Annotated in this window: 98 protein-coding genes and 7 pseudogenes (2 of these 105 cut by a window edge); 60 read left to right on the top strand and 45 right to left on the bottom strand. The window is 53.3% G+C overall.

Going from position 1 to position 115,343, the window contains the following annotated elements; genetic code table 11:
- The 3 genes from JJB74_RS21965 to JJB74_RS21975 form a co-directional block, all read left to right on the top strand.
- Positions 1 to 1,299 carry the 3' portion of an aldehyde dehydrogenase gene (locus JJB74_RS21965; protein ID WP_200595469.1) on the top strand. 183 nt of this gene lie to the left of the window's left edge, so only the last 1,299 of its 1,482 coding nucleotides appear in the window; the start codon falls outside the window, past its left edge; it ends in the stop codon at positions 1,297 to 1,299.
- Positions 1,300 to 1,375: 76 nt separating this feature from the next.
- Entirely contained in the window at positions 1,376 to 2,839 is a 1,464-nt protein-coding gene (locus tag JJB74_RS21970) for an FAD-dependent oxidoreductase (protein ID WP_200595471.1), read from the top strand.
- A 97-nt stretch (positions 2,840 to 2,936) separates the two neighbouring features.
- Positions 2,937 to 4,175, top strand: coding sequence for an ABC transporter substrate-binding protein (locus JJB74_RS21975; RefSeq protein ID WP_407672401.1), 1,239 nt, complete (start codon positions 2,937 to 2,939; stop codon positions 4,173 to 4,175).
- Between the two features lie 45 nt (positions 4,176 to 4,220).
- Here JJB74_RS21975 and JJB74_RS21980 read toward each other — a convergent pair whose 3' ends face one another.
- Positions 4,221 to 5,189: a LysR substrate-binding domain-containing protein gene (locus tag JJB74_RS21980; protein WP_234484696.1), complete on the bottom strand. Its 969-nt coding sequence runs from the start codon at positions 5,187 to 5,189 to the stop codon at positions 4,221 to 4,223.
- A 455-nt stretch (positions 5,190 to 5,644) separates the two neighbouring features.
- Here JJB74_RS21980 and JJB74_RS21985 point away from each other — a divergent pair.
- Positions 5,645 to 5,788, top strand: a pseudogene (locus tag JJB74_RS21985) (transposase); the annotation flags it as partial.
- Between the two features lie 4 nt (positions 5,789 to 5,792).
- Here the strand turns inward: JJB74_RS21985 and JJB74_RS21990 are convergent.
- Entirely contained in the window at positions 5,793 to 6,542 is a 750-nt protein-coding gene (locus JJB74_RS21990; protein WP_200595473.1) for a response regulator transcription factor, read from the bottom strand.
- 359 nt (positions 6,543 to 6,901) lie between these two features.
- Here JJB74_RS21990 and JJB74_RS21995 point away from each other — a divergent pair, with 359 nt between their 5' ends.
- Positions 6,902 to 7,180, top strand: a complete 279-nt coding sequence (locus JJB74_RS21995; RefSeq protein WP_200595475.1) for a hypothetical protein — start codon at positions 6,902 to 6,904, stop codon at positions 7,178 to 7,180.
- Between the two features lie 83 nt (positions 7,181 to 7,263).
- Here JJB74_RS21995 and JJB74_RS22000 read toward each other — a convergent pair whose 3' ends face one another.
- Together JJB74_RS22000 and pepA are read right to left on the bottom strand one after the other, a co-directional pair.
- Complete coding sequence (locus JJB74_RS22000) at positions 7,264 to 7,791, bottom strand: phosphatase PAP2 family protein (protein ID WP_200595477.1); 528 nt, start codon at positions 7,789 to 7,791, stop codon at positions 7,264 to 7,266.
- A 658-nt stretch (positions 7,792 to 8,449) separates the two neighbouring features.
- A complete protein-coding gene (gene pepA, locus JJB74_RS22005) occupies positions 8,450 to 9,283 on the bottom strand; it encodes a flocculation-associated PEP-CTERM protein PepA (RefSeq protein ID WP_200595479.1) in 834 nt (277 codons plus the stop codon).
- A gap of 1,043 nt (positions 9,284 to 10,326) precedes the next feature.
- Between pepA and JJB74_RS22010 the strand changes: the two genes are divergently transcribed.
- The 3 genes from JJB74_RS22010 to JJB74_RS22020 all read left to right on the top strand — a co-directional run bounded on the left by JJB74_RS22010 (position 10,327) and on the right by JJB74_RS22020 (position 12,724).
- A complete protein-coding gene (locus tag JJB74_RS22010) occupies positions 10,327 to 10,563 on the top strand; it encodes a hypothetical protein (protein WP_200595481.1) in 237 nt (78 codons plus the stop codon).
- A gap of 100 nt (positions 10,564 to 10,663) precedes the next feature.
- On the top strand, positions 10,664 to 11,938 hold the full coding sequence (locus JJB74_RS22015; protein ID WP_200595483.1) for a GSU2403 family nucleotidyltransferase fold protein: 1,275 nt from the start codon (positions 10,664 to 10,666) through the stop codon (positions 11,936 to 11,938).
- Positions 11,939 to 12,265: 327 nt separating this feature from the next.
- Entirely contained in the window at positions 12,266 to 12,724 is a 459-nt protein-coding gene (locus JJB74_RS22020; RefSeq protein ID WP_200595485.1) for a hypothetical protein, read from the top strand.
- A 209-nt stretch (positions 12,725 to 12,933) separates the two neighbouring features.
- On the opposite strand, the gene JJB74_RS22025 is transcribed toward JJB74_RS22020, so the two are convergent.
- Positions 12,934 to 13,923 (bottom strand): hypothetical protein, encoded by a 990-nt coding sequence (locus JJB74_RS22025; protein WP_200595486.1) that lies wholly within the window; start codon positions 13,921 to 13,923, stop codon positions 12,934 to 12,936.
- Positions 13,924 to 14,433: 510 nt separating this feature from the next.
- Here JJB74_RS22025 and JJB74_RS22030 point away from each other — a divergent pair.
- Entirely contained in the window at positions 14,434 to 14,718 is a 285-nt protein-coding gene (locus JJB74_RS22030; protein ID WP_200595488.1) for a plasmid mobilization protein, read from the top strand.
- Between the two features lie 644 nt (positions 14,719 to 15,362).
- Here JJB74_RS22030 and JJB74_RS22035 read toward each other — a convergent pair.
- Positions 15,363 to 15,614: a helix-turn-helix domain-containing protein gene (locus JJB74_RS22035; protein ID WP_234484704.1), complete on the bottom strand. Its 252-nt coding sequence runs from the start codon at positions 15,612 to 15,614 to the stop codon at positions 15,363 to 15,365.
- A gap of 155 nt (positions 15,615 to 15,769) precedes the next feature.
- On the opposite strand from JJB74_RS22035, the gene JJB74_RS22040 reads away from it, so the two are divergent.
- The 3 genes and pseudogenes from JJB74_RS22040 to JJB74_RS22050 all read left to right on the top strand — a co-directional run bounded on the left by JJB74_RS22040 (position 15,770) and on the right by JJB74_RS22050 (position 19,168).
- Complete coding sequence (locus JJB74_RS22040; RefSeq protein WP_200595490.1) at positions 15,770 to 16,195, top strand: hypothetical protein; 426 nt, start codon at positions 15,770 to 15,772, stop codon at positions 16,193 to 16,195.
- 1,318 nt (positions 16,196 to 17,513) lie between these two features.
- Positions 17,514 to 18,043 (top strand): annotated as a pseudogene (locus JJB74_RS22045) (IS30 family transposase); the annotation flags it as partial.
- Between the two features lie 726 nt (positions 18,044 to 18,769).
- Positions 18,770 to 19,168: a hypothetical protein gene (locus JJB74_RS22050; RefSeq protein ID WP_200595492.1), complete on the top strand. Its 399-nt coding sequence runs from the start codon at positions 18,770 to 18,772 to the stop codon at positions 19,166 to 19,168.
- Positions 19,169 to 19,732: 564 nt separating this feature from the next.
- On the opposite strand, the gene JJB74_RS22055 is transcribed toward JJB74_RS22050, so the two are convergent.
- Positions 19,733 to 19,903, bottom strand: a complete 171-nt coding sequence (locus JJB74_RS22055) for a hypothetical protein (RefSeq protein WP_200595494.1) — start codon at positions 19,901 to 19,903, stop codon at positions 19,733 to 19,735.
- Here JJB74_RS22055 and JJB74_RS22060 point away from each other — a divergent pair.
- The 5 genes and pseudogenes from JJB74_RS22060 to JJB74_RS22075 all read left to right on the top strand — a co-directional run bounded on the left by JJB74_RS22060 (position 19,902) and on the right by JJB74_RS22075 (position 23,741).
- The gene (locus JJB74_RS22060) at positions 19,902 to 21,245 is read left to right on the top strand and encodes an amidohydrolase (protein ID WP_200595496.1); all 1,344 of its coding nucleotides are present in this window, start codon (positions 19,902 to 19,904) and stop codon (positions 21,243 to 21,245) included. The genes JJB74_RS22055 and JJB74_RS22060 overlap by 2 nt on opposite strands.
- A gap of 227 nt (positions 21,246 to 21,472) precedes the next feature.
- Entirely contained in the window at positions 21,473 to 21,751 is a 279-nt protein-coding gene (locus JJB74_RS22065; protein ID WP_200595498.1) for a hypothetical protein, read from the top strand.
- Between the two features lie 473 nt (positions 21,752 to 22,224).
- Positions 22,225 to 22,752: pseudogene (locus tag JJB74_RS34205) on the top strand (PGN_0703 family putative restriction endonuclease).
- Between the two features lie 68 nt (positions 22,753 to 22,820).
- Positions 22,821 to 23,171, top strand: a complete 351-nt coding sequence (locus JJB74_RS22070) for a PGN_0703 family putative restriction endonuclease (protein WP_407672405.1) — start codon at positions 22,821 to 22,823, stop codon at positions 23,169 to 23,171.
- Entirely contained in the window at positions 23,172 to 23,741 is a 570-nt protein-coding gene (locus tag JJB74_RS22075) for a hypothetical protein (protein ID WP_200595502.1), read from the top strand.
- Between the two features lie 111 nt (positions 23,742 to 23,852).
- Here the strand turns inward: JJB74_RS22075 and JJB74_RS22080 are convergent, their stop codons facing one another.
- Complete coding sequence (locus JJB74_RS22080) at positions 23,853 to 24,413, bottom strand: PEP-CTERM sorting domain-containing protein (RefSeq protein WP_200595503.1); 561 nt, start codon at positions 24,411 to 24,413, stop codon at positions 23,853 to 23,855.
- A 794-nt stretch (positions 24,414 to 25,207) separates the two neighbouring features.
- On the opposite strand from JJB74_RS22080, the gene JJB74_RS22085 reads away from it, so the two are divergent.
- Positions 25,208 to 25,522 (top strand): hypothetical protein, encoded by a 315-nt coding sequence (locus JJB74_RS22085; RefSeq protein ID WP_200595505.1) that lies wholly within the window; start codon positions 25,208 to 25,210, stop codon positions 25,520 to 25,522.
- Between the two features lie 167 nt (positions 25,523 to 25,689).
- Here JJB74_RS22085 and JJB74_RS22090 read toward each other — a convergent pair whose 3' ends face one another.
- The 3 genes from JJB74_RS22090 to JJB74_RS22100 all read right to left on the bottom strand — a co-directional run bounded on the left by JJB74_RS22090 (position 25,690) and on the right by JJB74_RS22100 (position 28,412).
- Positions 25,690 to 26,484, bottom strand: a complete 795-nt coding sequence (locus JJB74_RS22090; RefSeq protein ID WP_200595507.1) for a family 16 glycosylhydrolase — start codon at positions 26,482 to 26,484, stop codon at positions 25,690 to 25,692.
- Positions 26,485 to 26,954: 470 nt separating this feature from the next.
- Complete coding sequence (locus JJB74_RS22095; protein WP_200595509.1) at positions 26,955 to 27,455, bottom strand: hypothetical protein; 501 nt, start codon at positions 27,453 to 27,455, stop codon at positions 26,955 to 26,957.
- A 96-nt stretch (positions 27,456 to 27,551) separates the two neighbouring features.
- The gene (locus tag JJB74_RS22100; protein ID WP_200595511.1) at positions 27,552 to 28,412 is read right to left on the bottom strand and encodes a transglycosylase SLT domain-containing protein; all 861 of its coding nucleotides are present in this window, start codon (positions 28,410 to 28,412) and stop codon (positions 27,552 to 27,554) included.
- A gap of 650 nt (positions 28,413 to 29,062) precedes the next feature.
- Between JJB74_RS22100 and JJB74_RS22105 the strand changes: the two are divergent.
- A pseudogene (locus JJB74_RS22105) lies at positions 29,063 to 29,305 on the top strand (tyrosine-type recombinase/integrase); the annotation flags it as partial.
- A 447-nt stretch (positions 29,306 to 29,752) separates the two neighbouring features.
- Here the strand turns inward: JJB74_RS22105 and JJB74_RS22110 are convergent.
- Both JJB74_RS22110 and JJB74_RS22115 read right to left on the bottom strand, forming a co-directional pair.
- Complete coding sequence (locus tag JJB74_RS22110) at positions 29,753 to 32,938, bottom strand: sensor domain-containing protein (protein WP_200595513.1); 3,186 nt, start codon at positions 32,936 to 32,938, stop codon at positions 29,753 to 29,755.
- 113 nt (positions 32,939 to 33,051) lie between these two features.
- Complete coding sequence (locus tag JJB74_RS22115) at positions 33,052 to 33,774, bottom strand: HAD domain-containing protein (RefSeq protein WP_200595515.1); 723 nt, start codon at positions 33,772 to 33,774, stop codon at positions 33,052 to 33,054.
- A 121-nt stretch (positions 33,775 to 33,895) separates the two neighbouring features.
- On the opposite strand from JJB74_RS22115, the gene JJB74_RS22120 reads away from it, so the two are divergent.
- Both JJB74_RS22120 and infA read left to right on the top strand, forming a co-directional pair.
- Positions 33,896 to 34,300 carry a hypothetical protein gene (locus JJB74_RS22120; protein WP_200595516.1) on the top strand — a complete coding sequence of 135 codons (405 nt, stop codon included), beginning with the start codon at positions 33,896 to 33,898 and terminating at the stop codon, positions 34,298 to 34,300.
- A gap of 36 nt (positions 34,301 to 34,336) precedes the next feature.
- The gene (infA, locus tag JJB74_RS22125) at positions 34,337 to 34,555 is read left to right on the top strand and encodes a translation initiation factor IF-1 (protein ID WP_200595518.1); all 219 of its coding nucleotides are present in this window, start codon (positions 34,337 to 34,339) and stop codon (positions 34,553 to 34,555) included.
- A gap of 777 nt (positions 34,556 to 35,332) precedes the next feature.
- On the opposite strand, the gene JJB74_RS34210 is transcribed toward infA, so the two are convergent.
- Positions 35,333 to 35,572: a helix-turn-helix domain-containing protein gene (locus JJB74_RS34210; protein ID WP_200595520.1), complete on the bottom strand. Its 240-nt coding sequence runs from the start codon at positions 35,570 to 35,572 to the stop codon at positions 35,333 to 35,335.
- A 324-nt stretch (positions 35,573 to 35,896) separates the two neighbouring features.
- Here JJB74_RS34210 and JJB74_RS22135 point away from each other — a divergent pair, with 324 nt between their 5' ends.
- The 3 genes from JJB74_RS22135 to JJB74_RS22145 all read left to right on the top strand — a co-directional run bounded on the left by JJB74_RS22135 (position 35,897) and on the right by JJB74_RS22145 (position 38,463).
- Positions 35,897 to 36,472, top strand: coding sequence for a hypothetical protein (locus JJB74_RS22135; RefSeq protein ID WP_200595522.1), 576 nt, complete (start codon positions 35,897 to 35,899; stop codon positions 36,470 to 36,472).
- A 65-nt stretch (positions 36,473 to 36,537) separates the two neighbouring features.
- Positions 36,538 to 36,909, top strand: coding sequence for a BPSL0761 family protein (locus JJB74_RS22140; RefSeq protein WP_200595523.1), 372 nt, complete (start codon positions 36,538 to 36,540; stop codon positions 36,907 to 36,909).
- Positions 36,910 to 38,163: 1,254 nt separating this feature from the next.
- Positions 38,164 to 38,463 carry an H-NS histone family protein gene (locus JJB74_RS22145; RefSeq protein WP_200595525.1) on the top strand — a complete coding sequence of 100 codons (300 nt, stop codon included), beginning with the start codon at positions 38,164 to 38,166 and terminating at the stop codon, positions 38,461 to 38,463.
- A gap of 141 nt (positions 38,464 to 38,604) precedes the next feature.
- Here the strand turns inward: JJB74_RS22145 and JJB74_RS22150 are convergent, their stop codons facing one another.
- Together JJB74_RS22150 and JJB74_RS22155 are read right to left on the bottom strand one after the other, a co-directional pair.
- Entirely contained in the window at positions 38,605 to 39,012 is a 408-nt protein-coding gene (locus JJB74_RS22150) for a hypothetical protein (protein ID WP_200595526.1), read from the bottom strand.
- A 541-nt stretch (positions 39,013 to 39,553) separates the two neighbouring features.
- Complete coding sequence (locus JJB74_RS22155; protein WP_200595528.1) at positions 39,554 to 41,053, bottom strand: sensor domain-containing diguanylate cyclase; 1,500 nt, start codon at positions 41,051 to 41,053, stop codon at positions 39,554 to 39,556.
- A gap of 438 nt (positions 41,054 to 41,491) precedes the next feature.
- Between JJB74_RS22155 and JJB74_RS22160 the strand changes: the two genes are divergently transcribed.
- Positions 41,492 to 42,547 (top strand): sensor histidine kinase, encoded by a 1,056-nt coding sequence (locus tag JJB74_RS22160; protein WP_325170154.1) that lies wholly within the window; start codon positions 41,492 to 41,494, stop codon positions 42,545 to 42,547.
- A gap of 6 nt (positions 42,548 to 42,553) precedes the next feature.
- On the opposite strand, the gene JJB74_RS22165 is transcribed toward JJB74_RS22160, so the two are convergent.
- A complete protein-coding gene (locus JJB74_RS22165) occupies positions 42,554 to 45,052 on the bottom strand; it encodes a hybrid sensor histidine kinase/response regulator (RefSeq protein ID WP_200595531.1) in 2,499 nt (832 codons plus the stop codon).
- 289 nt (positions 45,053 to 45,341) lie between these two features.
- Between JJB74_RS22165 and JJB74_RS22170 the strand changes: the two genes are divergently transcribed.
- From JJB74_RS22170 to JJB74_RS22185, 3 genes are all read left to right on the top strand, one after another.
- Positions 45,342 to 45,956 carry a hypothetical protein gene (locus JJB74_RS22170; RefSeq protein WP_200595532.1) on the top strand — a complete coding sequence of 205 codons (615 nt, stop codon included), beginning with the start codon at positions 45,342 to 45,344 and terminating at the stop codon, positions 45,954 to 45,956.
- 1,026 nt (positions 45,957 to 46,982) lie between these two features.
- Positions 46,983 to 48,911 (top strand): hybrid sensor histidine kinase/response regulator, encoded by a 1,929-nt coding sequence (locus tag JJB74_RS22180; RefSeq protein WP_200595535.1) that lies wholly within the window; start codon positions 46,983 to 46,985, stop codon positions 48,909 to 48,911.
- An 80-nt stretch (positions 48,912 to 48,991) separates the two neighbouring features.
- Positions 48,992 to 49,546 (top strand): response regulator, encoded by a 555-nt coding sequence (locus JJB74_RS22185; RefSeq protein WP_200595538.1) that lies wholly within the window; start codon positions 48,992 to 48,994, stop codon positions 49,544 to 49,546.
- A gap of 34 nt (positions 49,547 to 49,580) precedes the next feature.
- On the opposite strand, the gene JJB74_RS22190 is transcribed toward JJB74_RS22185, so the two are convergent.
- On the bottom strand, positions 49,581 to 51,806 hold the full coding sequence (locus tag JJB74_RS22190; protein WP_200595540.1) for a putative bifunctional diguanylate cyclase/phosphodiesterase: 2,226 nt from the start codon (positions 51,804 to 51,806) through the stop codon (positions 49,581 to 49,583).
- A gap of 361 nt (positions 51,807 to 52,167) precedes the next feature.
- Here JJB74_RS22190 and JJB74_RS22195 point away from each other — a divergent pair, with 361 nt between their 5' ends.
- Positions 52,168 to 52,566, top strand: coding sequence for a response regulator (locus JJB74_RS22195; RefSeq protein ID WP_200595542.1), 399 nt, complete (start codon positions 52,168 to 52,170; stop codon positions 52,564 to 52,566).
- Positions 52,567 to 52,994: 428 nt separating this feature from the next.
- Positions 52,995 to 54,725 (top strand): methyl-accepting chemotaxis protein, encoded by a 1,731-nt coding sequence (locus JJB74_RS22200; protein WP_200595544.1) that lies wholly within the window; start codon positions 52,995 to 52,997, stop codon positions 54,723 to 54,725.
- Between the two features lie 517 nt (positions 54,726 to 55,242).
- On the opposite strand, the pseudogene JJB74_RS22210 reads toward JJB74_RS22200, so the two are convergent.
- Both JJB74_RS22210 and JJB74_RS22215 read right to left on the bottom strand, forming a co-directional pair.
- Positions 55,243 to 57,678 (bottom strand): annotated as a pseudogene (locus JJB74_RS22210) (EAL domain-containing protein).
- A gap of 348 nt (positions 57,679 to 58,026) precedes the next feature.
- The gene (locus JJB74_RS22215; RefSeq protein ID WP_200595549.1) at positions 58,027 to 58,311 is read right to left on the bottom strand and encodes a hypothetical protein; all 285 of its coding nucleotides are present in this window, start codon (positions 58,309 to 58,311) and stop codon (positions 58,027 to 58,029) included.
- Positions 58,312 to 58,734: 423 nt separating this feature from the next.
- On the opposite strand from JJB74_RS22215, the gene JJB74_RS22220 reads away from it, so the two are divergent.
- Both JJB74_RS22220 and JJB74_RS33375 read left to right on the top strand, forming a co-directional pair.
- Positions 58,735 to 59,289 carry a c-type cytochrome gene (locus tag JJB74_RS22220; protein WP_325170161.1) on the top strand — a complete coding sequence of 185 codons (555 nt, stop codon included), beginning with the start codon at positions 58,735 to 58,737 and terminating at the stop codon, positions 59,287 to 59,289.
- Positions 59,290 to 59,806: 517 nt separating this feature from the next.
- Positions 59,807 to 59,965 carry a hypothetical protein gene (locus JJB74_RS33375; RefSeq protein WP_234484739.1) on the top strand — a complete coding sequence of 53 codons (159 nt, stop codon included), beginning with the start codon at positions 59,807 to 59,809 and terminating at the stop codon, positions 59,963 to 59,965.
- On the opposite strand, the gene JJB74_RS33695 is transcribed toward JJB74_RS33375, so the two are convergent.
- A complete protein-coding gene (locus JJB74_RS33695; protein WP_325170162.1) occupies positions 59,952 to 60,668 on the bottom strand; it encodes a putative bifunctional diguanylate cyclase/phosphodiesterase in 717 nt (238 codons plus the stop codon). The genes JJB74_RS33375 and JJB74_RS33695 overlap by 14 nt on opposite strands.
- A pseudogene (locus tag JJB74_RS33700) lies at positions 60,642 to 61,796 on the bottom strand (diguanylate cyclase domain-containing protein); the annotation flags it as partial. The pseudogene JJB74_RS33700 and the gene JJB74_RS33695, both read right to left, overlap by 27 nt.
- A 494-nt stretch (positions 61,797 to 62,290) precedes the next feature.
- On the opposite strand from JJB74_RS33700, the gene JJB74_RS33380 reads away from it, so the two are divergent.
- Together JJB74_RS33380 and JJB74_RS22230 are read left to right on the top strand one after the other, a co-directional pair.
- On the top strand, positions 62,291 to 62,839 hold the full coding sequence (locus JJB74_RS33380) for a hypothetical protein (protein ID WP_234484774.1): 549 nt from the start codon (positions 62,291 to 62,293) through the stop codon (positions 62,837 to 62,839).
- 56 nt (positions 62,840 to 62,895) lie between these two features.
- The gene (locus tag JJB74_RS22230) at positions 62,896 to 63,300 is read left to right on the top strand and encodes a hypothetical protein (RefSeq protein WP_200595554.1); all 405 of its coding nucleotides are present in this window, start codon (positions 62,896 to 62,898) and stop codon (positions 63,298 to 63,300) included.
- An 87-nt stretch (positions 63,301 to 63,387) separates the two neighbouring features.
- Here the strand turns inward: JJB74_RS22230 and JJB74_RS22235 are convergent, their stop codons facing one another.
- Positions 63,388 to 63,993 carry a 3'-5' exonuclease gene (locus JJB74_RS22235; RefSeq protein WP_325170155.1) on the bottom strand — a complete coding sequence of 202 codons (606 nt, stop codon included), beginning with the start codon at positions 63,991 to 63,993 and terminating at the stop codon, positions 63,388 to 63,390.
- A 245-nt stretch (positions 63,994 to 64,238) separates the two neighbouring features.
- Between JJB74_RS22235 and JJB74_RS22240 the strand changes: the two genes are divergently transcribed.
- On the top strand, positions 64,239 to 65,003 hold the full coding sequence (locus JJB74_RS22240) for a transporter (protein ID WP_234484747.1): 765 nt from the start codon (positions 64,239 to 64,241) through the stop codon (positions 65,001 to 65,003).
- 314 nt (positions 65,004 to 65,317) lie between these two features.
- Here JJB74_RS22240 and JJB74_RS22245 read toward each other — a convergent pair whose 3' ends face one another.
- Positions 65,318 to 65,791, bottom strand: coding sequence for a DoxX family protein (locus tag JJB74_RS22245; RefSeq protein WP_200595558.1), 474 nt, complete (start codon positions 65,789 to 65,791; stop codon positions 65,318 to 65,320).
- Positions 65,792 to 66,276: 485 nt separating this feature from the next.
- Positions 66,277 to 66,921 (bottom strand): YbjQ family protein, encoded by a 645-nt coding sequence (locus JJB74_RS22250; protein ID WP_200595560.1) that lies wholly within the window; start codon positions 66,919 to 66,921, stop codon positions 66,277 to 66,279.
- A 230-nt stretch (positions 66,922 to 67,151) separates the two neighbouring features.
- On the opposite strand from JJB74_RS22250, the gene JJB74_RS22255 reads away from it, so the two are divergent.
- Both JJB74_RS22255 and JJB74_RS22260 read left to right on the top strand, forming a co-directional pair.
- Entirely contained in the window at positions 67,152 to 67,916 is a 765-nt protein-coding gene (locus tag JJB74_RS22255; protein ID WP_200595561.1) for a hypothetical protein, read from the top strand.
- Positions 67,917 to 68,224: 308 nt separating this feature from the next.
- Positions 68,225 to 68,764 carry a hypothetical protein gene (locus JJB74_RS22260; protein ID WP_200595563.1) on the top strand — a complete coding sequence of 180 codons (540 nt, stop codon included), beginning with the start codon at positions 68,225 to 68,227 and terminating at the stop codon, positions 68,762 to 68,764.
- A gap of 241 nt (positions 68,765 to 69,005) precedes the next feature.
- Here JJB74_RS22260 and JJB74_RS22265 read toward each other — a convergent pair whose 3' ends face one another.
- A complete protein-coding gene (locus JJB74_RS22265; protein ID WP_200595565.1) occupies positions 69,006 to 69,503 on the bottom strand; it encodes a hypothetical protein in 498 nt (165 codons plus the stop codon).
- Between the two features lie 397 nt (positions 69,504 to 69,900).
- Between JJB74_RS22265 and JJB74_RS22270 the strand changes: the two genes are divergently transcribed.
- The 5 genes from JJB74_RS22270 (at position 69,901) to JJB74_RS22290 (ending at position 75,135) form a co-directional block, all read left to right on the top strand.
- Entirely contained in the window at positions 69,901 to 70,242 is a 342-nt protein-coding gene (locus JJB74_RS22270; protein WP_200595566.1) for a hypothetical protein, read from the top strand.
- A gap of 552 nt (positions 70,243 to 70,794) precedes the next feature.
- Positions 70,795 to 71,397, top strand: coding sequence for a hypothetical protein (locus JJB74_RS22275; RefSeq protein WP_200595568.1), 603 nt, complete (start codon positions 70,795 to 70,797; stop codon positions 71,395 to 71,397).
- Positions 71,398 to 71,893: 496 nt separating this feature from the next.
- Positions 71,894 to 72,673 (top strand): HNH endonuclease, encoded by a 780-nt coding sequence (locus JJB74_RS22280; RefSeq protein WP_234484763.1) that lies wholly within the window; start codon positions 71,894 to 71,896, stop codon positions 72,671 to 72,673.
- Positions 72,674 to 72,991: 318 nt separating this feature from the next.
- On the top strand, positions 72,992 to 73,828 hold the full coding sequence (locus tag JJB74_RS22285; RefSeq protein WP_200595572.1) for a hypothetical protein: 837 nt from the start codon (positions 72,992 to 72,994) through the stop codon (positions 73,826 to 73,828).
- A gap of 110 nt (positions 73,829 to 73,938) precedes the next feature.
- On the top strand, positions 73,939 to 75,135 hold the full coding sequence (locus tag JJB74_RS22290) for an N-6 DNA methylase (RefSeq protein ID WP_200595573.1): 1,197 nt from the start codon (positions 73,939 to 73,941) through the stop codon (positions 75,133 to 75,135).
- An 80-nt stretch (positions 75,136 to 75,215) separates the two neighbouring features.
- Here JJB74_RS22290 and JJB74_RS22295 read toward each other — a convergent pair whose 3' ends face one another.
- Genes JJB74_RS22295 through JJB74_RS22305 form a run of 3 tightly spaced genes read right to left on the bottom strand, consistent with a single transcriptional unit; the run spans position 75,216 to position 79,007 of the window.
- A complete protein-coding gene (locus JJB74_RS22295) occupies positions 75,216 to 76,118 on the bottom strand; it encodes a hypothetical protein (RefSeq protein ID WP_200595575.1) in 903 nt (300 codons plus the stop codon).
- On the bottom strand, positions 76,115 to 78,103 hold the full coding sequence (locus tag JJB74_RS22300) for an ORC-CDC6 family AAA ATPase (protein WP_200595577.1): 1,989 nt from the start codon (positions 78,101 to 78,103) through the stop codon (positions 76,115 to 76,117). The genes JJB74_RS22295 and JJB74_RS22300 overlap by 4 nt, the downstream gene beginning before the upstream one ends.
- 1 nt (position 78,104) lies before the next feature.
- On the bottom strand, positions 78,105 to 79,007 hold the full coding sequence (locus JJB74_RS22305) for a phosphoribosyltransferase-like protein (RefSeq protein WP_200595579.1): 903 nt from the start codon (positions 79,005 to 79,007) through the stop codon (positions 78,105 to 78,107).
- Positions 79,008 to 79,653: 646 nt separating this feature from the next.
- Here JJB74_RS22305 and JJB74_RS22310 point away from each other — a divergent pair.
- Positions 79,654 to 81,111 (top strand): hypothetical protein, encoded by a 1,458-nt coding sequence (locus JJB74_RS22310; protein ID WP_200595580.1) that lies wholly within the window; start codon positions 79,654 to 79,656, stop codon positions 81,109 to 81,111.
- Positions 81,112 to 81,354: 243 nt separating this feature from the next.
- Here the strand turns inward: JJB74_RS22310 and JJB74_RS22315 are convergent, their stop codons facing one another.
- Positions 81,355 to 81,558 carry a cold-shock protein gene (locus JJB74_RS22315; RefSeq protein ID WP_200595582.1) on the bottom strand — a complete coding sequence of 68 codons (204 nt, stop codon included), beginning with the start codon at positions 81,556 to 81,558 and terminating at the stop codon, positions 81,355 to 81,357.
- A gap of 420 nt (positions 81,559 to 81,978) precedes the next feature.
- Here JJB74_RS22315 and JJB74_RS33975 point away from each other — a divergent pair, with 420 nt between their 5' ends.
- Both JJB74_RS33975 and JJB74_RS22325 read left to right on the top strand, forming a co-directional pair.
- Positions 81,979 to 83,148 (top strand): GGDEF domain-containing protein, encoded by a 1,170-nt coding sequence (locus JJB74_RS33975; RefSeq protein WP_200595584.1) that lies wholly within the window; start codon positions 81,979 to 81,981, stop codon positions 83,146 to 83,148.
- On the top strand, positions 83,148 to 83,693 hold the full coding sequence (locus JJB74_RS22325; protein ID WP_234484764.1) for a C40 family peptidase: 546 nt from the start codon (positions 83,148 to 83,150) through the stop codon (positions 83,691 to 83,693). The genes JJB74_RS33975 and JJB74_RS22325 overlap by 1 nt, the downstream gene beginning before the upstream one ends.
- Positions 83,694 to 84,113: 420 nt before the next feature.
- Here JJB74_RS22325 and JJB74_RS22330 read toward each other — a convergent pair whose 3' ends face one another.
- Complete coding sequence (locus JJB74_RS22330; RefSeq protein WP_200595585.1) at positions 84,114 to 84,767, bottom strand: hypothetical protein; 654 nt, start codon at positions 84,765 to 84,767, stop codon at positions 84,114 to 84,116.
- Positions 84,768 to 85,107: 340 nt separating this feature from the next.
- Between JJB74_RS22330 and JJB74_RS22335 the strand changes: the two genes are divergently transcribed.
- Positions 85,108 to 86,490 (top strand): ISNCY family transposase, encoded by a 1,383-nt coding sequence (locus JJB74_RS22335; RefSeq protein ID WP_200595587.1) that lies wholly within the window; start codon positions 85,108 to 85,110, stop codon positions 86,488 to 86,490.
- Positions 86,491 to 86,788: 298 nt separating this feature from the next.
- Positions 86,789 to 88,207, top strand: coding sequence for an ISNCY family transposase (locus JJB74_RS22340; RefSeq protein WP_200595589.1), 1,419 nt, complete (start codon positions 86,789 to 86,791; stop codon positions 88,205 to 88,207).
- 1,104 nt (positions 88,208 to 89,311) lie between these two features.
- Here the strand turns inward: JJB74_RS22340 and JJB74_RS22345 are convergent.
- From JJB74_RS22345 to JJB74_RS22405, 13 genes are all read right to left on the bottom strand, one after another.
- The gene (locus JJB74_RS22345; RefSeq protein WP_200595591.1) at positions 89,312 to 90,868 is read right to left on the bottom strand and encodes a tripartite tricarboxylate transporter permease; all 1,557 of its coding nucleotides are present in this window, start codon (positions 90,866 to 90,868) and stop codon (positions 89,312 to 89,314) included.
- 3 nt (positions 90,869 to 90,871) lie between these two features.
- Entirely contained in the window at positions 90,872 to 91,381 is a 510-nt protein-coding gene (locus JJB74_RS22350; protein ID WP_234484765.1) for a tripartite tricarboxylate transporter TctB family protein, read from the bottom strand.
- Positions 91,382 to 91,578: 197 nt separating this feature from the next.
- Complete coding sequence (locus JJB74_RS22355; protein WP_200595593.1) at positions 91,579 to 92,697, bottom strand: CaiB/BaiF CoA transferase family protein; 1,119 nt, start codon at positions 92,695 to 92,697, stop codon at positions 91,579 to 91,581.
- On the bottom strand, positions 92,658 to 93,125 hold the full coding sequence (locus JJB74_RS22360) for a Zn-ribbon domain-containing OB-fold protein (protein WP_325170157.1): 468 nt from the start codon (positions 93,123 to 93,125) through the stop codon (positions 92,658 to 92,660). The genes JJB74_RS22355 and JJB74_RS22360 overlap by 40 nt, the downstream gene beginning before the upstream one ends.
- On the bottom strand, positions 93,122 to 94,306 hold the full coding sequence (locus JJB74_RS22365) for a thiolase C-terminal domain-containing protein (protein WP_200595595.1): 1,185 nt from the start codon (positions 94,304 to 94,306) through the stop codon (positions 93,122 to 93,124). The genes JJB74_RS22360 and JJB74_RS22365 overlap by 4 nt, the downstream gene beginning before the upstream one ends.
- Positions 94,303 to 95,628, bottom strand: a complete 1,326-nt coding sequence (locus JJB74_RS22370; RefSeq protein WP_200595597.1) for a CaiB/BaiF CoA transferase family protein — start codon at positions 95,626 to 95,628, stop codon at positions 94,303 to 94,305. Before JJB74_RS22370 ends, JJB74_RS22365 begins: the two co-directional genes overlap by 4 nt.
- A gap of 16 nt (positions 95,629 to 95,644) precedes the next feature.
- Positions 95,645 to 96,613 (bottom strand): Bug family tripartite tricarboxylate transporter substrate binding protein, encoded by a 969-nt coding sequence (locus JJB74_RS22375; RefSeq protein WP_200595599.1) that lies wholly within the window; start codon positions 96,611 to 96,613, stop codon positions 95,645 to 95,647.
- Positions 96,614 to 96,719: 106 nt separating this feature from the next.
- Complete coding sequence (locus JJB74_RS22380; protein ID WP_200595600.1) at positions 96,720 to 97,448, bottom strand: FadR/GntR family transcriptional regulator; 729 nt, start codon at positions 97,446 to 97,448, stop codon at positions 96,720 to 96,722.
- Positions 97,449 to 97,457: 9 nt separating this feature from the next.
- Positions 97,458 to 98,441, bottom strand: a complete 984-nt coding sequence (locus JJB74_RS22385) for a PDR/VanB family oxidoreductase (RefSeq protein ID WP_200595602.1) — start codon at positions 98,439 to 98,441, stop codon at positions 97,458 to 97,460.
- A gap of 34 nt (positions 98,442 to 98,475) precedes the next feature.
- Entirely contained in the window at positions 98,476 to 99,729 is a 1,254-nt protein-coding gene (locus JJB74_RS22390; RefSeq protein ID WP_234484766.1) for a Rieske 2Fe-2S domain-containing protein, read from the bottom strand.
- 360 nt (positions 99,730 to 100,089) lie between these two features.
- Positions 100,090 to 101,772: an FAD-dependent oxidoreductase gene (locus tag JJB74_RS22395; RefSeq protein WP_200595607.1), complete on the bottom strand. Its 1,683-nt coding sequence runs from the start codon at positions 101,770 to 101,772 to the stop codon at positions 100,090 to 100,092.
- Between the two features lie 3 nt (positions 101,773 to 101,775).
- Entirely contained in the window at positions 101,776 to 102,678 is a 903-nt protein-coding gene (locus tag JJB74_RS22400) for a fumarylacetoacetate hydrolase family protein (RefSeq protein WP_200595608.1), read from the bottom strand.
- A gap of 46 nt (positions 102,679 to 102,724) precedes the next feature.
- Positions 102,725 to 103,759, bottom strand: a complete 1,035-nt coding sequence (locus JJB74_RS22405) for a cupin domain-containing protein (RefSeq protein ID WP_200595610.1) — start codon at positions 103,757 to 103,759, stop codon at positions 102,725 to 102,727.
- Positions 103,760 to 104,065: 306 nt separating this feature from the next.
- On the opposite strand from JJB74_RS22405, the gene JJB74_RS22410 reads away from it, so the two are divergent.
- The 13 genes and pseudogenes from JJB74_RS22410 (at position 104,066) to JJB74_RS22475 (ending at position 115,078) form a co-directional block, all read left to right on the top strand.
- The gene (locus tag JJB74_RS22410; protein WP_200595612.1) at positions 104,066 to 104,884 is read left to right on the top strand and encodes a FadR/GntR family transcriptional regulator; all 819 of its coding nucleotides are present in this window, start codon (positions 104,066 to 104,068) and stop codon (positions 104,882 to 104,884) included.
- Between the two features lie 27 nt (positions 104,885 to 104,911).
- Complete coding sequence (locus tag JJB74_RS34215; protein ID WP_200595614.1) at positions 104,912 to 105,049, top strand: type II toxin-antitoxin system Phd/YefM family antitoxin; 138 nt, start codon at positions 104,912 to 104,914, stop codon at positions 105,047 to 105,049.
- 307 nt (positions 105,050 to 105,356) lie between these two features.
- Positions 105,357 to 106,094 (top strand): annotated as a pseudogene (locus JJB74_RS33390) (IS5 family transposase); the annotation flags it as partial.
- A 495-nt stretch (positions 106,095 to 106,589) separates the two neighbouring features.
- The gene (locus JJB74_RS22430; RefSeq protein WP_200595618.1) at positions 106,590 to 106,910 is read left to right on the top strand and encodes an antibiotic biosynthesis monooxygenase family protein; all 321 of its coding nucleotides are present in this window, start codon (positions 106,590 to 106,592) and stop codon (positions 106,908 to 106,910) included.
- A gap of 29 nt (positions 106,911 to 106,939) precedes the next feature.
- A complete protein-coding gene (locus JJB74_RS22435) occupies positions 106,940 to 107,530 on the top strand; it encodes an NADPH-dependent FMN reductase (protein ID WP_200595620.1) in 591 nt (196 codons plus the stop codon).
- A gap of 227 nt (positions 107,531 to 107,757) precedes the next feature.
- The gene (locus tag JJB74_RS22440; RefSeq protein ID WP_200595621.1) at positions 107,758 to 108,930 is read left to right on the top strand and encodes an ABC transporter substrate-binding protein; all 1,173 of its coding nucleotides are present in this window, start codon (positions 107,758 to 107,760) and stop codon (positions 108,928 to 108,930) included.
- Positions 108,931 to 109,038: 108 nt separating this feature from the next.
- Positions 109,039 to 109,824, top strand: a complete 786-nt coding sequence (locus JJB74_RS22445; protein ID WP_200595623.1) for an alpha/beta fold hydrolase — start codon at positions 109,039 to 109,041, stop codon at positions 109,822 to 109,824.
- 77 nt (positions 109,825 to 109,901) lie between these two features.
- The gene (locus tag JJB74_RS22450) at positions 109,902 to 110,963 is read left to right on the top strand and encodes an LLM class flavin-dependent oxidoreductase (protein ID WP_325170158.1); all 1,062 of its coding nucleotides are present in this window, start codon (positions 109,902 to 109,904) and stop codon (positions 110,961 to 110,963) included.
- 5 nt (positions 110,964 to 110,968) lie between these two features.
- A complete protein-coding gene (locus JJB74_RS22455; protein ID WP_200595627.1) occupies positions 110,969 to 111,769 on the top strand; it encodes an SDR family NAD(P)-dependent oxidoreductase in 801 nt (266 codons plus the stop codon).
- A 61-nt stretch (positions 111,770 to 111,830) separates the two neighbouring features.
- Entirely contained in the window at positions 111,831 to 112,586 is a 756-nt protein-coding gene (locus JJB74_RS22460) for an SDR family NAD(P)-dependent oxidoreductase (RefSeq protein WP_200595628.1), read from the top strand.
- Between the two features lie 94 nt (positions 112,587 to 112,680).
- Positions 112,681 to 112,929 (top strand): hypothetical protein, encoded by a 249-nt coding sequence (locus tag JJB74_RS22465; protein ID WP_200595630.1) that lies wholly within the window; start codon positions 112,681 to 112,683, stop codon positions 112,927 to 112,929.
- Positions 112,930 to 113,172: 243 nt separating this feature from the next.
- Entirely contained in the window at positions 113,173 to 114,081 is a 909-nt protein-coding gene (locus JJB74_RS22470; protein WP_200595632.1) for a LysR family transcriptional regulator, read from the top strand.
- A 505-nt stretch (positions 114,082 to 114,586) separates the two neighbouring features.
- Positions 114,587 to 115,078: a lipocalin-like domain-containing protein gene (locus JJB74_RS22475; RefSeq protein WP_200595634.1), complete on the top strand. Its 492-nt coding sequence runs from the start codon at positions 114,587 to 114,589 to the stop codon at positions 115,076 to 115,078.
- A gap of 18 nt (positions 115,079 to 115,096) precedes the next feature.
- Here the strand turns inward: JJB74_RS22475 and JJB74_RS22480 are convergent, their stop codons facing one another.
- Positions 115,097 to 115,343 carry the 3' portion of a LysR substrate-binding domain-containing protein gene (locus JJB74_RS22480; protein ID WP_200595664.1) on the bottom strand. The gene runs 161 nt beyond the window's last position, so 247 of the gene's 408 nt are visible here — the last part of the coding sequence; its start codon lies beyond the right edge, outside the window; its stop codon occupies positions 115,097 to 115,099.

Below are 115,343 nucleotides of genomic sequence, written 5' to 3' on the forward strand. Positions count from 1 at the left end.
ATGTCGGCCACTGATCGCAGCATGCTTCTCCACAAATTAGGCGCATTAATTGAAGCTCACGCGGACGAGTTGGCAGACGTCGAAAGCCGTGACAACGGTAAGCTCAAGAGCGAAGTCACTGGCCAGGTTCGCTACACTGCAAAATATTTTTATTACTACGCTGGCCTTGCAGATAAGATCCAAGGCTCTGTGATTCCGATCGACAAGCCTAAAGTGTTTAACTACACGCGGTACGAGCCCGTAGGTGTAGTCGGGACGATCACGCCTTGGAACTCTTCGCTATTACTTACGGCATGGAAAGTCGCCCCGGCACTGGCCGCAGGGAACACCATTGTTGCTAAACCATCTGAGCACACCCCTGTATCGCTGCTAGTGTTGGCAGATCTCTTCGTCAAGGCAGGTTTCCCTCCTGGCGTGTTCAACGTCGTCACCGGATTTGGCAAAGGCTGCGGTGAGGCGATTGTTACCCATCCCTTGGTAAAGGTCGTCGCATTCACCGGAGGCGACGAGGGGGGACGTAAAGTCAACGAATTGGCCGCCAAACATCTCAAGCGAGTGACGCTTGAACTCGGCGGTAAGTCCCCGAACATCGTATTCGATGATGCCGACTTAACGCGTGCTGCAAACGGCGTCATAACTGGCATCTTTTCCGCCGGCGGCCAGACTTGTATGGCAGGTTCGCGCCTCTTGGTCCAAGAGAGCGTCCATGATGAGTTCGTAGAGCGCTTAATCAGTATTACCAGCAAAGCAAAGCTCGGCGACCCGAAACTTCCCGACGTGCAAGTTGGCCCTGTGGCCACCAAGCCGCAGTTTGATAAGGTCGTCAGCTATGTCAACGTCGCAAAGGCGGAAGGTGCGACCTGTGCGTTTGGCGGTAATGTGCGTACGGGGCTTGGATTTGGAGCCGGTCAATTCGTAGAGCCGACGATCTTTACTGATGTACGCAACGATATGCGCATCGCCCAGGAGGAAGTATTCGGTCCGGTTCTTTCAGTCTTAAGGTTCAAAGACGAAGACGACGCACTACGCATTGCCAACGACATCCGGTTCGGGCTTGCTGCTGGCGTCTGGACCAAGAGCCTTCACCGGGCAATGTACATGTCTGAGCGCCTGAAGGCTGGCACTGTGTGGATCAACAACTACCGTTCGACCAGCTTTACCACTCCATTCGGCGGATACAAGGATAGTGGGCTAGGCCGCGAAGGTGGTGTTGAAGCCGTCAAGGAGTTCCTTGAGGTGAAGAGCGTCTGGGTATCGACCGATCTCGACATGCCCGATCCGTTTATCCGTAAATACTAATTCCATAGCGGAGTGCCGGCAGGCGCATGCCAACGCATGCGCCACTTCCTTCAGCAGACAAAGAAAGGCATTCAGTATGAGCAGCCTCACCGGGCAGTATTTCGATGTGATCGTGATCGGCAGTGGCATCTCAGGGCTATCCTCGGCAGTCTCGGCCAACAGCGCTGGTGCCAGAGTTCTTGTACTTGAACGTGCGCAAGAAGCGGAATTCGGCGGGAATACCCGCTGGACCGAGTCATATTTTCGTATGAAAAACGAGAACGAAGTCAGTGATGATTTCGAAGAACTACTCGTTTCGAATGCTGGACACCATATTGATCCCAATGTCGTGCGGCACATGTCGGCCTCGTATGAGACTTGGCCCTCGTATGTCAAGTCTCATGGGATGCCTGATCCGGAGCTGGTGTCTACACTGTCCTCACAAGCAGGTCCAACAGTGAATTGGCTAAAAAGCTTCGGAATTTGCTTTGACGCATTGCCCACTTACTTCGTAACTGCCGCAGCACCACGGATCATGCCCGTTGGTGGCGGACTCGCGATGATTGAGGCACTGCGCGATCACGCGGTGAAGCAAGGTGTTATTTTCATGTATGAGACTACCGCGCTTCAGTTCACCCGTGACGATGGCAGCGGGCGTCTCGGTGTGCTCGTATCCGATTGCACAGGCAAGACATTGAATCTTCACGCGAAGGCCGTCATCATCGCGTCCGGCGGCTTTGAAGGGAATCCCGAGATGATGACCCAGTATCTCGGCAGCACTGCCAAGTTCGTGCGTCCCGTTGCGCGTGGTGGCTACTACAACAAAGGTGAAGGCATCCGCATGGCGTTGGCCGCAGGCGCCGCTCCGGCCGGGGATTTCAATTCCTATCATGCGGAACCACTTGACCCACGCTCACCGCAGCCTGAAGCGCTGGTGATGAATTTTTCGTACGGCATTCTCGTGAATCGTCATGGAAAACGCTTCTGCGATGAAGCGCCCGGTCCGGTCGACGTCCACTACGATCATATCTCGCGTGATATTAGCGGGCAGCCCGATGGCATCGCTTACGTGATCTACGACCAGAAGATAGATGACGTTCCCAACTGGAAGCGAAGCATCCGCACCGATCAGCCACCGATGAAAGCCGACAGCATCGAACAATTGGCGCGTGAATGTGGTATTCCTCCTGCAGCATTGGCTCGCACTGTCACTGAGTTCAACAAGGCATGTCCGGTAGGAGCGTTCAATCCCCTAAAGGTGGACAATCTTGCCACAGAAGGCATAGAGCCTCAGAAGTCAAACTGGTCACGTCCGATAGAAAACGGGCCATTTTTTGCCTATCCAATCATGTCAGGCGTTTGCTTCACCTATGGCGGTGTCAAAACGAACTGCAATGCGCAGGTGATGGATAGCGATGGGAAGCCTATCCCCGGCCTTTATGCCGTAGGTGAGGCGGCTGGACTCTATTACCAAGTATATACGGGGGCCACTTCGGTCCTGCGTGGGGCTGTGTTTGGCAAGATTGCCGGTGCCCACGCTGCGGGACTAGGCAGCCTGTAAGGGCCAAAAACCAGCGAATAGAAGACGTATTTTTTCCCGATTAAAAACATATGGGGCGCGGTAGAGGTTCGTCGGTCCCAACATTAAGGAGACTGAAGTGAAATTCTCAAAAAAAGGCTGTATCGCGGTAGCCGTAGGCAGCATCGCATTTGCGCACACGTTCGCTTTCGCACAGTCTCAGGCTCAGACGAAAATTTCAGACGACGTCGTGCGTATCGGTGTCCTGACCGACATGAGCGGTTTGTATTCCGACTTTGCGGGCAAAGGCGCGGTCGAAGCAGTCAAAATGGCAGTGGAAGATTTTGGTGGCAAAGTTCTCGGAAAGCCAATCGAGGTAATCTTCGCCGACCACCAGATGAAGGCAGACAATGCAGCCAGCATCGCCCGCTCGTGGATCGATGAAAAGCATGTCGACATGCTCACGGACAATACGGGTTCCGCTACCGCTTTGGCCACCTTGCGCATCGCTAAGGAAAAAAAGCGTATTGCGATCGTTACCGGTGCGGGCACGTCACGCGTAACCAATGAAGACTGCACTCCATATAGCGTTCACTACAATCACAACACCGAGGCGATGTCGAATGTCGCGGGCAAGTATATTGTCAAGCAAGGTGGTGACACTTGGTATTTCCTGACCGCAGATTACGCTTTCGGGCATTCGTTGCAGCAGGATGCGACCAAAGTGATTCAAGCGAACGGTGGCAAAGTCCTTGGCGCAGTAAAGCATCCATTGAACGCGTCCGACTTCTCTTCGTTTCTTCTGCAGGCGCAATCCAGCGGAGCGAAGATCATCGGACTAGCGAACGCCGGCGGAGATACGATCAACTCAATCAAGGCGGCTCGAGAGTTCGGCCTGCTGAACTCGGGCAAGCAGAAACTTGCTGGTCTACTGATGTTCATCACCGATGTTCATTCCCTGGGCCTTGAAACAGCTCAAGGCCTGTACCTGACCGAGGCGTTTTACTGGAATACCAATGACGAAACCAGAAAATGGTCAGAACGCTATCTCAAGAAAACGGGAAAGATGCCAGCGTCTATCCAGGCGGCGGACTATTCTTCGACGATTCACTACTTGAAGGCTGTCGAAGCTGCCGGGACGGATGATTCCGATGCTGTCATCAAGAAAATGAAGGAGATGCCAATCAACGACTTCTATGCCAAGAACGGAAAAATCCGTGAAGATGGCCTTATGGTTCACGACTTCTACCTCATGGAAGTAAAAAAGCCGTCTGAGTCTAATCGTCCTTGGGATTATTACAACATCAAGGCGGTGGTTCCTGGAACGGAAGTCTATCCTCCGCTATCGGCGAGCACTTGTCCCTTGGTAAAAAAATAAGGTGGAGGGTCGGAATCTCGATCATAGCTGGATCGAGCGTCATCGCTATGGTGAACGTGAGTATCCGCTGTCGAGAGAATCCGCCTGCAGTCTAGTTGACGTTTGGCTCATAAGTTGTGCGTCCCGTTCTTCCGCTGCGGCTTTGATTAGCCAATCAAACAGCAGCCGAGCCGCTGGCGAGATCTTTTTGTGTTCCGGATAGACGACGCAGTACTGCTTCAACCCCCGAATGGAGAAATCGATTGGTATCACCAAAGTTCCGTCCCTCAGTTCGTCTTGCACATAGAGACGTGGCACCAAAGCGATACCGATCCCGCAGCAGGCTCCCTGGATAATCATGGAAAACAGGTCGTAGCGCGGTCCTGCCATTGGCGCAAGCTCCTCGTGACCAGCGGCTGCGAACCAGCGCGTCCACGCATCTTCGCGCGTGTTTTTATGCAACATGGGAAAGCTCGCCAGATCTACTGCCGAACGCAACTGACGCCCTGCCAATAACTTGGGACTAACAACCGGGACCAGTTCTTCGTCAAACAAGTCTTCCTGTATGCATCCTGCCCAGGCAGGATGTCGGTAATGGATTGCAGCAGCGAAGCTCGAATCGCCAAACAGGAAAGGCAGTGCCCTTTCGCTGAGGTTGACCGTAATATCCGGGTGCCGCTCACAAAAAGATGCAACTTTGGGAATTAGCCACTTAGAGGTAAATGTCGGGATTACAGCTAGCTCGAGAAACTGCTGACCGTTCTGATAGGCCATTGCGCCAAGGGTGTCTCGCTCGAGACGAGCAAGATCTTCCCTGACTCTGAGATAATACGCTCTGCCGATATCGGACAAGCTCACCCGCTTCTTTACTCGATGAAATAGTTGCAAGCCTAAGTACTCTTCGAGAACACCAATCTGGCGACTGATAGCACCTTCGGTGAGCGAAAGTTCTTCAGCCGCACGGGAAAAGCTTTGATAGCGTGCAGCCGCCTCGAAAGTGATGAGCGCCCCGGTGCTGGGTATTTTTCTGCGCATCGTCTTGTCTCCTCCTTCGGCTGGCATGCAGCCATGGTGTGTCTGTTTGTTGCTATGCGAACCAAGCGAATAAGCCGTGTTTCGCCCCGGTCGGCTATTATAGGGTGCCACACACTCGCCTCGTCGCTTGGCCGCCGACCGAAAGGACGGCAAGGTATTGCGGCAAAGCGCACTTAAAAGTTTGGTATTGATGCCAGTGTGCGAAAACTGTCAGTTCCGGTGCTCTTCGCGGTCTTTCACCGATGTTCGCCGATTAGCGCCAGCTCGTACCTGCAAACTCACGTGCCCCTTGTAACTTCTGTCGCTGCCCTGATGAGCTCTGGTCCACCCACCGCACCGGCCTTGTCGGCCGCAGCAAATCGCTGCTTGGCCTGGTGTACCGCACCGAGCATGCCTGCTTACTGACCCTGCCCTGATTTCACATACAGCAGGAAGTTTGTTAACTTTTTGGTTGTATGGAGGAATGCATGGGTGAGAAATTGGTGCCGAAACGGCAGTACACGGAAGAATTCAAGGCGGAAGCGGTCAGGCTGGCGCAGTCGGTCGGGCAGCACGAAGCCGCCCGCCGGCTCGGCGTGCCGGTGGCGACACTGGGTAATTAGTTCAGGCAGTCGCCGCGTTTGCGAGCCTGTTTATTGGGGACCCAACCGTGGGGCTCTCCCTTCGATCCGTCGTAAGTTCCTCCAGCCGGTATCCGTAACCATAGACTGGTGCTAGCCGAAAGCCATGCTTAGGGTTCAAGCCGAGCTTGTTGCGTACACGGGATACATGGGTGTCCATGGTGCGCGACATTTCCGGATGATCCGCTCCCCAAACTGTCTCGACAATCAGTGCCCGGGAAAGCGGCCGGCCAAGGTTACGGAAAAACAGAAGTCCCAGATCGAATTCTTTCCTTGTCAAGTCCAAGAGCTTGCCATCTCTTTCGGCGCGCTCACGTGCCGGCTCGAAAACATAAGCGCCGAACTGGAGTCGTTCTCCGTAGACCCGCATTGGATATGCCCGACGCAGCAATACTGTGACCCGTACCGATAGTTCCTGATGTCGTATCGGCGTGGCGATGTAATCGGTGGCGCCGGCATCCAAACTCTCGAGGATTACTTCTTGATCGGCCAATCTAGCAACGCAAAGAATAGGCACCGGTGTCGGAATATGCCGGCGTACTTCCTGCACCAGATTCGTTTCCTTCTCCCGATGGTGCAAATCAAGCACCAACAAATCAAACGGTTCCTTGGCATACCGTCGCACCACTTCCGCACAGGAGGAATAGGATTCGCATTGGTACCTTCTGCTTGCCAGCAGCTCACATACTGTATCTGTTTGGAGGAGACCGAAATTGAGTAAGGCGATCTTCATGGCGGGCGGTAAAGGTGGGGATTGTTTGTTTGAGTTTGAGAGATTGTTGACATTTCTCGGAGGAAAGTAAATTACTCCCGCTAAATTAGTCGTCATTAATGGCATAAACGTGGCGGCGAGAACACATCTCTTGCATTCCAAGTACTAAAACGATGAAAAAAGTCGGACTGGAAATGCCCAAGATAGAGTCTTTTGCAGATAAAGATAAGCTGGGCCGTGATCTGTATCCGTCAAATCGTTAGTGTTGTCGCATGAGATAAATCGCCATAGGAAAAGGCGGTGTGTTCCGTCACAATGACCGGCATGAGGAACAGCAAGCCGTTTGGGTAAGCTACTGCAGTTCGAACACGGGAAGAAATATGGAGACCGAACAGCATTCAGTGCACGGGAAGCGCAAATGCGCTCTGGGTAGCCTGCGCGCGGTTGAAATCAAGCCAGTCGTGGAGCAGTCTGCGCCCGCGACACACATAGCCGCCATGATGGCGCAGTCGTCAGCCTTAATGATGGGTATGATGCTCCTGCCGCTGCAATGCTTTATTCATGCCACTGCCACTGCCAGTGCCAGTGCCAGTGCCAGTGCGGGGGTGGTCAATCGGTATTGGCAAGTAAAGCAGCACTTATACGAATCTCAGGTTTGAAAAACGTGTAGATGGGTCAGCGGTCTGAGCGGGACTTTATTCTCCAAGGAGGCTGCCGTGCTGACGCTGGAAAAAATTTACACCTAGAACTCGCGATTTCGTTTGAACGCAACAGTCAAGAGGTTCACCCAGGCAAGAGAAACTAACCACCCGCCTAAAATATCTGACGGATAGTGAACTCCAAGATATAAACGTGACATTGCAACAAACAGGACATAGCACGCGCCAAAAATTGCTATCAGAGTCCGCCATTGTTTATTGCGACAAATAAAAATGATCGCGGCCACCATGGTAATGGAATTTATCGCATGTCCGCTTGGAAAGCTGTATGTCAGCTCAGGCGCAATTGAGTCCCATAAATGCGGTCGGATACGAGCAAATACGTGCTTGGCGATAAAATCGAGAAGCGCCGCCCCTAATACAGCCGCTACTAAAAATGGCGCCGCTGATTTGCGATTTTGTCGTAACAAAAATACAACAATCAATAAAGCATCCAGGGGGAAAAGAATGTATCGTGATCCAAGCCATGTAACAACGAGCATCACTACATCAAGTTGTCGGGATGCATGAGAATGTACAAATAAAAGGGTAGGACGGTCGAAGGTAAGCATTCCGTTACTACCCAGATTTGCGCCTAGAATTATGAACAAACACAGCGGTGTAAAGACACCGAGAAATAATACAAGCAGAACGTGACGATGCCTGCGTATCCATGAAATCAGTCGGCGCAATCTGCGACCTCAGTTGTGAAGATTTACGGGGCCGGTTATGAATATTCTGCGCTTAATAAATATGGCGACAGAATGTTACGAGGGTTCCGCGGCGCAACGTCCTGCGTCTATGGCGGTAGTCTTTACCAACTCTGAGGTTAAACCAACCGAAGCGTGAGCAGAGCGCTAGAGTATTTGCCCCGCTGCAGCAGCTTGCTACAGCAGAACGGAACTGGCCACCATCCGGATGGCGTGCGCCATGTGGCCCTTCAGGCGCCAAATGGTACCAGCGAACGTGTTCGGCTGTTGCGGCCCAAGAAGGCGGAAGTATTGGCCGCAAAGGCTAGCGTCCCATTTGAAACGGCGGCCGGCGCTAATCCCGGCCTTGGGAAAGTTGAGGGACGCGCATGGAAACCCCCGTTGTAACGCCTATAGCTAGCGTGCCGTAACTGTGATGACGCTGATGGACATCTCCGGTAGAGCTGAGGGCTTACAAAAACGCCGCGGTGCATATGATCACCGCGGCGTTCGAGACTGGCACTCTTTAAGCCGTATGGGTTCAGGCGCGCTTCTTGCGGCGCGACATACCCAGACCCAACAGGCCCAGGCCGATCAGCGCAACGCTGGCCGGTTCCGGAACAGCGGTACCGCCGAAGATCACGTCCATCGACCCATTGACGGTCTGCGTGCCGGTCAGCGGAATGTTGTTGAACTGGCCGGACTGGAACGACACGTTGTAGAACGGGTTCGGCGAAGTAAAGAACTGACTGCCTTGCGACGTCAGCGCGAAGCTGGTCGACGAGCCGAAGCTGCCGCAGTTGATGCCGTTGGTGCTGCCGCAGGTCGACAGCGACGGATCCAGCGTGCCCTGGCCGGAGGTCGGCATGCCGGTGCCGATCAGGTAGTCGTCGCCGCTGTTGGCGCGGGTCCATGCGGTCGAGCCATTGGCCGGCTGGCCGAACGTCGTGTTCGTATTTGGATCGATGTACACCGACAGGGCACCGCCCGGGGTGAAGTTAAAGGTGGTCTTGCCGCCGGAAGTGCTGAAGGTGCCGCTGCCGGTGTACAGCGCATACAGGCCGTATTGCTGCGACACGACCGAGCCGGACTGGCCTAGCTGCGAGGCGACAGGGGACGAGCCGTTGTTGGCCACGAACTGGCCGGCATTCCACAGCAGCGAGACGTTGAAGGTATTGTTCGCGCCGAAGGAAATCACCTCGGTGTAGTTGCCGGTGACTTTGTCGGCGGTAAAGGTATTCGCAGTGGCGCCGGCGACCGAGCCTTCGTTGACCGTGAAGTCAGGGAAGGTCTGTGCCATTGCGGCCGAGCTCGCCAGCGCCAGTGCGCCCGTTACAGCGGCGGACATCAGGGTTTTTTGGATCAGCTTCTTCATACTACCTCCAGGATTTGGGTTGCTTTGCATGCACAGTTGTCGGGGTTCGCCGGCGTATCAGCAGCACGTTGCACAAATGCAAAATGTTACGCGATGCAAAAATTATGCAAACGCTATGCCATGGGAAAAAACGTGATGCAAACCAAGCCACTAGCAATTAAGAAACAATGCAGAAAGTAAACTCTGTAAATTGCTCCGACACACATTTAATGCCTTAACTTAACAGTTTGGCATTTTCTTAGGCTGCGCAATTATTTAAAAGTGTGCGCTTACGTCGCGCCAATCGAATGAGTACTTCGGAAAGGGGCTTCCTTGTAGTCGTGTGGCGGAACCAGGCGGGCCTGCATTCGACCAACGTCATGGTGACTGCCGCGGAAAATGTGAAGCAAGTCGTTGATTCACTATTTCGTAGTGCACAAAGCGTTGCATCGCAATAAGTTGCAGCGGGTACTTTCAATTCGCGCCGAAGCCTGCTGTTATCCATAGCGGAAGTTAATAGGCCGCGATAGCCAACGCGGTGCATCTACTCGCGAACTGTTCGCTTGCCCGCGTGAAGACGCCATTACAAAGGTGTATGTACCGCCAAGGGCCTATCGAATGCTTGTTGCGGCGAATGCGTGGGGCAACTGGCAGGGCTGCGCGCGACGATACAGAGACAAAAGCGGGCTGCCTCACGGGGAATTCTTCCACGATGTGACTGCGACAGTCCTGCAATATAGCGATTCATCAGCATCAGTACCGCAGCGCACCGATGCATTCTCTGTGGCGCATACAGTGGTCTTTGCGGCACCAGCTCGATCAAGCGCGCCCGCCAACACAAGAGAGACCACGGGCTGATGGCGGCAGCACGAGGCGACAACTTCGCTGAATTTCTATCGATGAATAATCCGGCACTTCTTTTAAGGTGAGGTGATACGGAAACACTCACCTTCTTCGTCGCGGTTTGCCTAACAGGTTTTCGTGGACATTTAAACTTCGGCCGCACCATTTCCCAGATTTGATTTCAGCGTGGCAGGGAAAGTAACAGGAGCTGGCACATCGGTATGATCACTCGCCTGAACGCCAAGACCTGTCCCATCCTCTGTGATGGCGAGCAATGGCGAGTCTCACCCGCGCTACTGCGTAAGATCATCGACCTCTCGCCATTAACGAAATTACCGCGGCGGCAGGTGGGTAGTGCCGGAAAAGTCGATGACCGTCTTGCCTTCACGTTTACGCTTGAAATAAGTTGCAGGAAGCATTTTGCTCTTGGATTTCCCGCTAACCTGTCTGAAAAGTAAGGTTGTGGGGAAAATCGCGGAGCGTAAAATTTTTCCCACAACCCGTCACCGGCAGCGAGTTGTGGGAAAATTTAGATATATGCGTCTTTTTCCCACAACCATGGATGAGCAACTTTGCGACGATCTCACGGATGACCAACGGCGACAATTTATTGATGCTCAACAGATTAGGTCGAGCTGGTTAGCTGCTGAGCACCGCGTTGCGAACTACCGTGGCAGTATGTATTGGCAAAGCTCCAAGGGGCATGCGTACTTGTTCCGGGAATACAGCAAGGAAAATCGCAAGTACATGGGGCCACGTACGGCCGAAACTGAAAAAATTTACGCTGAGTTCAAAGCTGGTAAGGCTTCGGCAGAGGAGCGCTACAAGGCACTCAGCGAGGCTCTTGCAAGGCACGAGCGTCTTAATGCCGCCCAGCGCGTCGGTCGCACGCCGATCGTAGTGGTCAAACTGTTAGAAGAACTCCGTAAGGCTGGGCTGCAAAACCATTTGATGGTTATTGGTACTAATGCGCTCTTCGCTTATGAAGCGCATGCCGGCGTTCGCTTTCACGGAAACGTGACTGCAACACATGATGTCGACTTGTTATGGGATTCGCGCAAGAAACTGACTTTGCTGGCCCATGCCGACGACAACTTCAGCAGGACTGGCCTCATCGGAGTGCTTCAAAAAGTAGACAAATCGTTTGAGTTGGAAGAGGGAAAAAACAGCGCTGCTAACAGCCAAGGTTATATGGTTGATCTAATCAAGCGCCGTCCTTTGTCGTTATATGATGACCAAGAGCAACAACCATTGATAACGCGTCCGCACGACTTTTGGGCGAGCAAAATCCGCAACATGGACTGGCTACTCTGTTCGCCAAAATTCAAACAAGTTGTCGCCGCCAGTAACGGGAAGATGGCTGAGATGATTACGGTGGATCCTCGCGCCTTTGTTTTGTTTAAGGTGTATCTAGGCGAAAAGGACGACCGTAATCCTTTGAAGGCGCCACGCGATATCGCGCAGGCCAAAGCAGTCTACAAACTTGTTCAGGAACGAATGCCTCAACTAGGCTTCGATCGTATCCATGTATTACCCGAAAAACCGCGAGATGAAAGGGTCTTTGACATTCTTGACCCGCACAGTAACGAGCAGCGATCCCTTGCTAAACAGCTAGGAGCAGTTGCACCCTTCGGAGAACATGTCGGAACAATCACAGCAGTAACGGCAACTGAGGTGATCCAGCATATCGGTCAAGGCAGGCACGTAGCTTGGGAACGTTCGAAACTGAGCGGCGCATCCTTTGGACCTGGTGATGGTGTGACCATCTCTAAGGATGGGGTTCTACGTCCAACACGACAACAGGGGAGAACGGGGGCTCACAAACACCGCTAAAATCTTTTGCAGCAAAAGATCGTATGCCAATACTTGTGTTGCGCGCGGAGTAAAAATGAGCCACTGGGAGTGCGGACGAAATCTTGGACTACCTGGAGGTAGTTCATGTATTCGTACGAAGATCGCATGCGGGCGGTTTAGATTTACTTCGCGTTTGACACTTGTCTTAGTCGTGGATCTCGCCAGTGCGCTGCTCCGTGATCGAACACCCAGCGCGATAGACGGAGACCGGCCAGCAGACCGACTAATCGCTTTAATGCTAAAGTGATAGATCGCCACGGTGCGCTGTTTGCATAGCCTGGGGCTGCTTGATCGTTGGATGGGACAATGCGTGTTTTTATCGATACGGAATTTACCGACCTTGCGAAACCAGAACTTATCAGCTTGGGCTTAGCCGCAGAGACGGGCGAGGAATGCTATATCGAAGTTCTATTTGAGGCCCGCCGGTGTACCGACTTCGTGCGCAATGTCGTCATTCCCTTGCTCGGTAAAGACCCTGATGCTTTCTGTCCGCGGAACGACTTGCGACTACGGATTCTGGAATGGCTGGGGATCGTGAAGGGAAGTGATCCAATCCAGATTTGTTACGACTCGCCTCATGACTGGGACTTGTTCAACCGGGCGCTCGACGGCCAAGTGCCCGGTTGGATCGAGCCGATGCCGCTCAAAAGCTCTGACATCAACGAACTGCTGCTCTATTCGTACTTCCGCCGCCATCCCGATGAGAGCGAGCACCACGCGCTTTCCGATGCCAAGGCAAATTTGTACGCCTACAGGCCGCGATGAATTTTTGAGGGAGTAGGGACTCTGCTGGGACTTGCACCCGTTGCCCTGCCTTTACCTTCCGTCGCCCTCGCGAAGCCGTTGGCCTTCGGCATTGAGCTACAGTTTGTCGTGCGCCGCTTTAGCGGCGACCTAGCTGCGTGTAGCTGGAAACGAAATGACCCAGGCACGCATAGTGGCCTGGAACCTTCAACTACAGCTGGATAAGACCATTATCTTTTCGGGAATAGGCTCATGTCCATCTTTACAAACGAGTGTGCGGTTCTCGAGGGAGTCATCGGGACTGGCTTTTGCCAGAAAACACGAAAACGTTTTTCGCTCAGCGTTTCGATGCTGCGTTCGTCACTATCGAGATCGATGTACTCTAGGGAGGCACTACTGAGACGCTGTTCTAAATTGAGTATGAGACCCGGTATGGCCGGATGCTCCATGTCGCCAGGTTGATAAACCTCATCGGGAAGCTCTTCCTTTTTCTTTATGAGCTTGACGGTAGAAGCTAACGGGACACAACGCAAATTCCTGCCGGGATTAGAACATTTGAGCTGCGGCGTAGCCAAATGATTCTTTCTCAATTCTGTGGTGACAGGCGAAGAAGAATCAGTTTCGCATATTTGAGACGTGGCTGATCCAATTTCTGGAACGACCGGCTCATCCTGCAGTATCGGACTATTGAGTAGTTTGTGACCGGGCTTTTCGCGAGAAGGCTTTGCCGGCTCGTGCGCCGCCGTGGTTTTTTGGTCTTCCCGGACGCCAAAAATGCTCTCAGTTTTTGAAGCAACAAGCGAGCGGCTTCGTTCGTCAATCTCTGCAAGCTTGTTATGAACGAGACTAGGGTCAACCGCAGCAATCTCCTTACGTACTTCAGCCATCAAGAGGATTTGTTCATTCATGCGCCGCTGGCATTCGTCCAGACGGTCGGCAAGCATCTCGCTATAGTATTGCCGCACAGTAGCGGGATGAAGATTAAAACCACATTGCTTCAACAATGCTGCTATTTGTGAAAAAGAACAGCCTTTGTTCCTCAATACGTAAAGATCGGGCATATATGAGGAAAAAAGCTGTCGCTGTGTGGCGTCGTTCGGAACCAAGTAACGCGTTGCAGCATCCAGCACTCCACGAATAACCGTGGCATCCTCAGCGCTAAATCGCTGTCGTGGACCTCTTGGCTTCGTTTGCGGGCTATTCATATCCAACTCTTTCACTTTTTGTCCTGGCATTTTGGTAATTACATCGCGTCCTTCGCGTAGTAACCCGACCATAGCGTATGTAGCCCATTTTAATAAATTTGCAGTTAGGAAACAAGAATTTTTCCTACCTTTTGATGCAGATTTATAGCAAATTTCCCTAGCACTCGTATTTTTTTACTTTGAATTTGACTGAAACCTTCCTTGAGTTTTCTTCTTGTTTGCCTCGTAGACACTGTGGATTACCTTGATATTCAATCTAAAGTCGCAATGCTCTAGCTGAGAACTTGCTTTAGATTTGTCTCGAATTTGCCGGATATTTACCGCACACGCTAGGGAATAGTGACGGGCAGGATGCCGGATGTATATCTCACGATATACATCCGGGTTTCAGCAGTTAGGTCGCTTCGCGCCCGTCGCAGCCGACTCAGGGCTTCGCCCCGAGACCCATCAAATAATGCTGTACGTTGAAAATCGTGAAAGCATCTAACGATGCGATTCCAATGCAATCCTGAAGAAGAGCTCCGCGTGATTCAGCTGCAAATAAGACTTACTCAAAAGGAAAGTGAGGAGATAAAGAAATCTTCTGAAATAAGAAATCCCGATTTTACAGAGTTTGGTCGGCGTGCTGCTCTTAACCGCAAGGCTGAAGTCAGAACTGAGAACAAAATCGTTTTGGAGATCCGTGCATTAACGCATAGAATGCACGAAACTCATCGGGAGCTCGTTTCACGTAACCTAGAGCCGTTTAAAGACGATTTCAGGAGCTTGCTGCCGGAAGCAACCGAAGCAATGAAGCGAATTTCTAAGTGAAGGCGAAAGCAAAAAAGCGGAAATACACCGGCGCCACTTTCTTTTGCTGCAAAACTTTTCAACGATGAGTGCTCACCTGCTTTGCAGGACAGGAAGCCAACAGAGGATTGGCATATCAAGATTCGATTACCACTTCAGTTTTATAGAGTGTCCATGATCAGGAGGTGAAGTAGCCCCCGGCGGAGAAGTCGTGCAGATTTCGGCAACTGACTTTTGCTGCAAAAGTTCTTAGTCAGTGAATGATTCCACATACTCGACATCAACGGCTTGCCAAGCGCGTCTCGAGACCGTTTAACGGGCTTAGGCATTGGACGGGTACACTGCTTCTCTGAACTTGTCATTTTGACAGCATAACCACCAAGTAAACTTTTGCTGCAAAAGATTTTCAGAATTCAAACTTTTTTGGACGATCTTTTGCAGCAAAAGATCTCGAAGCCTTACTGAAGTAAATCGCCGCATAGGAAGCAATTCGTTTCGCCGAGACGGATACATATCCCTCACGCCACTATCTGGAGCAGTTGGTAATCCGCATAGAAGATTTTCGTCTCTCAATTCTGTGAAATAGGGGGAATTACATCACAGGCTTTATCTCGGTGAATCCCGCATGCCGTCATTTTACCGAACTAATAATTATTGTCAGGCCGTCAAAATGCACCGCCAGACTGATTAGTAAGCTCTTTCTCGACCAAGTCCAAAAGCATCCCAGGCTTGATGTTAAGCGCACTTCCGAGCTTGAAAATCGATGTTAAAGATGGCTGTTTTTCTCCAAGCTCAATGGACGAAACGTAGTTGCGCTGTAAATCGGCCTTCATACCGAGCGCCTCTTGCGTAAGTTGCGCATCCTTGCGCAGCTTACGCAGGACACGTCCAAAACAGACTGGAATCGATTTTTCCAAAGTTTTCTCCCTCTATAGCGGGAGAAACGGTGGCGGATCTGCTAGAATCTGTCTTCCCTCTATAGTGGGAATTCGGCTCGTTCTCAGCTGAGTTCGATACTTTCTTTTTCAGGAATAACTTAATAAAAATGGTAACTAAATCCGAACGACATGCGATGCAAAATGCAATCGAAACGCTCGTCACTTCGCATCCAAAAATCTTTAAAGGAAAATCGCCCAAAGTATCTCCACTAGTTCCAGTGGGATGGTCCAAACTATTAAAGATACTCTGTAAGGTATTGGAAGAAGAATGTACCGCCAGCACCCTCGCCAAGCTTGAAATTATCAATATAACAAGACGACTCCGGTGTTTCTTGAAGGTGGAATATAAGTTAAAAGGTAAAGTCAGTCCGCAGCAGGCATGGACCGTCCGGGATAAAGTTTTTTCAGTGTCGCATCTTTGCACTTACAGCTGTGTTGTCTGTGGTGAGTATATTGGCGATTCTCCCAAAAGTATTTCGATGATTCTTTGTGAAAAACATATTCATTCCGCCCTTCCGGCTTCATTAAAGATGTTTCGGCGTCGGGTCGCCAGCGCGTAATTGGTGAGGGGATACGCTAGATTTTTGCCAAGTAAAACGCATTCTACCGAATACAAACCGTATTAACAGCATAAGACGTTGCAGTTTTAGTAACCTGCTCACGGACGTGTTGCAGGAGTTGTAGTTGTTTGAAGGTTTTACATGGTATAAACGACGCATGATGTTAATTCGAAAATTCGTTTAGTACTGGACCTTTTGTTTTAGTCATCGAAAGCGAGGCACTTGAAAAATGCACGGATCACGGGTTCAGGTTTGACGATTTAGCGAACTTTAGGTGAGGAGCAGGAAAGCTCGGGCCCGCCGCAAACTGTCGGCGATATGACTGCACCCGACGGTATAGCAGTTAGCGACGACGCCCGTGTCGCCTCTGAGGATAGGCCGCTTTACCGATTCTTATTGTTGGCATCGTAGCCGCGCTCTCCTGGTGCTAGCGCCTTGACTGTCTCAGCGTTCGGCTGGGTGGGCGCTGTGACCGCCGGATCGATACTCCCCCGTGGATTACACGGAAAAACAAACGACATACGAAGCGCCGGAACCACCAGTACACCGTCTGCCAGGACGGAAAGTCGCGTGGCAGCATGCGCTACTCGCACTATGAGCGCATCAGGTACCGAATCGCATTGATGACTTCGCGGAGGTCCACGCCGCGCGGCCGACCGGTGCGCGCTGCTGCCGGCGTCAACGGTGCAATAACCGACTTCATCGTCGATTAGATCACTTGGATAACGCTTGAGCTCTTTGGTCCGAGCCACCGCTTTTGCCCGGTGTTCCTTGGTCTACATCGCTTTGCCTCCTGCGCTAGCGGCGCATTAGGCAGTCAGATTAATGGCTTCCAATGCGTTTTCAAACAGCCTTTTACGGCAGCCGATTTTTTTATTTCCTCACTCTCCTTTTGAGTGAGTCGTATTGGCAGCCGAATCGCGCTGCGCTCGTCTTCAGATTTGGGGCAAATGTCACTGCCGGATGAATACTACCCTTTGAGGAAATCAAGGCCGGCATTGACAGCAAAATCGCCTAACTAAATTTTTCTAGTTTATTCCGTACAGCAACAGATAATTGATTTAAGGGTCTCGGGGCGAAGCCCTGAGTCGTCTGCGACGGGTGCGAAGCGACCTAGTGGTCGAAACCTAGATGTGCTGTGGGCACATCTAGCATCCTGCCCATCACTATCCCCTAGTGAGGGCGGCAAATATGCAGCAAATTCGCGGCAAGTTTTCTACAGGTTCTTCGTAAGATTGGGAGCAAGTTCTAAGCAAAAGTATGGCAACTTTTAAGTGAGTCTGAGGGAGAAATACAGCGATTTCGAGGCAAACATGACATCAGCATTCACGTGCGTCCGCCGGAGGTCGGTGACCGCATCATGCCGGGCCACTGGAAAGGCGACTTCATCAAGGGGGCAGGCAACACGTCTTCGGTCGGCGTGCTGGTCGAGCGCACCAGCCGCCTGGTGTTGCTGGCGCGCATGGAAGATGCGACGGCAGCCTCGGCGCTGGCGGGCTTTACGGCCAAGCTCAATGCCATCAGTGCGCCGCTGCGCCAGAGCCTGACCATGACCAAGGCAAGGAAATGACCCGCCATGCCGAGCTGGCTGCCAACACTGGCGTGTGCGTGTATTTTTGCGCCCCGCATAGTCCCTGGCAGCGCGGCACCTGTGAAAACACCATCGGTCTGCTGCGCCAGTATCTGCCCAAGGGAACCGACCTGTCGATCTACTCCCAGGAACAGCTCGATGCCATTGCTGACAGCCTCAACACGCGGCCCCGCGCGACGCATAACTGGCTCACGCCATTGCAGGTCTATGCCGCCGCTTTGGCGAGTGCCCATCAACCTGAAACGTCAGTTCATTAACAGCCGTTGCACTACACACTTGAAACCGCCCATTTTTCTTAGAATCGCAATGACGTTGCAAAGAGAATGTGTCAGATTTGCACAAATAGGCACGTCACAAATGCGGCCTAATGGATGCGCCAATGGTAAGAATAAAAACGGGCGTCGGGAGCAAGGTGCCAATCTGATGATGTTCCCGTTTTCTATAAATTATGTAAAGATAACCTGTCTTATCAGTCGCTGCACTTGAGAGCGATCAAGACATTGCAGCGTTGTGGACGAGTTCCGCGCCCGATTACAAGACTCCCTCTGTACGCACGATAGTCAAGAAGGTCTTTGTTTAACTTTTGGATTGACTTTCAAAATAAGGGGGCAGTCTGGCCTGATGTCAGGCTTCAAAAACTGGCTCAAAAAGACAAGAGCTACAGCTTCTACAGTAAGCTGATTCGCGATCATGGCTCTCTGCGCGTCTGGTATGCATCTCTGCCCGAGATCAAGTGCTGCTGCCGTTTCCCAGGAAAGGATCCAGCAATCATGGCGAGGCAATGGGAAAATGCACTAACCCGAGGTTACAGGAGTATCCACGGCTATCGCCTGCTGAAAAGTCGATGTGACTTAGACGGGCGGTGATTTGGGGCCAGCATGGTTTTTCCTCGGACAATGCACTGCTTCCCGGTCAAGAAACTACGCATTTTCGACGTGGCGCACTTCGAGGATCGTGGGCGCAAGAGGAGTACTCTCCTCAGCATGGATATTGATGGAGTCCGCGTGTATTCAATTTCCTTGCCGCGCGTAGTCACCCCGATCTCCTGCGAAAACACGGTGGCCATGTTCAAGACCGAGGATCGTCAGTCAATCTGCGCTTGGTTTGATCCGGCCTCCAAAGAATACTTCGTCGTATCGGAAATCAACCCCGGAGCGGCGTTTTCCTTGTGCTATATGGCAGCACTCGTGACCGGCTTGCTTGCCGCCAACCTTATGCATGACAAGCGGGCAGGGCTGGTTTTCGGAGTGACCGCTGCAGCTGTGTCCGGCGCCGTCTCTCTATGGAATTTCAGAAAGGTCGCCGACATCAAGGCCGCACTGCAGGCTCGGTATAAATCAGAATATGGTTCATCTGCTCTGCGCTTTCTGTATGACGCTTGAGCGGTGCACTGGCTTCGTGACAATATTTAACTTGCCATCTCAACAATAACGGGGCATGTTACCGGACAAGCGCGAAGATGCTCACCGGGGAATGCGATGGGCTCGTCATTACAAGATGGTGGGCGTAGCGTGTATGTGAAGCGTACCTTGCAAGAGCGCCGAATCTATGCCGGGCGTCGCGCACTCGCGGCGATCGACAGGGCCAGTGCCCTCACGAACAAGGGTGAAGACCAGGCGAGGGAGAATGCGTTCCGCTGGATGAGACTATGGCTGGCTTTCGCCACCAGTGAACATGCATCGAGAATCAAATCGACACGGCGTAGCGCCTGATGTACTGGACTCGGCATAGGAGCTGGCTGCAACTACGACGAAGTCGTGGGTCAGAAATTTCTATCGATGCACGCTACTGAATCTAACCGACGGTCAATGAAGGGCGCTACTGAATACCTGTAAAAGCTCACCTAACCTTCAGGTTAAGACTGAAAGCGGACGTTTTTGAACATTTCGGCCGTTACAATGGATCAGGCAAATAACCGCTTGATTAGTCCGTAAATTTATCGACTGCTATTGCAAAAGCCATTCCTGTGCTTGGGGTGCTGGAGGCAATGCACCCCCTCGCACTAATGAGAAAGCGATGCCACCTTCGCTTAATTGGAAGATTAAAGTCAGCGTGATCGCAGCGAAGGTATAGTAGAGGCCCGTGAACGATACATCAATAATTTCGGAGATATTCATGCAGTTTTCCCCTTTGCGGCTCAGTCTTATCGCAACTCTCCTGTGTAGTGCCAATTTCGCTCAAGCTCAGGCTATTTCGCAGGCAGAGGCCGCACGCAATGAAATCGCCGCGCAGGCCAAGCAGATCGAAACCCAGCTTATCGCGTGGCGACGTGACATTCACGCGCATCCGGAAATTGGCAACAATGAAAAGCGCACTGCGCAGCTGGTGGCTGATCACTTACGCAGTCTCGGTATGGATGTGAAAACAGGGGTTGCCCGCACCGGCGTCGTCGCAGTGCTCAAAGGGACTTTGCCAGGCCCAACCGTGGCTTTGCGTGCCGACATGGATGCGCTGCCAGTCAAGGAGACATCCGACCTGCCTTTTGCCTCCAAGGTCAAAGGGCAGTACCTTGGCAAGGAAGTTGACCTCATGCATGCCTGTGGCCACGACACTCACACTGCGATCTTGATGGCGACTGCCAAGATCCTGGCATCAATGCGCGAGCGACTTCCCGGCACTGTCGTGTTCTACTTTCAGCCAGCTGAAGAGGGCCCAGGCGATTTCGTGCCAGACGGTAAGAATGTGTGGGGCGCCAAGATGATGGTCCAGGAAGGAGCAATGAAGTCGCCCAAGCCCGATGCAGTGTTTGGTCTGCATGCCTGGGCAGGCATACCGGCCGGGCGAATCGCTTATCGTGCCGGCCCGACTCTGGCCAGTTCAGACGATCTGCGCATTAAGATAATCGGCAAGCAAACTCATGCTGGTGCGCCGTGGAACGGTATTGACCCGATCACCGTCAGTGGCGAAACACTGGTCGGTCTGCAGACCATCATTAGCCGCCGCACCAATATTTCGTCCACCCCATCTGTCGTAAGTATCGGCACGATTAACGGTGGTACCCGCTACAATATCATTCCTGAATCGGTCGAGATGACTGGCACCATACGTACCTACGACTACGATATCCGCAAAAAGCTGCATGCGGACGTGCGACAGAAAGTGGAGAAGATTGCCGAGAGCGGTAATGCTAAGGCGGAGGTCACGATTCTGGAAAAATACGACCCAACCATCAATGATCCGGCACTGACTGAGAAAATGCTGCCGACATTGCGCTGGGCCGCTAATGATGACATCGTACAGACGCCGCTGGTTGGTGGCGCCGAAGACTTCTCGTTCTTCGCCAAGGAAGTGCCGGGGCTGTTCGTATTCTTGGGTGTAACGCCCCGTTCACAGGATATGGCTCAGGCAGCACCCAACCATAACGCAGGTTTCTTCGTTGACGAGTCAGCAATGATGACGGGGGTCAAGACCATGGCGGCATTGGCCAGCGATTACCTGCACGCAGGTACTGCCCACTGATCTCGGCGCACCGCATTCGTTGCCTGTATATCTCAAAGGCGACGAATATATGCAGCGGCCGATCACAATTCCTGTGTTCGGTCGCTTCTACGTTGGCGCAAGAATCACGCTTTATAAGCAATTGTCATTGGTATCACGCTACAGGCCATAGGATTTGGATTCGATTTCCATTCGTATGGTGGAGCGGCTCTGTTCAAGTCGGAAGTTCCAATTACCCATCGGACTGGTTGCGGCTGAAAGCGGAAGGCAGAGATACGCTCGACGTCTGGTATGGATCGGTCTGGTACTCCACGGAGTACGAGTTCAACGACCGGGGCAGGGTGCTTGGCATCAACCCGGACTACTTGTTTGCACAGGATGCAGTCGCAAGATTTTTCGAGACCGTTCAGAAGCTCCATGCAGAGAAGGTTACTGACGAGGTCGTGGACGGCATTACAGAAGTCGCGAAAGCGGCTATAAGGCGTGACTCGTCCGTGGCGCATTACAAGAAGCTGCTTGCCAAGTAGAGGCTTACGCACCTCGGCTGGGCTGTACTATCCCTTCATGAAGGCACTAAAAAGCAAACTGGCGAAACAGATCCTTGCCGACCCCAAGGGGCGAGAGCAGATGCGTTCCTATTTGGGGAATCGCGGCGGGCCGCGCGTCCATATTGACGTTCCTCCCAGTGCCAGCCACCGCCCGATTTGCCGCGTCCCTCCCCTCATCGTCCCCAAAGCGACCTGACCAGCATTTACCTAGACGCCCAAGAGGCGTCCTTCAACAAGGTGGCGAAGGACAGGGCCTGAGGTGCGGCGTCGACGATATCTGCTGAGGAGAGCACCTCGCTTCGCAAGACCAGAACTGGTCGCGACCGTAGCTACGCGACAAGGCCGTATGGCAATAGATGCCGATATAAATCATAATAAGAATGCAACAGAAGCGGGCCGCCGGGGACGGACGGCACGTATATAAAAGTAGAGAGAAATAGGGGGTTGTCGCGTTGAGCTCAAAGAGCAAAGCCATAAGTTGGCCTTTTCCGAGGCATAAGCTGTTTTCGGAGAAGTCCCGAGCCGCTTCAGCGATATGGTTCGCCGAGAAGGGCTTCCAAACTTTGGATCGCAAAGGCTATTGTCTGGCAGACCGGGGTGGCTGGCGCCAGAACATCATTCTGGTAGAGGTTGCTGCATATATAGACAAAGAGGCGGATCGAGCCCAGAGGGACAAGGTTCCTTATCCACTGCATAAATACCTACACCACGGGATGAGTAGTCAGGCGATGACTTTCAACCTCATAGGCCCGCTAATCACGAGGAATGACTAGGCGCCGCTGACAGAGATACTGAAAGCTAAGGGTGTAGCGCAGTGCGAGTCTGTCGCGGAGGCTGTCTTCGAATACGGAGACCGGGAGGTGTTCAACGAAGACCAAGGGCAACCGACCTCTGTGGATGTCGCGCTCTGCGACAAGGAAGAGACGCCTCTTATTTTCATTGAGTCGAAGTTCGAGGAGAAGGAGTTTGGCGGCTGCTAAGTCTACAGCGGGGAGACTGTGCGGGAATCAATCCAGTCGGAAGAGAGGAATCCTGCTACCTACACTTCATCGGCCGCAAGTACTGGGATCTGATGCGAAAGCATGGCATTACGGACGGGCTGGAAAATGAGCGCCTCTGCATATTCACTCTGCACTACCAGTTCTTCCGAGAGGTCATTTTCTCAGTAGAGAAGAATGGCACCTTCGTTGTTCTGTTCGATAAACGAAGCCCGGTGTTTCGGTGTCGCGCCGGCGAGAAAGAGGGCGGTTTGCTCCCTTTCCTACTGAGCTACCTCCCGGATAGCATCAAGGCAAAAGTGGTTTCGCTAAGCATGCAGGAGCTGGTAGCGCAGATTGAGACCCGCCCTGCGCATCACGACTGGATTTTCGAGTTCAAGCGTAAATACGGGATGGATTGAATGCGCTACGGTATGGGACGGAAGCGGATTGTAGGGGCATCGCTCAGCGCTAAACTCGAGGCATCAATAGTGATGTGCGTTTTCTATGGCGCGATCCTAATTGTGCTTGCCAAAGTGCTTTTTCCGTGGGACCGGATGTTCTTCGCCAAAGGCCAGCGATGCATGAACTACTGGAACCCGAGCGGCCTTGTAACGGCAAGCTACACCCCGAACGACTACTCCGGTCAAACGTACATTCAGTATCAGATCGAGCAGAAAGGCTCCGGGTATCGCAGGCCCGCGAATTTCTATCACGCTTGTGTGTTCAACGGATGGTCCGTAGACGCGCAGGCTACCGACGCCTTCATCAAAGACAAGGTGCAAGACTACATCCGGCGATGCGATCTTGTATCCGAGCAGTTGAGATTTAGGGAGTCCGGGGTCAATAGTCGATTGGCGAGACGGTACGATGCGACACCCGCACAGAAGGCGGCTTGGCGCGCGGAACACTGCACTGCGTCAAAAGGTGCAGAGAGAGCGGAATTGCGTCCGCAGATTCTTGACTTCCGGGACAAGAGTGACGAGTTCTGACCGAAGTGGGTCGCTCAATCTTCGGTAATCCAATGAATTGTGGATGACCAAAGAGCGAACGACCCGTGATGGCAGCCAAACTCAGCGTGGCCCTGATGCTTCCTGTGGCGGCTAGTTCTTTCCTGCTTTGCGGGTGAGCGCTAAGCCTGCCAGAGCTGCGCCAAACAACAAGACAATGTGTGGCTCGGGAACTTCGCCGTTCGCAGTGCCGCCTGTGCTTCTGGCGACGATGGAGAAGTTGCTGTTATTGTCTGGCCTATCAAATACGACAACTGAGCCGTTGATGCCAAGGTGGCTGGCGGGACCACCGGGTCCGGGTTCTCCATAATCAAAGAAAGCCGGCAACGGACCAACATTCACATCCGGGCTCGATGTAAAGGCGAAACTGTTCAGGGATGGAATCAATGACACGAACGCGCCGCCCTGCGAATAACCCGCTTCATCTGGAGTGAAGCCGTGCAGATAAAACGTCCCGCCCCAGATGCTCGCCCCATTCTCAAGCACTGATATGTTTGAAAGATTGTAGATAGAGGTGCCGTTCAGATCTCCAGTGAACGAGCCGGACACCTTTGTTCCGTCATGATAGGTGTACGAGTAATCAAAAACCGCCGCCTTGGCCGACGAGGCAAGGGTCAAACCAGCGACCGCCAATGCGCATAACATCTTCTTCATTATCGAGCTCCAACAATGTCTTATCTAGGTTCTTGGGAATGCTGCCTGAGCAGATAAGCATGTGGTGTGCCACCAATACAATGGTATTTATATTCAAATACCTAATGTGCAGACCACATACGCGAACATCGAATTTGTAAAATGTCCCGACAAGAATAGCGTTACAGTTTTAACAATATGAGCGGAGGATGTTTATCGAGTGCCTCGGAGCCCAAGGACAGCGCTCTATACGACATTCAATCTAAGCTCAGCTGGACAACCGTGTGGCGTCGCGTATCGAAGGTGCACACCACTGTTTTGCCATTGGGATGGGTAGTCTTGTCCAGTGCTGAGGACGTGTAACGCGGCCATACTATGGTGATCTCGGTGCCTTCGCGTCGTTCATTCGGCGGGCCTTGCGTGGTCGCTTGATATTGGGCCATCAATGCCTTTTCGCACGCCTGTCGGGCTTCATTTTCTGTATTGGTGCGGGAACGCGGCGGCAATACCATGACGGCATATACAATCGCGGCGCACACTATAGCTATTGGAAAGAAAATTATTGGACGCCCGCGCATTGTTATAGTATTTATGACGTTGAGTTGTCTAAATTATAAGCTCAGCCGGCGTCGTATGGCATGCTTGATGGCGTTTATGTGCCACTGATCGCTGGCAAGGGCTAAAGGCGAAGGTTTAAAGCCGTCGGAAGGCTCCGTTTTTTGCTTCTCCATAAGTTCGCAATCTATGTAGACGCTTCCCGACTAGCAACTTCCCTATAATGCCGGCAATGACAACCGGCAACAAATAGGGTGTCAATGGCCAACGTTCTCACCGCCTGCGGAGCGATATTGTTTTGGGGTGCACTGATTTCGCTATGGGTCCTCAATGGACGCCTGTTCAGGGAACTACGCGAGAACCATCCCGTGATTTGGGAAGAAATGGGTGCGCCAGAAAGTGTCTTCACCCGAAATGGGGCGTATTGGCGGCTGGAGAAGTTCTGTCTCAGTGGTGACTACTTGCTTCTTGATTCAGCGCGCGTTACGCAGTTATGCAACCGCCTGTTTGTCTGTAAGGGAATTCTGTTGGCTGGCTTGTTCTATGCCATGTATGCCGGGCGGCACCACGTTTAACGCTGCGGTCATTTCGGAGCGCAGCGTTGGGTAAATCGCGCGCAGGTCCCGTCTCCGATCAGTACTGGAGGGAGCTCAGCTGACCGCCTATAGTAGTCGCTGCAGTTGTCGCCCCATGTCGAAGGGCCAGACAATTTTCCCGGTTTCGCGTCGGATTAGGACACCTACTATTTTGTGATGGTGACGGAGTCGTAGTGAGCCGCGCCGTTGGGTGTCGAGGCAGGGTTAAAGGTGCCGGTCCAACCTGCGATCGTGTTATCGCCGATCCACACATTCATCATCGCCGGCATTTTCGCTGTGATGTTGACAGGTACATTGCGCAGTAGAGTCCAGCCACCCGAAGCGTTTTGCGCATACCAAGTGATGCCGCTCGGCTTCCAATCAAACCTGTAGCCATGAATGCCGTCGTCCGGGTCGATTCCAGAATACCGGGGATCGGGCAAATAGAAATCTTGCGGATTTGGCTTGCCTTGAACCCAGTAGTTTGTGTGCAGCGTTTTAGTGCCGGCGACGAATTCGATATCGATCTCGAAGTGCGATCTGGTGCCAGAGCGCCCTGTGTAGAGAAAGAAGGAGCTAACCGTACCTGTCGAAGGCCCTGATGTTGACGGCGCTGCCGGCGACGGATCAGTCCATGCAGGTTTCATATAGACGACGAAGCTTCCATACTGAAATGTCTGCGTGGTTTTGACCTCGGAGCAGGTATCCTGACTCGCGCTCGACTGCGCGAGAAATGCTAAGTTAAGTGTGCCATTCCCCTTTGTAACGTTTCCCGCTGCGAATGTGCAGGCGAAAGGGGATCCGTTTGCCCATGTTGAAGCCTGCCACGCAGGTCCCAAATCACTGCCGTCAAAATTGTCTGCGAATGCTACTGTTTGAGCATGTGAGAGAGTTCCGGCGCCAAGGGAAAAAGTCGCTAGACAGAGCGCCTTACGGATTATTTTCGAATACTTCATGCTCATGACGCTCTCCACCTGTCGCATTGTTGTGAAACGACGAATCGTCGTCTCAAGCTATTCCGAAGCGCTATTGTAATATTGATAGGTGTCAATGCTCATCGAGCTTAGCCCCAATTGCATCGCTTGCTGCGATTGGCCTACTGGTGGGCGAGCGGGCGCATACGTTGGTGCGCCAAAGAACCTAGTCGTAGCTGTCCAATATTCTTGGGAAGCAAAAGGGGCGGACTGCGATCGTCTGGCTGCTGGTCGGGTTTTGGACTGCTGCCTCAGCACCCAGAATCCCGTTGTCTGTCCCAGATGCCCATGTTTTTACTGGGTAACAGCCACCCCATGTCAGACAGAAGAGCCCGGAATGTTTGCCGACGCGTGTAGCCGCCTCATCGAACTCGCTTTCGCTAACGATCTCGAATCGTGCCGCGCGCTGATTACAGAGCACCATCTATCAGCGTGCTAGTCGGAGTCGTGGCCGCGCGTTAGATTCTCATGGTATTAATGGCATGCGGCCTACGTGACCACGCGGACTGCAACGTTGCGGCGACGAAGAGCCCCAAGACGGCTATGAGGCTCCACGAGATCCACCGGATGTACGGCGCAGGCACAATCTCAATCTTGATAGTGTCAGGATCTGTGTCGCGGAAAAACCGATTGAGTCGTTCAGAAGCGGCGTTCGCATCGGTGAACGCCTCATTGCTCTCAAACTGGGCCGCGAAGATCTCTTTGTCAGCGGAGCGCAAGTAGAGGTACACGCTGTTGCTGCTTCGACGCCTCGGGACAATGCGCACGAAGGAAGTGGCGTCGGGCGCAAGCTGAAACGCCCAGCTCTGGGGGCTCGAGGCTTTGACCTGTTCGACCGCGCAGGTTACGGCCGAGGCGCGTTCGCATTTGATCACGTATTTCTTGATCGGGCCCCAGTGCAAAACAGCGGCGCCAGCTGCCATGAGAACCGCAAGAACCGGTAACAACACTCTTTCCAAGACTGCTCCATGTCATTGTTTCAGACTAGGTTAGCAGTTTCCGAAAATCACGTGATACGTTGAAACAAGGGGCGCGCGAGGCTCGATTATGAGAGGCTAAGCGCAGGCGTTTGAGGTAGAAGAAACTCGCCGAAGCTGATCGCGCATCGCCAATACCTTATTCGCATATGCAAACGAGGCATCGGACTTTGCGCCGTTATATGCTTGCAGTGCCTTGGTCGGCGAGCCATATTGCTTTTCATAGGTTTTATAGATGCGGATGCCGGCCGCGACATTCAGATGCACCTGCTCGGTGAGCATTTTCTGCACCAACTTCGGATTTTTCGACCGGATACCAAGGTCCTCTAATACATTCTTGTGGACGGGGCCGTAGACCTGCATTAATCCTGTCGCGCCATATCCGCTTCTTGCTTTGTGATTGAAGCTGGATTCACTGGCGATAATTCCGAGGGCCAAAAACGGGTCCATACCGTTCTTTCTGCTCAAAGAGAAAGTCGCAGAAACGATCTGCTTTGCTATGGGTGCGGAGACTTTGTAATGCGATTCAACGTAAGAAGCGAGCTTTCTGCCGGTTTGTGCATCCAGATCAGCAAGACTGTTTGCAATCCTGCCGACTGGCTTTTCGCAACTCGCGCTGGACTCAGATTGCTGGAAGTGGCTTTGACTTCTCTTGGGCGATACCTCTGCCTCCCGAGTCGTGGGCGCATGCGTATTCGGCAGCGTCTTATGGGCCTCGCTATGAGGTGAGGCCGCATATGTCGGCGATTCACTTTGCTGAGCTTCCACACGCGACTCATAAGACTGCAACAGTCTTGCAGTCACTACGTGCGTGAGTTGAGTACTCATCAGGAACAATCCAAGAGATCCAGCAACGAAATAAGCAAGCCGGTTTCCTTGAGGGCCATTTGCGGAAATGGATTTAAACTTTTGGCTGACCGGAGTGAAATTATTTCGCATTATTAATCTCCTAGCGATTTTTGGGCGTAAAAGGTCCTTGGATTGCCCAATAATTTTGAAAACTATAAGTATCTTTCAGTCCGAAAGCTCAGCATTAATGCTGCGGACGTTTTTGTACCGGCAATGCAGAATGGAAAGGCTGACCCATCCATTCACTATGTACTGAGATAAGCGGGCGGCCGATAGTTCTCGCCGAAAATTAGATGCTTGATTGTTTTCGAACTGGTCTCTAACAGCGCGGAACCAATTCTATCTGTCTCGCCGATAGCCGCAATGAATTGTCACTAAGATGTTGATAGTTGCACACAGGAATTTATTCCTATTAGAATCTATTGCGGCCGGTTATCTTATTCCATCTGGAATTAGTGTCGTTATTCATTGACCAGTATTGAAGAGAAAACTTTCGCGTTATGGTTTGCAATGATTTCCAATTCGGATTTATATCGCAACCTGTAAGCCGAAATAAAAAGCAGGCATTGAGTTCGTAATGGAAGCAAATAGAAGAGGGCGAACAACAGGGCAAGGCTCAAAAAGGGGAAACTGCATTCCCTTTCCTGTGGATTCAAATGTGGCAAACGGCCCTGCAGAGAGCCACAGTGGTATGATCGGCCACGCGACTTCCTCTTCCGAGCTGCATAGTAGAAGATGACCACATCACGACACGGCAATATGCTCGTATCGTCGCATCCTGGGTCGAGTCGATCGGGCTAAACCGTGCTGCCTATGGCATCCACACGATGCGTCGGACGAAAGTAACGCTGATCTACAGACAAACGAAGAATCTGCGCGCTGTACAGCTCTTGCTTGGTCATACAAAGTTAGAGAGCACTGTTCGATACCTCGGCATCGAAGTCGACGATGCGTTGGAAATCTCTGAGAACATCGAAATCTGACAGGTCGCATTTGGCGTAGAAAAAGCAAGCGCTCTTTGCAATTACAGGGAAGGGCGCTTGCGATTTCAGACTGATAGCGGACCTTTCAGAATGTCTTGATTAAGGCACGAGGCAATCGAGGTTGTACAAAACCAAAAAAGGCCAACGAATTTATGCTTGGGAAGAGTAGCGGGCCGCATGCAGATTCGATCTTTGTTACTTTGATGAACCCACATAGGACGAACCTTGCAGAGCGTTCGCATTCTACTCAACCTCGGTCGTCTGCCAGCGTGCCATGAGAGGTCCGATTTTCTCTGACGTGGCAATAAAGAGTCCCACTTAGCTCAATCAACGGTTCCCGAGCAGCGACATAAAATCGGAGATTTTCCTAGAATAATAGATTGGAAGCGCACGGCCATAGGGAAGTACAAGCGGAGAAATAGCGGAAAGTCGCCTCCTTCAGCAGATTCATTCGACATTGTGATGTTTGAGTACAAATTCTTTTAGGCTTGAGAAAGGCATAGGCTTCGATAAGTAATATCCCTGACCTTCATCGCAGGCACATTCTTGCACCAAGCGGAGAAGATCTTTATTTTCGATTCCTTCCGCAACCACAGAAAGCTTCAGGGCATGGGCCATGTCCACCAACGCCTTGATGAACTCGTGGCCTGTAATGCCTTCAGGTTGCTGGGTAATGAACGATCGATCGAGTTTCAATATGTCCATCGGAAAGCGCTTCAGATAGGACAGTCCCGAATAACCGGTTCCGAAGTCGTCTACCGACAACAGGACGCCAAGACTCTTTAGCTTCTTCAGCACATCAGCAGATCGGTCCATATCCTTCACGAGCGCCGTTTCGGTCAGTTCCAGCTCGAGCAGCTCTGCGGGCAATTGCCATTTTTCCAGCACCTCGGCTACCTGTGTGACTACTTCTGCATCCCTCAGCTGCTGAGCCGACAAGTTTACAGATACACTCAAACGGCAATCCGTCGTTTCGTTCAGGTGCCGGGTATGCCGACAAGCTTCGTCGAGCACCCAGTGACCGATGGCGCCGATCAACCCAGAGTCCTCTGCTATCGGGATGAACTCGGCAGGAGAAATCATTCCCAGGTCGGGATGGTCCCACCGGATCAGCGCTTCCATGCCGCAAATCGACATGGTTTTCAGCGTGACGCGCGGCTGATAGTGCAACACGAACTCATTACGGTCTAAGGCCCGGCGCAGCGCACTCTTGATGAGCATGTGGCGCGTCGCCTGTTCGTTCATCAGTCGCTCGAAAAACATGTACCGATTCGTATCGGTTGCCTTGGCGTGGTACATCGCAGTATCGGCGTTCTGAAACAATCGTTCCTCGGTGAGCGCGTCGTCCGGATACATGCTGATACCAATAGATGCGCCGATGACAATTTCATTTCCATCGATATAAAATTGAACAGTCAGCGCGTCAATGAGCCGACTTGCGATGTCGCAGGCAGAATCCCGTCCACTGGAACAATGCGCGACAACAATAAACTCATCCCCACCCAAGCGGGCAATGATGTCGCTTGGTCGCATTGCCGACTTCAGACGAGTGGCTACCTGCTGCAGCAAACGGTCGCCCAGCGAATGTCCCATGGAATCGTTCACTTCCTTGAACCGGTCCAGGTCAATGAACATCACTGCGACCGGCTCGCCTTTTGAATTGCCGAGCATCTGTTCAAGGCGCTGTCGCAACAAGGTTCGGTTGGGAAGGCCAGTTAGCGCGTCATGGTTGGCAATTTTCTCGAGCTCAGTTTCGAAATCCTTCCGCTCGGTGATATCGGTCAGGAATGCGGTAAGGGTGAGGGGATTGCCCTCAGCGTCGCGCTTGATCGTGAGGTTACCTAGCATATGGATTTGCCGACCATCCTTATGTTGCATAACGATTTCATGCCGTTCGGCAGACATGGCACCGCCTTTCTGTCGGTAGCCGCCGCCAAGCGGGCAGGATGGCATGAGATCCAGTACGAAACGGCCAATCAAGTCTTCCGCTGAGTAACCCGACATTGCGCACAGCGCCGGGTTGACCTCCACTACATTTCCTGCGGAATCCAGAGCAATGTAGCCGGCAGGCGTTAAGTCAATCATTTCACGAAAACGACTTTCGCTTTCCTTTATGGCGTCGGCCGCACGCTTTTTTTCTGTGATGTCTTGAAAGAATATCGATAAGCCGTCATCGTAAGGATACAAGCGTGCTTCAATCCACCAGCCGACCGGCTCGTAATAGACTTCGAAAAAGGTGTTTTCTCTTGCGCGCATCGCGCTATCAATGTATGAGAATGTCGATGAACCGGACAAGCCAGGAATGACTTCAAGAATCGACCTTCCAAGCAAGTTTTCTCGTCCAATACCGAGCAATGATGCCGTCTTTTTATTGGCATAGGTAATGTGCCAATCGTTATCGATCGATACAAACGCATCCCCAATACTTTCCAATGTTCTGTTGAGGTGATCATTCGTGCGCTGTAAATCGGCTTTTGCCTTGTAGACCTCCGTCACATCGCGGGCGATCACGTACATTTGTTTCTTCACCGCATCCCACCGTACGGATGAAGAAAGAAGCGCAATTTGGCCGTTCTTGCGTATATAACGGGCTTCTATGTTCCGTAGTGGCTGACCGTCGCTAAGTAATTTAGCTTTGTTCAGTTTCGAGTTCTCAAGATCGTCACTATGAAGAAATTCGAAATAATTTCTCCCCAAGATTTCATTCAGCTCATAACCGTGGATTTCTCTTGCGGCCGGATTGACGCTGAGGACTACCCCGTCCTGATCTAAGACGGCAATGATATCGAGCGAATTTTCAATTATGCTTTTATTTTCTGCTGAAAGTCTTTCAGTTTCAATACGGGCATCCCTCTCTTTTGTGATATCCCGCGATATTGTGACCGCTCCGACCACTGTCTTTTTATCGTGGCCAAAAATCAATTTTATTTTGCTGCCAACCCAGACGTATTTTCCACTCCAATGACGCTTACGGACCTCGACGACTTGCCCCTCTACGCCGCTTTCGATCTGGCGTCGTAATTCCTTGCGCAACCTTTCCATATCATCGGGGTGCATCGATTCAAAGACATTGTGTTTCTCGCACGATTCCACGTCGATGCCGGTGAACGCTGCATAAGAGGGAGAGACATATAAATACTGACCCTTATCATCACAATGGCAAATTAGATCCGAAGCGTTTTCCGCGAGAAGACGATACTTCTGCTCGCTCTTTTCTAAATCGTCCAAGGCCTTGTGTTGTGCAGTGACATCAAGCAGCGTGCCGTTGTATCCGAGAAAATCGCCTTGCTCATCGAACCTCGGGGCCGCGGAGTCAAGAACCCAACGTACCGAGCCGTCACTGCGAACGACGCGGTATTCCGACTGGTACTGGGTTTGAGTCAGATAGGCTTGGCTGAATTGCGACCGTACAAATTGCGCGTCATCAGGGTGGACAAACCGCATCCAGTCTGCCTGATACAGCACTTCCGAGGCAGGAAGCAACGAACGCGCTTGTGGATTAAGGTAAATGCATGCGCCATGTGCGTTCGTCATCCAGACAATCATATTGGCGGAGTCAGCGAGACGTTGAAGTGCTGCCTGTACTGCGGGAGAAAGCGGACGGTTGTATGTGCCGGGCGGTGCGTGACGCATAGATTTGGTAGATAGAAAGCGTGACTTTTACGGTAGCGTCTATTCTAGGGTGCGCTACGGCTTTCTTATATAAAGTTACCAAATTAACAACATGAACTTCGACGCGATGGTGTCTACTCATCCTTTGAATTGCGCAGTCTCTCCAGTGCGGTCGCGATCGCCGCCCTTGCTTTAGGCGTCGAGATGCCGGTGCTGCTATTGACGTGCACGAGCTGAGACGTACCGGCCGTGAAAGCACCGCGCTCGTTGTCGATGATCACGTAAGCGTCCGCGGCGATGCCGTGCTGGGCAACGTATGCCTGGATCGATTCCTCGCGGCCGACGTACAGATCCGTCACGCCAATTAGACGCTCGGCCAGCTCGGGCGGAAGGATCGCGCGCAAGCCGCGGAAACCGAGCCGGTGCCGCCAAGTTGAATGACATACAAGAACGACGTCCGGGTGCGGCTCAAGCAGCTCGGCGAGAATGGCAGCCCAAATGAACCGCTGATCATCCGGATCGCAGTAGATGCCGCCGGCTTCATCTTCGTAAGCGATGCCAGTTGGATGCAGGACCCCATCGATGTCGAAGAAGAGAGCACGAAGTCCGCACCGCGTCGCTTCTTCTGACTTCAGCGCGCCAGCGATGACCTTCTGCTGATCGGCGGACGCTTCTTCATCAAGCGTGCTGCCTGTAATCTCAGACTCGTCCGTCGCTTCGAAATCAAAGGCGAGCTGCTCCGGAGGCGCCTTCGAGGGTTTTTTCGCTGATCTTGTAGTGTTGCTCATGCGTTGAGTGTAACGAGTATCTCGCCCTGCCGCACCGGTGCAGCGTGCCGAGGTTTCAAAACGTTTCACGCGTTTTGAATCCCCGGTATGGGAACTGACATGCAGCCACTTCGTATGGCGCGCTGTCGTCGGCAGGCATCAATCGATCTTAGACTGCGTTTCGCGCAAGGACACTGAAACGGACGCTTACGTGATCGTCGATGACGAGGCCAATGCATTGGCGCCAAGAACGCCGCGGCTAATTTCCATGAACGGACGCACCGGGATCTCGACATCAATTGCGGGGGGTGGCATTTGCCGCAGCACTGGAAAGGATATGTGCGAGGGAGATTTAAGTGTAGGTGTCACTTTCGACGCGCTTCAAATATTCCCAGAACAGTCGGCGGCCCGCGCAGGTCTGCGCAAGCTTGGATCGGGTTTGGTGGTTCAGCCACACCGACAGCGCATCCCACTAGGACTCATGCTTTGCACCGAGTATGTGTTCAGCCAACGCATCAGCATGCGTGCATTGCGGAAGCTTTCCTTGAGATATCGTTATTTCACGCGCCGTGGCCGGTTTTTAGATATCTTCCTGTGGCGTGTTGACACCGCTTAGAATGGTTGAATCAACTTCAATCAAAAAGGAACCTTCGTGGCAAAAGACGATGTAATTCAAATGGAGGGACGCGTACTTGAAAGCTTGCCCAATACAATGTTCAAGATCCAACTCGAAAACGGTCATGTCGTGCTCGGTCATATTTCAGGGAGAATGCGCAAAAACTATATTCGCATTTTGGCTGGCGACAAAGTAACGGTGGAAATGTCGCCTTATGACATCAGTAAAGCCCGGATTACTTTCCGAACAAAATAGCATGAACCCTCTGCCCCCGAAATTATTCATACATTGTGCAATCGCTTGTACAAGCCTATGTAATGCAAAGAGAAAGTACAGTTGAGAATACTATGAACAGGTTTCATAGTATTCATAATTGTCCAAGACTCTTCGCCAACCTCGTCTTCAGAACAGGCCGTAGAACGCTTGAATCGCTTATTGCAGAGGTCGGCGCAGCATCTGTTGAGGAAGCCTGTTGAGGCTAGTCAGGTCGCGCAGAGCGTATGTATCAAACGTCGCAAAAGTTCTCGGGCTAACGCGTCCTGAAGCGTTCCAGGCGACTACGCCAGAGGAAGCTAGAAAGCGTCTAGCAGTTCTCAAAACGCTGTTGAAACCTAAAGCCAGCTAACCTTACAACTTCTCCCTCTAACGAAGTAACTGCTTCACGGAGAGCTTCGCCTTTCATCGAGCCAGATTTGGACTTCCACAGCTCGCCACCGGAGCATCCTTGTGCCTGGTATGTGCATGTTGGGCGGGACTGCCCAAGGGCGGCGCTTAAGGTTTGTGCGGATAGTTTCGGCCTTACAGCCCAGCACTCCGGCGAGCTCATCGATATCTAGGTACTTCGTCGTCATACGCGCGTCTCCAGTAGCAGTAGATGCACATCCACTTAGAGAAAAGGGATGCGCAGCCCCGTGTACGGACGTATAGCGGCGGTTATTATTTTCGACGGCCTAAATCTTGTCGGCGGAAGACATCAGTGTGAGGAGATAGACATCTCTGTCAGGGAATACTGCAACGAGTCCTAACCGCATCCTAGAGAGACCGGTCGTCTCCAGCTAGCGTTTCGGCACGAGCAACCAATTCAGCTGCAGTCGTCCCTAGGGCGTCTGCGATTGCGAACAGTGAGTCGACTGCGAGCTTAGTCAGATTCCGTTCAACCAAGCCGACAGAGTTCCTATGGAGTTTGGCTAGCTCGGCGAGTTTCTCCTGCGAGAGCTGCTTCTTGGCCCGTGCCTCCTTGATTGCTACACCAAGCGCCTCTACCCGATTCATTAAAAAGTCCGACAAATTTTTGTCGGCAGTCTGCCGGTGTCAGCTTGGCAAATCTACACAATATTTTGTGCCACAAAATATTGTGCGATAAAATGGTCAACCCACGGTCGACAGAGACTACTGAGTCCATCCTCAACTAACCAGTTTTTAGCAACGCCCGGGCGTTTATGTTGAGAGCAGTATTTTTTGTATAGCGATTAGGCACTTCTTGTAAGAATTTTTATGCCGTCCCTTCAACTCCTTAAATACTACGCATTCTTCTCGACTGGAGCGACTGCCTACCGCACCAGTACGCCGGAAGTGCGTACAAAACCAGACACAAAGATGAGTAAGGATGCGTTCAATATGGCAACCGCAGGAATGAGTAAAAGCCAGCAAGCCAACCTTATCAAATTCATGTTGAGTTTGACCCGCGGCGTCGCAGATTCTCATGAGATTGGGCGAAAGGAATCCACCTATGGAAAATCAAGCAACGAGGGTGTAATCACATATCACTCGCGAGTTGCCGGAGATTTCGAAACCGTAAACACAGAAGAATTTCTAGCACGCTCAGGCATTACTCGAGATGAGCTTCAGGAAAAGCTTCGCTCCGGTCGCATATTCGAAATACCGAAAATTCTGCATCAAAAGCGCCATGAGAATTATTACCCGGATTTTTTCGTTGACCCGCATTTTGATACAGCTTCCGTCGAAGCAGTGTCTCAGGCATTAAACGGGGTCGGGGATGGGAAATTCTGGTTTTTCCTCAAAAGATTGCATTCATGCGGCTATAAAACACCGCTTGCTGCCTTGGCTCGCGGCGAATTGGAAAAAGTAATCGCTGAGGCTAGGTCTTACCGAAATTTCCCGTGGGCGCAATTTCGGGAGGATGTGGCAATAAGGACATACGAGGATTCATAGGAAGCCGCCTTATCTCTAAGTAGCATAGTACGTTGCGGCATCCCTAAAAAGCTTAACAACATAGTATGACTACTGCAAATGAAAGAACACAGGCTGTCCTCGATACGAGAGAATTTTTGATAGCACTAGCCCACCCGCGGTCTGAGTCTGACGTGCCAAAAGAAATTCGAGGGCGAGCAGAAATACTGCTGCGACATTATCCAAGCACCGGCGATATGCAGATTGTTGGACTTGCATGCCCCATCTGGTATGGAATGCCAAATACGGGTATCAAGTTCGATACGAAAAATATGGTCTATGCAATTGACGAAAGGAGAGGCAACACCGTCTTTGATTGGCTCGTTAATAATGCCTCTTGGATTCTCTACGCCATTGCTGCCGTCACGGCGCTGGCAGGTGCAGCCCTAGTCTTTATCTTACTAAAGAACATTCACTAAACTCTGGGTCAGACTTATAAAAGGAAAATGCGGCCTGGTCCCTCTGTAAAAATCTGGCGTCACAACTGCTCTTTTAGCTCGCAAAAATTTGGCAGTAAAAAGTGGCAATACCGGTATTCACCTCAATTTCTGTGGCCTAATTCTTTGGAGGCATGTGCAGATGAGAAAACGGAGGATAAGGAAACTGACTTTAGTCGAGGTTAGTGAATTGCCGGAAAAAGGTCGCCTTGGCGAAGTGCTAGACGCGATGGGCGTACCACCTTTACCACCACTTTCACCTGCGCGCGAGGAGATGTAGGATGAAGGCATGGAATTCGACTCCGCGAACTTCGACGAAGCTGCTCACAGGAAGTACATGGCAGAGTTTTCACAAAGTGAAGGTCGAACATGCCTAAAAATGAACGGGAAGAAGACGAGTCAAATTCTACGAATGATGATGGCTTCATCTTCAACTGGATTGTCGAACACTCATCGTGGATTTTTTACGGACTTGGGCTTGTTTCTGCAGTAGCAGGTCTGACGTTCATTGTCGCCGTCATTCGTGGAGCCCCACTCGTAGCGCCTTGTAGTCACGACAGTAAGAGGTCGTGCTCGCCGTGTGTGAAAAAGTGATTTGTCGCTAATGTCCGTTTGTCCTCATGATAAGAGGTGGCAGGACGCTGTTTGTTCTTGGAATTCTGGGCGCTGCTGCAAGGTTGCGCAAATCAGCAAGAAAAAACAAGGCGTAATCTGTCTACGCTCGAAAAGTGCCCGCTACATGCGGGCATTTCTATTAAGAGCGTGAGTTATCGCAACCATGAGAAGGCGAGAAACTTCAATGGGCGGAAGGTCAGAACCACCTACGCGCTATATGTATCGGGCGTAGTTCCCCTTTCCAGCCTTTGACTACCTCGGTTAGGGCGACCTACCTGGTTTTGGACGCCCCAGTTGGGTCACTACGGCGGTCATCGTATGGATGTTGGCTGTGCCTAACACCCAGCAGATGTGAATTTCCTTCAGATAGGGCGTAAGCACAAAGAGCACTGAAAAATCGCTCCATTATTTAGAGCGATTTAAAACGTTGGTCAGCGATTTATAGAAGCTACACAAGCTTTCACATATTGCTGATTGGCGCACTTGTCATAAATCCATTACACTTCCTCTCCGTTTCATCGGCTTGCGTGGTGCCCAAGAAATTAAAAAGCCAAGGCGACCGCAAGTAAATCATAGAAAAGGCAATGCTTATTGATGCCTTTTTTCAACATGGAGAAAATAATGGCAACGTATAAAGACATCCAAAATCAAATCGCTGAACTGCAACGCGCAGCGGAAGAAGCCCGCGCTAAAGAAGTGCAAGGTGCAGTTGAGCAAATCCGCACGTTGATGGCTGATTACGACCTGTCGATTGAAGACATCCAGGGCGCATCGAAAGGCAAGAAGAGCGGTAAGGGCGCAAAATCGAAGGCGCAAGGAAAGGTGCAATACCGTGACAATGATGGCAATACCTGGTCTGGCCGTGGCCGCATGCCAGGCTGGCTGCATGGAAAAGACAAAGAGCAGTTCCGCGTAGCGTAACGGTACGCTCGCAACATAGGTTACAAGCAAGAAAGGGAAAGACAAATCTAAAGCTTCGTCTTTCCCTCCACCATCCAGTTCATCCGCATACAGCAAGCCAGCCAAGTAATTGGATGCATCGTTTTACTGACACACGCGTGCTCAACGTCTTTCGCTTGCAAGCGGGGGATATATTGTTGAGTCGTCGGCAAAATCTATCTGCATCAAAGCTTTCCCGCAAAAGGATACTTTGATTTGCTCTCGCAGCCTCTTCTCTTCTAGCTCATGATACGGCCCTGAACAATAGTATTTACCGCACCTTGCTAACGCGGTGAGGCGGTTGTGCTCGTCCTTAACGACGAATATGCCAGATGTAAGTTCAAGCGTTCCAATAACTTGCTTTGATGCGATTCTTTCCCCGGTCTCACTCAACTGACAGTTCGCAATTTCTGAGTAAGGGTTTTCATATTTCGCTCTGGCTAAAACCAACATTAGAATACCAAAAGCAAAGGGGACAATTATCAATATTATCCCCATCATAGGAAAAGCCGGATGTTCAGAATCTTCCATGTTGCTTATATAAAATCAACGGCGAATAACTAACAAATGTCGTTATGCCCTGTGGATTTAAGGACTACGCTGATACGGTGTACCGTAGTGGCAGGCATTCCTAGTGTGATTCCGCTAAATTCGACGCTGACCTTCGAGGTTGAGGTTTTGTCGGTGCGGTGACAGCGGTCTACTCGGGGCAAGGTGATAGGAATTGTTCCGCGTCGCCCCCAGAAGTATGCTATCCGGAGTCTATAGGTAACAACATGGCCCGGATTGGTAGGCAAGGTGATAGTAATTGTCCCAAAGGGACCCAAAACTTGGGTTTACCGCACGGCGAGAGAACAAAAACTATCACCTTGCTCCTCGACGGGCTTCGATAGTCGTCTACTGGTGGGTCGTCTGAACAAAAACTGTCACCTTGCTCGTGAAGAAGTGCGGTCTCCGACCAAGACCGGAACAAACACTATCACTTTGCCTATGGTGTTCCTTCGCGGTCTCGCCCCTATATCCCCGTACCACTCTACAAACCACGATAAATTCTTACCAGTCACCCAAGCCGCTACTCTGATGCGTCCGAGGAAGACAACCGCGCAGCGGACACTTGATTTCTACCCGCGGCCTTCGCTGCATAGAGCGCCTTGTCCGCCAAGACAACGAGCTCCTCTGCGTCATGCAACCGCGCGTTTTCGGTGCTGGCGACGCCGAAGCTAGCTGTAACAAACGGGCCGTTCCCCGAACGAACATGTGGGATTTCCAACGCCTCGACCCGGCGCCGCATCCGTTCCGCCATAAGAAGTGCGCCCTCGCGTCCGCAGTCGAGCACCGCAACAAATTCTTCGCCGCCGTAGCGGGCGACCATGTCACCCTCCCGTTGGAGGCTGCGAGCCAGCGTCTGGGCAACTCGGCGAAGACAGGCGTCGCCTGCCTGATGGCCGTAATGGTCGTTGAAGGGTTTGAAGAAGTCGACGTCAATGAGTACGACTGATAGCGGCGCCCCGCTGCGGCAGTGCTTGCCCCAGTCTCGCTTGAGCGTCCTCTCAAACAGTCGCCGGTTGCCGATGCCGGTCAGAGGGTCATGTGTCGCCAAGTCATCGAGTTGGTCGTTCTCTTGGCGCAGCTGAGATTGCGCCACAAGGGCACGGTACGCAATAGAGAGGACTCCGCCTATTAGGGCCAACGTCACTAACATAATTGTCACTCGGCGCAGGGAGCGCACTTTCCACGCGGCGAACGCTACCGGCCTTTCAATGCCGGAGAAGATGACGAGGTCCAAGTCCGGAAGGAACCGGTAAGCCGCGAGCCGCCGCTTGCCGTCAATGGGTGACAATGAGTCATAAGTGCCGGACGGCGCCTTCGGTAAAAGCGTTGTGAACATCATGCTTTTAGCGTCGCTCTTGCCAACATGCTGGGACATCCCAGGGTTGCGCGCCACGAGGTCACCGTCCCTTTTGTAAATCGAAATCGTCGGAGCTAAGGCAAAGCCAAAAAGCGAATAGAACGAAGTGAGCTGGCTTGTCTCCATACCGATGGCGACCACAGCAATCAGGTCGCCTTGTGAGTCGTACACGGGCTTAGAAACAGTGAACAGAATGGGGGAGCCGGGCAGACGTGACACGATGGCCTTGTCGATATAAAGCTTGCGAGTTTCCACCGCCCGCCGAAAGTAGGCACGGTCGGACACGTCGCCGACGTTGATATCGACTTTGCGCGTTTGTATATGAGGCTTGCCGTCCGGGGTAATCACTCCTATAGCACCACAGCCAATGAGTGTGACGCAGTATGAGCGGACGATTTCCCAGTTGGCTGGCCGGCGAACACCCTCCACGCCGCCCGTATTTCGAAGCACGGTTGCGACTGCATCCAGCGTCTGCTGGACATAGGTAACAGTATCCCGCGTTTGCCGTTCGACGACACGAGCGATGTCTGTCGCCGTCTCGTAGCTGCGTTGTTCGGTAGCGCGGTAGTCCAGCAGGATTTCCAGCGATGTTGAGCCTATCAGCAGGACAGCAATGAGTAGGGAAAGCAGGACCGCTTTAAGCTTCAGAGGGCGTCTCGTCATGGGATTTCTTGTCGTGTGCGGTCTGCCAGGACCGCGCGGTGAACCTCTGATTTTACCCTCCTACACGTCCTGTATCCTCTGATGCAATATTCCGGCGCTAAGGGGTAGAGCGCAATTCGAACCGGTCATGTAGCGCTGCTACCGGCAACGAAAATGCGCAAATAGCTGTGCCGTACACAAGGGCTGTTATGGACATCGTTCAGTGTTCCTAAGCTAACCACAACGGCGCATAGCAGGCGCGCACTGGCTGAATCTAGGCGACGCATGGTCAATCTTCCCTGATGACCCGCTGTCACTGTTGGCCTAAAATACGTGCCTAACTGCAGCGACTTCTGAGAGGACGCAGTGACCTTGTCTCGCTTCATTCGTGAGCACATTCAAGACATTGTTGTAGAGTGGGAATCATTCGCCCGTACGCAACTTCCGGCGGCGACATCCATGTCGAACTTGGCATTGCGCGACGACGCAGTCGAAATCCTGTCCGCTATCGCCGACAATATCGACAGTGAGCAGACACCTTCGGAACAATATGCAAAGTCCCGCGGTGCTGGCTTGCAGGATGCCTTCGAGAGCGCCGCTTCGACACACGGTTCGTTGCGGCACTGGAGTGGTTTTACCTATTTGCAGTTGACGGCGGAGTACCGTGCTCTTCGGGCTACTGTCCTGCGCCTCTGGCTGCCGGGCAATGCCGCTGGCAGTGAAGAAGTCACCGAGGATGTCATCCGTTTCAGTGAAGCGATTGACCAGGCGCTGGCTGAATCGGTAGTAGCGTATTCGGAGCAGATGGCTCGCACCCGCGACCTGTTCCTGGCGATTCTCGGGCACGATTTACGCGCACCATTGGCGACGATGGTTTCGGCCGGCGAATTGCTCAAACGACGCGACTTGTCGGAAGACCAGCATCTCGACATTGGGGCTATGGTCGACCGTAGCGCGAGGATGATGGGCGAGATTATCAAAGACCTGCTCGAATTTGCACGAACCCAGCTCGGCTCGAGCATTCCCATCAATCCCGAGGAAGGCGACCTGCGCAACGTGTGCGATACCGCTTTGGAAGGCGCCCGCGCCGTCTACCCCGGTTGTCCGTTTCATCTTCATGCGGAAGACGACCTGACGGGTTCGTTCGATAGCGTGCGCCTGCATCAGCTAGTCACCAACCTGCTGTTGAACGCGGCACAATACCGTAGCGAAGGCAGTGCTGTGGTCATGTCGGCGCAGAGCCACGCCGACACGCTGAGCATACAAGTACAGAATTTCGGTGCCGTCATCCCAGAAGAGTCGCTTCAGGCAATCTTCGACCCGCTAGTCCAGTTAGCCAGGCGCTCCGACAGCGCTGCCAGGCCGAAGACAAGCCTCGGCCTTGGACTCTTCGTCGCGCGAGAGATTGCGACCGCGCACGGCGGCACTATCACAGCAGCATCAAGTGAGGCTGAAGGAACAAGGTTCACGGTGCGCCTGCCACGCATGGCTCCTCGACGGGCAGAAAGCGCGTGAGACAAACTACGCTGTGGTGCCGCCTGTAGGGGCACCGTGGTACTCGTTCTCCGTGAGCACATTCAGAACATCAGACATTTTCACGGGTTTGACCAAGTGGTAGTTGAATCCTGCTTGCAGCGCGCGGTCCCTGTCTTCAGGCTGGCCATACCCGGTTACCGCAACTAGCAACGAGCGCGAGAATTCAGGAAGGCTGCGCAACTTTCGCGCAAGCGCATAGCCATCCATGTCCGGCAAACCAATATCAAGGAACAGAATGGAAGGAGAGTCACGCTGTGCGGCCGACAGCGCATCGTGAGCGCTGTAAGCCACGGTAATTGCATAGCCTGCCGCCTCCAACAGTAAGGAAAGCATCTCGGCCGCGTCTTTGTTGTCATCAACGACCAGTATCCGCTTTTCGCCACCAAGGCGCGGAATCCCGCTCTTTCGGTCGCTCTGTGCAAGGGGCGTCTGTTCTGCGTTTGCCTGCGGCAGACATACGGTGAACACGCTTCCTTTGCCTGCGCCCTCACTGTGCGCCGCCACCTGGCCACCATGCAGTTCGACCAAGCTTTTCACCAACGCTAAGCCAAGCCCTAGACCGCCTTGGGAGCGGTCCGGCGACCTTTCTGCCTGGGTGAACAGCTCAAAGATGTAGGGCAGTAGAGCAGGCCGTATCCCGACGCCGTCGTCACTCACAGTGATTACAACTTGGTCATGGGCTGTATTGGCGTTTAGGGCAATGTGTCCCCCTTCGGGAGTGTACTTCGCCGCATTGTGCAAAAGATTGGAAAAGACTTGAATAAGCCGCGTTCTGTCGCCTTGCACGAAAAGCGGGTCGGCAGGTAACTCCAGCTCGAAGTGATGATGTCTTGCTTCGACGTGAGGCCGGACTTGTTCAGCAGTCTCCGTAAGTACACTGTTGAGGCTTACCCCCCTTTTGTCTAGCGTAACAAGGCCGCGTGTTACCCTCGAAACATCAAGCAGGTCATCTATCAGGGCGGCCATATGTTCGGCCTGTCGCGAGATGATTTGGCTCGTTTTGCGTACCAGAACCTCATTAAGCGTTGCCGCCTTCAACAGGTTAGCTGCCGAAGTAATAGGGGCGAGTGGGTTACGTAATTCGTGCGCGAGCATCGCAAGAAATTCATCTTTGCGGTGGTTGGCCTCACGTAGTTCATGTTGGGCCTGCTCGATAGGAGTCACGTCCGTATTTGCGCCGAACCACTGGACGATGTTGCCGGCGGTATCGCGCAACGGCGCTGCGCGGGTCATGAAGGTTCGGTACTCTCCGTTAGCGGCGCGCAAAGGGAACGACGCTTCGAAAATCTCTCCGCTTGCGATGGCTGTTTTCCACTGTTCCATAACGGCGGGCAGAGTGTTCGGATGGTGGACCTTTTGCCATCCCCATCCTGCCATTTCTTCGGGAGATGTGCCGGTGTATTCATACCAACGGTCGTTGTACCAGTGAATCCAGCCGTCGGGATTCGCCATCCATGCAAGCTGTGGAATCGTATTGGCGAGTTGGCGGAGCCGCTGCTCGCTCTCTCGTAGGGCCTGGTGTGCCCTGACGGTTTCGGTGACATCGCTACCTTCGACGAAGATGCCAGAAACGTTGCCCCGATGGTCAATAGTGGGCTGGTAGACGAAGCTGACAAATCGCTGTTCCAAGCGGCCCTCAGGTTGCCGCTGCAACATCGCAGGCAGCTCGCGTCCGATAAAGGGTTCCCCAGTGGCATACACACGGTCAAGGATTTCGAAGAAGCCTTGACCTTCCAGTTCTGGCAATGCCTCTTGCACCGGTTTGCCAATGATGTCGCGGTGCCCTATAAGCTGCAGATAGGCGTCGTTTGCAATCTCAAAGACATGAGACGGCTCACGTAAAACGGCTATGAAACCAGGTGCCTTTTGAACCAGTTGACGTAGGCGTACGAGCTCCTCAACGCGATGGCGCTCGCCGAGTACCTGGTCAGTGGTTTCCACGACCGCACAAAACATACCGGCTACTTTTCCACTCTCATCATGAACCGGAGAATACGAAAAGGTGAACCATGCCTGCTCCGGGGCACCTCTTCGTAGAACCGTCAACGGCAGGTTCTCGTGGTAAGTGGCGTTTCCCTGCATTGCCTGAACGACGATTGGATGAATGTCATCCCATATTTCAGCCCAGATGTCTTGGAGACGCAGGCCAAGCGCTGCCGGATGTTTAGTTCCGAGAATTTCCGTATGTGGGTCGTTGTACAGGCAGCTCAGTTCCGGTCCCCAAGCAACGAACATAGGAAACTTGGAATGAAGCAATAGTCCGACGACAGTGCGTAGCGATTGCGGCCATGACGCAGGAGACCCTAACGGCGACTGCACCCAATTGTGCTTCCGCATTAACTCGCCCATCCCGCCGCCGTCGGAGAGAAATGCAAATTCCGGAGCTTCGCTTGAATTCATAATCAGCCAATTGGCGCCGGTTGCAATAAAAATCTGGAAAGTATATCGGGCGCTTCCAGATTTGACGCTTCCGCCAAGCTGCACATTAGAGTCTGCGCATATCCGACCATGGCGTCACTACGGGATTAGGCTTGCGGCGGGTTTTTGGTACCAAGCCCTGGCTTGACGCCTCAGCGTGTGTTTCAAACCGGCTTTGAATTTGGTTCGGGGTCTTTGTGGTTCTTGACGTTTCGCAGGCGGCCTCAGTGCTAATTTCACGAAGCGTAGATATGGAGCGGAAACGACATTGATGTCGTGCTTTATCAATGTTAGTCAATATGATGCAACAAAGACAGCTATAGCATTACCGTGTGCCCCTTTCAGAGAACCAAGCATGCAGATTGACAAAGACTTCTTGATGCCTCTTAACAATGTGCTGCGTGGGTTAAATGGCGTCTCCCCACAGCGTGTGCTTCCCCAAATACGCATACTATTCGAAACCTTCAGACCTACCGGTTTCATCGTGCCAAATGCTTTCTTTGCTACAGCGCAGCAATTTCGCGAGGCACTGTCATGGGACAAAAATACGTATCAGATATTAGTCACTCCTTTCGGCGCTAGCGTATTCGTCGACCTGTATAAGGAAGAAATTTTACCCCTGCGTTATCCGGGTAAAACTGAAATTCAAGTCTCGCCGGAAATACTTCTCTATATCGGTTCCGAATCAGAATTACGAGAAAAGACAAGGGAAAAGGCTCTGCGGATAAGAAGAATGCAAGAGCTGCTTCAGGACTATTCTGACATCATTGAGAATGACCTTTCTCACGAGCTCTTATGCGGAATTTTTGCAAAACAAGCAGAGAAGAATGCGTCTGTTCTCCAGATTGGTGGCCTAAGGGTCACTCGCTATGTATCTACAATAATGAAAAAGGGCAAAATGCAAACTGCACCCTCTGTTACGTTCCGCTGGACGAGCAGTGACGGCTCACCTCGTGAACTCTCTGAGTAAAACCGCCATACCAGTTGCCTTATACCGCTTTCCTAGTTTGCAGGCCCGGCACAGGCTGCAGAAGCAGTAACCATAGGGCTCAGTACATGCTCCAGACCGCTCAACAGCACTCGCTCTGAACGTCGCGTACTCCCATCGCCTCCCTTCAGGCGTGATCTGCAACGCACTTTCCCAATGTTGCATTCCTCCTTATTTGGCGGCGACTTCTGTCCGCGACGCCGGCTATGTTGCTCTTTCTGCTGAATCACATTACTAAGTAGGAAGGACGCTCGCAAAAGTCAGGGCACCCATCGTTCTTACGGCGCTTAATGCTGGACAATTTTTTTAACAAGAAACGTCTTGCCCAACCCGAGCCTTGTACACCCCTCATTCGTCGCCATTGCATATGTTTCAAATATCCCCACAATTATGGGGCCATGGATTAGGACAAATTTCCCTTCGTCCTTGAGCAAGTTGGGCAAGTTTCCGTAATAGGTCTTGAGTTCTAAGGAAAGCAAATCCATAACGAACTCCTGTCTTCGCGTTGTAAGGATGACTAACGCGGACAGTAATAGGTTCCCACAAACCCAGTTGTAAAGGGCAGTCGGACTTTTACTGTTTCCGAATTGGTAAAGTGTTTTTTGAACGAACTGATGCGGTACTGGAACCAGAGTGTTGGTGCTGGCCCTGCGCACGAAATAGGGGACATCGACGTTTGAGGTCAGCGGCTACCTTGGACGTCCTGGCATACGCCCACGCGCACGGAGTCCTTTAAAGGGCCAGCGAATCAGGAGGGGCTACCAGTTCAAGGTAAAAGCTGCGGGCGTGGCCAAGCCCTCATCCCCTTGTCACATGCGTCCTCCACCGTCCCTAACGCGTTCAGAACGCATCGAGACGGCGGCGTAAGGAGTTACCCGTCATCACGCCACTGGACCCACCCGGTTATTACCTTGCTTGGATTGAGCAAAATAGGACAATGCATGCCCTTGTTCGGCTTACGACAGCCCCAAGCTAAGATGCGCAAACCATATTGGACCAAAAGGATTCATGTCTGAACGCTTTCCTACTGCAAGTTTTGGCACCGCAACTCTTGAGCACTTCCGCCATTTCCTAACCAGTGTTGCCGACTACGCAATTTACATGCTGTCCCCGGATGGCGTCGTTAGCAGCTGGAACGCTGGTGCTCAGCGTTTTATGGGCTATGCACCTGAAGAAATCGTCGGGCAGCACTTTTCCCGTTTTTATACGGAAGAAGACCGCACGAATGGCAAACCTGCTAGGGCGCTCAGGATTGCCCTCGAGGAGGGCAAGTACGAGGAGGAAAACTGGCGAGTGCGGAAGGACGGCACTCCGTTTTGGGCCAGCGTCGTCATCGACCCTGTTCGGGATGCTCACGGCAATCTCCTCGGCTTCGCGAAAATCACCCGGGACATCACCGAGCGGCGCCAGGCGCAGGAGGCTCTCCGCGCCAGTGAAGAACAGTTCCGCTTGCTGGTCCAGGGCGTTACCGACTACGCGATTTACATGCTGTCGCCGGCTGGCGAGGTGACGAATTGGAATGCCGGCGCCGCGCGTATCAAGGGATATGCGAAAGAGGAGGTCGTTGGTACCCACTTCCGGCGCTTCTATACCGAAGAGGACCAAGCTAACGGGCTACCCGAGAAGGCGCTGGAAAAGGCTGCCCAAGACGGGCGCATCGAGATGGAAGGCTGGCGAGTCCGCAAAGACGGCAGCAGGTTCTGGGCGAACGTAGTCATCGACGCCATCTACGGCGAATCAGGGACACTTGTTGGTTTTGCCAAGATTACCCGTGACATTACTGAGCGCAAGAAGGCGGCCGAGGAACTTGAACGGGCCAGAGAGGCGCTGTTCCAGTCCCAGAAACTGGAAGCCATCGGCATGCTTACCGGTGGCATCGCGCACGATTTCAACAATCTGTTGGCCATCTTGGTAAGCGGCCTCGAACGCCTCTCAGCTCATCCTGGTAGTCCTCCAAACCCAAAGGTCTTGGATAGCATGCAGCGCGCTGCGGACAGGGCGACCGCCTTGACGCAACAATTGTTGGCGTTCGCGCGCCAGCAACCTATGAAACACGAGCGGCACGACCTTAATCGCGTCATCGAAGGCTTTGAGCCGGTATTGCGCCGTGTCGGCGACAGCAGTATCGCTTTCAATCTACAGCTTGCCGCTGAGCTGAGTCCGGTGATGGTCGATGCAACGCAGTTTGAGGCGGCATTACTAAATCTGACGACAAACGCGCGGCATGCCATGCCGGCGGGCGGCGCTATGACATTGACTACTGAAAATGTCGAGCTGTTGGACCATCAAATCGAAGAGCTCCCAGCAGGGCGCTACGTCAAAATTGCGCTTCACGACACCGGCAGCGGAATGCACCCAGAGGTCGTTGCGCGGGCACGGGACCCGTTTTTCACTACCAAGCCCGTTGGCCAGGGAACCGGTCTGGGGCTCAGCCAAGTTCATGGCTTTGTGCAGCAATCTAATGGCGGGATGACACTAACCAGTACGGTCGGGGCAGGCACCACCATTTCTTTGTACCTCCCTGCACTCGAGGGGCCAGAGGAAAGCGATGCCGTTTCCAACGTTACTGAGTCGGCTAGGGGGAAAGTTCTTGTTGTTGACGGCGACCAGGATACGCTCGGCGCCGCGGTGTCGCTGTTCGAGGGAGTGGGCTACGAAGCGCTGGAGGCTAACGGCGGTGCCGAAGCGCTCGCGATTCTGAAGAGCGCGCCGAACATCTCCATTCTGCTTACCGATGTAGCCCCGCCAGGCATGACCGGCGTCGAGTTGGCTCGGGAAGCCCGGCGGCTCCTTCCGGAGGTGCGCGTGCTTCTGGCTTACAGTGACCCTAAAGACGCCCCAACCCGCTCCGATAGCCAAGGGGGAGGCGACTTTCTTCTTGTTCGCAAGCCCTATCGGATAGCCGAAATAGTTAAGCAACTTCGCACGCTTGGATAAGTCTTACATGTACGGCTTCTCTTACCGTTTCATCGTTAGAAACGCCCCGTGCTCGTACCGGGTCGTCTAAAGGTGTTCAAATGCTGTCTCAATTTTGCACGGCAATAAAGTTGCGAAGAGGTAACTCTGTTACAGTTAGGTTGTTACTCTCAGCCCCGCGCGAAATGCCCTCTCAAATATCGCCTCTACCTCTTCCCAATGCTGCTTCCGAGCGGACGCCGCCGGTGGAGGGCCGGTTAAGCGATGAGCAGGACTTCGCAGAAACCGACAAAGATGCAGAGTCCTTCAAACTCTTGCTCGTTGACGATAACGCCGACCTCTTAGAGATGACTTCAGAGTTATTGTGGGAATCCGGTTTCGAAGCTTTCATAGCTGCAAGCGGGAAAGAAGCGTTGCAAATGTTGGAGCAAAATCCGAATATTGACGCAGTACTGACCGACGTCGTTATGCCAGATATGAACGGCCTTGAACTCGGCCATGAAGTCCGCAAACGGTATCCTTCCATTACCGTCATACTGGCTTCGGGCTACCCCAATCCGGCTACGGTGGGGCACGGCAACGTGCACGATTTCCCCTTTCTTAAGAAACCATACCGCATTGACCAAGTCATTCGCCTGTTGCTGAAGCCGAATTAGGCTCGCAGCTCTAATCAAAATAGAGTCTCCTTAACTAACTCATCCTGTTTTCCAGAAGGGCCTCAAACTCAATTGGCGGCACCGCTTTTGAGAAAATGAATCCTTGCCCATAATCACATCCGGCTAGGCGCAATATATCTAACTGATTCTGCTCCTCAATACCTTCAGCAATGACCCTGATTCCCAGCCGATGCGCCATGGCAATAATAGACTCTGCGATTGCACGACTGCTTTCATTCACACTAATGTCACGAATGAAGCTTTGGTCGATTTTCAGGCAGTCAATATGAAATCTTTTTAGATATGCGAGGGATGAATATCCAGTGCCGAAGTCGTCAAGAGCAACACGAATCCCGGTATCCTTGTATTTATCCAGTGTTGTGGCAACCTGTGTAGAGGCGTTAAGCAGAACGCCTTCGGTAATCTCAACTGTCACGCATCCTGCCGGGAGACCTCTCTCAGCAAGGTAGGCTGGCCAGTCAATAGATGCCCCTCGTGTAAACTGTATTGGTGATTTATTTATGCTTATTTCGAATGTATTTTTGCTCTTTGCACTCCATTGCATGGCCCAAGAAACGGCTTCGCTGAATACAAAATCACCGATTTCGTGAATTAATCCTGATTCTTCGGCAATTGGGATGAACCTTGCCGGCGAAATGTCACCTAATGCGTCATGGTTCCACCGCAATAGCGCTTCCGCTTTTGAAATCTCGCCACTGCTCAAGTCTACAATTGGCTGGAAATAGACTTTCAACCTCTTTGAAGTCAATGCGCTGCGCAAGTCTTGAGCGAGACGGACACGGTTTTGCGCCTCGCTGTGCATTGATTTAGTAAAAAAGCGGAAGTGATTGCGCCCACCCGCCTTGGCGGCATACATTGCCTGGTCAGCATTACGTATCAAGTCAGCCGTGTTGTCCGCGTCTGCGGGATAGAGTGTGATTCCAACACTGGCTGAAATGTGCGCTATTCCCTCATTCAAAACAAAGGGCATTGCTAATTTTTGGGTAATCTTTTGAGCCATGAGTTCGATATGCGGCTCATGCAGTTCGGTCAGGATAATGGTGAATTCGTCGCCGCCGAGACGGGCAACCGTATCTGATTCCCTGATGCAACTACTCAAGCGCGATGCGACATGGTTTAACAACTGGTCGCCCACATCGTGGCCATGAAGGTCATTGACTTCCTTGAAGTGGTCGAGGTCGATGAATAGCAGGGCAATCTCGTCTCCGGTGCGGTGCGCCTTGCGAATCTCTTGCTCGAGTCGGTCGCGGAACAATCTGCGGTTGGGAAGTCCCGTCAGAATATCGAAATTCGCGTGCTGCCAAATCATTTCCTCTGACTTCTTCTTGTCGCTAATGTCGGTCATGGTGCCGCTCATGCGTGCCGGCCGCCCGCGCTCGTCTCGTGCGACAACAACGCCTCGAGAAATTACCCATTTGTAGGTACCGTCTTTGCACTGCAGGCGATACTCGATATTCAATGGCGCCTGCTCCTTCATTGTCGCCTGAATGTCCTCCAACGCGGCTTGTCGGTCGTCTGGATGAATTCGCCGCACCCATTCTTGGTACCGGTTTGGAATGTCGCCTTCTCCATATCCTAAGATTTCCTTCCAACGCTTCGAGTACACGACTTCGTTGTCATGGAACGTCCAATCCCAAATGCCGGCGCGGGCTCCTTCCAGGGCAAAGTTCAAGCGTTGATTACTCTCGTTCAGCGCTTCAATGGCATCCCTTTGCTTCGTTACATCGTGACCCTGAATAAAAATCCTTGTCGTATTCCCTTCATCGTCAATAAGCGGTTGGAATAAGAGGTCGACATAGATAGTTGTAGTAGGGCCGTCAAATGTTCGCTGTAACGTCACAGGCAAGAGTGCGCCTGAGAACGGTCTTCCAGTACAGAAAACATTCTTAAGTATCTCGAGGTAACCTTGACCGCCAAGCTCTGGTAGAGCTTCTTGAATCGGCCTGCCAATCAGCTCTCTGTGGCCAACAAGCTGGTAGTAGGCTTCGTTGACTACTTCATATACGAGGGAAGGACCGCGGAGGACGGCAATGAAGCCGGGCGCTTGGGCAAACATACGATGCAACTGCTGCACCTCTGCCATAAGCGCCTTGATGAGATTGGCAGTTTCTTCGCGGCCGCCAGTTTCGTTTCGTGGTCCATTTCCATCATCTTCGGCATAGTCCATGGGAGTAACCGTGTATTTGAGGAAGGTTTCTGGTTGCCAATCGGTAACCGTCGGCTTTACAGCAACCGCCATGGTTCTCTCGGATATTTCTAAGGCCGGTTAGTATTAACTTACTCTACGGCTTGAGTTGTTGACAAGAACGTACCTTATTCCCGAATTCGTGCCATAACCGCTACGGTTTCGGGTTCCTGGACTTTGCAGTTCTGAAGGCGCCCACGAGAACTAAAAAGCAGTCGAGTCTCCTACCAATGTCGCAGTGACGCTTCAGGGGAGGCCTCCGGTTCTGGTTCGGCTCGCGACCATGGTCGAGTTGTAGCGAAGAGCTGTAGAATGCCGAGCTAACCGCACGGGTAGGGGATTGTTTTATCCACCGTATGTGGTTGCGGCGCTCTGACGGAGGTTGCAAGAAGGCTAGCTGGGGAGAGGACGAGTAATGCACCATCAGACACCGAAAGCCCTACGTATCCTTCTCGTTGATGACAACGTAGACGCAGCAGAAATGCTGAAGCTCTTGCTAGAGTTTTCTGGCCATGACGTTACTGTTGTCCATGACCCCAATGTCGCCTTAAAACATGCCATTGTAGAGCCGCCTCACGTCGCGATTCTTGATATCGGACTGCCCATTATGGACGGTCATGAACTTGCAAGGCGGCTGAAAGCAGATACGAAAACCGCCAAAATCCACCTTATTGCAGTCAGCGGATACGCGCAGCGGGAAGACCTAAACAAATCCAAGGCGGCAGGATTTGACCACCATTTCGTCAAGCCGGTGAACATCGAGATTCTGACAGGTTTGCTGAACGAAATTGAAGCCGGTTCCCGGATATCGTGACCTTCTCCCTATGAGGGAGCCAACCTGCTTCTAGCAAAGTTTGTCAAACAACCCTAGCGTAGCGGGAGCGGCAAACACTGCGCTATGTACGTCAGTGAATTCCGCAGGTACAGGATATTTCAGTGACTGTGCGACCGCGCATCGTTATAGTCGTGACCTAACAGCACATCTTCTAACGACCGCCCCTTCCCGCGCACTAGGGAGTCACCATTCGGACAACGTTTCTCGACGTTGTGTTTTTGCTTGCCCCGTAAGTGGATTGCCGCACTTAACTAAGTTTCATGTTAGTATTTCCTATAGGAAATGAAGATGGATATCTTCATGCAAAATAACGGCTATTTGCATGAATTTCGCCCATTATCGGTGCGTACCGTGCGCGAATTTGGTGCGATTCTTTAGTGTGCTCACAATTTTCAGTAATACATAATATGAAACTTCGATACAAACTTCCGATTGCGTTCGTTGTTATTTCCTTTGTTGTTGCGGCTGCTGGCTCCGTTGGGCTTTATAAATTGCATGACGCCGCAAATGACTATGCAGAAGTCATCCGCGTTGACTACGGCAATGAGCAGCAAATCAGTTCAATGCTGTTCGAATTTAAAACGCAGGTACAGGAGTGGAAAGACACTCTGCTGCGCGGTAAGGACCCGCAGCAATTGGAAAAGTACTGGGGAGCTTTCCAAACGCATGAGAAAGCCGTCGACGACGCTGCACGCAAACTGCAGTCCTCGTTGCTCCAAGGAGAAGTGCGTACGCTGGTGACTGAATTCGCCGATGCCCATCGCAAAATGGGTGAGGACTACCGCAAGGGATTTGAACAGTTCAAGGCAGCCAATTTTGACCACGCTGTTGGTGACGCCGCAGTAAAGGGAAAAGACCGTGCGCCTGCTGAGCTTCTCAACAAAGCCCGTGCAAAGATTGTCGAGGCGACCCAGGCGCGCGTCGCCCATGCCAAGGAGGCCAGTGATGCCGCCAGCCTGCTCAGTATCGTCCTGATGCTTGCGGGCCTATTCGCGGCGGCCATTAGCGGCGTCGTGCTGTCCCGGGCTATCACCCGACCGCTGAACAAGGCAGTCGAGATTGCCGACAAGGTCGCCAACGGTGACCTCACGAGCGATATCGTACCTGCCGGCGATGAAGAAATTCGGCACTTACTGGCCTCGTTGAAGCAGATGAACGGTAACCTTGTCGAGATAGTTGGACGTATCCGCGGCGGTACAGAAACCATCGCCACCGGTTCCCGCGAGATTGCCATGGGCAATCAGGACCTGTCATCGCGTACGGAATCTCAAGCCTCCTCACTTGAAGAGACGGCGTCGTCGATGGAAGAACTTACCGCGACGGTCAAGCAGAACGTCGATAGCGCAGCGCAAGCTAACCACTTGGCAACCGCGGCCTCTGAGGTCGCCGTGAAGGGCGGCGCGGCTGTCGCCCAAGTGGTCGACACCATGAACGCTATTGAAGCCGACGCCAAGAGGATTGCGGATATCACTAGCGTCATCGACGGCATCGCATTCCAGACGAACATACTTGCATTGAACGCGGCTGTAGAAGCCGCGCGCGCCGGCGAGCAAGGACGTGGGTTCGCAGTCGTGGCCTCAGAGGTTCGAAGCCTGGCTCAGCGTTCTGCAGCGGCCGCGAAAGAAATCAAAACGGTAATTGGCGGTTCCGTCGAGAGGGTAGGCCAAGGCAGCAAACTTGTTGGCGAGGCTGGGGCGACCATCAATGAGGTCGTCGAAAGCGTGCATAGGGTGAACGACATCATGTCCGAGATACTCGCTGCCAGCCGCGAGCAGAGCGGCGGAATCGAGCAAATCAACCAGGCAGTCGCACAGATGGATGAGGTGACACAGCAGAACGCGGCACTCGTGGAAGAAGCCGCAGCCGCCGCCGAGTCCATGCATGAGCAGGCGGCGTCTCTTGCTCAAACCGTCGCAGTATTCCAAGTGAAATCTCGCACTACTGAGGTTGCGCAGGTTCGGTCAACGCAGCCCTATCAGCCGAAAGGCAACGCGTCATTTTCCACTAGCGTAAACGGGAATGGTACTTCAGATACACTTGCTTCTACGTCGCAAAAAGCGACGACAAGCTTAAGCAGAACACCTATTCCAACTGTCAGGCCGACTCTGACTGACGCCGGTGAATGGGAAGAATTCTAGGCCGGCTGTAACTCTGTCCAATTCCGCCGGGAGGCGATGTGGTCTAGGGGAAAATAATAATCGTATTGGAACAAGGTTACGCCACTGGAGCTGTTGCTGCGTGGTTAAAGGCAGCTGTACTGGACGCCAAGGTATTCGATGGTCCGAATGCATCCCCCTCCTACTCATGCGCGGGGAAGGCGGCGGCCGGAGCTAACCCGGCCCTTGGCAGGATGAGCGTACATGGCTGATAAAGCCCGCCATTTTCAGCGCTAAAGCGCGCGCACCGCTTTTCACATCGTATTCAATCCTACGGTGCGCCGTTCATGATGCTGCAATCAGACGCAGGAGTCCCAATCTGTAGGTCAGTAGGTACGGTGACCGGCGCTGATGCGGTCTTCTACACGAGGCTGAGCGACATGTGTGCAATCACGTAAATACGTCTCCCGTCCCATGCTGCTTCCAATTGCTTGATGCGCTTCATAGCGTCGTCCACAAGGGCTTCCGACACTAGAGCGTTTATCGTTCAACTCATGTTTTAACTGAGTTCACTGCGTGCAAAGTCGAGAAATTCTTGCGGCGGCAAAGCCTCGGAATAGAAGTAACCTTGCCCATAATCGCAACCGGCTTGAATAAGATAGTCTAATTGGTGTTGCGTTTCGATACCTTCAGCGATGACCTTTTTGTTCAGTTTATGCGCCATTGCGATAATCGTTTCTGTGATTGCACGACTGCCTTGGTTGGAAGCAAGATTTTGTACAAACGATTTGTCAATTTTTATGTAATCAATGTCGAATTTATGAAGATAAGACATTGAAGAGTAGCCAGTCCCGAAATCATCCAGAGCCAATTGAATTTTCGCTTTTTTTAGTTCGTCGAAGCGCTCCTGCACTTTAGGCGAAGCGTTCAACAGGACGCCTTCGGTGATTTCAACGACAATTCGCTCCCCCGAAAGTCCGTGTTCGGCAAGATGACGTACAAGGTCGCACTCCTCGTCGTCTGCCATGGACTGTATAGGCGACATATTCACTCCGACTTGAAATTCCGAGTCGAACAAAGATATGGCTTGTTAACAAAATGCGATAGCCTGCCTGCACATCCAGCCTCCAATAGGTATGATAATTCCTAATTCTTCTGCAAGCGGGATAAATGTGGCAGGGGGGATTCTGCCTAGTGTTGGATGGCTCCATCTCAACAGAGCTTCGGCTTTAACGACTCGTTTTGTTCTTAAATCTAAAATTGGTTGGTAGTACACTTCAAACTGGTGAAGTGATAATGCGACACGAATGTCGTTTATTATTTTTAATCGTTCGCGTGCTCCCTCATCCAGTTCCGGAGTAAAGTAGGAAAACCGATTCTTTCCGTTTTTGGCAACGTGCATAGCCTGTTCCGCCTTGCGGACAAGCTCATCCATTTCGGTGGCATCTAGCGGATATAGACTTATCCCGATACTGGCCGATACATAACTTTTAGTCCTTCCTAGGCTGAATGGCAGCGATAAACTACGCAAGATGCTTTGGCACAGCAATTCGATTTCTTCCATACGAGAAAAACTGGAGAGAATCACGACGAACTCGTCCGGTCCAACGCGAGCGACCGTGTTCAAATTATTGACGCAGCCTTGAAGCCGTTTGGCTGCCTCCATTAGCAAAATATCACCTGAATCATGCCCATACAAATCATTAACCGCTTTAAAGCCATCCAAGTCGACAAACAAAAGTGCCAGTCTCTTATCAACATGACGACTCTTCTGTATCTCATATTCAAGATACTGTCTGAAAAGGCGACGGTTAGGAAGCGATGTGAGAATATCCAGATGAGCATGTTTCCAATTTAGCTCGTCGGATTCTTTTCGAACGGTAATATCGACCAGTGTGCCAGCCATGACGAGCGGCTGTCCGCTTTTGTCTTCCTCAACAATTACCCCACGCACCCGCACCCATTTCCACGTGCCATCGTCAGCTTTAATCCTAAATTCACAGGTAGAAAGAGGGATTTTCTTTTTCAAGCATTCTTGAAAGCTTAGTTGGACGTTAGGCACGTCATCTTTATGGATAATGCTGTACCACTCTTCCGCAGAAGTGATATGTTCACTTTCTTGTCGCCCGATTATTTTGCTAAATCCACCTGAGAAGATAAAGGTCTTACTTGGAACGTCCAGTTCCCATATTCCTTCGCCAGTCCCATCAATTATAAGAGACAGCCTGTTACTCAAATGCTGCACCTGATGCTGGGTCTTCTTAATTGCGGTGATGTCTCGCATCACGATTTGGGTCGCTGGCTGGCCGTCCCAGAAAAGAAAACCAAAGACTGCCTGCACGTCGATGAAAGTGGCGTGTCCTCGCTTTAATCTTATGTCATGAAGACCTGATGCCGGATTTTCTTCGTTTATGGATTTGAATCCACAAACAACAGTTCCGTACGAATCATTGCTTATAAATTCCAAAATAGAGTGATTAGGCCATTGAAGCGGGTCCTTGATTCCTAGTAGGTGTACTGCGCTAGGATTGGCGTACACAATACAATGGTTAACTTCCACTACAACAGCGTCAGGGTTGTACTCAGTTAATAGACGGAATCTCTCTGCCGCCTGTTTTTTGTCAGTAATGTCAAACATAACCCCTATAACTTCCCTAGGGTTACCAGTTTCATCTTTAATACTTTTGCCACGTATGGCTATCCAGCGTAACTTCCCGTCAGGGCGCCATACGCGAAACTCCAAGTCGAACGGTTCACCGCTTTGGATTAGTGGCTCAAGCGGTTCACGGAATTTTTCCAAATCGTCTTTGTGCGTGTACGTAAAGAGATACTCGAAAGGGATAATTGTTTCCGTCTCGCCATGACCAAGAATTTGTGAGGTAACTGCGCTTTGGTAGATTAGGCCAGTAGAGAGGTCTCTCCTCCATGTACCTATTTTCCCGGCCTCAATAGCGAGCGCAAAGTTAATCTCATTAGTGGCGGCATGGTTATCCATCGTAATGTTTCCCGCTATTGAACCCTACGTATTCGAAACAACATCTCCATTCCGATTCGCGGATAACCTTCTAATGCCTTCAGCGCTTTGGGAAATGAAGTTGCTTCTTATAAACTTGATTTTTAACAAATTTTTGATGGGAATGGCGACTTGCATATTGGTGTGCAAAACATCTTAATATTTATTTTGCTCATCAAGAGGTCCATCTGAATTTTCCCCGCTTCTACAAGACGTGGCGTCATGATAAGTGTTGTGGATAAACCCTACGCTAGAACTCCTGTAGTGAACGATACTCCAGCGCGCTATGGAGATGCTGCTCGTTGTCATGTTCGAACGCGATGCCCAGTACTAATCAAGCAAGTACAATTCCCATGTCTGGCGGTAGTAGTGCACCGTACCGACCAGTTCGTTGATGACAAGCTCATATCCTTCGAGAAGCGCCTTATTACGGGATATCTGCTCGAAGTAGCAGTTGGATATTGCGGGCACGCAATCCACTTCGGTAGGCGCGTTTACCGGATGGAGTAGTCTCGCTATGGGGACAAAGCACTCAGTCCCATGTGTTTGCCAGTGATAGCGTATCTGCAGGCGGCCGATATGGCTCAATTCTCCATTGAGCTCCTCAGCAGTCATCAGCGTCCCCCGTCGACGCAAACGTGTAAGCAGTAATCGCATGTTCACTAAGGTTCTGCGATTCAGGCGTCTTTACCCATGCTCTGGAACAAAATGCCGCTCATAGACACGGTCAGACAGTAACTAGCAGTCGCACCCAGAAACCAGAACTTTGCACCATCGGAGGGCTGCTTCTTTGACCTAGCTATATACGTGCTGAGTTTCGATATGGAAAAATTGGTAATCCAAAAAAACAACTATTAAGGAAAAAGAGCAAAAGGCCGGTGCCAACTCGTCATGCGAATTGGATTTTGTCAAAAGTGTTTATATAAACGGTCTTTTAGGGAATCGTCTTTGGAACGCGATTTGTCGTGCAGCTGGCGCGCCCGGCGGGAGGCAGGTGGCCATGCCAAAGGAGGTAAAGTAACCTCCAGCGACGTCATCATGGTGCCGCAGATAATTCCCACAGATAGTGTGTCAGTCGGCCGTGCGGCGACATTGGCGCTTCGATGCACGATGTGTCACGGCGCCCGCGGGATGAGTGAAGCATATACGCCGAATCTTGCTGGCCAGAATGCGGAGGTGGTGTACAAGCAACTGCGTGACCTGCAGTTAGGCCACCGCAAGAGCGCCATCATGGGGCTTCATGCGCGCAACCTTAGTGACCAGGATATGCGCGGCCTGGCAGCGTATTACTCTTACTTGCTGCGTGAGACTCCGCCATCGTCTCTGCTGGGGCAGAGGAAGGCTCCGCGAATCATCCAAGTAGGCTCACCGATGTTTAATATCGCCCCATGCGCATCCTGCCATGGTGGCAGTGCCCGGAAGACAGCGAGTTCGACGCTGGAAGGTGAACCTGAGAACTACATCAGAGCCCAGCTATCAGCTTTCAAAGACGGCACGCGGCATAACGACATCAATGGGCAGATGCGGAGTGTGGCTCGTCAGATGACTCCTGAAAAAGTAGAAACTTTAGCGAAGTACTACTCGCAACGCTAGCGGCCTCGCATGACTACGTTAAGAGTCTTTCATCGTACGGGCCAAGTCGGAAAGTGAAGAGTGCTGCAAGATTACGTCGAACGCATGAAAGCGGTTTCAATCTTGGCTGTGCCTCACCATTTTCCTCTAATAGGGAAGCGTTCCCAAGATTGCTTATATCGACACTGTGTTCGATATGGTGATGCAATGCTCAATTCGTATCCACCTAAAAGAATCACGTTTGGTTCTAGTTTTAGAACGCGTGGGGCAAGCAATTTTGGAACGATGTCACATGGAGCATAAGAATGATTAACTTCGAGAAGTCTTGCTTGTGAAATAAAGTGGTTTGGATAGTCGCTAAAAGGGCAGCACTCGAAGACAAGATATCCAATATAACGCGGTTCTCTACAAAGTACATCTGGAGCCAACAAAACACCACGCTTCTGTAGGCATGTAAGTAGGAAGCGCATTTTGTGCTCTCCATCAACTTGGCAGGCTACAGTAAATTAACTAGCTTTTTTGGGAAAAGCCACAACGCATGCTTTCTACTTTTAATGTGCATTTCTTTGGCTTATCAACAGCTGCTCAAATGCCTGCGCTGGTATCGCTTGCGAAAAGAGGAAGCCTTGCCCATAGTCACACCCTGCTGAACGAAGAATGGCTTCTTGCTCTGGCTTCTCGATTCATTCAGCAATGACTTTCAATCCAAGCCTGTGAGCCATTGCAATCGTGGAGTCGGCGATTGCCCGGCTTCCCTCGTTCTTCTCGATGTCACGAACAAAGCTCTGGTCAATCTTGAGATAGTCAATGTCAAATCGCTTGAGATACGCTAGAGAGGAATACCCGGTACCAAAGTCGTCTAAGGCTACTTGGATACCTGCATCACGGTAGCGATAGAGCATCTCAGCCACATTAGGCGAGGTGTTGAGCAGCAAACCCTCGGTGATTTCCACTGCAATGCTATGTGGAGGAAGCCCTTTGCTTTTCAGAACGCCGGTCCAATCTACGGACGCCTTAACTAAGAATTGCACCGGTGAACGATTGACGCTAATTTGGAAGGGGATGCCGGAATTCTCTCCCCATCGCTCGGAACAGGAAGCAGCTTGCGTGAACACCCAATCGCCAATTTCATGAATCAGTCCCGATTCTTCTGCTAAAGGGATGAACTGTGTTGGTTCCACAAGACCATAGGTAGGGTGATTCCATCGTAGCAGTGCTTCCGCTTTGGTAATCCGGCGTGAATCCAAATCAACGACTGGCTGATAATGAACAAACAACTCCTCGGCAGCTAGTGCGTTGCGCAAATCTTGAGTGAGCTGTATTCGCCTTTGTGCCTCGTCCTGCATCGACTTGGTAAAGAAGCGAAACTGGTTGCGGCCCGCATGCTTAGCAGCATACATTGCTTGGTCAGCGTTACGGATTAGCCCTTCAGGCTCAAAGCCGTCTGCTGGATAGAGAGTAATCCCTACGCTTGCGGAGATATGGGCGGTATCGCCCTCAAGCCAAAAAGGCTTAGCTAGTTGAGTAATGATTTTCTGAGCAACCTGCTCAAAATGCGGGTGGCCATGTAAGTCAGTCAGGATAACGGTGAACTCATCGCCGCCAAGGCGGGCCACCGTATCAGAATCGCGCACGCACGATGTCAACCGGCGGCTGACTTGGGCTAACAGTTTGTCTCCGGCATCATGACCGAGTAAATCGTTGACCTCTTTGAAGCGGTCCAAGTCGATGAACATCAGTACGACTTCATCTCCTTCCCGATGGGCTTTTCGGACCTCCTGTTCTAACCGGTCTCGGAAAAGGCGCCGATTCGGTAGTCCAGTCAGGTAATCAAAGCTTGCGTGACGCCAAATAATCTCTTCTGTCTGTTTCTTTTCTGAGATATCAGTAATGGTTCCTGTCAGACGAGTTGGTCGCCCGTTCTCGTCACGAGCGACCACTACCCCTCGAGACAGCACCCACTTGTATTGGCCATCGTTGCAGCGCAGTCGATATTCAATGTGGAATGGAGGGCCGCCCTGTACCGTGTCCTGCAGCGACTCTATAGCTGTATGCCGGTCCTCAGGATAGATTTTGCTCGCCCAGTCTTCATAGCGTCCCAGCACCTCCTCATCGCCATGTCCTAGGATTTCCTTATAGCGATTCGAGACAACCAGTTCATTGGTTAAGACATTCCAGTCCCATACGCCATCACGAGCTCCTTCAATCGCGAACTTCCATCGTTCATTACTTGCCTGCAGCGCTTTCTGTGCGAGCTTCTGTTCTGTGACGTCGTTGCCCTGAACGAAGACACCAGATACCTTGCCGTCTGCGCCGAAAAGAGGCTGGAAAACAAAGTCGACATATCGGTCGGTCTCGGGCTCCCCCGCTAGATGAGGGACCTTCACAAGCATTTGATGGCCGATGAACGGCTTGCCGCTGGCAAACACGTTATCCACCAACGCCGCATACCCCTGTGCAGCTATCCCTGGTACCGCTTCACGGCATGGTCGACCTACCAAGTCATCCCTCCCAACAAGTTGGCGGTAAGCGAGATTGACGACTTGTAGACATGCTCCGGTCCTTGTAGAACCGCAATGAAGCCGGGAGCCTGTTCAAACATGTCGCGTAGGCGCGCGACTTCGTCTTTGTCCATATGACCCCACGTACGCCACAACTATGCACCAAATGAAGTTCGTATGTCGGAATGCTCAAGCGCTGTTATTTTGCAGGTTTAGCATACGGCGTCTATATGCGAAAGTCTCGCTCTTTCCCGGTCTGTACACGTCAATCCGAGCGGTAGCGCGTGGCGATTTCAGCAGCCTGTAAGATATGGCGAGCACACTGATTTTGCGCCTTCATCTCCGAGGCGCGATGTCAAGCGACGACGTTGTCCCCGCAAATGTTCGGTTTGCGGGGAATTTTTTCGTTGTATAGGGCAGCGCCGCTGAACTAAACGGGTTTTTGCTTTGCCTGGGAATAGCGTTGCGTAGCAGCAGGTACGTTTTGCAACTTTTAGCTAAGCAGCTTGGAAGGGAATGCGATGCATTGGATAGACCCAGCTTCTTTGCCGGAGAAGAAAGGCAAGGTGACTCAATTTCTAGTCAACCCACATGGCGACCTTGACGGCCTTGTACTCGGCCGTTCGACTCTTGTGCACTTTCCTCCCCATTTGAGTCGACAGGTAGCTCGACATATCAGCGTTGGCTCAACAGTCCGCGTGCGGGGTGTAAAACCGCGGGGGGCTGATGTGCTAGCAGCAGTTTCACTGACCTCCCAAGATAATGTCGTGATTACCGATGACGGACCAGACGCTGCTACGCACGGCATACATTCGGTTGAACGCGCACGGAAGCATGGCGAAGCTACGGGACGCGTAACGCTATCGCTCTTTGGACCAAAGGGCGAGTTGCGTGGGGCGCTGCTGGAAAGCGGCACTTCATTACGCATGCCTCCGCATGCCGCAAGCGAACTGGCCGACTATTTGACCCCGGGTGCTTGTATCCATGCATGGGGTTCAGTGGTAAAGACCCGGCATGGAACGACCCTCGATGTCGAATCAATCGCCTTTGGGGACGAACAAGATGAATAGAAATACTTGGTTTTGGTGCACCAGCTTCGGCCAAGTATTCGTCTTACGATGATGGATTGCAACACATTGTAATTATGGTCATCGATGCGCGAGCGAGAACGTTCTTGGAAGGGCAAAGGCACTATTTCCTTTGCCCCAACCATGAAAGTGAATTCAAAATGAAGAAAGCTCTCGTCGTCGCCGCTCTGTTCGCCGTCGCTGGTATCGCCTCTGCGCAAAACGCTGCAACCGCTCCGGCTGCACCGACCGTTTCGGCCGCGCCGGCTGTTTCTACTGCACCGGCAAACGCTGCTGAAGCGAATAAGGCAGCTCCGGCTGCGGCGCCGGCCAAGGCGGTGAAGCACAAGAAAGCGCACACCAAGAAGCATGCGAAGTCGGCGAAGAAGGACGACCAGGCGAAAGCGGAAACTAACGCCCCGGTGGCGAAGGCCGACGCAGCTGCGACGCCCGCCGCGAAGTAATTGCTGTTTTCTGTTCGTAGTTTTCAAATGAGATGAAGCCCGCATTGCGGGCTTCATCTCATTTCATCATGGGGCAATGCTGCCGTCCTATTGATGTTGTTGTATGCAGCGGCCTACCTTGTGCTTCGGAGTGCGTTGAATCTTGCACAGCAAGTCATGCGAGACCTTGCTAACTTCGTATCGGTTACATAACTCCTCTATGAGCTTGGCTAGCAAACTAGCAGCCATCTCCGCGTCAGCCAGTGCCCGGTGATAGCGTCCCGCCACGGGCAGATTGGCGTATTCGACAAGGGTCCCAAGCTTATGGCTTGGCGCTTGCGGGAACAGGCGCCGCGACAGCAGCATAGAGCATGCGAATTGCTGAGGCCTCTTTCGGTTGATGCGCTCAAGCTCGGCGTCCCAGAATTTACAATCAAACGACGCATTGTGGGCAACCAAGGGATAGTCCCCTACAAAATCGGATACCTCGCGCATGACCTCGGCAGCTTTCGGCGCCTTTCGAACCATCGCGTCAGAAATTCCGGTAAGTCCCTCAATGTACGATGGGATGCGCACTCCCGCATTCATCAGGCTTTGGTAACGGTCTACGACCTTTCCGTCTTCCAGAAGGACCGCGGCAATCTCAGTAGCGCGGTCGCCTTGTGCTGGCGACAAACCGGTCGTTTCAAAATCAATTACAGCCACAATTTCCACAGTGCATTCCTCTGTCGCCAATTCTAAAGACGAGTCCTCAGTTCGGATTGTCTCATCTAAAGCGATGTCCGCAGTCAGCCCGGGACAGGTTGTCGCAAACCATCTCCCCATGCCGAAAAGGCCGAGGTCGGCGTAGGCCCGCTCTATTATTGTTTAATGAACAAATCAGCTCGTCCGCGATTCCACTTCGGTTTCGGTGCCAGCATCAGAAGAAGTGAAACCTCTGCGTTAGAAAGGAAGCGTGAATGATTGCAGCAAAAGCCGTTATTGCAGTAGCACTGGCAAGTATTGTGCTGTTCTCTTGGGCGGCAGACGACACTGGCGTCACACCGTACCGGCCATCCATATCTAATCCAGCTCAATTGCCGACACCGGGCCAACTTGAGGTGGAATTCGGAGGCTTGCACACGAAAACCGGAAACGCCCGGGATGAAAGCTTGCCTTACCTTTTGAAGCTTGGATTTTCCAAAGAGTGGGGAATTCTCATCGGTGGCGAGGCATACGTTTGGTCCCGCGACGAGGACGGCTCACGAGAGCACGGTGTAGGCGACACAAGCTTTATCCTCAAACGAGCATTCATTTTGAATAGCAAGACGGCATTCGGATTGGAACTGGATGCAAAGGTGCCGACAGCAAAGGAAGCAATTGGCAGCGGAAAGACCGAATACACCTTGAACGGTATCTACAGCCAGGACATTGGCAGCGTCCACTTGGACGCCAACCTCAATACGACTCGTGTGGGCGTCGTTGAACCCGGTACCGCACGAATGCAAACCGGCCTGTCTGCAGCTTTTTCCATGCCCTTGACCAAGGGATGGCGGGGTGTCACTGAACTCTCTGGAACAAGGCGTAGCGGTACACCGACCACTGCGCAGCTGCTTGCTGCAGTCGTGTACAACCCCAGTAAATGGTATTCCATCGACGTTGGCATGGCTAAAGGGCTAACCAGAAAGTCGCAAGACTGGTCTATCTTCAGCGGCTTTGTCGTTCCCATCGCCAAGCTTTGGTAGCACGGGCGATTAGTCGTGCTTCCCTAGTGCTCGTGTACCCTAGCGGGGAAGGAGGCGACTGCCTGCAAAGCGCCTTCTTTGACGCGAGCATTGGTGTTTCATGTATTGCAACGATTTCCACGTTCATACCGGCGTCGACTGTTTGTCTGCCTGGTGCCGTGTTTGCATCTGTGAAGCGAGGCATTTGGGACTTGCACGACGCTGCGAAGCTACTGGGGTTGGCAAAATTGATTGCTTTTGGAACCAGAATAGCTAACAACTGCTTGTAAGTTGGAAGCGGACACGCTTTGCAGTAAATGGCAGAGGGCGAGGGTCTATTGATAGATGCGGCTGCGACGCAGAATGAAGCAGATGATCCACATCACAATGGCAATCTGCAGTGGCGCACGTATGAGCAGATAGGCCGGCCCCCATGCATGCCCACCCATGGGCACATGATGGATGGCGGCATAGATATTGAGCGGGAAAAATCCGATCAACACGGCAACGGCAAGCCAGCCCGTAGTTCGCCGGGTCCGGGTGAACAGGAATCCGATGGCAATGGCGAACTCAAGCAGGCCGGACGCGTAGACGAGCGCTTCACGCTGCGGCACCCAAGGCGGCAGCATCTGCACCATAGGCATAGTCTGGACAAAATGCCCGATTCCAGTAAAGACGAACAAGAGGGTCAGGCCGATTACTGCGCTTCGGCTTCCATCCAATGGCTGCCGTCTCGCGCGATACCAAGCCAGCGTCACTGTCCAGGGCAGCATCATTAATGCCAGCATTATGATAGGGGTCGTCATCATTTACCTCCGATTGGTTGTGCAGTACGGGAGGCAGTGTAGGAAGCAGGCCGAAACGCGGCCAGTGCGATGCGACGATATGCAGAGAGGACTGTGCCAAACGCAGTTTGGCACGACGACTGGATGCTTGCCGCCGGTTAAAGAAAATACGTGAACAGGGTGGCTCCTGAGCAGAGCCGCTATTTCCGCCTAGGGGCGAGTCTGGAACCTTTTGCACGGCGAAGAACGGCCATGAGCAGTCTTTCAAGAAAGATGGCCGCAACCGCTCAAGACTGAAAGCAGACGTTGAAGGAAAACTCCCAGCATCAGAAGCGAAGAAGAAATTACCAAGCGACTCTCGCTGGAATAAAAGCTCCTTCGTTTTGCGAATACCCTCATACTTCGCCCATAACGAACGTGGACTGTAGACAGTTGCTCTGAATTTAAATGCGAGTGATAGAAGCCACATACCTCTGCCTATCATTCTACGCAACGAATAATTCAGGCTATTAAGCAGCGGCCGTGTCGTATTGACTTAAATGCTGAATGCGGGACTGGATGCTTCCCAGTTGCGACGAATAGGTGACATAATCACCACCTAAGATTTCTAGATTTTTTAGAGTAACGGCTGTACCACTCATGCATACCATGAGCATTCCTTTTTCACCTCCGACCTCTGCATAGTCAATATCCGTAGCAACGATTGCGTGCGCCCCAAGATCAAAGGCTTGCTTCCGCAGTACGCTTTTGCAAAGTTCCTCTCCATCCTTTAATTTATTATTATATGTTTTCGACTGTGTGCCAAAGAAATCTGTAAATGTAGATGTAATCTCACTAAACGCACCGGTTCCAGTAGTCGTTTGTGCGGTAATTATCCCAAGGACGTTGTAGTTCCAATTATGCGGCGAATGGATTGTTGTGATAATCAACGAGGGTAAAAATTTCCGCATCTCCTCGGAGAGTTTATTCTTCTCTTCGAGGAGGGTACCGACCGCACCTCTATAGGCTTCGTCACCACATCGATTGCAACGTATCTCAGCTTTTGTCTTAGCATATTCGTTTATGAGGCGCACTTGACGGTCTTGTAAAAGCTCATTGCTTTTACCAAATACCGAGATTTTCAATGCTTCACCACATGTTGGGCATCTATCCATTTGATTTATCCATTACGCATAAAAATTTTTTGTGGCAGTATTTTAGAGAGAAGCTCTCTAGCTTTAGAACACGTGCGGACCTTACTCATACAACGGTCGCCTTCTTTGTACTCCTTAGTTCGAACGGTAAGCAGGATGGCAAGTGCAAAGATAGGCAAAAAGTGTTGGCATAAGTTAATATTATACAAAGATTCGAAAGAACACTATATTCTTACTCATAGGGGACAGATATGACAATACCGGTTGGTGTGATAGCCGCTGGAGGCGAACTCGCATTTTCGGCAATAACTAAGGGTATTATGGTGCTCTATAATGTCACATCTGAGTTCAATAATTTCGTTGATGAGCACATTGAAAAGATGACGAAATCGGAAAACGTCACGATTGCTCGTACTGGAAAGGTTATAGAAGGAGCAAAGCTTGGTTTTGGCATCGGGTATATTGTCCCCGTCGCGATCATTGCAGCTGGACAGCTCATACTCGGAAACAAGCTGCAAGCAATCAGCGTAATCGCGAGTGCCGCTACAATCTCGAACCCTGTTGCGATGACGTGCGCGGCTGTCGGCGCGATTTACTATGGCTGGACAGCTCTATCGACACAAGAGCAGGGCGAAATACTGAGAGGACTCAGCGTTGGTCTTGAGGTGGGGGTTGAGCTTTTGAAGTCAATTATCAGCTTTGTTATAGGAAAGACCAAAGAGCTACTTAGCGCGGAAAACATCAAGGAGATGAAGCGTTTTATTAACGACGCGGCTGCCTCATTTGGGAGATCACTTGCTGACGTCACCGGAGCAATCAAGGATCGTGTTTCGGGGATTGTCGACACAGTTACAAAATCGGCAACGGACGCGGGACAGAAAGTGATCGCTACCGCAGCTGGCGCAAGCCATACAGTAATAGCGACGGCGACTGAGGCCGGGCAGGCAATGATTGTGACAGTAGGTAACGTACTCCCGTCCAAGAGGCGTGAGAACAGCACTAACACAGAAAAATAGCCGATAGCATCAAGCTGATGACGGTCAATGCGCTATCTACAAGAGCGCTATTTTGATGCTTAGAGGGCAGCAGTCAAAAAACCGTCATCCGCTTCAACAGGCGTTTCGATATTAGGATGGCAATTCCCCAACTCCTTGGTAGCATAGATTCCTTTGACACCACTGATTGAAGCAAGATCGAAAAGACAGCGCGTTTAAGGAACGAGGAGTTGTATACCGGAAAACGCCGCAGTTCGGTGATATGCGTGTCAGAGTGGCAAGTATGGAATTAGTCCTCACTAACTTTCTGAGACAAAGGATTTAGTAGTATGAAATTGTCAGCTGCACTCTGCGTGACCGCGTCCCTTACCGTCTTTGGGTGTGCATCTCACGCGCCGGTCAATCTACCCCCATTTGATGAAGCAGCCTACAGGCCTTTCGCAGCACCTGGTACGGCCACAATCACTGGCACCGCGTTCTTAGTCACCAAAGGCGGCGACATAAAGAAAGGGGCAGCCCGCCAGGTCTTCCTGATTCCGGAGACCGCATTTGTAACGTCACGAACCGACTTCACAGATGACTGGTATCCGACATTTGACTGGCTAGGCTTTAGCGGCACGGACAGAACCACAATTGCAAATGCATGGCGATACACAAAAATCGTTGTAGCAGATGTAGATGGAAAATTCGCTTTTACAAAAGTGCCGGCTGGAAAGTATATAGTCGAGACGCAGCTTTTCTGGCAATACATGAATTGCGGCATGTGGGGGTGCAAGAATGCCGATACAGGTGCGGTGCTGCGCAAACATGTGGAGGTCACTGAAGGCGCACTGCTCGAGGCGCAACTGACCACTGCAATCAATCGTTAGCCCAAACGCCGACGCCCAACCCGGTCTTATATCGACTCCCGCCAAAGTATGGAAATCGCTGAGCACACCGAAGTTTGAATCACCGTAGACTGGCGTCGACAGAACCAAGCGCCTTCTCAAAGGAGGGGAAGGGCGCTTGCGATACAAAGACTGATAGCGGACCTTGGCGAGAACGATGGCGAAGGCAGAAGCCGGGTCAAAGCTGTTGTCCGAAAAAGTAGCAACCGGCTAGCAGCAACGCTCAGCGTGGGGCAAGAAAGTGGTATGGAGATCGCGATGCAATCCACTGTTCAGCCTCTAAACCAATGCGTCTGACTTCGTCATGCAAAGGCACAAGGCCAAGTTCAAATTTTGAACAATCTTTTTTCTCTGAGATGAATACGAACTCATCTAGAATTAATGCGCGCCTAACCCTCTTTTTGTCCATGCGCAAGTAATTATAGTCACTGCGACTCTGAACAACAATTTCCACGATATTGTGATTTTCACCACCTATCCAATTATCGATTCTTTCGTCGAAGTGCTCGACATTGTCCCTTGCGTCTCTGGGCAAAACTTCTGAATCGGCTTGAACATGGAGTAGTTCTCGAAGGACCTTCTTGCGCGCCAGAGCGATGTCACACTTTGAGATGGGCGACAAGTATTTTGAAATCATGGCCGCATGACTAAGAAAAGAAGTAAGGTAATACCAAATCAATCGATCTTGCGCCGTTATAGCATGCCCCAGAACGTCGTTCATTCCATCGTACTCCATGCACGCGCCGATGCCATGCATGCTTATTTCTTGCATGTACCAAGTTAGCTCGTGAGTGTTGAATTCTATAAGCATGTTAAATTAAAATATGCTCGCTCAAAAATTTACCAATTTATAGGAACTTTCTCGTCAATCTTCTTTTTCTAACGCCAACATAAGCGATGTATATTGTACTTCATCGACAAGTCCTTTTTTGAAGGGAAGGCAAGGATCGCTTTGAGTCGACTTGCCAGTTCTCGATAAGCCTACAGTCGGCCATGAGCGGACACCTACGCAAAATGAATAATGCTTCTAAAAAGTAACATTATCCTGATAGGATGTGAGGCGAATATTCGCCAAGCCTTATCTGATTGCCCATACCAAATTCTTGAAAGGCAAGTATATGCAAGCGACAAGTGATAAGACAAAGCTTATGGATGCCATGGTGCTGCTTGAATTGGCAGATAAGATGTATCCGTCTATAGATCATTTCTTTTCGAAATACACCACCTCGGAGTTGATCACTGCTGCGCACGACCTTATCCAAAATGTTCATAGCGATGGCGAGTGTCCGTTCAACAGCGAAACGTACGAGGTATTGGCTACCCTTGAAGGCGCACGAAGGTACATGGACCTAGGCGGGCATCTGTGGCAGCCTAGCGGCGGCACGGAGGAGCCGGGAAAAATTTCCGGGCAGGCGCAAGGAATGTTGGGGCGTATTCTTGCAAGGATCGGTTTAAAATGAACCTGCCTAGCTAAGGCTAAGGCGTCCGGCGGATGCCGTCGCACCGCTTCAAGCGCTGTCGCGTTGACCCGTGTCTGATTTTTTTCATAAGTTGTCCATGCCGCCAAACAGGTCGTTCGATGCGGGCAGGTTAGCGGCATTCCACCGCAAGGTATGCAATGCCACTACGTACTCCGCTGTTGAACGTCAGTTTTTATCCTCGACGGTTCGGTTTGGGTCGAACTTTCGCGTTCCTCAAGGACGACAGAAGACTATCCGGAGTCGGATACTTCCGCGCTTCGTGCGCCACAGTAAACCGTCCCTTCGGTGCGGGCTTCTCACCCCTCAAATCGGCGAAGAACCAAATACTTAGGCCAATTGCCTAAACCTCCTAAAATCGGGTATGCGTCGGGCGGATAACAGAGGCAGAGAACATGTCTTTTGCCTACTGTTTCATGGAGAGTGGTCATGGCCTAGACTGGATTGATTCAATAGTATGAAAATCTGGTAGAGGTCGTGCAGGGCATACAGGGTTATTAGAACCAGCATGCTTCACACATCAAGGCATCTAAGGTGATAGAACCGAAGCAAGGTAATAAATCACAAAGCGAAGAAAGCGACCAAGCAGTCTTTGCAAGACAGTGTTCCGTCCTCCTACCAGACACAGCGGCTGCACTTGTCCAAATCGTTGAAAGGTATGGTTGGAACGAAATCTTGGCAGTCAATGGTATTCGCCCTTCCCATTTAAACCTGCTTGGCATGCTCTCTATCGGCAAAAAAATAACATTTAGATTGCCAAATAAGGCTGACAGCACCTACGAGGGGAATGAATTTGCTACCACCGACAGTTCAGTAGACCATACCGTCCGTGAGCCGCTTGACTCGCACCCGGCGGGCGCAGACCCTACCCTTTTGAGTGCAATGGTATTAATGCTCGGACGCTATATTCTCATCAATGAGGGTTCCGAGGAAGACGAAAAACTGACTTGCGAGCTGACAGAAAAGGGACAAGCTCTTCTTCATCTCAACAGACAATTTGCTGTAGCACATAGCGGGGCATGCTACCAGAGGAATCAACTATCCAAGACCGCTCATAGACTCTTGGCTGACCTGATTTATGCTTGTATATCTGAATCAGAAAAGCCGTATCTTGTCAACAAAAAGCCCCTTCTATGAGGGGCTTCATTTCACCACGAAGAAAACAGATACTTCGCTTCCTTCTTCCAGTTCCGCTCCCAGACCACTTCCGCAATCAGCGTAAGAATGGCACAGAGGAAGGCGATTTCCGTTACTGTAATCAGTCCACCGTGCCAGCCGGCATAAGAACTGACATTGACTTACCGCTTGCAGTTTATACACCGAATTTAAATAGAGGGGAGAACCATGACAGAAACAGCAACTGTAGAACCAGCGAGCAAGATAAAAAGGTAAATCGTCAGGGACAGAGACGACTATGACATAACCAGCGGACACCGCAGACGATAGGTTTGCATAGCTAAAAACAAACGCTTTTGGATGCTGGACAGTATTGGGCAAGGATAGGAAGTCGTCATCCTTGTTTATAGCAGCTACACCAACTCAACGATCATTCAGGACGGAATCAAATCCGGAAATATAAACTGCACAGAATTATATTCATACCGTTCCTGTTTTACCGTTAAAACGCTACTGGATGAAGGTTTTTCTGCAACAATATCGACTAGCCACCAACGAGCCTCATGAACGACATATGCAGACCATATTAACCTACGACGATCTTCTGGAAAACGTAGATACACTGAGGAGCTACTCCAGTTCACCGCACGCTGAAGACCGTGAGTATGCAAGACAGCTTATCCGTCAGGGAGTCTGCTTCGTCGTGCATGTCGCTGGCGGCGAGCCGTTCTTTGCGCCCAGCCGTTTCGTTGGCTACAAGGCCAATACCCGAGCCGCCCATGCAACGAGCCCGACCAAGGATGGCAGAATAACTAACGAAGTGATTAACATCATCGCAGGCTCAAAACCAAACCACAGCGAAGCTCTTGAGCTGGAATACCAACAATTTTGTACCAGGCTGGGGATTAAACCAAGGGACAAGGCACCGTTTGGCGCATCTAGAAGATTCTGGATCCTATCGAAAGCAAGTAACTTTGAAACTGAAGTAGTCCGTTCACTGAACGATAACCCCGCCGAACGGAAGAAACGACTGCGTAAGGCACCAAAGAAGCCTAGGAGCTTGGCCGTTATAGTAAATGTCTTTGCGCGCAACCCTGACGTTGTAGCCGAGGTCCTTCTTCGAGCGAAAGGAATCTGTGAGGGCTGCAAGAAAGAAGCACCTTTTCGCCGGCGCTCAGATAACACCCCTTACCTGGAAGTGCATCATAAAGTCAGGCTGGCAGACGGAGGGGACGATACGGTCGAAAATGCCCTTGCACTTTGCCCGAACTGTCACCGCAAGTCCCATTATGCCTAATCAACGGAACGACTTCGACAGGATACTGAGGGAAATCATACTCACAAGACTGTACTCCCTGAAGCTTTATCATACTGAACCTCCGTACTAACACGGAAAGTTGCACGACTTCGCTATGGCCCACAGTATCCCCCGTCAGTTTCTAACGCTTTGTAAACGTGAGCTCATCTAGTTGCCTTTAATTCTCCTAAACATATCTGGCAATTCCCAATAGGAGACGTTGACCGTAATTGAAAAAAAGTCATATATGACTAAATACGGCCCACAAGCAAAGCATCCTCACCAGTTTAAGTGCGACTAACTAATACGGAACGATAAATGAATAAACTTGTACTGCCCCAAGTTCACGCATCGCGATCACCCCAATTTATACTATTCGAGCAAGAATTCGAAAATTTAAATGCCTTTTATTGGGTGCATCGAGCTGCGACTGCATTAATGTTAAAACATGCACCAAACCATGATCGAATCAACCAGTTCATACCTGCACCTGAGGCGCAGCATCTCGATATCAGTAGCAACGAACTAATCGGCTTGTCGAATAAAGTGCAACTCACGGCACGATATAGCATGCTAGTTCAAGTTGTAACGTTCTACGAAGTCTACATTGGAGATTTCCTGTTCGATCTAATGAAAGCGCGCTGGCCGGCAACAACTCAGGTTTCGATTAAGATTCGACCAAGTGATCTTCCTGACACAAATTTAGAGACGTACATACAGACAGCAACAATAAATGCGCAGATAAAGTCTGTTGTTGATGAGAGCTATCAAAAGCGCGAGGCGCGCATACGAAAGCTATTAACTGAAAATAAATATGATGAGCCTCTGCAGTCACCGCAGCGCTCCAAACTCGTAACTGCAGCATGTGAAATAAGGAACTGCATAGTGCATGCTGGCGGAAAAGTAGATCAACGTGCAGTTGAAACGCTGACCGATTTAATTCCAACTTTACAACTTGGAGACCAGTTGATGCTCGAGGAGCCTTTAATGTGGCAGTTATTAGGAGCTATTCGTGACAGTGCGCGCGCACTGGATTACGTCGTTAGAAAACCCGTCGCGGAAAAGTTCGAAAGACGTGCCGCCAAGAATAAACGATACTATGCTGCTAGGAAGTTGAGGAACCTAGAATTAGCAAAAAAACATAAAAAGCTTTAATTTCTGAAAGAATTAGCTAAACGCTCCGCAATTTCTTTTTCGATCCGAGGTAGGAAAGTTTCCATCTTGACATAATTATGATAATATTATAGAAAATCTGCGGAGGAAAGATGGATAAGGAGCTGGGTCAATACATGACGCCGCCAGCAATTGCCAAAATGGCGGCGAAAGAACTAGGGCAGTGCGACGTTGTTATCGACTTTGCAGTTGGCGACGGTTCCCTGTTAAAAGCTGTCTGCGATATTGCCAAAAATCAGGTGCAATTGATCGGGTTTGATGTCGACCGAAAAATGGTCGCCGCCTCCAAGAATTTACTCTCCAATGCACAAATACGTAATGTTAATGGACTGAGGGCGCGTTTAGGACCCCTTAAAATTTCAGGGAACATGGGTATCATTTGCAACCCCCCATTCTTGGGTGACTTGCCTGATGATATGGATTGGATCAAGAAGGCCTTCCCTGAAGTGCAGGGAAAAAAAGGCTTTGATCGTGCAGAAGTTCAATTTCTCGCCCGTGCATTGGTGACTGGCAGGCAGTTCAATGCGAAAATCATCATCATTTTGCCAATCGGATTCGCCGACGGGGATACGTACAGCCGAATTCGGGCAAGCCTAATGAAGAACTACCGCCTGCGTAAATGCATTGAAGTGGTCGGGACTCCTTTTATGGATACCGAGGCAAGGACAGTGGCGTTGGTAATTGATACCTCACACACCTTAACCAAAGAAGTGGAAGTCTGCGAATTTGATGTAAAGAATCAGACGACTGTTCGGGTCGTCAAAAAACATCTTATTCCTGGCGCACGACTGGATGCAAGATATCATAAGGCCCATAGCTTAGCCCCGCATACAGATATCGTTTTGAAGGACCTGCGCGTGTCGATTACTCGTGGCCTATATTCTCGCAAAGAAGCGGTGATGAGAAACGTAGACGCATTGCATACAAGCGATCTGGCACAAGCTCGCGCCGGCCGCCTTGCCGCTAATCGCCATACTGTTGGAGACAAAGAGCGCCATGTTATTGCAAAGAAAGGGGATATTTTATTGCCGCGTACGGGCTCACGTGTCAGCTGGAACCCTGTCGTATTGGATTCAGGTAATGCGCCTATTACAGACCATGTATTTAGAATTAGGGCACCAAAAGCCGTACGTGAACTTGTGTATCAGTCTTTTATCCATCCATCTTTTCAAGCCTGGCTACATGGAATTTCCAAAGGTGTATGCGCAAAAGTAGTTACCAAGCGCGAGTTGCTTGAAATGCCGGTATTCGCATGGGGCATAAAAGAGGTAACAACCTATTCATCATAGGCAGTGATGGTCCGCAAGTCCGAAAAATTGACGTGCCAGAAAAATACGTCTTTTCTTGCGCTTTTTGCAACATTATAACGTCAGCAAGTCACGTTCAAATGAAAGACGTGCCACCGACGGAGTGCGCGCGAGCGCCCGGCAGGTTTTTCAGGATGATCATAGATTAAGCCTCCTTCCTGGCTCCCGCACACAAAGCACAAAAAAGCGGCTGCCGCGATGGCGTGCGGTTTGGTGCCAATCGGCGCAATGATTGTAGGTGAGTCAATGGAGCCGCTCACTTTATGAATATTGGTAAGAGTATCCATGCAATGTGTCACAGAGTTGGCGGCAGCATAATGGATTTCAAATTCTTCCGTGGTAAGCCGTGACGCATGATTCGAGAAACTATTGAGCTCCCAGCCTGGTTCAAACGCTGGCACCCCAAAAACCGCATGTTTTTTAAAGCGGGCAAGGTTTTCCTGCTGGGTCAATAACATGGCAAGGCGATCATCCTCGTAACCGAGTAAAAACACTGCGCGACCGCTTGAATGTAGTGAAAGATCCAATGATACGCCATGGACGCCTTTGAATTGCCGATCACCCGTTAGGTGAAACCGCGTCGATTCGGAGAGAGTTTGCCGGCTTTCGCGTGTGTATTCTCCAGGCTCTGCATAAATAAGATATATATCGCGAATTTTCTCGCGTTTTGCCGCCAGGAATAGGAAGATGATTTCGGCAACGCCAAGCGTAGTGCACTCAATGAGAATCTCATTTTTACCACGCATGTACGCACATATCGCTTTTTGCGGACAAGGATTGCCGTCTATGAAATGATCATTAGCCACATATGTCATGAGATGGCTCGAAACTGATCTCTGTTGGCAAAGCTTGACCGCACTTGCGCCCCGATCGTCTACATCGACACCATAAAATCCAATTTCGAACATCTTATCAGCCGATAAGAGAGGCGTCGTGCTGTGCGTGTTAGTTTTAATCGTAATCACGATTGAATATCAGAATCATCAATCAAGGAAAGCTGATCACCGGCATCCTTGTTCCAGCCACGTTCAAATTCCTTAATAATAGCGGTGGAGCCCTCATTGGATGCGAGCAATAGCCGGTCTGCTACTCTACCAGGCAGATCAAGTTTCCGGCCGCGCCGATAAGAAATACCGAAGGATGGAGCGAAAATGGGATTGAGCGTATATTCCTTGGATTCAAACTTTGACGTTTTGACCTTGGTTTCAGTTTGTCCAATAAGAACGCCCCATTTTTCAGCTTCATTTAACAGAGTGATTGCGTCATCAGAAAGCTGACCGTTGGCTACCGCAAAATGGGTCTTTTCCGGCTCACTTTGGGCGGGACGCTGTTGAGCTAATTTGAAAATCTGACCTAATGTATTGGCAATATGGTACAACTGCTTCCCCTGCGTGCCAGACCCCTTTACCTCCTCAAGGAAACGTCCGCTGCAATCCCTTGCAGCTTCTGCTTGATCATGTACGGGCACAACAAGTTCGTAGGAAGAGGTAGACTCATTTGCGGACTTATTGGATCGGCCTATCGCAAGATGGCATAGTTCTAGAAAGTGCCTAGTGTTGCCTAACGAAAGCAAAATGAAGGTATCAAATCCGCTGTAAAGCAGGCATGGCCTATTCAACGGCTGATACAGGTAGAAAAGAGTGCCATGCAAAAAATGGTGAATCCATTCAGAATGCGGAGAATTCTTATCTTGGCGCTTCTTGTATTTGATGAAGGAAGCATGAACATCTTCGGGGCTTTTACGCTGATGCAGCAAAGCACCATTCACAACACTGGCTTCCGGGAACTTGTCATCGACAAAATCTTCTGCTTTCAATTTGCCAGGATTTCTACGTAAAAGACCATTCTCAATTGTCTGCATCAAACGACTCCGTAATACCTCATCCGACAAAGCCATTAATGCGACCTGAGCTGGCGATACACTCGGCAAAATTTTCTCAATCGCAGCCTTCAACTTTCCTTGATAGTTCACGTCGTTGCGACGCACAGCAAGTCGGTCTGGATTTGTAAGAGTGTTCAGGTCAACAGGGTCGTCTTCTAGTATAACCTCTTGCGCCATGAGGCGGAAAAAGAAAAGTTCGGCAGCAAAGGTTCGAAAATCATCGCCTTGCTCTTTCTCGATATCAAATGTCCTAAAATCGGCTTCATCTTGAATCATCTCATTGCCGGCTGTGGTTGCCCGGAATGGCATGCCATTGCGTTTCATCGCGACATGAAAAACGAGCGGAGGCTGGCTGAGCTTAAGAAGAGTGTTGACAAAGATCTGTTGATACTCAAGTAGGCTTTCATACTCGTCGACGAAGACAGCAAAGACTGTATCAGTGAGATATGAAAGCGTCTGAATCGCTTTAATCATGACGCCAATGAATGGCCTTAATGGATAAAAGCGGGGTCGCTCTGATGCTAGGTCCAGATTGTTTATCCAGCTGGCGAGTCGCATACGGCTGCGTGAAATGAAGCGCTTCAGTTCCTGATAGGAGCCAGGAATGGTATCGTCAAAATCTGACAATTCTGAAAAGTCCAATTGATTAAGATCACCATATTGGGAGTTTCGCAGCGGCGTGCAATTAATTTGAGCAAGGCATCCTAGAACTTCATCCGCAACAGCAAGGCACAACGCATGTTCAAATGCGTTATTCCAAACATGGGCTTCAATGCCGGCTCCTTGAAAAGAACTTAAAAACTGTATATCAGTCCTTATATATAGACCGATCGTGGAAAAGGCCTCATCCGGAATATCTTTGCGCTTTGCTGAAAACTGGGTATTGTAGGACCAGTAGCGCAGAAGCGTAGTCTTTCCACAACCACGGCCGCCGACGATCACGTACGGTTTTCGTACATACATGATGTGAAGCTTGTCAAAATAGGGGGGAATGATGAAATCATTCCACAGGTCTGGGCCCATTTCTTCTGCTCGATTTCTTGCGAATGCGCGTTCGTATGTTTTCATGCTATCGGTCCAGCAAGGGTTCCCAGTTATTAGTGTCGTACCAGTATGCGGGTAGGGCGTTATTCGGAGTGGCATGCTCGAATGCATAGCTCAGACATTGTCCGCCATACCCAAATGGTCCAACTTTTCCTGTGAGAGGAAGCGATGCCTTCTTGGCGAGATCGAGATAATGCTTTTTCAGCTCCGCTGACACAGCTCGCTGGTATCTTTCGTCCACCCGTGCACCATCGAAAAGGTGGTATTCCTTTCCTAAAGTGTCGGCGCATATCACGTCGACAAAGGGATAATTATGTTGAATAGCGCTGATACCATCTGCATGGGCGGCCAAGACGAGATACACGATACGAACTTCGGGGTGGTCTTTATGAAACGTTTCAAGTTTAGTGATCGACACGAAATCCTTGAACTGGTCGCCTGAACCCAAGAAATCGTCTACGATAATCAAAAGCCGTGCCCCCGGCGACCAGTCTATTACTTTCTGTGGCCATATAAGCCAGTCTGCATAAATGCGAAAAAGCCGTTGGATCAGTCGCAAAACATAGAAACCACTTTTAGTAGGCGGTTTATCAAAGGAGATGGCTGGAACCAGCCGTACACCGGGGTCTTGTTTTTTTGATAATGATTTAGTTAATGCCAAATCCGATGCGAAGGTATAACACAGATCGGGGCAGGTCATTAGCCATTCTAGCGTAGCTAGGACTTGAGCTTTTGACTTGAAAAGTAAGTTGTCAAGCAACACCGCTCCTAGAAATGGATATTGATAATAGTCAAACTGATCAATCCATCTATCCAACCGATCGAGACTAATCGAAGCCCAAATTCCCGATTTAACGTAGTTGCGCGTTCGCTGATGCACCTGTTCAATGAACTGTTGGTTGTCTGGATTGGCTAAAAGTGTTTTCACATATGACCTAACAGGAAAGCTTGGAGGTTTGATAAACGCAACGCTAGCTAAAAAAGGGGAAAAGACCAAAAATTTTTGCGATCCAGCATTCCGTAGTTAGATTTATCGGCTTTGGACACAGGAAAATTTTGCTCCAAGGATTCAAGGGAATAAGACCAAGCGATGGTAGAAGGCGCCTCTGGTCAATTCAATGCGAGAACAGCAACGCGAACTGCATTAGGCGCCGATCAGCATCTACTGTGCCCTGTTGATGCGCAGTAGAATTCCTTTGCACAGGAGGGCCGCTCAGTTTTCTACAGTGCCAATTATAATAAGTTCACATTATAAACAGTCGGGAAGTGTTTTGCTTGAATCGCGGTGAGTGAAAGTGGTGTAACTGGCAAAGGGTTAATCGTCATAATGTCCGCTTCCGCTGCATTGCGGTCAGTGTCTTGAGCCGCGGATCCCGTCGGCACTACATACTCGATTGTCTTACGTCGCGCCAAGATTTGCGCGCTCCAACATCAGCGGCGCTTAGCCGCTTCCCAGCAACACCAATGTGTTAGCCTTTGACGAATTAGTCACGTTTTGCGCACTCGAAACACCTGCGCGGCGTATCTAGCTCGTGCAGTAGCCGAGCTTGTCGTCATGTATCGGGAGAAAGACAATGCGCATCTATTTCAAGGCAGTTTCACAGGTAGAAGCAATCTGTAGAAGGGTAGCTTCCACTGCTGAGATACCCATGCGCCGTGCGCGCAGCGCGACTGCCGCAATGATGGGCTACAAAGACTGGGCAGAACTTAAGGAAATCACGGAGGCAGGGGTAGATCGGCCGTCGCTGCCGGATGAGATTTGTACCACGGAAGTCGTGCAAAGCCGGGTGTTGTACCAAGTCGCGCGTTTGGCCCATGCGATTGCCATTGATGAGGAAACCGCGGCGCGGGCCATTTCCCATATCCGTCCTACGACAGCGTTCTTTCTTCCCTACCTGGAATCGGACTCACCTACCGCTATGCTGTTTCCGCGGCAGTGGACGGGGTCATCAGAATGGCGAAAGGACTCCGACAGATTCATCGCAGAGATTGGCGGCACGGTGCAGCGGGATACGCTTGCCGAGCTTGCCTGCGGCAAGGAAGAGGGCGCTGCCATCCTTGATCCAGCCACAGGTGTTCGTGTGATGGCTGCTTATACGGGCGAGCCACGGGACGGTCTCGAACCGGGGGACCCCTTCGCTGTGCTAGCCCTGCGTTTCGTACCGGTAGTGCAGGAACAAGTGCTAACGCACATCGAGATCCGCCTGTTGACTTTCATGTGCGCCGAAGACATTAGCGAAGAAGGGCTGGATTTCGTCGCATCGGCCGTCATCAGCTATCTCAACCAGCCGGTGATCCACTGGCAATGCAGCGGTAACGTGAGCGGCGCCGCGGAGGGAATACAACTCTCTCTGCACGGCATCATAGGCTCCGATGAAGAACGTACGTTTGTAGAGGCACTGGACGCAATGCTTTGCGAATGCGAGGCTCGATGGCAGAAAATGGAGGGATGTTCGGTAACATCTACAGAGCGTCTAGCCCAGCTGCCGCTCGCGGCGTTCGACAATTACATCGAAGACTTTTTCGAGCCTGATGATTCGGTACAGCCGATAACGGAGCCTGCAATTGAGGACGTCACAGCGGTGTACGACTTGGTCTGCAGCGCTATGCAGCAGGCACCTGCGCGACTGTGCGAATACCTCGGTGCCCACGGCAAGTCCGACTATGCCGACTTCGCCCAGGCACACCACGTGGCCACTCCAGAGGGCATCCGCCTCTTCCTCGAATTCGTACAGGCGATGGAGCATGCACGAGCTTTGCCCGCCGAAGTCGCGGTCTTCATCCAGAACCATTTCATCACTACCGGGGTGGCGAATGCTGAAGGCATGGAGGGGTTCCTGCACGAGACGGGAGAAATGCAGGGTGACCTCGAAAAGACGTTGTCCGAGATGAACCAGCGCCACGCAGACAAGGCGGCAGCATTGGACTGCCGCGAAATGGAGAAGCACTACCGTGAGACACCTCCAGCGCGCCTTGCCGATATCGTCTTCGCGGGCCAGGCCGCTTTCCTGGGTAACGTTGAGGCGCGATAGATGGCGGGGAGATCAATGTCGATGTATTTGGCCGCGCTTAAGGCTTCACTCACCAACTTAAGCTGATGGAGAGGCAGGGCATACGCGCCTGAAACCATTTATAACGCCCTAGGCTCACCTCGCAATAGCAGCATGTTTCCGTTCAACTGCGATGCGATGATCCGAAAGGAGCCGCAATAAAAAATCCCCGCTGCAATGCGGGGATTTCTGTTTCCGCCCGAAGCGACGGGCACCGTCCAAGAATCACTCAGGACGGATGTTGGATGCCTGCTTACCTTTCGGACCTTGCGTTACATCGAACGATACTTTTTGGCCTTCTTGCAGCGACTTGAAACCGTTGCCTTGAATAGCCGAAAAGTGGGCGAAAAGATCTTCACCACCGCCGTCCGGCGTAATGAAGCCGAAGCCCTTTGCATCATTGAACCACTTAACTGTACCCGTCGCCATTTCCTGTTCTCACCGAAAAATTAAAAGTCTGGCAAATCTGCCGCAGACATTCTAATGCGCGAAATAGCAAGTTTGTCAAAAATCTGGTACTTCCACCCAACAGATTGCGCTTGCGGTGTCATGCCGCCACGGGACATTAAAGTTTGGTGTGCCGAGCAATTCCTGGATATGCCGGGCGGTAGACGAATTTCGGAAGCCTCGCCCGTTACGGGTGAATGGCTGTCCTCATGGAAAATACGATTTCCTGATCGATACAATCTTAGGCTTTTGCTGCTTAACGGCTTTTATTACGAGTTGTACGGTGATTTCGCGGTGGAGGCAAATGATAAACTTTGCGCCTGCTTAGGAGACATAATCTTGACGTGCAGAGGCCCAGCCAAGAGGTCTTGCATTACGTCGGCTGTACAAGGGAACTTCGCTGTGCTTGGCATCGATCCACGATCTTTTGTTGTTATTACCGCCGCCTTTGGCATCTTGTGTTCATTTGTGCTGTTCGCTTTGCATTCAGGTTTCCCGCGGGATATTAAAGGGCTGGCACGTTGGGGCAGGGGATGCGCCTTTATGGCTACTGCAGCCGCTCTGCTTTCAATGCGCGGCGCCATACCATCTGTGTTTTCCAATTTCCTTTCAGACCTTCTGATAATTTCCGGAGTTGGAGCAATCTACGGGAGCCTTCAGGAGTTCACAGGCGTAGCGCCGAACACCAGACGCGTTACTGCCTTGTTCTTCATTGCCGCGCTGGGTCTTGCCTGGGTCACCTTCGCTCATGATGACTATCGTGTCCGCGTCCTTATCATGAGCGGCGTGCTGACGATTCTGTTCAGTGCTTGTGCGTGGGTCATCATCAAAAGCCGCGACAAGGGCTTTCCGGATTTGTTCACGCAGTATCTCTTCATCGGCACGGCCGGCATCACGTTTGCGCGCTTCATTACAGCGATTTTCGAGGAACGGGCGGTAACTTTCGACAAGGATTTCTCACTGATCCGTCACGTCTACCTTGGGACATTTGCGTTCTCGACTGTAGGGCTTACCCTGGGGTTCATCTTGATGGTCAACCGTGCCTTGCACTCGAAACTTGAGTACCTGGCATCCCGCGATCATATGACCGGTGCCTATCGACGTGATGCCTTCATGCAGCGGCTTGACGACGAGATTGCTGCAGCAGAACGGCAATGCAAGCCGCTAGCGCTGCTGATGATGGACCTCGACAATTTCAAATCGATTAACGACCGGTACGGTCACACCGTCGGCGACCATGTCATCCGGGATTTCGCAGATAAGCTGACGCACGAACTACGCCATAACGACTGTGTCGGCCGCTACGGTGGCGAAGAATTCATTGTGCTGTTGCCGCATACTGGAGAAGTCGACGCGAAAGCCATTGCCGAACGTATCCGGGACGCAGCAGCGCAGCATACACACGGGGATATTCCGGCTTATACAGTCAGCATTGGCTTGGCATTGCTGAGCCCGCCAACGAGCGGTGCGCAGGCGCTCATCGATGCGGCAGATAAGGCGATGTATATGGCGAAGCAAGCCGGTAAGAACAAAGTGGAAATTGCTTCTGTGGAAATGCAAGAATTGCTTTGATGAACGTTTTTAAGTTGGGTATGCCGTTATATGGTCACATGAAACACACTCTTGCAGCCTTACTTGTTCTTCTTACGTTGGCCGGATGCGGCACCGCACCGCGTGCGCCGTATGTTACGCCTGCACGATTTACCGAAGCCACCTTCCGCAACGAGCCGGAATCCTCAGCGGCGGCGCGTGAGGTGGGGCTGTACTCCCTAATGCTTCTACAAACCGGCTACGAATTCGGCGGGAAAAATCCAGTTGCCGGGTTCGACTGCTCGGGCTTGGTCGCTTATGTGTACCGTGAAGCCGCCGGCCTTGCGCTGCGTGGGAATGCAGCATCGCTGGCACGCGACGGCAGGGAGGTGCCGGTGGATCAGATGCGCACCGGCGACCTCGTGTTCTTCAACACGCTGGGCCGCCCGTTTTCGCACGTTGGCATCTATCTGGGACGAGGAGAATTCGTCCATGCCCCGAATTCACGGGGCAGGGTGCGCGTCGAAAAGCTCACCATCCGTTATTGGTCGCAGCATTTCGAAATGGCCAGGACCCTGCTCGATTGAGCGGCAGAGGTGTTGAGCCGTGCTTAATGTGTGCGGCTCTCAGAGAGCGTTGGCTGCAACTTCGAGCGCGATGCCGGCACTGAGAACTTCGCAAAAGGCACGTAGTGGAGCTTTGTGCCAGTGGCATCCATACCCAATTCCCATCACCATCACGGTGACGGCGAACGCAAATTCCATTGCTGTGTCGGCCAGGCGAGTTAGAGCGGATGTGGAAGCAGTCCTTTGATGCATTTTCAGGCAGGTTCAGTAGGTGCAATTGACAGAGGCGGTCGGTGTTGCTGTCTTCGCAACCGCTGCTCGTGCCCGCTATGGCAGGCAAGTCACCAAGGCCAGAAGACGGTCAATGTGTAGCCGCCATTATTGCACCGCAACATGACAGCTTACTGACAACGATCGGCATTGCCATCGGCATTTGGCTCTTTACAACACATGCATTCCAGCCTGTGCCGGATTTAGAGAAACTCTTGCCAGGACGGGATCAGCAACAACAGTAACGTGCGAGGCTTCAACGATTGATCGGTGGACTTCCTCCAGCGCTTGCTCGTTCTGAACCACTTCAAAGTGGTTGCAGTCGATTTCCACCAGCCGCATATCCTGGCGATATCGCATCGACGCCAATGTCACGACGCCGTCGTTCGGTTCGAGAACGAAAGGAGAGGCGCCTGCCAGTGTGACGATATTGGTCCAGACGCCCGGCGCTCCCATCTTGCCGGCCTCGACGATCGGACGGCCAGCCGGGCGAATTTCTGTCAGCACGCGGCTAAAGGGCAGAAAGCAGGCGACTACGCTGGCCGCGGCGCTGCCGCCATACGGCGTTGCCAAAGTGATTCCTCCGGCACAACGCTCGCCCAAATGGTGCGCCAGATGAAAAGCGTGAATGCCGCCCAGCGAATGTGCGATGAAGAAGATGTCATCCATTCCGTCGAGACAGCGCAACATGCCTTCGTGGTTGTTGTAGAAGCCGGCCTCGCTGTCATATTCAAGCACGATTTCATCGTGTCCTGATGTATGGGAGCGAATGAAGTTAAAGCTGTGCGCGGTAGCGCGGTTGCCGTGAATGTAGACGATGTGCATTTTCCCTCCGTGGTTTGGCATACGGTGTGCCAAGTGCACGGAGGAAATGCTAACCGCTCATGTTGCGTTGCAACATAGGAGCATGCCTCATACCTGTGTAGGACATGAAGTATATCGGTAACATTGAGGCTTTAGGTTCACACAAGGATGCGGGCCATGCTACTGCCGGCATTCCGCGATTACGAACATGATTTTACATAAAGAGGATTATGCAATTTCTTGAGTGTCACAGCCAGATTAGAATGTCTCGATCTGGCCAAATCAGAATGTCCCACTTGGTGCGGATGACGACATGGTAATTCGGTCATGCTGAGTGCTTCTTTGGATTCGGAGGCACACCATGGCCAGCACCGAACTGATCACCATGAGCATGCAGGAAGCCGACCGCCTCAAGACGATCCAGCTTGTGATCGACGGCAATCTCAGAGCGTCCACGGCAGCGCAACGCCTGAACCTGACGAAGCGTCAGGTGAATCGTCTGGTGCAACGCTACCGGCAAGACGGTGCCGCCGGCCTGATCTCGCGGCAGCGCGGCCAGGCTGGACACCATCGATTGCAGCCTGAACTGCGCACTGTAGCGATGACGATCCTGCGCCAGCGGTATGCCGATTTTGGTCCTACTTTGGCCTGCGAGAAGCTGCGCGAATTGCACGGCATTGAAGTGGCCAAGGAAACGCTGCGGCTGTGGATGATGGAAGCTGGCCTGTGGATTCCCCGCAAACTGCGCTCGCCGACGGTCTATCAACCGCGCAATCGCCGGCACTGCGTGGGCGAACTGGTGCAGATCGATGGCAGCGATCATCCGTGGTTCGAGGACCGGGCGCCGGCCTGCACCCTGCTGGTGTTCATCGACGATGCGACGAGCCGCCTGATGCAGCTGCATTTCACCTACTCGGAATCGACGTTCAGCTACTTCGAAGCCCTGCGGACCTATCTTGAGCGGCATGGCAAGCCGCAGGCCTTCTATAGCGACAAGGCGGGCATTTTCCGGGTCAACCAGAAGCAGACTGCCGGTGGCCGGGGTTATACGCAGTTTGGGCGGGCGCTGTACGAGCTCAATATCGAGAGCCTGTGCGCCAATACCAGCCAGGCCAAGGGGCGCGTGGAACGCGCGAATTTGACCTTGCAAGATCGCCTGGTGAAGGAATTGCGGCTGCAGGGCATCAGCACGATAGCTGAAGCCAATGTGTATGCGCCGGCCTTCATCGCTGATTACAACCGGCGCTTTGCCAAGCCGCCGCGCAACGATTTCGATGCGCACCGGCCGCTGCGCGACGACGAAGATCTCGACTTGATTTTTACCTGGCGCGAGGCGCGCAAGGTGTCGCACGCACTGACGCTGCAATACGACAAGACGCTGTATCTGTTGGCGAATACGCCGGCCATGCGCAAGCTGATTCACCGCTATCTTGACGTCTACGAGTATCCGGATGGGCGTATCGAGATTCGCGCCAATGGTGTAGTGCTGCCGTACGCGACCTACGATCGCTTGCCGCAGGTGGAGCAAGGCGCGATTGTGGACAACAAGCGCCTGGCGCATGTGCTGCAAGTGGCGCAGCTCGTGCAGCAGCAGCGGGATGACCGGCGTGGGCGCTCTGGCACGCCGGCACGGACCAATCAGGGCAAGACCCCGGCCAACGTGCCGGCGCGGCCGGGGACCAAGCGACAGCGGCAATTGAGTGCTGACGATTTGGCACAAGCGCTGCACGCGGCAATGCACTAAAGAAAGGGCGGCGGCCGAAATTCCATTCTTGCTGGCAAAAGGCCTAACTAACCGCCCTCTTCGCTCTTGCTTCTTATTCCGCGGCGCGGCTGCAAGTTAAGCAACCCTGGAAGATTAAAGGTGGGACATTTGAATTTGGCCCGCGGTGGGACATTTGAAAATGGCTTGAACACTTGAGTGTAGGCGCAAAATAGTAATGTCCGATTTCTCCCAAATAGAAATGTCGCGTTTTCTCGCCGACGACACCGAGTTTGGGTAACTCAGCCATGCTGCATTTTCCTTGTTCAGGAGGTGCAGCATGGCGCAAATCGAGACCATTACGATGAGCATGCGTGAGATCGATCGGCTTAAGGTGATACAGGCTGTCGCGGATGGGCATCTGAAGCCAATGCAGGCAGCTCAGCGCTTAACGCTGACCACACGGCAGATTCAGCGTCTCGTGAACCGGTTTCTCAGCGAAGGTGTCGCGGGATTGGTTTCACGCAAGCGCGGCCGTCCCGGCAATCGGCAACTGGCGCCAGGGTTGGCAAACTTGGCACTGACGATTATCCGAGATCGGTATGCGGATTTCGGCCCCACTCTGGCTCGCGAGAAGCTCAGCGAATGCCACGGCATTTCGATCAGTACCGAAACGATCCGCCGGCTGATGACTGAAGCCGGGCTGTGGATACCACGGCGCCAGCGACCGGCAACGATCTACCAGCCGCGCAATCGCCGGCATTGTGTTGGGGAATTGGTCCAGATTGACGGCAGCGACCATGCCTGGTTTGAAGACCGGGCGCCGACCTGCACTCTGCTGGTCTACGTGGATGACGCCACCAGCCAGCTCCTGCAACTGCACTTCACGCCCTCGGAATCGACATTCAGCTATTTCGAAGCCACCCGCGCCTACATCGAGCAGCATGGCAAGCCGCTGGCTTTTTACAGCGACAAGGCCAGCGTCTTTCGGGTCAATCAGAAGAATGCAACCGGCGGGGATGGCTGCACCCAATTTGGCCGGGCGCTGTTTGAGTTGAACATTGAAGGGATTTGCGCCAATTCCAGCCAGGCCAAGGGGCGCGTGGAACGGGCCAATCTGACGCTGCAGGATCGCCTGGTGAAGGAGTTGCGGCTGCAAGGCATCAGCACGATGGCAGCAGCCAACGCGTATGCGCCAACTTTCGTTGCGGATTACAACCGGCGCTTTGCCAAGCCGCCGCGCAACGATTTCGATGCGCACCGGCCGCTGCGGGACGACGAAGATCTCGACCTGATCTTTACGGAGCGCCAGCCACGGCGTGTTTCGCACAGCCTGACGCTGCAGTACGACAAGATGCTCTATCTGCTCGCCGATACGCCGGCGAGTCGGCGTCTGATCGGCAAGTATGTCGAGGTGTACGAATACCCGGACGGCCGCATTGAAGTCCGGGCGGATGGTATCGCCCTGCCCTACACCACTTACGATCGGCTCTGCGAGATTGACCAGGGCGCGATCGTTGAGAACAAGCGTCTCGGGCATGTGCTGCAGGTGGTGCAAGCCGTCCAGCAGCAACGTGATGACCGACGCAGCCACTCGGTGCTGGTTCGCACGCACCGTGGTGTACCGGCTGTGCCAAAGAAGGCGGCGCCTGGCAAGAAGACACAGCGCAGCCTGAATGCGGACGATATTGCGCAGGCAATTCAGCAAACCCAAAGCAAGGCAACGGCGCCGCCGAATTCGCTTACCGAGATCGTTTGAAGTTACCGCTTAGACGACCCTTCCGCTACCGCGGCTGCAAGCAATCAAAACCCAGAGACTGAGATACCGGATCGAAAAAACGGACATTTCAACTTTGCTGGGAACCGGACATCTGAACTTTGCTTTGACACTTGAGTCTTTGCAACTTTGAGATCGTTTGTCATTTGTTGCTACTTGCTCAAAAAGGACTTTCGCCCAGCTATTTCTCGGTAGGGCCGCCTAGACCGAACGCTTGGCACGCACTATCGCCGTGCGGGTCAATGCACGACATTGGCAGAGCGTGTTTATCAAAAACGGCTACGCCGTGCGGACCGCACGGTGTAAGCCTTTCCCCAAGAATTTATGCAGATACCGCCGGCACAGTGCAGGTATCACGCCACGCATTGGACGGTGCCATTGATTCAGGACCAGTTGCGAGAGCATTTGAACCAAGTATTTTTTGATGCGACGGTCAGGCGGGCGATGCGTCATGTAGGATATGTCTGGACAGCGACTGCGCTACGTGTTGGGGCCGATGCCGAGCCGGAAAAAGTCTCGTATCCGGCGCGTGCTTGGCAACCTACCGCCGCGCAGCGTCGTGCTGATGTAGCGTAAACTGGTGTGCTGCTTTTCCCGCCGCTGTGCGCCATTTAGGTACCGTCGCGCGTCGTACTCACTGGCTGGAATGCGCGGCGCACGGTCTTTGGCCGCACGGACTCAGCCATCGGCCACCGCGTGTTCTAACTCCGGTTCGCCAGTGGGCCCACGATTTCCGGGCCTTTCCGTACCAATTTCACTGGCAATACCGAGGTTGGTGACCTTGCTATTGGATAGCGATAGCAGCCATACAGCCCTGGCTTCCCAAGCCGTAGCCGCAGATCTCGGTATCCAGCGGTTATGGCTGCCGAGCTCAACCCGACGGATACGCTATGGGGGAAGGCAAGGACACGATCTGCGCCAACAAACAATACGCATCGATCGATGAACAGGCCGCGCAGTTCACTGACTATCTTGCTGGATGAATCTTGCTGGATTAATGGACCCCAAAGCCCTCTAGAATTCCGGCATCCGATCCAAGCGGTTTTGGCTCAGCCAACTAATGGTAAATCGCTTCTGCCGACCTGCTTAGACGTCGCTAGCAACGCCCTCCTCATTGGGTGCAGCAACGGCGGCAGCCGCCGGGCTCAGTTGGGGGCGAGCCTTGGCACGCAACCAAAAAAAGACCTGCACCAGCACCAGCAGCGTGCAGACTGCGATGAAGGCCGCGCTGATGGGCCGCGTGACAAAAATCGACAGGTCGCCACGCGACAGCAGTAGTGCACGCCTAAAGTTTTCTTCCACCATCGGCCCCAGCACATAGCCCAGCAGGATTGGCGCCACCGAGAAGTCCAGCGCAATGAGCATCGCGCCAATAATGCCGAACACCAGCACTTCCCCTACCTCGAACAGGCTGTTGTTCGTGCTGTACACCCCCACCGCGATGAAGAACATCGCCGCCGGGAACAGGAAGCGGTACGGCACCTGCAGTAGCTTGACCCACACGCCAATGAGCGGCACGTTCAGGATCACCAGCAGGACGTTGCCGATCCAGAAACTCGCAATCAGGCCCCAGAACAGGTCCGCGTGCTCGGAAATCAGCTGCGGCCCCGGCTGAATGCCCTGGATCAGCAGCGCACCTAGCAGCAACGCCATCACCGCATCGCCCGGAATGCCAAGACTCATCGTCGGAATGAAGTCCACCTGGGTCTTAGAATGCGACGACGCTTCCGGCGACGCTACGCCTTCGATGGCGCCGTGGCCGAAGCGCTCCGGTGTCCTCGAGATCTTCTTCTCTAGCGCATAGGAGATGAAGGTCGTGATCGTCGGTCCCGTGCCCGGCATCGCGCCGAAAAGCGTGCCCACCAAGGTGCCGCGCACCATCGGCCAGAACGATTGCTTCAGCTCGCTCTTCGAGGGCCGCATGTCCTTGAGTTTGAGTTTCATGCCGCTTCCGATGACCTGTATGCGGTTGACGTTGTGCAGGAAGTCCGCCACGCCGAACAGGCCCAGCGCCAGCGCCACCAGTTCCAGCTTGTCGGACAGCTCGATGAAGCCGAAGGTGAAGCGCATCGTGCCCGAGTTGACATCCGTGCCGACGATGCCGGCCAACAGGCCCAGGCAGGTCATCGCAATGCCTTTCACCGGCGAGCCACGCGACATCGTGCCGCCGGCAATCAGGCCCAACAGCATGATCGAGAACAGCTCGGCGGGGCCAAACTTGAACGCCACCTTCACCAGCAGCGGCGAGGCGAAGATCATCACCAGGATGCCAACCGAGGCGGCGAAGAAGGACGCGATCATCGTGATGCCCAGCGCCGTGCCGCCCTTGCCCTTCTTCGTCAGCGGATAGCCGTCCAGGCAGGTGACCGCATGCGGCGGATGGCACGGCAGGTTCAGCAGAATCGCGCCAATGGCGCCGCCGTACTGCGATCCGTAGAAGATGCCGGCCAGCATCAGGATCGCCGGCACCGGGTGCAGCGTATAGGTCAGCGGCAGCAACATCGAGATGGCCGACAGCGCACCCATGCCGGGCAGCACGCCAATCAGGTTGCCAACCAAGACGCCGAAGAAGGACCACATCAGGTTATGCGGCGTAAGCGCCACGCCAAAGCCGTGCCACAGGTCGATGAGTGATTGTTCCATGGTTCAGCCCCAGCGAAACAGCGGGAACTGCATCTGCAGCGCCCAGGAAAACACGATGACGGCGACGGCGACCATGGCCAGCGCGAGCAGCAGCGCGCTCTTGATGGTGTTCTGCCGGTCGCCGAGTGCGGCGATGAAGGTCACGGCGAAAGTGGCCGGCGCCAGGCCGCCCCAGCGGCCCAGCACGATGAAGGCTACGGCGGACAGCACGATGCAGCTCCAGCCACGCCATTCCGGGGACTGGCCCCTAGCCTGCGGTAGCGCCGCGCCGGCGGCCGGTTTACGCCGGTACTGCGACTGCGCGCGCAGGCCGGCTAGCGCGATGATCAGGCCCATCGTAGCCAGCACCGCGCCCACGGCCACCGGAAAGTAGCCCGGTCCCATGCGCGTCAGCGTGCCGACCTGATAGCCCAGGCCCGTGTAGATTGCGCCCAGCCCGAGCCCGAGCATCAGGACGCCGCCCGCGATGTCCTTGCTGCCGGAGCGGCGCTGGGTGGAAGAGTTACTGTTCATCGGCATGTCTCCTGTCATAGGCATGGTCGGCCGCCATTGAAGGACGTCCGCGATACTTCCTCGATTTTTCTGCCGGCGCAGGTTCGTAGCCGGGGTTGTTGCAGGGCAGTTCTCTTCATCGCCCACGCTCGACAAATGCAAAGCATATCGACTTTTCTGGAAATGGCTGCCTCCGATTCGCATGCTTAGCCATTCGCTCATGCAATTTGAGAGCGCCAGGACGCTAATACTTCGGCCAGCAGCGAGGCTTCGTTTGGAGCCTGACCCTGCACCGCAGCCGGTGTCCTCGAAAATTTCGGCACAGGTGCCGGCTGGCGGACGCCGGCGACCTCAACAAATGCACCGCGTTCGACATTATGCGGATGACGCATCGCCTCGCTAAGTGTGAGAACCGGTGCGAAGCAGGCATCGGTGTATTCAAGCAGCGCAGCCCATTCGTCGCGGGTTCGCATCGCAAAGAGGCGCGCGAACTCGTCGCGCAATTGCGGCCAGCGCGTCTGGTCAAACTGGCAGGCGCGCAGTTCGGGACTCACCCCGACGCGCTCACATAATTCAGCGAAAAACTTTGGTTCGAGTGCGCCGATCGACACATACTGGCCGTCAGCCGTCCTGTACGTGCTGTAGTATGGTGTACCGCCATCGAGCATGTTGGCGCCACGGCGTTCGGTGAATCTCCCGCGCAGGGCAAACGAGGCGAAAAGGCTCATCAGCGAAATCGTTCCATCGGTGATTGCGGCATCGATGACCTGCCCCCTGCCCGAACTCTGCCGTTCGTACAACGCCGCCAGGATACCCGCCACGAGGTACATGCTTCCACCCGCGTAATCCCCGATCAGGTTCAGCGGTATCGACGGCGGACCGTCGCCCGGGCCGATCGCGGCAAGTACACCCGTCAGTGCAATGTAGTTCACATCGTGTCCCGCGCTATGGGACAGTGGCCCGGTCTGCCCCCAACCGGTGATACGACCGTAAATTAGACCGGGATTGCGCTGCGCAAGCACATCCGGTCCGAGGCCCAAGCTTTCCATTACACCTGGCCGGAAGCCCTCGATTAGCACGTCGGCTTCGTCTAAAAGCATTAACACTTCATCCCGACTGTTCGCATTCTTCAGGTCGGCAATGACGACGGTGCGGCCGCGCGCAATGAAGTCAGTGGAGTCACCAATCTCCTTGCCAGTCCGCTCGATGGTAACCACGTCGGCCCCCATATCGGATAGCAGCATGCAGGCAAATGGCGCGGGTCCGAGGCCGGCGAATTCGACCACGCGCAAGCCTGCTAGAGGGCCTGCGGATCGGCTTGGCTTACGATTTTCCATTGCATTAGGCTGTAGGGTGGATTTGCATTCGGATGGTGTTCGAACACGCCTTCGACCGCGGTTCCAATCCGTACATCCTGCATCGGGTCGCCGAGCAGGTTGCCCAGCATTCGAATACCTCCGGCGTGCGGTAGTTCGACCAATACCACTAAATACGGGCCGCGCCCGCGCAGGCAGGGATGCGATGGATGCCAAACACGCTCCCAACTGTAAATTAACCCTTTCGCGTCGACCTGTGTCCACGAGGGATCGAACTCGTGGCAGCGATGACAGATCCACTCGGCTCCAAACTGCCAGGTTCCGCAGTGATCGCACCGCTGCGCGAGAAGTTTACCGTTGCGTAAGCCGTCCCAATATGGCGCTGATAAACCATCCGCCTCCGGCACGGGGACCGGCAAACCCTCGGGAAGATAAAAATCTGCACTCACTGCGCCGCCTCCGATCCAAACAGCAAGCTACTCACCGGTGTCACCATCGGTCCGCCGATTACAAGCGCAACATCGCTGCGCGCAGCTTGGTTCGTTGATGTGCCGCGCACCTGGCGCACGGCCTCCAGCACTAGTTCAAAGCCGTGCATGTAGCATTCGGCCAAATTGCCGCCACTGGTGTTGAGCGGCAGCCGCCCGTTCGGCGCGATTAGGTTTTCCATCGTCAGAAATTCATTTGCCTCTTCCGGCTTGTAAAACCCGTGTTCGGCCAGCGCCATCAGCACGCCGCCTGTGAAGTTCTCATAGCTTTGCACTACCCCGACGTCGCCGGCTTGCAATCCCGACATCCTGTACAGGTCAGGAGCAACCGTGGTGAAACTTGCGCTTGCGTACAGCGGGGCGTTGTGGGGAGCAGCGGCGACCCGATGGTCAGAGCCCGTGGCGGCTCCCAGCAGGTAGGTCGGCTTGCATGGGAAGTCTTTCGCCCTCTCTGCGGAAACCAGCAACAATGCGGCAGCGCCGTCGTTTTCCATGCAACAGTCGAACAGATGGAAGGGTTCGACGATCCAGCGTGATTCGTCGTAGCTTCTCGTATCGAGAGGCTTGCCGCGCATCAGCGCGCGTGGATTCGACTGCGCATGATGGTAGGACGCAAGCGCAATCGCGCGCAGCGCTTCCTGCCGGATGCCGTGCTCGTACATGTAGCGGCGCACCTTCATTGCGAATTTCTGCGGTGGCGCAAGTACACCGTACGGCATTTGGTAAGCCATATCGCCCGAGATCGTGTCGCTTGCCGCGGCCTGGCCGAAACGGCCGTGCTGTCCCTGGGCCAGTCCACGAAAAACCACCACGCACTCGGCGAGTCCTGCCGCAATCGCAGCGGCGCCGTTGGCAACTGCCGCACAACAGCCTCCCCCGCCGCCGCCCCACTGCATCGTCGTCGAGCGCAGCTGGCGCGTGCCAAAAGCGGCGGCTAGACGCGACGGATCGCTGCGATCGTTACCGAACGATGAAAAACCGTCGATGTCACGCGGATCAATGCCGGCATCCGCGCAAGCTGCGAGAATCGCCTTCAGCACCAGCTTGAATTCAGCGTCGGGCGACTGACTATGCTTGTAATAGGTGGATTCGCCGATGCCGACCACGGCTGCACGGCCACGCAAACTGTTCGCTGTTGTCATTCCTTTTGCGCCTTTGCAGCGGCCGATGTAGTTAGCTTGCCGGGGTCGACACACGCTACGCCGGCTTGGAGCAACTGCTCAACGCGGTCCACGTCGTATCCTAGAGTGTCGCGTAGAATCTCCAGCGTGTGCTCGCCGATCAGTGGCGCCGGTTTGGGATCGACGACCGGCGTGCGCGAATAACGTATCGGCAGCGAGATGTTTGGCAACCAGCCAAGGGTTGAGTGCCGGATACGGCTGACGATGCCGCGTTCGCGCGCTTCTTTCGAGCGCAGCGCCTCTCCGACGGTGCGCACCTCGCCGCAGGGAATCGATGCTTCACGCATGCGCGGCTGCCAGTATGACCACGGCTGCTGCTCGAATGCGTCGTTAAGAATACTAAACAATTCCTCACGTCGGCCCATGCGGCCATTACGATCCGCCAGCACCGGGTCATTCGCGAGATCGGGCCGTTCCAGCACTCGGGCAGCCAAGCGCTGGAAGATCTTGTCGTTGCCGCAGTTGATGTAGAAGGGTTTGTCAGCAGCCTGGAACACGCCCGACGGGCAAGTGTCAGGGCTGGTATTACCGTGCCGTTGTGGTTCGGTGCCGGTGAACAGTTGCTGCATCGTCGCATAACCTGTCATCAGCATGGCGTTGTCGAATAGCGCGATCTCGACTGACTGCCCTTCGCCGGTCCGTTCTCGTGCGAACAGGGCGCCCAGCATCGCGTTGCAGGCCATCATTGCGGTGCTGATATCCATGACCGGCGATAACGCACGCACGCCCATGCGATCGGCGTAGCCGTTCATCGACACGAAGCCACTCTCTGCCTGTGCGATCGGATCGAACCCGAGCCGGTCTGCGAACGAGCCTTCACGCCCGTAGGCCGACACCGAGCAGTAGATAAGCTTTGGGTTCAGCGCCTTGCAAGTCTCATAACCGAGTCCGAGGCGCTCCATCACGCCGGTGGAGAAGTTCTCCGCGACCACATCGGCGCTTGCGATCAGTTCGAGCGCGACCTTCAGGCCCTCGGGGGATTTTAGATCAAGCGCGATGCTGCGCTTGTTCCGGTTAGCCCAGAGATAAGGCGCGCCCAGTGTCTTGTCGTCTGGATGGCCCGGCGGATAGTAGCGGAACTCATCGCCACGCCCAACCGCCTCGATTTTGATGACGTCGGCCCCCATGTCGGCCAGCATCATCGTGGCAAGCGGCCCCGCGATGAAATGGGTGAAGTCGACAACCCGAATGCCTTCGAGAGCTTTAGGCGCGCCCGAGGGGCGGGATGTGGGCAGGGGAAACTCACTTGCCAGATCCGACAATGGTGAAGCATTATTAGCCATACGCTTATATTCCTGGTTACATGTGAATGTCGGCTTGCTTGACCACCGGGCCCCACTGCGCCCGGTCTTCCTTGATTAAGTCAGCAAGCTGTTCCGGCGTGCCAGGATCGGGCTCAACCTTGCGGTCGAGCAGTTTCTGGCGCACCTCTGGCTTGTTCACCGCGGACACGACCGCCTTGTTCAGCTTGTCCACCACGTCTTTCGGCAGGCCTTTCGGCCCGAGTACGCCAAACCAAGCCGCGCTTTTGAAACCCGGAATGTCCTTCGCGATTGGCGGCACGCCCGGCACCACCTCGGTCGGTTTCTTACTTCCCACGCCGATGTACTTTACCTTGCCGGTCTGCAGCATCGTTGCGCCATCGAGCCCGGTGACGAAGGCCGCCTGCAGGTCACCGGACATGAACGCGGTCATCACCGGTGCTCCGCCCTTGTATGGAATATGCAGTAGGTGGGTACCGGCCATCGTATTGAAGTATTCGCCGCTGAGATGTGACAGAGAACCGTTTCCAACCGAACCGAAGTTCATGCTTTGGCCATGTTGTTTCGCGTAATCGATGAACTCCTTCACGCTGTTGACTGGCAGATCGGACCGTACCGTGAGGATCATCGGCGCGATCGCGACGTCGGAAATTGGCTGCAGGTCTTTCACCGGGTCATACGGCACCTTGCGCATGAAGTCGACAATCGCGTTCGGGCCGGTATTGCCAAAGACCAGCGTATAACCATCCGGCTTGGCCCTAACGACCAATTCGATGCCGATCGTGCCACCGGCGCCAGGCTTGTTCTCAATAATCACCGGCTTGCCAAGCGCTTCGCTCACCGGCTGCTGGATGATGCGAGCCAGCTGGTCAGTGCTTCCGCCGGCTTCGTACGGCACGATGATGTGGATGGGCTGGGACGGAAAGGAATCCGCGGCCGCAGAACCGGCGAACGCGAGACAGGCCAGGCTGATCGCAAGGCCACGAGAAACGGAAAAATGGCGCATCTTGTCTCCTGTTGGGTGGAAGATTGATTTCTGCCGCTCTCGCCGGCGGCTCTCAACGCTATTTCAATACGAGACGGGCACGGCCCGCTGCATCGAAAACAGCAAGCTACTCAAGTACGGTTTTCCAGTATTGCCTTGCGCGATTCATGTGGGCCAGAATCAGTTTCGCGGCTTTCGCGGAATCCTTGTGCTTCACGTATTCAACCAGACGCCTGTGTTCCTTGGCCGAGGCCTCGCCCTGCTCCCGGTTCGCAAACATCACCACGCGCCGTTCGGCGGTGAGCTGATAGAACGCATTCAGCACGCGCACTAGAATCGAATTGTGTGCGGCGTCAACCATCGCGATATGAAATTCGGTGTCCATCTCCGAAATGTTGCCGCCCAGATCCAGTACTTGCTCCGTCTCGCTCAGCACCGCTTCGAGCCTCGCAATGTCCGCTTCCGTACGACGTTCACAAGCCAGAGTGATTGCGAGTACCTCAAGATGGGCACGCACTTCCATCGTTTCGGCCACCTCGGTGACCGTAGGTACCTCTCCCATTCCCGTCAGCATCACGAGCGCTTCGAAACTGCTTTCCCGCGCGATGTGGCGCATGTAAATGCCGGAGTTGGGCCGCGACTCCACCATCCGTAGCGTCACCAGCGTAGCCAGCGCCTCGCGCACCGCGTTTCGCCCCACGCCGAGGCGCTCGGCGAAATCACGTTCGGAAGGCAGCTTGTCGCCAGGTTGCAGCCGCCGCTCCTGCAGATACCCGAGGATGCCCATAATCACGGCGTTGCCGTGCGTTCCGTTCGCTGTCTTTGTTTTGCTATGCTCGCTTGTTTCACTTGTCATTCTTCTTTCCTAGAGATCAAGTACAAGCGTCTTAGATCGGGAACCGGAACAGCAAATCATAATGCTGCGATTTTCCCGCTTCTCCTCGTCGGTCAGGTAATCGTCCCGATGATCGGGCTCGCCTGCGATGACCCCAGTTCTGCAGGTGCCGCAAATGCCCGCCGAGCAGGAATACTGTGCCGGAATATCGTTGTCAAGCAGTGTGTCGAGTATGGTTTTTCCAGGCGGCACATGCAGCCGTTGCCCGCTGTGCTGCAGCACCACGTCGAAACCGCCGGCGGTCGCTGCCTCACTGCCCGCGGCGAAACGCTCATGGTGCACCGTGGCTTGCGGCCGTGCTTTGGAAGCAGCAAGGAAATCCTCGATCATCGGTCGTGGTCCGCAGCAATACAAATGCGCGTTCGCCGGCGCGTCTTCGACAAGCCTCGCGAGATCCAGCCTGGGCACGCCCGTGGAGTTGAACCGCAGGTCCAGTTCTCCCCCTTGCAGGACGAGCTCCTGTAATTCGTCGAGAAAGGCCGCATGCCGAGGGGAGCGCGCTGAATAATGCAGCCGCCATGGCCGGCCGAGCGCGCTCAGCCGGCGCGCCATGGCAAGCAGGGGCGTAATCCCAATGCCGCCGGCGATTAGGATCGACATTGGTGCATCTTCCGCGAGCGGAAAGTCGTTTTTCGGCGCACTAATGCGCAAATAGTCACCGACGCGCGGCACGCCATGCATCCACGCCGAGCCGCCGCGTCCATCGGGTACGCGGTGGACCGCGACCACGTAGCGATGGGTCTCAGCGGGATCGTTCACCAAGGAATAACTACGCACCATGCCGCCCGGGAGATGAAGGTCGATGTGCGCGCCCGCGCTGAACGCGGGCAGTGTTTCGCCGTTTGCAGCAACGAGCTCATAGGAAACGATGCCGTCCGCCTCCAGGCGGACTTGGCGCAGACAGACCTCCAGCTGTGTAGCGCCGGGTACAGGGCTTGAGGCGGGTATGGCCATTGTGAGAAGTGAGATCAAAATGTCTGAACTGCGCTTAAGGCGTATAGCCCAGATCGCTACCGAGACGCGCCTTCATGAATTCGCTGCCATCATCCTTCCAGGAGCCCGTCGTCGGGAGCGTCAGAGAGACTGCGCGCACCATCCAGGCGTCGGGATCGTCGCACCGCGCCGGGCGCTGCTGGTTGACCGCCAGCTTGCGCACCTTTTCAAGTAACATGCGGCGTGTCATCGCAATGCCGGTATCGCTGGTGCCGAGGTGTTCCGCCGAACGGTCGTAGATCGGCATCACGCCAGACTGACAAGCCGCGTCCTGGATCCATAAGCCGGGCATGCCTGAGTTGTATTTCCTTACCTGCGCGTCGTAGTCGAAACCGTAGGCGTTTGCCCGGTTGTACTTACTCCAGTAACGGTGATAAGGCACGCTGACCGCCCGTGTCTCAAACGAGTCCAGCGACGGGTGCGCAGTCTCGCGGCCTGCGTGGCCCTGATCAAAAAGCTTGCGCGTCTTTTCCGGCAGCGGGCGTACCGGATCGTAGGAAAACATGACGCAAAGCGAATGCTCGTCGTCGATCGGCACCCAGGCATGGCCGCTCAGTTCCGGGAAACCGGAAAACGGGGGCACGAAGGTCCAGAATGGCATGAGGAACTGGTTCACCCGCACGTAACGCTTGTCCTCGCCCAGCTGGCGCAGCGAAGCAATGTGCAGGCCGCCGTCGTGTGGCAAGACTTCGAACTTCGGCGCCAGATCGGCCGCCTGTTTCCATTGGTTGATGTTGCCGCCCGTGTCGACGCGGCCGTGCAGGATCGCGGCGTGCGCCGAATCGATTTCGCCCTCCAGCGCCTGTAGCCAATTGCATTCCTGAACGCGAAAGCTGACGTACGCGTTTTCCGGGGGTACCATGTTCCATTCGATGTTCGGCAACGGCGGCGGCGCATCCTGGTCCGGCCCCATATAGGTCCACGCAACTCCGTTGCGCTCCTGGCAGACATAGCTCTTGATCCGGGTGCGGTCTTTGAGCCGGCTTTCCGCGGGCTCGGTGGGGGTATCCATTAGCTTGCCGTCGACACCAAATTTCCACCCGTGATACACGCAACGCAATCCGCAACCTTCGTTACGCCCAAAGATCAGTGGCGCGCCACGGTGAGGACAAGCATGATCGACCAAGCCGATGCGGCCTTCGCTGTCGCGGAATGCGACCAAGTCCTCGCCCAGCAGACGCACCCGCTGCGGCTGGCCATCGACTGCGAGGTCGCTCGACGGTAGGAAGGGAATCCAGTACAGCCGCATCAGCTGCCCCATCGGCGTGCCGGGACCCACGCGTACCAGCAATTCGTTGTCTTCATTCGAAAGCATGTCGGCCCTTTTAGTGGTATTTCCAAACTGGTAGGATCAGTATAGGAACAGTACCAGCTCGAAGTCAATAGGGCCGTTCTTGGTATTCCGCCCAAAGAAGAAAAAATTGATGGGTGGCGATCATTCCGTGCTTCGTGGCTGGCAGCAATATCGTTCCCGTCGCAGTGGCGCGGGAGTTGATGAAACAGGGAATTCCCATCCCGTCTCGGGGGAATCCTGGGTCTGGATGACAGGATGCGGGAGGCGACGCCCTAGCCCGATGACGCTGCCTCGCCAACAAGGGAAAGGACGCTTCTAACTCACAGTTCGACCCGTATTCGCTACTGGCAGGACGTTGTCACTGGCCGAACCCCGGACCACGTCGATCACCTGCAATACGTCGTCCGGTTCCTGGTCGCCCCGCCACGCACTCTGCCCATCCGGCCGCACCAGCACCAGCCGACGCTCGTAGACGTCCCCCGCGCCGGGGTCAAGGATGGTCTCCACCCGGAGCGGCACTCCCCGTTTTTGGGCCGCCGTCACAAACCCTTTACCGGATGGCGCGTCCTGGCCGAAGCGCAATAGCACAAACTCACGACCGAACAGGTCCAGCGTCGACTTTCCCTCCGCAAGCCACACGTGCGGCGCACGTGATCCCGGCCGTGCGGTGGGCTGATAGGTCTGCACGGTATCCGGCGGCTGCGGTGTACCGTCGGGCACGATGATTGGAGAATGTTCGTACATGTACCCGAGATGGATACCAATGCTGAACCATTCACGTCTCATCGTCTCGGTATAGCGGTCGCCGAACTCCTTGCGCGCACGATCGCCTTCAGGCGAATTCTCGAAAAGCTCCTTGGGTGGCTGCGCCACGCGCGGATTTAGCATCCGCTTAAGGTTGTCAGTGGCTTCGGCCACGTTGCGCAGGCCTACCGGCCGCTGTTCGGCTTCGTATGAGCGCAACAGATGCTCGCCGCCCCACCCTTCGATCTTCGCAGCCAGTTTCCATGACAAGTTCACCGCATCCTGGATGCCGGTGTTCATCCCAAACCCGCCAGTCGGCGACGTGAGATGCGCGGCATCGCCGGCGATAAACACCCGCTTAGTGCCATAGCGGCGCGCGACCTGCTGGCGCCGCACCCACGGTAGGATCGAAAGAATCTCGAAGTTGAATTCCCGCCCGACCGCGCGCACGATGGCCGCACTCAGTTCCTCGTCTGTGTACGCTCGCCTTTCGCTATCGCCAACCAAAGAAAAACGCCACTGATCTCGGCCATTGATTGCGACCAGCGTTGCCCAAGTACCCTCCAGCCCGATAAAAATATAGCGGTAAGCCGGCCTCATCCGGTGCAGCTTTTCCAGACCGTCACAGCGGAAAATTATGTTGGTCGTATAGGTGAGCGCCTCGGGCCCATCCATCGGGATATCGAGTCTGCGCCGCACGGTGCTGGCGCCGCCGTCGGTGCCTACCATGTAGGAGGCAACGACTGTCTCCTCTTTCCCGCTACGCGAGTCCCGCAGCGTAGCCACCACCTTGTCCTCGTGTTCGATGAAACCGATCAACTCAGTTTCGTAACGTAGCGAACACAATCCGGATCGCTCCGCAAATCGGCGCAGGACCGGGTCGAAAAAGTTCTGCGGACACCTCTCGCGCTTCTGCGGACTCTGCGGCGGAGACTTCTCCGCGCGCGGCGCGGGGAAGAATTCTCGTCCAAATTCGTGGCTATTCAGGTTGGTCACCCAAGCGCAATCCTGCGGATAGTCACGGTTGTAGCCAGCGCTTTCGACCCACGGCACGATACCCCAGCGACGGCAATACTCCATCGAGCGGATGCCGACCATGTCCATTTTTGCCTGACGGATCTCACCATCGGATTTTTCGACCAGCATCGTGCGGATGCCACGCCAGCCGAGGTCGCCCGCAAGCGCAAGGCCGACCGGACCGGCGCCCACAATCAGTACCGGCACATCGCTGTTCTGTGTCCCTGTTGCCGTCATCGCTTACTCCTGCGCCACCTCGAACAGAACCGGCGGCACGGCGTCTGTTTCGCGCACGTTCACCGTCATCTCACCCACCTTTTCGATACGTATCGTTACTGTGTCCTGCGCCCGGATCGGGCCTATTCCTTGCGGCGTTCCACTGGCAATTACGTCACCCGGGTACAGCGTCATCACGGACGAGGCCAGTTCGATTAATTCCGCCACATCGACGATCATGTCGGCAGTGTTCGCGTCTTGTCGGCATTCGCCGTTCACGAACAACTGGTTGCGCAGCTTTTGCGGATCGCCCACTTCGTCGGCGGTAACGATCCACGGACCGAGTGGAGTAAAGGTTTCAAAAGATTTGCGCATCACGCGCTCTTCTTCGGCAAGGTCCTTCACGATGCGCATCGTTACGTCGATCAGGCAGCTATAGCCGAATACATGATCGAGCGCCCGCTCTCGAGGCACATTGCGCGCGGTTTTGCCAATCACGACCGCAAGTTCTGATTCGTGATCAAAGCGACGCCTCGAACCGCGTGGAAGCTCGATGCCGCGCGCAGGTCCGGTTAGCGAACCGCTTGCCTTCATGAACAAGCCCTGCTCACGCGCCGTACGTCCCTTTTTCGTGACGGCCATCGTACCCATCTCCGCGATATGCTTAGCATAGTTCGCCGGCGCGGCCAAAACGTGCACCGGGCAAGGATTCGGCGGCAACAGTCGCACCGCAGCCAGGGGCAGCACCCGCGCGCTGCGGCGTGCTTCCCGCAGGCGCGGGGCGACCGTCTCCCAATTGGCAATTGCGCGATTCATGAACACCGGCGGCCAAATTCCGGACGCATCAGGAAGCGCGGAAGTTACGTCATAGATCTGGTCGCCCTCGACCAGTCCGACGCGGTAGTCATCAAATACGGCAATTTTCATGGCAATGGATGCTCGGTTTACAAGAGATCTGGGACGAACCGCGCTACTATCGCGGAATACGTTCTTCGCGGTACAGGCCAAGTGCCTGCAAGGCAGGGATATCGTTCACCTGGAGGAGGCGCGCCGGCCTGTCGCCGTCATTGCAATGCGCGTAATAGGTCCACGGCGGAATTGCAATGAAGTCGCCTTCGTTCCATTCAAATTTGCGGTCGCCGACCGTGCTGCTGCCGCTGCCATTGATTACGTAGTACACCAAGCTCCCGGTGTGGCGCTGCGGCAGGCAGATATGCTTCGGTCGCAGCCATTGCAACCTCGTGCCGATGGTGGTCAGCGCCGCCCCTCCAGTCACCGGATTGCGGTATTCGAGAAGGGTGTCATCGTACGGATCAGGAGGTAGTTCGGCAGCCGCAGCGAGCGCCGCCTGTGCCTGCGCGGCCGGATAGGCGAGCAATGGGTTGACCGCATTGTGATGTTGCGCGTGCACCGGGCTCATCACGCCGCTCCCGAACTGCTGCAGCGAGCGCCTTGGATAGTCCGACACCGGTTGCAGCTCAACGGGCGAGCCCTCGAAAAACGTCGCATGCATGTGTCGTACCAGCGAAATATCGAGGACATCAAGCCAGATCATCGGCGCATCGCCGCGATGAATGTGATCGTGCCAGGTCCAGCTCGGCGTGATTACGAAGTCACCCTCGTTCATCGGGTACTGTTCACCGTCGACCGTGGTCCAGGCGCCGTTGCCCCGCATGATGAAACGTAGCGCGGTTGCCGCATGCCGGTGCGCGCCCGCAATCTCACCGGGAAGGATGACCTGGATCGACGCCCACAGTGTGGGGGTTGTACCATACGGCAGGCCGGGATTGGTGAGGCGAAGCGTGCGCCGATTGCCGCTAGCCTGCATCTTCACCCCCTCGCCGATCCGCTTCAGCAATACCGACAGGTCAGACCAGCGCCAGTGCAGCGCCTGCATTTGCGACTGCGGTTCCCGGGTGAACAGGGGAGGATCATCCGGCTGGTGGATACGACTATGGAATAGTCCCAGTTCCCGATCGAGTTCTCGCCGTGTGTCGGCGTCGTTCAACTGACTGCCATGCGTTTCAGACATATCGCGCTCTCGTCAAGATACTGCCGATTGAAGGATACTGCTGCAGGCGAAGCTGGAGTTTTACACCGACTCAAAAGGTCCTACCTTTATGCTAGTCACACCACGTCCCCAAGTCAATAGGCCCAAAAGCAGCTTACAAAAGGTAGGAGGTTAAGCCACCTGGCTCCGGCTGTTGCAAGCTAAAATACAGCCGCAGTCTGCCCCTGTCTTTATCGCCCGGTTTTTCACGAATGCCAGATTCTCTGTAAAAGCATGAGAAGCCTTTTTACTGACGAGATGAATATGGATTCAGTTCGCAGCAAACCGACCGCCAGCAAGCTGCCTTCCCCGGCGGAAGCCGCATCACCCACAGCGCCAGCAACGCTGAAGGCCGCGCGTACCGCGGGAAAACCGCGGCGCACGTTCGAAGACATTTGTCTGCAAATTCGCATCGAGATGCAGGAAGGACGGCTGAAGCCAGGTGACCGCCTGCCGGCTGAGCGAGAGCTGGCGGAACAACTCGGCGTGTCGCGCAACGCCGTGCGCGAAGCTTTGCGCAGCCTGGAAGTGGCCGGCGTGATCGCGTGCCAACGCGGCATCGGCGGTGGCGCGTTCATCCGGCATGGCGATCCCGGAATCATCACGCAAGCTGTGTATGACATGGTACTGCTGGGTCGCATCTCCACCGAAAGTCTCACCGAGACACGCATTCTATTGATGAACGACGCGCTGAGACTGGCCTGCGCGAGGGCCACCAGCATCGACCTCGATGCGATCGAGCGCGACATTGACCTTGTCGAGCAGCTGACCTACAGTGGCGACCTTAAAGGACGCTCGACTTACATCATCAATTTTTACAGCCTAATCGCGCGCGCGACGCACAATGAAGTCATGGTGATGCTGATTGATTCACTTTCCGAAATCGTCCGGCAGCTACTGGACCGGATCAGCCCTACACCGCGCACTGATGTTATCGAAGTGAGGCGCTTAATCCTCAAGCACTTGCGCGCTCGCAATGTGGACGGCGCAGTATTGGAAATGACACGTCATCTAGAGAGACTGAGCCAGCAACTCCGTGCAAAAGAAAAGACACTAGCCAAAAAAACTTTTCGGCCAGATTAATGACAACTTAGTCATGCGGGGAAATCCATGGCCAGAATTATAGGGATATACGAAGCCCGGATCCATTGGTTTGAAGTCATACAAGATGTCAGGAAGAGCGAACACTACCTGATCACCCATCACGGCGAACCGATTGCAGTGCTTGTAACAACGCAACCGCAGTGAAAGCACGAGCCTTCGAGACAAGCGGCCCGACAACCGCTTGAAGCGATGTAGCAACCCCCATCGTTGCCGTGGACATCGATAGCACTATCGAAGAAGGAGGAGATTAATAAAACCCTTTCCCGACAACTCAATCGCAATGTGTTGGTTACTAAAAATGACCGCGACGCGAGCCAATTTATCGCCCTGCTCGGCGAGCTGGATATCGAGCCTGATACGCAAACCCATTATCATGCGCTGGTGAGACGCTGGGCCTCGCTAAAAAATATGGATTGTCATCCTATGATTTTGTTTATCTCAAATTCGCCCTGCATATGCACCGTTGATGCCTGCAGCATCCCGCATAGGCCGTCCACGCGGCGTCAGCCTGCGCGAAGTCATCAATGCGATTCGGTATCTGGTGCGCTAGAGGTGCGAGTGGCGCATGTTGCCACGCGATTTTCCACCTTGGCAGACGGTGTACTAGTGGTTCCGACGCTTCGTGCGTCGTCTGCTATTCCGCATCATCCACGACATTGCCTTGATGATGGATCGTCAGCTTCGTGAGCGCGCCCCGCAGCCCAGAGCCGGCGTATTGGACAGCCAGACCATCAAGGCCCCGGCTGCATGCGAGCGCGGCTATGACGCCAACAAGAAGATCACTGGCCGCAAACGCCATATCGCTGTCGATACCGATGGCCGGCTGCTGATGCTCAATCTCACCGCAGTGAGCATTTCCGATTCCGCCGGCGCGCAGAAGGTGCTGGATGCCCTCAAACAGCGATGGCACTAGCTTAAGCAGCTGTTTGCCGACAGCGCCTATGACCGGCGGACCTTGCTGGACAAGGCAGCGTTCCTGAACTTCATCGTCGAAGTCGTTCGCAAGATACAGGACCAGCACACCTTTGTGCCGCTGCCACGACGCTGGGTCGTCGAGCGCACCTTTGGCTGGATGATGCGGTTGCGCCGCCTGGTACGCGACTATGAGCAACGCCTCGATGTCTCTCGCCAAATGATTTATGTCGCCACAGGCGGCCTTCGTCTTAAACGGCTCTTCGACAAAAATTGATTCTCAAACGACCTCTAACCGCTTTCTTCGCTATAGCTAAGCTCAAACCAATGCTGCCAGTTGCCTTGTTATGTGATCCCATAGATGATTAAAGGGTTCGAACACCGCCTATAGTCGTCTTCCGGACTGCCGTGCCCTCGTGTCGTGGAGTTCTACGATTAACGGTTAGACGTGTCACAAAAGCAGGCGCTCGGACCCCTTGCGGTAGTTGTGAAAGGTGATCTGGTAACCGACGAACCGGGCAGCCCGCCTTTCGTTAGAGCATTCTTTAAATAAATAGAAAATTTCCAATGATTTCGCAAAAGAAATCTCATAACTCTATCGAAAATTTCGATTCGCTCAATGGAAGAACTTTGATTGATCAATCGGCAGCAGCGTTATAGAGTCTGCAACTCGTATAGCGCACAGCTCAGAGGCTAAGGGAAAGGTTACTGATTCCATGCCTGTTCACGGTTGCTTTTCAGGCCGAGGCTAGGCCGCTACAGGAGATTAGTGATGTATATGAGAATGGCATGGTTCAAGGTGCGCCCAGGACGTTGGACCGAATATGAAACGCTATACAAGAATTCGATGAAACCTGCACCAGGGCTCAAATGGCGGTTGCTCTCCCGCGATGTCAATCATCCAGATGCGGGCTATGTGGTAAGCGTCTGGGACAGCCTTGAGACGCTTCAGTCGTGGGAGAGCTCGGATTACTTCGATAAGGTGTTTATGCCAAGCATTCAGCCCTTGCTGGAAGGCGGCCTGACAATAGCCGTATGCGAAGTGCAGCATTTCGAAGCTCCTACTCCGCCTAGCCCCCGCCAAGCTGACTAAAGAATTCCTATTGGAATAAGGTGAAAGCCATGCCTGCAGAATCGTTTCCTTTGATCGTTGGGATAGGCGGCACCACGCGTGCCGGATCCTCTTCTGAAAAGGCGCTGATGGTGAGCCTACGCGCCGCGCAGGCAGAAGGCGCCCAGGTAATTGCCGTTGCTGGTCCAGCCCTTGATCTGCCGATGTACGCCCCTGAAAAAAAAGACCGGTCTTCGGAAGCGGCCAGACTGGTGGATCTGTTTCGCCGCTGCGATGGCTTGATCATCGCATCGCCTTCCTATCACGGCTCGATATCGGGATTGGTCAAGAATGCGCTCGACTATACGGAAGACCTGTCTTCAGACGAACGTGTCTATTTCGACGGTTGCGCTGTAGGACTGATTTCCTGCGCCGCCGGGTGGCAGGGAGCAGGTCAGACCCTGTCCGCTTTACGGGCGATAGCACATTCATTGCGCGGCTGGCCGACCCCGCTGGGCGCTATGCTCAATACATCGACCAAGGTGTTCGATGACGCGGGCGCGTGTCTGGATCTGTCCGCAAAATTTCAGCTCGAGACAGTGGGCAGGCAGGTGGTGCAATTTGCGCGTCTGCACAATGCGGACCGCATCGGTACATCGTGATGTAATGATCGTTGGATGTGGCAGTGCGGCAGCACGGTGCTGCTGTAGGTCTGTCAGCAGTTTCTAACCATGCAGACTTGCTGACCACTTCTGTGCCGCAGAGTCGATGGTATTCCGCCGCACAAAAAGCATGCCAATGGCATACATCGCAAGGCTGCGCATGGATGTGGAAGGCAGGCGCTTTTACCGGTTTATGACTTACAGCAGGCTGATAAAAAAAGGAGACAATGATGACGATCCACCACTCAAGACGTGCGTTCGGCAGCCTGATTGCCGCACTTGCGCTTTCATTTAGTATTCCAGCCGCCGCACAGGAAATGATTCGCATCGGCTTTGTTGCGCCGATGAGTGGAAACTACGGTGCTTATGGCCAAGGCTTTTACAATTCCATGCGCGCTTACATGGCGAACTACGGTGATACCGTGGCAGGCAAGAAAGTGGAAATCATCGTCAGGGACAATACGACCAACACTCCCGACAATGCGCGCCGCCTAGCCCAGGAATTGGCTTCCAGGGATAAGGTCGATTTCCTTGCCGGGTTCGCACTCACACCCGATGCGCTTGCTGTGGCCTCAGTTGCCACGGCTGCCAAGAAGCCCACGATTGTGATGCTTGCCGCAACTGCTGGGCTGACCGCCAAATCACCCTACATCGCGCGTGTATCCTACAGCAATGGACAGACGTCGGCGACGATGGCCAAATGGGCCTACAAGAACGGTGTGCGCAAAGTGTACACCTTGGTATCGGACTTCGCATCGGGAATCGATTGCGAAGAGGCATTCAAGAAGACCTTCGAGGCACAGGGCGGCAAGATCATCGGCGGCACCAGGATGGCCTTGGCGAGCCTCGATTACAGTCCCTTTGTGCAGCGCGCGAAGGATGCGGCGCCCGATGCGATTTATTTGTTCGTGCCGTCCGGCGATCCGATGATCGCCTTCATGAAAGCGTACACCGAAAAAGCCTTGCCTCAAGCCGGCGTCAAGCTGATGACATCGACCGATCTTGCCGATGAATACATCCGTCCACTCGGCGACACCGCGCAATATCTGATCAATACCGTTCAGTATTTCGATACACTGGACAATGATGAGAACAAGCGCTACACGGCAGCGTATCAAAAAATTGCCGGCCGGCTGCCGGGCGCCATCGCGGTCGGCGGATACGACGGTATGGCCGTGATCTACGAAACGGCGAAGAAGCTCAACGGCCAGATCGATCCCGATAAGGCGATGGCAGCAATCAAGGGCATCAAGATCAAGAGCCCGCGCGGCAACCTGACCATCGATCCTGAAACGCGCGACACGGTGGCAAACATGTACGTGGCCAAGGTTGAGAAGCGCGAGGGTCGGTATGTGCCTGTGGTAATCGATACATTTACGAACGTCACCGAAGGTCGCTAGAGCCGGTCTACGGCATGCGCCGGCGGCATGCAGGCCAATTGCGCCGCCCGCTAGCAACCGCCGGCTGAAAACGATTCCCAAAACGCATTTTCAGGAAAGCGAACAATCATGAATTACTCGACGAGTGCAGTCACGGTCGCAGGCGTGGACATCCATCTGCGCAAGAGCGGGAAAGGCAACCCGATACTGTTCTTGCACGGCGCCGGCGGTGTGCTGGAGTGGCTGCCTTTTTTTGATCGGCTAGCGGAAGACAACGAAGTGTGGGTGCCGGACCATCCGGGCTTTGGGAAATCGGATGACCCGAAGTGGATCAAGCACATGCCTGACTTGGCGATGTTCTATCTCGATTTCATGGAGGAACTGGCGCCGGCCGAAGGCTTCGATGTAGTCGGCCATTCGCTGGGGGGCTGGCTCGCAGCGGAAATCGCCATCCGCAATCCGGCAAAGATGCGCAGTCTGACTCTTGTCTCGGCCGCCGGGCTGCGGCTTGTCGGCACACCGATAGGGGATCCGTTCATCTGGAATGCCGAGGAGCGGGCCAGGAATCATTTCCATTCCCCGGAGCTGCAGGACAAAATGCTCAATATGCAGCCTAGCGGGGACATGCTCGACGAGATGATCAAGAACCGCTACAGCTTTGCCAAGCTGGCTTGGCAGCCGCGCCTGTTCAATCCAGACTTGGAGAAATGGCTGCACCGGATCAAGCTCCCTACCCAGATCATCTGGGGTCGCGAAGACAAGATCATTCCGGTCGCCTACGCCGACATGTGGAGCGAGAAAGTGAATGCCGCCTCTGTGACTATCATTCCCGATTGCGGTCATTTACCGGCCGCTGAAAAAGGCGATGCCCTGGCGACGCAGATCAAAAACTTCCTTAAGCAGGTGACAGCATGAAGATCATGAATTTCTCCCTGATGCCGTATCGCCACCTGGACATTCCGGAATCGCATAAGCATCGCTCGGCATGGGTAGTGTTGCCCAATACGTTTTACGACCCCGAAAAGGGCGCGAACGAATACGAAAGCTTCATCAATCTGCTGGCCGAATCGGAAGATCTGGGGTTCGACGGCATTGGCGTCAATGAACACCATCAAACCGCTTACGGCATGATGCCAGCGCCAAACCTAATCGCCAGTGCGTTGATCCAGCGCACCAAGAAGGTCAAGATCGCAATTCTGGGACGCGCGCTGCCGCTGGTGAATAACCCGATCAACATCGCGGAGGAATTTGCGATGCTCGACAACTTGTCGCGCGGGCGCATCATCTGCGGATTCGTGCGCGGCATCGGCGCCGAATATCACGCCTCCGGCGTGAATCCGGCTTTCTCCCACGACCGCTTCCATGAGGCGCATGATCTTATCGTCAAGGCCTGGACTACGCCCGGGCCGTTCCCCTGGGAGGGCGAGCACTACAATCTCAATTATGTGAACTTGTGGCCCCGTGTATATCAGACGCCGCACCCTCCGATCTGGATTCCGTCGCAAGGATCGATCGAAACCATTGAATGGGCCGCCGTTCCTGAGCGCCGCTATCCGTTCCTGATCACCTTCTCCGCACGCGACTCGGTCATCCGCAATCTGACCGCGTACCGCGAGCAAACAAAGAAATACGGCTATGAAGCCGACGAGAGCCAGCTTGGCTGGGCTGCGCCCGTGTATGTGGCCGACACTGAGGAGCGCGCCAAAGAGGAAGCCCGCGCCGGTCTTGAATCGCTGTTCAACGACTATCTGACCCTGCCCGTGGAAATGCTGCTGCCGCCGGGTTATACCTCCGCAGCGTCCATGAAAAAGATGATGGGCGCGCGTGCTGGCATCGGCATGGAACGCCAGTCGCTGGAAAAGCTGATCGCCCTGGGCACGGTGGTGGTTGGAACGCCCAAGTCCGTGCTGGAGCAGATCGAGCAGGTGCGTGAGAAGACCCGCTTCGGCACCTTCGTGTCGATGCTGCAGTTCGGTACCTTGCCGGACGAGTTGGCTCGCCGCAATACCGAGCTATTCGCTGCTGAAGTGATGCCCGAACTGCGTAAGCGGTAACCACCATGCGCGCGCAACAATTGTTTGATGTGTCCGGCGCTGTAGCCTTCATCACCGGCGCGGCCAATGGACTCGGACTGGCCATGGCAGAGGTCATGGCGGCGAACGGCGCACGGGTCGTGATGGCAGACATCAATGAAACCAGGCTGCGGGAGCAGGCGAAGAGGCTGGCGCAAAACGTGGCTCCCGGCGCGCAGGTGGAAGCGGTGGTGGTCGACGTCACTGACGCTGCCCGGCTCAAGGAGGCCATTGACCAGGCGGCGGCGGTGCATGGCGGCATCGATGTGGTGTTCGCCAATGCCGGCGTATCGATCGGTCCGGGCTTTCTCGCACCGGCCGGCCACATCGAGAATGCCAGCCGACCGGACTGGGACAGGGTCATCGACATCAATCTCAACAGCGTATTCACTACGCTGCAATGCGTAGTGCCACACATGAAGCGCAAGGGTTCGGGCAGCATCATTGTGACCGGCTCGATCGGTGGGCTGCGCTCGGAGCCCATCATCGGATACTCCTACATCGCCGCTAAATCGGCGGTGACTGGGATTGTGCGTCAGGCGGCGCTCGAACTCGCGCCGTTCGGCATCCGCATCAATGCGATTGCGCCAGGCCCTTTCCTGACCAATATCAACAATGGCCGGCTCGCCAATGAAGAAGTCGCTTCGCTGTTCGCTTCCCACACGCCGATGAACCGGCTGGCGGATCCGGACGAAATCAAGGGCGTCGCGCTGCTACTGGCATCCAAGGCGTCGAGCTACATGACCGGCACCGTGGTGTCGGTCGATGGCGGCATGATTGCCAGGTAGGCAGGCTGAGGTTACGCTTAGCCGGCATGCGGCGACATTACGTAGAACTAAAGGAAAATGTATGGCGCAAGTCTCAAAGGTTATCATCGTCACCGGCGGAGCCAGCGGCATCGGCTTTGCATTCACAGAACATCTCGCCCGCCTCGGGCACCGGCTCGTGATCGCCGACGTGCGCGGCGCGGATGAAGCCGCAGCGCGCCTGAGCGCGCAGGGCCTGGCCGCCGTCGGCGTAGCAGTCGATGTGTCGAGTGAGCAGGATGCGGCCGCCATGGTAGAGGCCGCCTGCGCGCAGTATGGCGGCCTGGATGCGCTGGTCAACAACGCGGCGGTCTTCGCTAATCTATCGCTCAAGCCATTCGACCAGATTCCGAAAGACGAGTGGATGACGGTCATGCAAATCAATGCGATGGGGCCCTTCCTGTGCGCTAAGGCTGCCGTGCCGGCGCTGCGGCGCCAAGGCGGCGGGCGGATCATCAATATCGCCTCAACCACTGCGATCAAGGGCACGCCGCACATGCTGCACTATGTCGCCAGCAAAGGCGCGGTCATCGCCTTTACGCGGGCGCTGGCCAGGGAACTGGGCAACGACAACATCACCGTCAATGCAATTGCGCCAGGGTTTACGCTCAGCGACGGCGTCCTGCAAAACGATTTGCATAACAAAATTGGCGACACTGCGAGAAAGGGCGCGCGCTCGATCCAGCGGGACCAGGTGCCGGGAGACCTGGTCGGTGCGCTCGCTTTCCTGATCAGCGATGGCGCCGGATTCATCACCGGGCAGACGCTTGCGGTGGACGGCGGTTCAGTATTTCTCTAGGCAGAGGGACTGGCATTGCTGACTCGAGTAATACTCGCAGGCTATTTCGAGAGGAGGTAATAATAACATTGGGGGACATGGTCAAAACTGCTACATGTACTGCCGTGCCGGGAGCCAGCACATAGCAGACGTTGATGGTTGCTTTGATCGCACCTTTTCCCGGGCTAATTCCGACCGCGGACGTTCGCTGTACGATACCTTCGGCTGTGAAAGAATGTTGCTGTGCATCGGCGGCGACCTGCTGAACGCCGGGCCGTTCATCCAAACAGCCATAGAGCATGACATTGACCTGCAAACGGTAAGCCTTACAGGCGAATCGTCGCGCGAACTGTACGAGGCGTGATCGACATTGATGAGGCCACATCAAATCGTCACCGGGCGCTGCTACTTAGCAGCCAGCACCGAGGAAGTGCTGGATACCGGTGCCGGCGGCCGGACCCGGCCTGCTGTCAAGTCAATGCCGTCGCAACGACAAAGAAAATGCCGGACTCTGTCCGCAAAATCTGCGCTGCCGATGGTTGCGATGCCAAGGCATCGGCGGAACATTTGTGTGCATTCTTCTTGCGATTTAAGATAAAGTGTTGCAATGGATATAAGCAAGGTTGACTTAAACTTGCTGGTCGTATTCGACGCCATGTTCCAGACCCAGAGCGTCACCTTGGCGGCGGAACTCGTCGGGCTGAGCCAGTCAACGATGAGCTATGAATTAGCTAAGCTCCGGCAGTTGTTTGACGATCCGCTATTTGTACGTATGTCCACTGGCATGCAGCCGACGCCACGCGCGCTGCAATTGGCCGGGCCGGTGCGTAGTGCGCTTGAAATCATCAAGAGTGATGTGCTCAAGCAGTTCCAGTTCGACCCGATCAAGTCCAAAAAAGTTTTTACGCTTTGTATGACCGATATCGCAGAGATGACGTTCATGCCAAGGATTCTGCGGTTTCTTGCCGTCGATGCACCCGAGGTGAATATCAGGACAGTAATCATGGACCACGCAAGCCTTGAACGCGCGATGGCCAACGGGGAAGTCGACTTGGCAATTGGTTATTTTCCTGATCTGAAGAAAGCTGGGTTCTTTCAACAACGGCTATTCCCGCATACTTTCATCGGGGTCGTGCGCAAGTCGCATCCGCGAATTGGCTCAACAATTACGCTGCAGCAATTTCTAAAGGAGTCGCACGTCGTAGTAACGCCTGAAGGCAGAAGCCAGGAAATCGTTGAGCGCATGCTTGAAAAAAAGGGCTACCTTCGCAGAGTTGCATTGACGACCCCCCATTTCGCTAGCGTACCGTTCATTATTGCGGCATCGGATTTGATCGGTATCGTCCCGATTGGCTTGGCTAACGCATTCAGCAACTTCGCGGAGCTAAAGACCGTGGATTTGCCCTTTTCACTGCCTGACTTCGATGTAAGGCAGCATTGGCACGAACGATTTCACAAGGATGAAGAAAACAAGTGGCTGAGGAAAAAGATAGCGAGCGAATTTGCAAATAACTAAACGCGGTATTCGGTCAATCGACTGGTCGGTTTGCGATGGTTCAGCATTCCTGCATGCCTAGACAAGTAATTTTTCTAAGCGCTACTAATGCCGACTGAAGGAAAACGCTTGGCTTCTGCATTTAATTAGATCCAACCGCGAGAATGACTAGGGGTACGTTCTACAGCCGGCTTTCTTCCGAAGCCTCATCCGGCTATTATTGAAGTTGAAGCCAAGCCTGGAATGGAAGGTTTAGACCTGCTGAAATACTTAATAGGGAAGTTCATGTAGATAGGCCTATTAATCTAGTTTTCCTATGCGTTGAAGCATATTATGGATTGCAAATTGGTCATTTAATGGTGTTCGCTGTACTTTGCTCCGGACCTAATGGATCTCGCGCCGCTGGTGATGTTACCTGCTTCCAAGGCAACAATCCCAGCGCAAAGTGCCATGGACTTGCTTGAGCTGGGACGTTGCGGGTATTTTGAGTTAAACAGACAAGATCTTTTTTGCGCGGAGAATAGTCATGAAGAAGTCAGTTGTAGTACTCACTAGCATGCTTGCCATATCGATATCCACTCATGCAAAGGCGAATGAGCAGCTAATCGGGACATGGCGTCTGGTAAGTCTTACCCAAACCATCGTTGCAACCAATGAAAAGGTAGACATTTTCGGAAAATCTCCCCAGGGTTTTATCAACTATGGTCGTGATAACCGCATGATGGTCTTGATTGTCAAAGACGAGCGCCCAAAACCTGGTTCACTGGAGAAAATGACAGATCCAGAACGCGCTGAACTCTTTAAGACGATGATTGCGTACGGAGGAACATACACTATCGAAGGCAAGACCATCACACACCATATTGATATTTCATCGAATGAAGTTTGGACCGGGACGAATCAGGTCAGGAATATCAAGTTTGACGGGCGCAAGGTAATCCTTACCACTAACCCACAACCACGTCCGCAAGATGGTAAGGTCGCCATTTCAACGTTGACGTGGGAAAAGCTGGAATAGGCCTTTTCCAGCCTCGAATTACAAGAAGCCAGAAGAAAATAGCTGAAACAGAAGGGCCTCGCACGTCGCTAGGAAAGCTAGGGAGCACGATCTTAAACTGACGGCGGCGTGCGCGGCGTTCAAAAAAGCCTTCTGCGTCAATGACTGCGCGGTCGGATAGTTTGCCCGCATCGATACCACGTAACGCTGCTGGAACAGCTTTTCAGAATGGATATTGCGCCCATGCCATTCGGGCAGATGGCCTAGCGAGAAGTCGATTTGGCTA

Origin of the sequence: Noviherbaspirillum pedocola, from assembly GCF_016632335.1 — a bacterium.
GTDB lineage: Bacteria > Pseudomonadota > Gammaproteobacteria > Burkholderiales > Burkholderiaceae_D > Noviherbaspirillum_A > Noviherbaspirillum_A pedocola.

Coding starts and splice junctions, on each gene's coding strand:
- JJB74_RS22375 (WP_200595599.1), bottom strand. CDS start 96,613: ATGCGCCATTTTTCCGTTTCTCGTGGCCTTGCGATCAGCCTGGCCTGT.
- JJB74_RS33380 (WP_234484774.1), top strand. CDS start 62,291: ATGCATTGGATAGACCCAGCTTCTTTGCCGGAGAAGAAAGGCAAGGTG.
- JJB74_RS22170 (WP_200595532.1), top strand. CDS start 45,342: ATGCAGATTGACAAAGACTTCTTGATGCCTCTTAACAATGTGCTGCGT.
- JJB74_RS22465 (WP_200595630.1), top strand. CDS start 112,681: ATGTACTGCCGTGCCGGGAGCCAGCACATAGCAGACGTTGATGGTTGC.
- JJB74_RS22075 (WP_200595502.1), top strand. CDS start 23,172: ATGCGCTACGGTATGGGACGGAAGCGGATTGTAGGGGCATCGCTCAGC.
- JJB74_RS22340 (WP_200595589.1), top strand. CDS start 86,789: ATGGCGCAAATCGAGACCATTACGATGAGCATGCGTGAGATCGATCGG.
- JJB74_RS34210 (WP_200595520.1), bottom strand. CDS start 35,572: ATGAATCGGGTAGAGGCGCTTGGTGTAGCAATCAAGGAGGCACGGGCC.
- JJB74_RS22470 (WP_200595632.1), top strand. CDS start 113,173: ATGGATATAAGCAAGGTTGACTTAAACTTGCTGGTCGTATTCGACGCC.
- JJB74_RS21990 (WP_200595473.1), bottom strand. CDS start 6,542: ATGAAGATCGCCTTACTCAATTTCGGTCTCCTCCAAACAGATACAGTA.
- JJB74_RS22430 (WP_200595618.1), top strand. CDS start 106,590: ATGTATATGAGAATGGCATGGTTCAAGGTGCGCCCAGGACGTTGGACC.
- JJB74_RS22155 (WP_200595528.1), bottom strand. CDS start 41,053: ATGACGAGACGCCCTCTGAAGCTTAAAGCGGTCCTGCTTTCCCTACTC.
- JJB74_RS22355 (WP_200595593.1), bottom strand. CDS start 92,697: ATGGAAAATCGTAAGCCAAGCCGATCCGCAGGCCCTCTAGCAGGCTTG.
- JJB74_RS22140 (WP_200595523.1), top strand. CDS start 36,538: ATGACTACTGCAAATGAAAGAACACAGGCTGTCCTCGATACGAGAGAA.
- JJB74_RS33695 (WP_325170162.1), bottom strand. CDS start 60,668: ATGTATGCTGCTAAGCATGCGGGCCGCAACCAGTTTCGCTTCTTTACC.
- JJB74_RS22310 (WP_200595580.1), top strand. CDS start 79,654: ATGCGCATCTATTTCAAGGCAGTTTCACAGGTAGAAGCAATCTGTAGA.
- JJB74_RS22145 (WP_200595525.1), top strand. CDS start 38,164: ATGGCAACGTATAAAGACATCCAAAATCAAATCGCTGAACTGCAACGC.
- JJB74_RS21970 (WP_200595471.1), top strand. CDS start 1,376: ATGAGCAGCCTCACCGGGCAGTATTTCGATGTGATCGTGATCGGCAGT.
- JJB74_RS22455 (WP_200595627.1), top strand. CDS start 110,969: ATGCGCGCGCAACAATTGTTTGATGTGTCCGGCGCTGTAGCCTTCATC.
- JJB74_RS22190 (WP_200595540.1), bottom strand. CDS start 51,806: ATGGCGGTTGCTGTAAAGCCGACGGTTACCGATTGGCAACCAGAAACC.
- JJB74_RS22195 (WP_200595542.1), top strand. CDS start 52,168: ATGCACCATCAGACACCGAAAGCCCTACGTATCCTTCTCGTTGATGAC.
- JJB74_RS22135 (WP_200595522.1), top strand. CDS start 35,897: ATGAGTAAGGATGCGTTCAATATGGCAACCGCAGGAATGAGTAAAAGC.
- JJB74_RS22250 (WP_200595560.1), bottom strand. CDS start 66,921: ATGGATAGATGCCCAACATGTGGTGAAGCATTGAAAATCTCGGTATTT.
- pepA (WP_200595479.1), bottom strand. CDS start 9,283: ATGAAGAAGCTGATCCAAAAAACCCTGATGTCCGCCGCTGTAACGGGC.
- JJB74_RS22410 (WP_200595612.1), top strand. CDS start 104,066: ATGGATTCAGTTCGCAGCAAACCGACCGCCAGCAAGCTGCCTTCCCCG.
- JJB74_RS33375 (WP_234484739.1), top strand. CDS start 59,807: ATGCTTTCTACTTTTAATGTGCATTTCTTTGGCTTATCAACAGCTGCT.
- JJB74_RS22055 (WP_200595494.1), bottom strand. CDS start 19,903: ATGAATATCTCCGAAATTATTGATGTATCGTTCACGGGCCTCTACTAT.
- JJB74_RS22300 (WP_200595577.1), bottom strand. CDS start 78,103: ATGAAAACATACGAACGCGCATTCGCAAGAAATCGAGCAGAAGAAATG.
- JJB74_RS22330 (WP_200595585.1), bottom strand. CDS start 84,767: ATGCACATCGTCTACATTCACGGCAACCGCGCTACCGCGCACAGCTTT.
- JJB74_RS22345 (WP_200595591.1), bottom strand. CDS start 90,868: ATGGAACAATCACTCATCGACCTGTGGCACGGCTTTGGCGTGGCGCTT.
- JJB74_RS22260 (WP_200595563.1), top strand. CDS start 68,225: ATGAAATTGTCAGCTGCACTCTGCGTGACCGCGTCCCTTACCGTCTTT.
- JJB74_RS34215 (WP_200595614.1), top strand. CDS start 104,912: ATGGCCAGAATTATAGGGATATACGAAGCCCGGATCCATTGGTTTGAA.
- JJB74_RS22245 (WP_200595558.1), bottom strand. CDS start 65,791: ATGATGACGACCCCTATCATAATGCTGGCATTAATGATGCTGCCCTGG.
- JJB74_RS22390 (WP_234484766.1), bottom strand. CDS start 99,729: ATGCGGCTGTACTGGATTCCCTTCCTACCGTCGAGCGACCTCGCAGTC.
- JJB74_RS22240 (WP_234484747.1), top strand. CDS start 64,239: ATGATTGCAGCAAAAGCCGTTATTGCAGTAGCACTGGCAAGTATTGTG.
- JJB74_RS22325 (WP_234484764.1), top strand. CDS start 83,148: ATGAACGTTTTTAAGTTGGGTATGCCGTTATATGGTCACATGAAACAC.
- JJB74_RS22080 (WP_200595503.1), bottom strand. CDS start 24,413: ATGAAGAAGATGTTATGCGCATTGGCGGTCGCTGGTTTGACCCTTGCC.
- JJB74_RS22400 (WP_200595608.1), bottom strand. CDS start 102,678: ATGAAAATTGCCGTATTTGATGACTACCGCGTCGGACTGGTCGAGGGC.
- JJB74_RS22000 (WP_200595477.1), bottom strand. CDS start 7,791: ATGCTTACCTTCGACCGTCCTACCCTTTTATTTGTACATTCTCATGCA.
- JJB74_RS22060 (WP_200595496.1), top strand. CDS start 19,902: ATGCAGTTTTCCCCTTTGCGGCTCAGTCTTATCGCAACTCTCCTGTGT.
- JJB74_RS22280 (WP_234484763.1), top strand. CDS start 71,894: ATGAAGGTTTTTCTGCAACAATATCGACTAGCCACCAACGAGCCTCAT.
- JJB74_RS22365 (WP_200595595.1), bottom strand. CDS start 94,306: ATGACAACAGCGAACAGTTTGCGTGGCCGTGCAGCCGTGGTCGGCATC.
- JJB74_RS22180 (WP_200595535.1), top strand. CDS start 46,983: ATGTCTGAACGCTTTCCTACTGCAAGTTTTGGCACCGCAACTCTTGAG.
- JJB74_RS21980 (WP_234484696.1), bottom strand. CDS start 5,189: ATGCGCAGAAAAATACCCAGCACCGGGGCGCTCATCACTTTCGAGGCG.
- JJB74_RS22090 (WP_200595507.1), bottom strand. CDS start 26,484: ATGAGCATGAAGTATTCGAAAATAATCCGTAAGGCGCTCTGTCTAGCG.
- JJB74_RS22395 (WP_200595607.1), bottom strand. CDS start 101,772: ATGACGGCAACAGGGACACAGAACAGCGATGTGCCGGTACTGATTGTG.
- JJB74_RS22085 (WP_200595505.1), top strand. CDS start 25,208: ATGGCCAACGTTCTCACCGCCTGCGGAGCGATATTGTTTTGGGGTGCA.
- JJB74_RS22370 (WP_200595597.1), bottom strand. CDS start 95,628: ATGGCTAATAATGCTTCACCATTGTCGGATCTGGCAAGTGAGTTTCCC.
- JJB74_RS22160 (WP_325170154.1), top strand. CDS start 41,492: ATGTCGAACTTGGCATTGCGCGACGACGCAGTCGAAATCCTGTCCGCT.
- JJB74_RS22200 (WP_200595544.1), top strand. CDS start 52,995: ATGAAACTTCGATACAAACTTCCGATTGCGTTCGTTGTTATTTCCTTT.
- JJB74_RS22440 (WP_200595621.1), top strand. CDS start 107,758: ATGATGACGATCCACCACTCAAGACGTGCGTTCGGCAGCCTGATTGCC.
- JJB74_RS21995 (WP_200595475.1), top strand. CDS start 6,902: ATGGAGACCGAACAGCATTCAGTGCACGGGAAGCGCAAATGCGCTCTG.
- JJB74_RS22185 (WP_200595538.1), top strand. CDS start 48,992: ATGCTGTCTCAATTTTGCACGGCAATAAAGTTGCGAAGAGGTAACTCT.
- JJB74_RS22265 (WP_200595565.1), bottom strand. CDS start 69,503: ATGAACGACGTTCTGGGGCATGCTATAACGGCGCAAGATCGATTGATT.
- JJB74_RS22385 (WP_200595602.1), bottom strand. CDS start 98,441: ATGGCCATACCCGCCTCAAGCCCTGTACCCGGCGCTACACAGCTGGAG.
- JJB74_RS22380 (WP_200595600.1), bottom strand. CDS start 97,448: ATGACAAGTGAAACAAGCGAGCATAGCAAAACAAAGACAGCGAACGGA.
- JJB74_RS22050 (WP_200595492.1), top strand. CDS start 18,770: ATGGATATTGATGGAGTCCGCGTGTATTCAATTTCCTTGCCGCGCGTA.
- JJB74_RS22270 (WP_200595566.1), top strand. CDS start 69,901: ATGCAAGCGACAAGTGATAAGACAAAGCTTATGGATGCCATGGTGCTG.
- JJB74_RS22475 (WP_200595634.1), top strand. CDS start 114,587: ATGAAGAAGTCAGTTGTAGTACTCACTAGCATGCTTGCCATATCGATA.
- JJB74_RS22015 (WP_200595483.1), top strand. CDS start 10,664: ATGGATGAGCAACTTTGCGACGATCTCACGGATGACCAACGGCGACAA.
- JJB74_RS22215 (WP_200595549.1), bottom strand. CDS start 58,311: ATGACTGCTGAGGAGCTCAATGGAGAATTGAGCCATATCGGCCGCCTG.
- JJB74_RS22150 (WP_200595526.1), bottom strand. CDS start 39,012: ATGGAAGATTCTGAACATCCGGCTTTTCCTATGATGGGGATAATATTG.
- JJB74_RS22435 (WP_200595620.1), top strand. CDS start 106,940: ATGCCTGCAGAATCGTTTCCTTTGATCGTTGGGATAGGCGGCACCACG.
- JJB74_RS22335 (WP_200595587.1), top strand. CDS start 85,108: ATGGCCAGCACCGAACTGATCACCATGAGCATGCAGGAAGCCGACCGC.
- JJB74_RS22445 (WP_200595623.1), top strand. CDS start 109,039: ATGAATTACTCGACGAGTGCAGTCACGGTCGCAGGCGTGGACATCCAT.
- JJB74_RS22290 (WP_200595573.1), top strand. CDS start 73,939: ATGGATAAGGAGCTGGGTCAATACATGACGCCGCCAGCAATTGCCAAA.
- JJB74_RS22285 (WP_200595572.1), top strand. CDS start 72,992: ATGAATAAACTTGTACTGCCCCAAGTTCACGCATCGCGATCACCCCAA.
- JJB74_RS22040 (WP_200595490.1), top strand. CDS start 15,770: ATGCAAAATGCAATCGAAACGCTCGTCACTTCGCATCCAAAAATCTTT.
- JJB74_RS22020 (WP_200595485.1), top strand. CDS start 12,266: ATGCGTGTTTTTATCGATACGGAATTTACCGACCTTGCGAAACCAGAA.
- JJB74_RS22350 (WP_234484765.1), bottom strand. CDS start 91,381: ATGAACAGTAACTCTTCCACCCAGCGCCGCTCCGGCAGCAAGGACATC.
- JJB74_RS22010 (WP_200595481.1), top strand. CDS start 10,327: ATGATCACTCGCCTGAACGCCAAGACCTGTCCCATCCTCTGTGATGGC.
- JJB74_RS22460 (WP_200595628.1), top strand. CDS start 111,831: ATGGCGCAAGTCTCAAAGGTTATCATCGTCACCGGCGGAGCCAGCGGC.
- JJB74_RS22100 (WP_200595511.1), bottom strand. CDS start 28,412: ATGCGAAATAATTTCACTCCGGTCAGCCAAAAGTTTAAATCCATTTCC.
- JJB74_RS22255 (WP_200595561.1), top strand. CDS start 67,152: ATGACAATACCGGTTGGTGTGATAGCCGCTGGAGGCGAACTCGCATTT.
- JJB74_RS22220 (WP_325170161.1), top strand. CDS start 58,735: ATGGTGCCGCAGATAATTCCCACAGATAGTGTGTCAGTCGGCCGTGCG.
- JJB74_RS22315 (WP_200595582.1), bottom strand. CDS start 81,558: ATGGCGACGGGTACAGTTAAGTGGTTCAATGATGCAAAGGGCTTCGGC.
- JJB74_RS22110 (WP_200595513.1), bottom strand. CDS start 32,938: ATGCGTCACGCACCGCCCGGCACATACAACCGTCCGCTTTCTCCCGCA.